Source organism: Aquamicrobium defluvii, assembly GCF_004363725.1.
Classification (GTDB): domain Bacteria; phylum Pseudomonadota; class Alphaproteobacteria; order Rhizobiales; family Rhizobiaceae; genus Mesorhizobium; species Mesorhizobium defluvii.
The window spans coordinates 1-113,909 of the sequence record NZ_SNZF01000008.1 but is presented as its reverse complement, the minus strand read 5'-3'; the positions used below and the strand labels follow the sequence as shown (position 1 = coordinate 113,909).

Sequence of the window (113,909 nt, the reverse complement as noted above, 5' to 3'; positions counted from 1 at the left end):
CTGTGCAGGTGCCGATCAAGCCCGGCGCCGATTTCGAATGGCAGAATAGCGAGTGGGTCTATGTCGCGCCGCCGCCGCCGCCGGCTCCTGACCGCGTATCGTCTCGCCAGTTCAAGCTACAGCTTCTCGAGGCCGGTCTCCTCGACAGCGTTGATGCCTGGATTGCCACACAGGATCGGGCTACGCAGATCGCCTACGCCAACAGCGGCACCTTTGTTCGTGATGACCCGATGATGCAGGCTGGTTTCGCAGCGCTCGGATTTACAGAACAACAGGTGGACGATTTCTACACGGCGGCCGCGGCGCGTTAGACTAGTGCCAATCGAGGTTGATGCGGCCGGGCCAACGAGCTTTCGATGCATTTCTGATCTGCCGGGTCCGCTCGGCCAGTTGGGGAATCTTCTTTTCATGCGTCTCAGCGAATATCCTGTCGATGCGATCCATGAGGCCGCTTGACATGATGGCTTCGAGTATCGGTACCTCCGCCCCCTCAACGTCGATCTTCATGATCCGGATCGGTTGATCTATGCTCCGGACAAATTCTAGGATGCTAATCTGCTCGACATCGATCGCGCCATCGGTCGTAACGTTGGACTTGTCGGCGAACAAGGAAGAGGATTGAGACCAAAGGTCGGGGTCTTCCGAGAAAGATTTTGCCCGGTATAACCGTACCAATCCGGTCTTATCAGAGAGCGCCTTTTGATAGAGGTGTACATTTCGCAGGTGGCCCACCCGCTTTTGGAGATGATCGAAAGCGTAGGGATCTGGCTCGAATGCATGGACCGTGGCACCCGTTGCCGCCATTGCCTCCGTGACCTCGCCGAGGTTTGCGCCGGCATCAATCACAGTATCACCGGGCTTCAACGTTTTGACACATCTCTCAAAAATGTAGGCGGCATTCCAGGTTGGCTTGCCAAACCAACGGCTGTACAGGTGATATTTTAGATCGTGTTTAAGGGGCATTTGCTAGCTGCTTCACGGTTGACCTGCGCGCCTTGCGAGGATAGACGCGCCTCATGGGGGATATAAAGTCAATCAATTATCCTGATCCACTCCAGCAATCCGACTTATCTCGGTTGACGACACTGGAGATGCTGCGGTGCGACTGGGATGCACGCAGGGTATTGTCACGTCGTCGCCGGGAAGACAAGGAGTTGGGCTACGTCAGGATCTACCTTCTCGGCGGCGGACCTGTGCGTCCCTTGACGGGCAATGACTTGCCGTTGATTTTCCTAACGCACAATGATCGCAGGTTTGTTCGCTCGTTTCTGGCGCATTATCGGGCGCTAGGCGTCACGCGGTTTATCTGTGTCGACGATGCGTCTGCTGACGGCACACGCGAGGCGCTTCTCGCTGAGCCGGATGTTGATGTGTTCGGGTCTACTGTCCGCTATCGCGACGCGCGCCGGGGCAGGATCTGGCGTGAGCTTCTGTTTGCCATCTATGGTCCGGACCGCTGGTATCTCAACGTGGATTCAGATGAGTACCTGGTCTACGAGGATTGCGACCATCGGACCCTGCCTGATCTGATTGAGGCGCTCGAACGAAGGGGTATCGAGCGTTGTCCGGCGCCGATGCTCGACGCCTATCCGCCGGGAACTATCGCTGCAGCAACTTTCGAAGGTCTGGATGACATCATGCCCTGGCAGGTCGCATCTTCGATCGATGGGGGCGGTTATCGTCTTACCAAAGAGCGACGTGCTCTGTCGCTTGCAGGCGGGATGCGCGAACGCGTCTTTGATGCCGGTCTTGAGTTGATGAAGTATCCACTCATTTACTGGCGGCAGGGATATAGCCTCGGAGTAAGCATTCATCAGCCGCTTCCGTATCGGCATAACTTTGCACCGATTTTTGGCGCTTTACTGCATTTTAAATTTTTTAACGATGCAGCATCCATGGCGAGAAAGGCCATCGCTGATCAACAGTATTTCAACAATGCCCAAGCTTATAACGCCATTGCGCAGGTGCTCGATACATCGGATGAAGTTTCATTCATCTCACCCCAATCGTTTTCGTACGCAGGTCCGAACGATTTGATAGACCGTGGCTTCATGCAGTCGCCCTTTCTTTTTTCCGGCAGTTGACGCCATCCACCCGGCCTTAAAACCGTAGCACCGGCCATTGCCTTTCCGGCCGGCAGCTGCGGAGGCCGGAATGTTCGACGATGATGTTCGCCGCGAGATCGAGCGGGTTGCCAAGGCCAGAGGCTGGGGCGCGGCGCAGCTGCTTGCCGTGGCCGAGGTGGAAAGCGGCGGGCAACCCTTCGCCACGATCAACGGTCGGCGCGAGCCGCTGATCCGATGGGAGGGCCACTATTTCGACAAGCGGCTTTCCGGCGAGAAACGGACGCGGGCGCGCAAGGCGGGGCTGGCCGATCCGAAGGCCGGCGCGGTGAAGAACCCGAATTCACAGGCGGCGCGCTGGAAGATCTTCGAACAGGCCGCCGCGATCGACCGCACGGCCGCTATCGAAAGCATGTCGTATGGCATCGGCCAGGTGATGGGCGCGCACTGGAAATGGCTCGGTTATCACTCGGCCGAGGATCTGTTGCTGGATGCCCGCAACGGCGTTTACGGGCAGGTTCGCCTGATGGCCAACTTCATCGAGAAATCCGGGTTGGCTTCCGCCTTGGCCCGGCGCGACTGGGCGGCATTCGCCAAGGTCTATAACGGACCGGCCTATGCCAAACACCGCTATGACCAGAAGATGGCGGCTGCCTACCAGCGCTATGCCAAGCTGCCGCCTTTGCCGCAGACGGCACCGGAGCCCGTACAGAAGCCCGTGGACGCGCCCAAGCCTGATGCGGCGCAATCTCCCGCTGAAACCGCCAACGGCGCTCCAGCGCCCGCGCAGGAGTCAAAGCGGGGCATTCTGGCGAAGGTGCTGGTGGCGCTCGGCATCGGAACGGGCAGCGCCGGCGCGGCGAAACTCAGCCAGTCCGAGGCCAATCAGCTCGCGGCCTTCATGATCTTCATGGGGATTGTTGCCGGAGCCGGCATTCTGATCTTCGTCATTCGGAGGAAGAAATGAGCCTGCTTGCGGGGATTCTGATCGAGGCTGCCGGCAAGGTCGGCGCGCCGATCGTAAAAGGCCTGCTCGAAAAATATGTGGGCGGAAAGGCCGGCGAGATCGGCGGCGACATCATCGACGTGATCGCCGGTAAGGCCGGTGTGCCGCCGGCCGATCTGCCGAACCTTCCTACTGATGAATTGGGCGCAGCCGTCCAGGCGGCCGAGCCGGTTGCGGCCGAGCTGGTGTTGGCCGAGGTCGAGCAGCAACGGGAAGCCAATCGGCTTATGCTTGCCGAGATGGATAAGGAGGGCGGCACCTGGACATGGGCGTGGCGGCCGGCTTGGATGTGGCTGCTGGCTTTCCTGTGGACCTATGCGCTTGTGCTTCGGCCGCTGGTGAATGCCGCCGTGGGCGCGGCGATCGAAGCCGTAGACGTGTCCATGCTGATGACCCTGACCGGTGCTTATCTGGCGCTCTATATGGGCGGGCATACGCTTAAGGACGGGCTGAAGAAGTGGACAGGAAGGTGACGCCATGACCGACCGCACGATCGCAGGGCTCAACGTGGACATGAAAATTTCTCTCGGCAACATCATCGTCATTGGCACATTGCTGGTGACGATCGTCGGCGGATGGGCCACGCTGAAGAGCCAGACCGAACAGAACACCGTCGATATTGCGAAAAACACCACGCGCATCGAGCGGCTGGAAACCGGATCGGGAGACATGAAAGATCGCCTGACCCGCATGGAAGTCACACTGCAAAACCTTACGGTACAAGTGGATCGCGTCGTGCGCGCAGTGGAGCGCAGGCCGGTTGACTTGCCGCATCAGTAATTGATAAAGACCGTGCGACTTAAACGAGCCACATTTTACATCCGATTGATTTGGTTAATACTCAACATAACTTTTAATCATGTGGTCGTGGGTTCGATCCCCACCCGGCTCACCATCCTTCGCAACGCATTTTCTTCTATTGAGAAGCCAGCAGCGAGACATGTCCGCCTGCGTGGCGTTCAAGCCTTCCAATGAGGTCGAGCTCCAGCAGAACCATCTGCACCTGCGCAGGTTCCAGACCGGTATGACGGATGATTTCGTCGATCTCCACCGGAGTGGGGCCGAGTGCCTCAACCACGCGCATTCGTTCATCCTGCTGCGGCGGCGGGGCGGTGGAAAGATCGGCCGATTCCTCGAGCGGAAGCTGTGCCCTGTGGCTGTCCCCGCCACAAAGCGGCTTGATGGCATCGAGCACATCGCCGGCCTCGGTTGTCAATATCGCGCCGTCCTTGAGCAATCCGTTGGTGCCGCCTGCGCGCGGATCGAGCGGCGAGCCGGGCACCGCGAATACCAGGCGGCCCATTTCACCGGCCAGTCGTGCCGTGATCAGCGATCCTGAACGCCTGGCGGCCTCTACCACCAGAAGGCCGATCGCCATTCCAGCCACCAGCCTGTTACGGCGGGGGAAATCCTGCGCGCGCGGTTGCCAGCCGAACGGCATTTCCGAAACGATGGCGCCGCCATGGCTCGCGATCTCACGGCACAGGGCAGCGTTCTCCGGTGGATAGGGCATGTCGAGCCCGCCGGCCAGCACCCCGACAGTCCCCGTTTCGATGCTGCCGCGATGGGCGGCGGTGTCGATGCCGCGCGCAAGGCCCGAGACGATGGCGTAGCCTTCGCGTCCTATTCTTTGCGACAGGGAAGCGGCGAGCTTTGTTCCGGCAATCGATGCATTCCGGGCGCCGACCACGGAAATGGCGGGGCGCTGCAAGATTGATTCGCCGCCAATCGCAGCCAGAACCGGCGGAGGATGGTCGACCTGCTTCAACAGGGGCGGATAGTCGGGATCGCCGATGCATATGAAGCGCGCGCCGAATCCGGCGGCACGGTCCATTTCCTCAAGGATTTCGGATTCGTCGGGTATGCGCACAACCCGGCGCGAGCCGGCGGATTGCATCAGCTCCGGCAGCATTTCAAGTGCCGTCTGGGCGGACCCGAACCGATTGATGAGGTCCCGGAACGAGGCCGGTCCGACATTCGGCGTCCGGATCAGCCGCAGCCAGGCAAGTCTTTGCCTGTCGCTCAACCCGGGTGTGGGGGAACTCACCCTTTAGCCCCGATCCTGCCTTCAGTTCCGGCTGCAAGACGCTGGATATTGGCGCGGTGCTTGATGAAAAGAATCATGCTCATCACGGCGAACAGAGCCGCCAGTTGGGGAGTGGCGAGAAACCACAAGGCGATCGGCACAGCTATGGCGGCGCAAAGCGCCGCGAGCGACGAGTAGCGGAACAGGACTGCCACCAGCAGCCATACCGCGGCAAAGATAAGGGCGACCTGCCAGGCGAGACCGATCAGCACACCGAGATAGGTGGCCACTCCCTTGCCGCCCCTGAATCCCAGCCACACCGGAAACAGATGGCCAAGAAACGCGCCGAAGCCGGCCCACAAGCCGAGTTCCGCCGCATATTGGCTGGCGAGAAGGACAGCAGCGGTTCCTTTCAGTGCATCGAGCAGCAGCGTTGCGGCCGCCAGCTTCCTGTTGCCGGTGCGCAGTACGTTGGTCGCGCCGATATTGCCCGAGCCGATGGAACGCACATCGCCAAGCCCGGCTGCACGCGTCAAAAGCAGTCCGAACGGAATCGAGCCCAGCAAATAGCCGAAGATCAGCGCCGCGATGGTGATGAAGGTCATGCTTCCCCCTGGCTGGCCGGTTGGCTCCGTCCTAGACGGCGAACACTGTGCGACCGGCAACCATGGTTTGCAAGACCCGGCCCTGCAATCGCGCGCCCTCGAAACAGGTGTTTTTGGACCGCGAGCGGATGCCGGCTTCGTTCACAACCCACGGCTCGTCGAGGTCCACAAGCGCCAGATCTGCGGGCGCGCCCGGTTTCAGCGTACCGCCAGGCAGGCCGAAGATGCGGGCAGGGGCCGTTGAAAGCGCCTCGACGATCCTGATGAGCGGGACCTCGCCATTGTGATGCAGCCGCAGCGCGACCGACAACAGCGTTTCCAGCCCGACAGCGCCTGCTGCGGCATCGGAGAAGGGCAGCCGCTTGGTGTCGACATCCTGGGGATCGTGCGAGGAGACGATCAGATCGATCGTGCCGTCCTTGAGCGCCTCGATCATGGCGAGGCGGTCCTCCTCGGCGCGCAATGGTGGCGCCAGCCGGAAGAAAGTGCGGTACTCGCCGACATCGTGCTCGTTGAGCGCCAGATTGTGGATTGCCACGCCGGCGCTCACATTGGCGCCATCGCCCCTGGCGCGGCGGATGGCGTCGGCGGCCATGCCGGTCGAAATCTTCGCGGCGTGATAGCTGCCGCGCGTAAGGCGGGCCAGCGCCAGATCGCGCTCCAGCGGAATGGTTTCCGCCTCGCGTGGAATGCCGGAAAGACCGAGCCAGCTCGCATACAGTCCCTCGTTCATGACGCCCGATGAGGCGAGGTCGGCATCCAGCGTCTCGTGGACGATGGTTGCACCGAAATCGCGTGCATAGGTGAGCGCGCGGCGCATCACCAGCGAGTTGGCGACGGTGTGGCGTCCGTCGGTGAAGGCGACGGCTCCGGCTTCGCGCAGCAGGCCGAACTCGGTCATCTCGCGGCCTTCAAGACCCTTGGTGATGGCCGCGGCCGGAAAGATGTTCACGCGGGCGGTGTCGCGCGCGGTGCGCAGTACGAATTCGACCAGTGCGACATTGTCGATGACCGGATCTGTATCCGGCATCATGATGACGGAGGTGACGCCACCTGCGGCGGCAGCCTGGCTGGCGGAGGCGATGGTCTCGCGATGCTCGCCGCCCGGTTCGCCGATGAACACGCGGCTGTCGATCAATCCGGGAATGATCGCCTTGCCTGCGCAGTCGATGATGGTCGCGCCTTCCGGTGCGCCCTGATTGAGCGCATCCCTGCCGGCGGCCGCGATCCTGCCGTCCTCGATGACGACGCTGCCGGTTTCGTCCAGCCCGCGCGAGGGATCGACGATGCGGGCGTGGCTGAAGATGGTGATGCTCATGCGCCCGGTCCTTCCGGATTGCGGCGCGGATCGAGCAGCGCCTCCATGACTGCCATGCGCACCGCGACGCCCATTTCCACCTGCTCCTGGATGACGCTTTGCGGCCCGTCCGCGATCTCTGAGGCGATCTCGACGCCACGGTTCATGGGACCCGGATGCATTACCAGCGCATCCTCTTTCGCCGCTTTCAGCTTTTCGGCGTCGAGGCCGAAATAGCGGAAATATTCGCGTACCGAGGGAACGAAACTGCCCGCCATGCGCTCGCGTTGCAGGCGCAGCATCATCACGACATCTGCGCCTTTCAGCCCTTCCTCCATGTTGCGGAAGACGTTGACGCTCATCTGTTCGATGCCCGAGGGCATCAGGGTCGATGGCGCGACCACGCGAACCTGCGCGCCCAGCGCATTGAGCAGGATGATGTTGGACCGGGCGACGCGCGAGTGCAGGATATCGCCGCAGATGGCGACCGTCAGCCCGCCGATCCGCCCCTTGGCACGGCGGATGGTGAGCGCATCGAGCAGCGCCTGCGTCGGATGCTCGTGCGTGCCGTCACCCGCATTCACAACCGAACAGCCGACCTTTTGTGCCAGAAGGGCGGCCGCTCCGGCAGACTGGTGGCGAATGATGAGGATGTCGGGGCGCATGGCGTTGAGCGTCATGGCCGTGTCGATCAGCGTTTCGCCCTTCTTCACGGAAGAGCTTGCCACCGACATGTTCATGACATCGGCGCCAAGGCGCTTGCCGGCCAGTTCGAACGACGACTGTGTTCTGGTCGAGGATTCGAAGAAGAGGTTGATCTGTGTGCGCCCGCGCAGCGTCGAGGTTTTCTTCTCGGATTGTCGCGAGATGGAGACGGCCCGGTCGGCCCGGTCAAGCAAAATCTCTATATCGGGAGGAGAAAGGTCCCTGATGCCAAGCAGATGGCGATGGGGAAAGAGCGGCAGGGGCGCGTCTGTATGGGTCATCTCAGCGGGGTGCTATACGGCCAGCGGAAGTGACCTGCAAGGACCCGCTTTGCATTCCGGTGGCATCTTCCCCTATTTTCATCGCCGCACATGCAGCCATCGGCTATAAAGCCGCCACGGTTGCGGATTCGACAGGCCGCCGGAACATAAGCCGCCATGACACACAGGGACATTGCGTGACAGACGACGTGACGAACCAGCCGCCGCCGCTTACCGGCGCCAATGCCTGGAGAGGCGATCCGCTCCTTATCCAGCTTGCCGAGCAGTTTTCGGAGCCGGTTCGCAAGGAACTCGATGGCCTTGGCCGTTTCGTGCTGACGCATGAAGCGCAGGATCTGGCGCGGCTCGCCAACACGGAAACCCCGCGCCTGCGCACCCACGACCGGCAGGGGCGGCGGATGGACCTGGTCGAATACCATCCGGCCTACCATGCCCTGATGCGCCGCTCCGTGGCCGGCGGGCTTCACTCATCCATATGGGAAAACGGCGACGCCGAGATCGGGCGCCGCCATCAGGTGCGCGCCGCGCGATTCTATCTGACGGCCCAGCTCGAGGTCGGCCACCTGTGCCCGATCACCATGACCAGCGCTTCTCTGGCGGCGCTGATGGCGAGCCCGAAGATTTTCCGCGAATGGGCGCCGCGCGTAACCACCCGCAAATATGACCAGACCCAGAAGCCCCCGGTGGAAAAGAGCGGTCTCACGCTTGGCATGGGCATGACGGAGAAGCAGGGCGGCACGGATGTACGCGCCAATGTCACGCGCGCCGAACGTGCGGGCTCGACAGGCTTCTTCCGGCTGACCGGCCATAAATGGTTCATGTCCGCCCCGATGTCGGACGCGTTTCTTGTGCTGGCGCAGGCGACGGAAGGTCTGTCATGTTTTCTCGTGCCGCGCCTTCTGGGCGACAGCACCAGCAACGGGTTCCGCTTCCAGCGGCTGAAGGACAAGCTCGGCAACCGTTCCAACGCTTCGTCGGAAGTGGAGTTCGAAAACGCCATCGGCGAGATGGTGGGCGAACCGGGTGCGGGTGTCCGCACCATCATGGACATGGTGACGCTGACCCGGCTCGACTGCGCGATTGCGTCGGCGGCTCTCATGCGCGCCGGATTGGCCGAAGCCGTGCATCATTGCCGCCACCGTCATGTGTTCGGCAAGAAGCTTGTCGATCAGCCGCTGATGCAGCGCGTTCTGGCCGATATGGCGCTGGACGCGGCGGCGGCGACCGCGCTCTCGTTCCGGCTGGCGCGCTCGTTCGACGAGGCGGCCGGTGACAGGGGCGAGGCGGCTTTCGCGCGCGCCATGACGCCGGTTGTGAAATACTGGGCCTGCAAGATCGCCCCCGCGCTGCTTTATGAAGCGATGGAATGCCTCGGTGGCAATGGCTACGTCGAGGAAGCGCCGCTGGCCCGCTACTACCGCGAGGCTCCGGTCAATGCGATCTGGGAAGGCTCGGGCAATGTCATGGCGCTCGACGTGCTGCGTGTGCTTGGCCGCGCACCGGGACTGTTCGACGATGTTCTGGCGGGAATCGATCGCGATCTCGGCGCGAGCGGACACGGTACGGTTGGCGTGCTGAAGGCCGCGATGCAGGTCGCATCCAGCGACGAAGGCTCGGCCCGCATCCTCACCGAGCAGCTTGCGCTCGCCGCGGCGGCGGCGGAACTGCGCAGGCTGGGGGCAGGGCGCATCGCCGACGCATTCGTGGAAACGCGTCTGGCCGGGCAATGGCGCACCACCTATGGCCTGCTCGATTCGAGACACGATGCGCGTCTCATCATCGACACGCTCTATCCACCGGCAAGCTGACGCCCGACCGCCTTGCCGTCATCCCACGAATGGCCGGTTTCCGCGCGCCGTTAACCATAGTTAACGGAATCCGTTGCGCGAGACGGCTGTGCGCTTAAAGATTATGGTTACCAGATCGTTAACGAGCAGGATGACCGGGCCATGCCGACTTCAAGACCGGAAAGGGCCGGTGCCGCCGCAAAAACGGGGAGCCCGTTCTGATGCGCTACATATTCGCGCTGTGGGCAGCTCCGCTCATTCTGTTCTGGGGCTGGTTCTTCCTGTCCCTCAACGACATGAACTTCGGCTACGTGATGCTGAGCCGTCAGCTGCACGATTTCGTGTTCAATCTTTACGGCGAAATTCTGGGCATCGATCCCGCGATTATTCCGGGTCTTGTGGCGCGTGCCTGCATCATCGATACAGGTCTGCTTCTTGCATTCTGGGCGTTCCGCCGCCGGCGCGAAATCGCGGCATGGATCAGGAAAAAGCGGGGGCTGGAGACGGATTCAGTCGTCGTTCCGCAGCTTGCGCAGCCTGTCGAGAACGCCTTGCAGGATGAAGGAAGCGGCGGCCGAATCGATTTTCTCCCCACGCCGCGCGCGGGAAAAGTCCATTTCGATCAGGGTGCGCTCGGCAGCCACGGTCGATAGGCGCTCGTCCCAGAACACGAAGGGCAGCGCAGTCAGCGCGGCCATGTTGCGCACGAAAGCGCGCGATTTCTGCGCACGGGGACCGTGCGATCCGTCCATGTTCACCGGCAGCCCGATGACGATGGCGCCGACGTTTTCCTTCACAAGCAGGGCAAGCAAGGTCGTGGCATCCTGCGTGAACTTCTTGCGCATGATGACGGGTCGGGGGTGCGCGAAGGAAAGTCGGGCATCCGAAACTGCAACGCCGATGGTCTTGTCGCCAAGATCGAGCCCGGCAATCGTCTGGCCCGCTTGCAGGCGTGTCGCCAGTTCTTCCACTTCGATGACGTTCAAGACGGCCGGCTTTCCTTTGACATGCGTGACGAGGCTTCTATCCTCGCCGCGAGAAAAAATCGAGGACGCACAATATGAAACTGACCTGGTATGGCCATTCCGCATTCTGCATCGAGGCGGGCGATGCCAAAATCCTGATCGATCCTTATCTCGTCGGCAATCCCGTCTGGCAGGGTGGCTGGGAGGAGCCCGCCGAGGGTGTGACCCATGTGCTGCTCACCCACGGCCATGACGACCATATCAGCGGTGCGGCGGAAATCCTGAAAAAGTCCGGTGCCACGCTGGTCGCCAATTTCGAGATCTGCATGTATCTGGTCGGCAAGGGCGTCAGCGGGGACAGGATCAATCCCGGCAATATCGGCGGAACGGTGGATTGCGGCGGCTTCACGGCTACCTTCGTGCAGGCGCTGCATTCTTCTTCGGCATCGGCGGATGGCGGCGGCAACACCTATCTCGGCAATCCGGGCGGGCTGGTGCTGCATTTCCCGGATGCGCCGACGCTCTATCACATGGGCGATACCGACATTTTTTCCGACATGGCGCTGATCAACGAGTTGCACGAGCCGAAGATCGGCATCGTGCCGGTCGGCGATCGTTTCACCATGGGCGGGGCGGTGGCGGCGCTTGCCTGCCGGCGCTTCTTCAATTTCGAGACCGTTGTGCCGTGTCATTTCGGCACGTTCCCGCTTCTCGACCAGACGGCCGACAAGTTCGTGGAAGGCATGGAAGGCTCTGGCGTGAAGGTCGCACTGCCGAAGATTGGCGAATCGACAGACATCTGATCGGCAGTTGATGTTGCACCTGCCTGCCTCGCCCGCTATAGCGCAGGCAGGTTCAAAACAGGCTTTGAAGCGGACTTTCACATGTCGGTCGATCTGGATACGGTCAAGCGCGTCGCGCGCCTCGCACGCATTGCGGTGAGCGAGGAGGAGGCGACTGTCATGGCCGGCAAGCTCAATTCCATCCTGGGCTTCGTCGAGCAGCTGAACGAGGTGGACGTGTCCGGCGTCGAGCCAATGACCTCGGTGATCCCGATGGAGATGAAGAAGCGCGCCGACAAGGTGACCGACGGCAGCAAGGCCGACGACATCGTGGCCAATGCGCCCGCGACGGAAGAGAATTTCTTCCTCGTGCCGAAGGTGGTGGAATAGCCTTCCGGCAATACCGCGCCGCATCTTCCTTTCCACCGATTTCCAGAAGAGTTCATTCGATGACCGATCTGACCAGACTCACGATTTCGCAGGCGCGCGAGAAGCTGCGCGCCGGAGAGATTTCCGCCGTTGAGCTGACGGACGCCTATCTGGCCGCCATCGATGCGGCCAACGACAAGTTCAATGCCTATGTTGCCGTCACGCACGACAAGGCGCGCGACATGGCCAGGGCATCCGATGCACGGCTTGCCGCAGGGCAGGGTGGCGCGCTTGAAGGCATTCCGCTCGGCGTCAAGGACCTGTTCGCCACCGAAGGCGTGCACACGCAGGCTTGCAGCCATGTTCTGGATGGCTTCCGGCCGCGTTATGAGTCGACCGTTACGTCGAACCTGTGGGCGGACGGCGCGGTGATGCTCGGCAAGCTCAACATGGATGAGTTCGCCATGGGCTCTTCCAACGAGACATCCTGGTACGGTCCGGTGAAGAACCCGTGGCGCGCCACGGGCTCGAATGCCGACCGCGTTCCGGGTGGTTCTTCCGGCGGCTCTGCCGCCGCTGTCGCCGCATTCCTCTGTGCGGGGGCGACCGCGACGGATACTGGTGGCTCGATCCGTCAGCCGGCTGCATTCACCGGCACGGTCGGCATCAAGCCGAGCTATGGACGCTGCTCGCGCTGGGGCATCATTGCCTATGCGTCGTCGCTCGATCAGGCTGGTCCTATCGCACGCGACGTGCGCGATGCCGCGATTTTGCTGAAGTCCATGGCTTCGGTGGATGAAAAGGACACAACCTCCGTCGACCGGCCTGTGCCGGATTACGAAGCCGCCCTCGGCCAGTCGGTAAAGGGGCTGAAGGTCGGCATTCCGAAGGAATACCGCGTCGAGGGCATGCCGCAGGAGGTCGAGGCGCTGTGGCAGCAGGGCATCGCCTGGCTGAAGGAGGCTGGCGCCGAGATCGTCGACATATCGCTTCCGCACACCGGATATGCGCTGCCCACCTATTACATCATCTCGCCGGCCGAAGCGTCTTCCAACCTCGCCCGCTATGACGGCGTGCGCTATGGCCTGCGCGTGCCGGGCAAGGACATTGTGGAGATGTACGAGAGCACCCGCGCCGCCGGTTTCGGCGACGAGGTGAAGCGCCGCATCATGATCGGCACCTATGTGCTTTCGGCGGGCTATTACGACGCCTACTATCTTAAGGCCCAGAAGGTCCGCACGCTGATCAAGAAGGACTTTGACGATGCCTTCGCTGCGGGCGTGGATGTGATCCTGACTCCGGCGACGCCGTCGGCGGCCTTCGGCATCGCCGATAAGGAGATGGCGAGCGATCCGGTAAAGATGTATCTCAACGATATCTTCACGGTGACGGTGAACATGGCCGGCCTGCCCGGAATTTCGGTTCCGGCCGGCCTTGACGGCCAGGGGCTGCCGCTTGGCCTTCAGCTTATCGGCCGGCCGTTCGATGAAGAGACGCTGTTCCGCACCGCTCACGTCATCGAACAGGCGGCGGGCACGTTCCAGCCGCAGAAATGGTGGTAGCCGGACGGATGGAGGGATAGAGGGTGTTTTTCTATCTCTCCAAGCTGTTCTGGTTCGTCGCGCAGCCGATCAATCTGATCGGACTGCTGGTATTGGCCGGCGTCGTTCTGGCGCTTGCCGGCTGGCGTCGGCTGTCGATCTTCATTTCCTTCGCCGCATTCCTGATAATCGCCATCGGCGCCTGGACCTCAACCGGGGCGCTGCTGATGCATCCGCTGGAAGACCGTTTCCAGCGCCCGGACCCCGCGCCTGCCGATGTCGCTGGCATCATCGTGCTCGGCGGCGGCTTCGAGGGTGGCGTGAACCTCGTTCGCGGCGGCTATGAGCTCAATTCGAGCGGCGACCGGTTCGTCGAGACCGCGATACTTGCGCGCCGCTATCCGGATGCACGCGTGGTGGTGACTGGCGGCAATGGCAGCCTGATGCTGGAAGGCGAGGGCGATGGAGATACCGCACCCCGTCTGCTCACGGCGCTCGGCGTCGAGGCGGATCGGCTTGTTCTGGAGAAGAGATCGCGAAATACCCACGAGAACGCTGTCTTCACACGCGAAATGGTGGAGCCGCAGCCGGGGGAAGTGTGGCTTCTGGTGACGTCAGCCTTTCACATGCCGCGCTCGATGGGGCTTTTCCGCAAGGCAGGATTCGAAGTCGTGCCATGGCCGGCCGATTATCGCACTGCCGGAAACGAGCATGCCGGGCTGGCGCAGGACAACGTCCAGGATTCGCTCCAGAACCTGACCGTCGCCATCCGTGAGTGGGTGGGCCTTTTCGCCTACTGGCTGTCGGGCCGTATCGATTCGCTGCTGCCGGCACCGGCCGACTGAACGATTTCCTCCGTTTCCGCCAGAACCGCCTCGCGTGCATTCGAGAAGAATTGCCGGCGCAGCAGAACGACCGCAAGCAGTGCGCTCGACAGCAAGAAGGCCACCGGGCCGACGAACCAGCCGAGATAGCCGATCGAGAAGAAAACCGCACGCAGGCCGGAATTGAAGTGCTTGCCGGCCAGCTTGTTCATTTTTATGGCCCGCATGACGGCGCTTCGGGTTTGCGGATTGTGGGCCTGCTCGCCATAGGCCACCGGCACAGCGCCGATCAGGATCGAGCAATAGTTGAACAGCCGGTATGACCAGCCGAACTTGAAGAAAGCAAAGGCGAGGATGATGACCAGTCCGACAACCTTGAGCTGGAAAGCCGTGCGGGTCGCCGCCCCTTGCAGATGCAGGTCAGAAAGCACGCCGACCACCTGATCTGATGCTCCGAGGAAGGCGAAGCAGCCGCCTATGGCGATCAGGCAGCTTGACGCGAAAAAGGCCGTGCCCTGCTGGAGACCGCCCATGATTGCGGTATCCACGATGCGGATTTCGCGTTCGGCCATCCGCTCCATCCAGATTTCGCGCTGCCGGTTCATGGCCATGGTGAGGGAGGGACGGTGGAATATCCATCCGTCGGAAGCCAGTGTGTGCAGGCCCCAGGCAAGCAGGAAGAAGGCCAGCGCAGCGAAATCCGCTGCCGAAAGATGCAATGAATCGATCATGCCTTCCTCATTATCACAGGCTATGTCGCGCAAGGAGCACGCAAGGTCGGCAGACGCCGCGTGGCCTTATCGAAAAATGCAGAAAACCGTAACCGAAGCCACTATGTAGTAGAGAACGGCGCCAAAAGCGTGCCGGCTGATGTCGTGGAGGTAGGGGTTCTTGTTTCTTTCGGTTTTCGACCTTTTCAAGATCGGCATAGGTCCTTCCAGTTCCCACACCATGGGGCCGATGACAGCGGCGGCGCGATTCCTGAAGGAAATCCTGTCGAACGACTGGCCGCGCCCCGCAGGTGTGAAAGTGGATCGTGTCGGCGCAAGCCTGCATGGCTCACTGGCCTACACGGGTATCGGCCATGGCAGCGACCGTGCGGTTATTCTTGGCCTGACAGGGCTTGTGCCGGTCACGGTGGATCCGGACCAGAGCGATGAAGTTATCGCGGAGGTCAAGGCGGACAAGCGCGTTTCACCGCCAGGCCACCCTTCCTATCGTTTCGATCCGGCCCTTGATCTGGTGCTGGACAAGAAGACCCCGCTCACCGGCCATGCCAATGGCATGGCGTTCTACGCATACGATGCAAACGACCGCGTGCTTCTCAAGCGCATCTATTATTCCGTCGGTGGCGGGTTTGTCGTGTCGGAGGAAGAGCTTCAAATCATGAAGCAGCGGGGCTCCGTCACCACCGAAGGCAAGAAGGTGCCCTATCCATTCAAGAATGCCGCGGAAATGCTGGCGATGGCGGCGAGAAGCGGGTTGTCCATAGCCGAGATGAAACGCGCCAATGAGGAAACTCATATGTCGCGCGAGAAGCTCGATTCCGGTCTGGACGACATCTGGGCCGCCATGAAGGGATGCATCGACCGCGGCCTGACGCAGGAAGGCATCATGCCGGGCGGGCTCAAGGTGCGTCGCCGTGCGCGCCAGTTGCATGACAAGCTGCAGGAGGAGTGGAGCCGCAACCGTCCCAATCCGTTGCTCGCGAATGACTGGCTGTCGATCTACGCCATGGCGGTGAACGAGGAAAATGCGGCTGGCGGACGCGTGGTCACGGCACCGACCAACGGTGCGGCCGGCACGTTGCCGGCAGTTCTGCGCTACTGGCTCCATTTCCACCCGGAGGCCGATCAGGCTTCGATCCGCGACTTCCTGCTGACTGCGGCGGCTGTTGGCGGCATCATCAAGACCAATGCCTCGATTTCCGGTGCCGAGGTGGGTTGTCAGGGCGAAGTGGGGTCGGCTTCCGCCATGGCCGCTGCCGGCCTGTGCGCCGTGATGGGCGGCACGCCGGAGCAGGTCGAGAATGCAGCGGAGATCGCGCTGGAACATCACCTCGGCATGACCTGCGATCCGGTCGCGGGGCTCGTTCAGGTGCCTTGCATCGAGCGCAACGCGCTTGGCGCGGTCAAGGCGGTGACGGCGGCGTCTCTCGCCATAAAGGGCGACGGCAAGCATTTTGTCCCGCTGGATGCCGCCATCGAAACCATGCGCCAGACCGGCGCCGACATGAACGAGCGCTACAAGGAAACGAGCCTGGGCGGTCTCGCCGTCAATGTGGTGGAGTGCTGACGGCGGCAACGCATGTGGAAAAAGGCAGTGTGCAAAACGTCATGTCGCGTTGAATGCATGGCTGCCAGCCGCTAGTTTCCACCCATGGCACTCAATATTCTCAAATTGTGCGTTGGCTGCGACAGCGTCGAGGACCTGGAAGCGTGGGTTGCCCACAAGCTCGACGAGCGTCGCCGCAATGGCGAGCCAGCCGAGCACTGGCACACGACACGCATGGTTCCGACGCGCGGCGCAGAGATAACGGATGGCGGCTCGCTGTACTGGGTGATCAAGGGCAGCGTGCAATGCCGTCAGCTCATCACCGAAATCCGTCCCTTCACCGACGATCAGGGCATCGGTCGTTGCCGGATCGTTCTCGATCCGCAGATCATCCGCACGGAATGGCAGCCACGCAGGCCCTTTCAGGGATGGCGCTATCTCAAGGCGGAGGATGCGCCCGCCGATCTCGGCAAGGGCGGTGCAGGTTTGGCTGAAATGCCCCCCGGTCTTCGGCGCGAACTTGCCGAACTGGGGCTTCTCTAGAGCATGTCGCCCGAAAGTAGGAACCGGTTTCGGGACAACGACATGCGCGAAAACAGAAACTTGAAGCGCAAGGGGCTGATCTGAAAGATCGCGACGCGCTTCGGGTCAGGAAATCCCGAATTTCAGCTTTACGGCCTGCCTGTTGTCGGGCGTCGCCGCTTTGAGGCGGATGCGCACAAGCGGCTGCGTGTTGCGCCATGTGCGGGCGCCGTGGCTCAGCAAAAGGCCGACGAGGTCCTTTGTCTTGAAGCGTGAATTTCCGGGGCGGATGTTCTTCAGCCGCATAGCGGCCTGATAAAGCGCCTGCGTTCCGATGTCGCTTGAGGGACCTCTGTCCTGCTTCAGTGTCGCGCCGAACCCGAAGGTCTGCTGTTCTCCGATCACGAATGACACTCCTTCGATACTGAACTTTTCCGGGAGCCGTTCGCGGCGCGGCCTACTGCTGCACCGCGAAGCATTCAATACGCCGCTTCTTCAGCGCGCTGCATGCCCTGAGAGCTGCGGTCTGCGTCTCGAAGCCGCCGAAGCGCGCGCGGAAATAGGTCACGCCGCCTTTCCGGAACGGAACCGTATAGCCGGAAGCGCTGGCAAGAATGGCGCGTGCCTGCGCGGCAGTTTTGTCGAGTGCTGCCTCGGCTTCGGATTTGCTCGGCGAGGAGGCCACCTGCACCACCCAGCCGGAGGGCAGGGAGGCGGTGTTGACAGGATCGATCTGCTGCGACGGCTCCGGGCCGCTGTAGGCTTGCGCAAAGGGAATTTCATCGGGTTCCGGCGCCTGCGCGATTACAGGAAGCCTGGGCTTGGGGGCCTGCGACGGAACCGGGGCGGCGGCCGCTACGATCGCGTCGACCGTAGCCGGCTTTTCGTCCGGTGTGGGCGCGTCGTGCCGGGGCAGAACGACCTTGGCGATCTGCTGCGAGGCCGGGTCGTTGTCGTTGCGGGCAACGAGAGCGCCGCCGCCGCGTTTCGAGGCCTTGGGGAGATAGGCGTTGATCAGGCGGGCCATCTCGTTGTCGCGACTGGCGCCGGACTTGCCGCCCATCACCACGGCGACCAGCTTGCGCCCGTCGGTCGAGACGGACGAAACCAGATTGAAGCCGGAAGCGCGGGTGTACCCCGTCTTGATACCGTCCACGCCCTTGATGCGTCCAAGCAGGCGATTATGGCCGTTGATACGCTGACGGCCATACATGAACGAACGTTCCGCGAAGTAACCGTAATACTGCGGGAAATGCTCGCGCAGCGCGATGCCGAGCGTGGCCATGTCGCGCGCGGTGGTGAACTGGCCGGGATTGGGAAGCCCGTGCGCGTTGCGGAACACGGTGTTGGTCATGCCCAGCGAGCGGGCCTTGGAAGTCATCATCCTTGCGAAGTTCGCTTCGCTGCCGCCGAGCAGTTCGGCAAGCGCGGTCGACGAATCGTTGGCGGACTTGGTCACCATGGACAGGATTGCCGTCTCCACGGTAATCGAGCCGCCCTTGCGAACGCCGAGTTTGGTCGGCGGCTCGGCCGCAGCGTTGGCGGAGAAGGGAACCTGGGTGGATTTGGTGATCTTGCCCTTCGAAAGTGCGTCGAAGGTCAGATACAGCGTCATCATCTTGGTGAGCGAGGCCGGATAGCGGCGCGCATTCGCATTGGAGGAATACAGCGTCTTGCCCGTGTTGGCGTCGATGACGATGGCCGCATCGTTGGCGGCAGCCTGCGAGGCCGTACTCGTGCCGATGACAAATACCGCGGCGGCGGCAATGGTTGCCACTGCCCGGAAAGAACGCACGGAAAGGGAAGCGATACCCGAAAACGCCTTACGCACTGTTACTTCCTTTGGCTTTCATTTCGGTGGGGATGGCAAAGGTCCTATCCCAGCCTGATTTTGAGCAATGCTATCCATGCACCGTTACCAATCCGTTTATGGTAACCGCCGCGTTCACCAATTCCGGCGCAGTCGTCGCAAATTTTATGGGAATTTTAGCACTTGCCGGCCGACAACCGCGCGGTTGACATTTTGTGCATTGCACAATATTTATTCGCTAATGCAAAAAGATTGGCTGCCTGCGTTATCTGACAGTTCGATCCATGCAGGTTCGATTCACGAAGGAGGACAACCCATGTCCGAGACCACCTACGAAGAATTCAGCAAGTACGGCAAGGAGTTCGCAGACTCGGGACTCAAGAGCCTTGCATCTCTGTCCAAGGGCGCGCAGGCGATTGCCGTCGAGGCCAGCGAATACACCAAGAAGAGCCTTGAGGCCGGCAGCACCGCTTTCGAGAAGCTGCTTTCGGCGAAGTCCTTCGAGGACGCGCTCGGCATCCAGACCGACTATGTGAAGCAGTCCTACGAGTCCTTCGTGGCCGAGGCGACCAGGTTCGGCGATCTCTATTCGGAATTCGCCAGGGAAGCCTACAAGCCTTTCGAAGGCATCGTGGCCAAGGCTCGCTGAAGCCGCTCATTCTGTTTTGCCGGTTTGAGCCGGCAATCGGCCCGGCTGCGTTCGACGCAGCCGGGCTTTTGCATTTTGGCAAGCTGTCGAAAACCGGATTTGAGCGTTGACGCATAATTGGTTCGAAGACCGTATTGTCAGCGGCGGAGAAGGGCTTAAAATTCGACAATAATGACCTACATGTCGATTTGCCCTTCGGGGCTGGCCGATGGAGGCCGGATCGCGGGGTTGGATCGTGAGGCAGGGATAACGTGACTGGCAGTCTGGTTGCCGCGCAGCATGCGGCGAGAATGCAGAAGGACCAAAACGGCAATGGTGCCGGCCGTGGAACGGCTGTCATCACGCGTACGCAGACCAAGACCAAGCGTCCCAGTCTTTACCGTGTGCTGATCCTCAACGACGACTACACGCCAATGGAGTTTGTCGTTCACGTTCTGGAGCGTTTTTTCCAGAAGGACAGGGAAGCAGCCACGCGCATCATGCTCCATGTGCACAACCACGGTGTGGGAGAGTGTGGCGTTTACACATTCGAGGTGGCCGAGACCAAGGTGTCCCAGGTCATGGATTTCGCCAGACAGAATCAGCATCCGCTGCAATGCGTGATGGAGAAGAAGTGAGGTAACATGCCGGCTTTCTCCCAAGGCTTGGAAAAGGCACTTCACCAGGCGCTGACAATCGCCAATGAACGCCACCATGAATACGCAACCCTAGAGCACCTGCTTCTGGCATTGATAGACGACGCCGAGGCGGCCGCCGTCATGCGCGCCTGCAACGTCGATCTCGACGAGCTGCGTCAGACGGTGCTCAACTACATCGACACCGAACTCGACAATCTCATCACCGGCTATGACGAGGATTCGAAGCCGACAGCCGGCTTTCAGCGCGTCATCCAGCGTGCCGTGATCCACGTGCAGTCTTCCGGCCGCGAGGAAGTGTCGGGCGCCAACGTGCTGGTGGCGATCTTCGCCGAGCGCGAGAGCCACGCCGCATACTTCCTGCAGGAACAGCAGATGACCCGCTACGACGCGGTCAACTACATTTCGCATGGCATCGCCAAGCGCCCCGGCGCTTCGGAAGCGCGCACTCCGCGTGGCGCCGAGGACGAGCAGGGCGGTGGCGGCAGCACCGGCGAGCAGCACGATGAGGGCAAGAAGAAGGCTCAGGACGCGCTGACCGCCTATTGCGTGAACCTCAATGCCAAGGCCCGGGCCGGCAAGATCGATCCGCTGATCGGCCGCGAGCCGGAAATAAACCGCACCATTCAGGTGCTGTGCCGCCGCTCCAAGAACAATCCGCTCTATGTGGGCGATCCCGGCGTGGGCAAGACGGCGATTGCCGAAGGACTGGCCAAGCGCATCGTGGAAGGCGACGTTCCGGAGGTGCTGGCCGACGCCACCATCTTCGCGCTCGACATGGGCACGCTGCTTGCCGGGACGCGCTATCGCGGCGATTTCGAGGAGCGCCTGAAGCAGGTGGTGAAGGAGCTGGAGGACTATCCGGGCGCTGTCCTGTTCATCGATGAGATTCACACCGTCATCGGTGCCGGAGCGACGTCCGGCGGTGCCATGGATGCGTCCAACCTGCTCAAACCGGCGCTGTCGTCCGGTGCAATTCGCTGCATAGGATCAACGACTTACAAGGAGTTCCGCCAGTTCTTCGAGAAGGACAGGGCGCTTGTCCGCCGCTTCCAGAAGATCGATGTGAATGAGCCGACGGTTGAGGACGCCATCGAGATCATGAAGGGGCTGAAGCCCTATTTCGAGGACTTCCACAAGGTCAGGTACACCTCCGACGCCATCAAGGGTGCGGTGGAGCTTTCGGCCCGTTACATCAGCGACCGCAAGCTGCCGGACAAGGCGATCGACGTGATCGACGAGACCGGCGCCTCGCAGATGCTCCTGCCGGAAGGCAAGCGCAAGAAGACCATCGGCATCAAGGAGATCGAGGCCACCATCGCCACCATGGCCCGTATTCCGCCGAAGACGGTTTCGGCGGACGACGAGAAGGTGCTGGCCGGTCTGGAGAAGGAGCTCAAGCGGGTCGTCTACGGGCAGGATACGGCGATCACGGCGCTGAGCTCGGCCATCAAGCTGGCCCGCGCCGGCTTGCGTGAGCCCGACAAGCCGATCGGTTCCTACCTGTTCTCCGGCCCGACCGGCGTCGGCAAGACCGAGGTTGCCAAGCAGCTTGCTGCCTCCCTCGGCGTCGAGCTGCTGCGTTTCGACATGTCGGAATATATGGAGCGCCACACCGTGTCCCGGCTGATCGGCGCGCCTCCCGGCTATGTCGGCTTCGATCAGGGCGGTCTGCTCACGGATGGCGTCGACCAGCATCCGCATTGCGTGCTTCTGCTCGACGAGATCGAGAAGGCGCATCCGGACCTGTTCAACATCCTGTTGCAGGTGATGGACCACGGCAAGCTGACCGACCACAACGGCAAGCAGATCGACTTCCGCAACGTGATCCTGATCATGACCACGAATGCCGGCGCGCAGGATCTCGCCAGGGCAGCCATCGGCTTCGGCTCTTCGAAGCGCGAAGGCGACGACATGGAAGCGATCAACCGCCTGTTCACGCCGGAGTTCCGCAACCGTCTCGATGCGATCATTCCGTTCGGCTCGCTGCCGGTACCGGTCATCCATCAGGTGGTGCAGAAGTTCGTCATGCAATTGGAAGCGCAGCTTTCCGAGCGTGGGGTCACCTTCGACCTGTCCGAGGACGCCATCGCCTGGCTGGCCGACAAGGGGTACGATGAGCGCATGGGCGCCCGGCCGCTCGGCCGGGTTATCCAGGAGCACATCAAGAAGCCTCTGGCCGAGGAAGTATTGTTCGGCAAGCTCAGGAAAGGCGGCACGGTGCGCGTCACCGTCGAGAAGAAGGAGACCGGCGAAACCGGCCTGAAGCTCGAAACGCTGCCTGACGAGGCGAAGGTGCAGCCGAAGAAGGAGCCGGAGGAACGTCCGAAGGCCCGCAAGCCCGCGGCGAAGAAGACATCCGTCAAAAAGGCTGCCACCGCAAAATCAACGCCGAAGGCGAAGGACGGCGGTAAACGCAGCCTGGTACCGCAGCTACCCCGCAAATGATCGGGAAAAGGCCCCGGAAACGGGGCCTTTTTATATCTGCATGGGGCACGGATGTCGGTGGATGGCTCGGGCATTTTGCAGTCAGGTGGAAGCACCTGACGTCGCACAAATACCCTGAACACAAGCAGACAGAGCGACAGCCGGATCTGTCCGGACCTCCGCCGCTCTATTGTGCCAGCGCTGCCCGGATTTTCTCCGCATTCGCTGCCAGCACTTCGGGCTTTTCCATCTCCATGGAATGCCTTTTAAGGTCTACGCCGTCGAAGCGCGGAATGATGTGAACGTGCAGATGGAATACGGTCTGGCCAGCGGCCGGCTCGTTGAACTGGGAAACGACCACGCCGTCGGCGTCGAACGCCTTCCTGACGGCTTTCGCTACCTTCTGGACCGTCTTGAAAAGCGCGCCCAGCGTTTCCGGGTCGGCGTCCAGAAGGTTGCGGGACGGGACCTTCGGCAGGACGAGCGTATGACCGACACCTTGCGGCATGACATCCATGATCGCCACCGTGTGCTCGTCTTCATAGATGCGATGTGACGGAATTTCGCCTCGCAGCAGTCTGGCGAAGATGTTGGTTGTGTCGTAGGCCATGCTGGTCTCTCGTCCTCTTCTCGGGGGCATGATCATATTCGATCGATATGCGAATCAAGGGTGAGCACAATGCTCCTGACCTATCTTTACCTGTTTGTGGCAATCATATTCGAGGTGGTCGCCACAACAGCGCTGAAGCAGGCCGATGGCTTCACGCGGCTCGCGCCTTCGCTGGTGACGGTCGTGGGATATGCGCTTGCCTTCTATTTCCTCGCCCTGACCCTGCGCACCATGCCTGTCGGCATCGTCTATGCGATCTGGAGCGGGGCTGGCATCATCCTCATCACGGCAATCGGCTGGATTCTGTTCCGTCAGGCGCTTGATCTGCCGGCGCTTGTGGGAATGGGATTGATCCTTGCCGGGGTGCTGGTGATCAATCTGTTTTCAAGGTCCGTCGTTCACTGAGTGGCTGATCGCCTTTGCGGAAAGGGGCGTGGCCGGCCAGATGGTCGTTCATCCGTGCGACGTCACTTCGTTCCTGGCGCAGATAATCGGCAAGGGCGCGACGAAAGCCCGGGTGGACGATGTAGTGCATCGAGTGCGTGGTGACCGGCCGGTAGCCGCGCGCCAGCTTGTGCTCTCCCTGAGCGCCAGCCTCTACCACCCTGAGTTTGTTGGCAATCGCGAAATCGATTGCCTGATGGTAGCAGACCTCGAAATGCAGGAAGGGGTAGTCCTCGATGCACCCCCAGTTGCGGCCATAGAGCGTATCGGAACCGATGAAGTTGATCGCGCCCGCGATATATCGGCCATTGCGCTTCGCCATCACCAGCAGGATGTCATCCGCCATCCGCTCGCCAATGAGCGAGAAGAATTGCCGGTTGAGATAGGGACGGCCCCATTTGCGGCCTCCCGTATCCATGTAGAAGGCGAAGAAGTCGTCCCACACGCGTTCGGTGAGATCGCTGCCCGTCAGCCAGTCTATGGAGATGCCATGCGCCAGTGCTTCGCGCCTCTCTTTCCTGAGCGCCTTGCGCTTGCGCGAGGCGAGGCTGGCCAGAAAGTCGTCGTAGTCGGCGAAGCCTTCATTGAAGAAATGAAACTGCTGGTCCGTGCGGTGCAGAAATCCGGCAGCCTCCATGACGGCGACATCGCTTTCCGGCAGGAAAGTGACGTGCGCGGAGGAAACATCCAGCCTGTCCGTCACGATCTTCAGCGCCTCCGCCAGACCAGCCTTCACGGATAGCGGGTCCCGGCCTTGCGCCACCAGCAGGCGCGGGCCGGTCGCTGGCGTGAATGGAATGGAGCATTGCAGCTTTGGGTAATAGCGGCCTCCGGCGCGCTGGAAGGCGTCGGCCCATCCGTGGTCGAAGACATATTCGCCCTGGCTGTGCGATTTCGCATAGCATGGCAGTGCGCCCAGCAACCGGCCGCCGGCAGTTTCAAGACGCAGATGGTGCGGTTGCCAGCCGCTGCGGCCGCCGACACATCCGGAATCTTCAAGTGAACTTAAAAAAGAAAATGAAACAAATGGGTTGTATGAATTTTCCGATTTATTTTCTGCGATGTGGAGGCTGTCCCATTCCAGCTGTGTGAAGGCGCCCATGCCGGTGGCGACGCGCGCCACATGGTTTGCACCTTCTGCATTTGCCTGATCGTCGCCCTGAGCCATGTAAGTTTACTTAAGCCGGTAGCGGGCAGGTGCAAGTGCGGCCGGGGTCAGGCGACCGCGAGCGGCGGCTCGAACCCCTCGAAAGTCATCTGGTCGGCATATCTGAATGTCAGGTCGACGGCCGGCTGGTCGCGGATCGTCCATGTGATGACCGGCATGCCGAGCCTTTCGCGGACGAAGGAGACAAAGCGGTTCGGCAGGTCTCCGGCTGCATAGGAGACGAACGAGATGTCATGCGCCAGCATGGTGAAATGCGCCTCGATTTCGTGCTCGCGCCGGCCGCAGGCGGTAAGGCCACCCGGAATGCCGGGCGCATGGCGGCTGAAATCGCGGATCAGCCAGTGATCGAACGACATGATGGCGGCTTTGCCCCGATAGGGCTTCAGGCGTTGCCCGACCGCTTCGACCAGCCCGCCGTCACGGCCCGGCGTGCCTTTCAGCTCGATCACCAGAGGTACCTTACCGCCGACCAGTTCAAGCATTTCGTCCAGTGTTGGCGGATGGTCCGGTGTCCCGCCAACCCTCAGGACCGCCATTTCAGCGGCCGTACGCTGCCAGATGAAACCGTCCTCTCCTGTCAGCCGCTTCAGATCATGATCGTGAAAGACGACTGGCACGCCGTCGGCGGTCAGGTGCACGTCGCACTCGATCGCATAGCCGCCATCGATCGCCGCTGAAAAAGCCGACAGCGTGTTTTCCCAACGCCGGTTGTTGAGATCGTGCAGGCCGCGATGCGCGATCGGACGTGCCGTTAGCCAGGAGAGGGCGGTCATCGCTTGCTATTCTACCTCGATGATTGCCTCGACCTCGACCGCGGCGTTGAGGGGCAGAGCCGCCATCCCTATGGCCACGCGGGCATGCTTGCCGCGCTCGCCCAGGGCCGCCACGAAGAAGTCCGACGCACCGTTGCCGACCAGATGCTGCTCGGTGAAGGTCTGGGCGGAAGCCACATAGACCGTGATCTTCACCAGCCGCCTGATCTTTTCCAGATCGCCGAGGGCGGCCTTGGCCTGTGCCAGCACGTTGATGGCGCACAGCTTCGCGGCTTCCTGGCCGGCAGCCACATCGACATCCTTGCCGAGCAGGCCGGTTACCGCGAGCTTGCCGTCCCTGATCGGCAACTGGCCGGACGGGAACAGAAGGTTTCCGCTTTGCACGAACGGAACATAGTTGGCGGCAGGCGCCGCGGCCACCGGCAGTGTCACGCCCAGATCGCTCAGCCGCTTTTCGATTGTTTCGCTCATGGTAATTTCCTATTGCTTGATGCCCCTGTGGCGGTTCGGCCGAAAGTGCATTTTTTGCCTCGCTTCCGCCACGACTATTTTTATGCTGGGCTGTACCCGCCGCCGCAACGGCTGGCAGCCACAATCGGAGCTTGTACATGCGCGCATCGCGCCTTGCCTATACCGCCATCCTGCTTCCGATCACCTTTTCCACCGTTCCAGCCCTTGCAGTGCCGGTCTTGCAGCCCCACCGCGCCGTTTACGACATCTCACTCAACAAGGCGTCGGACCGTTCTGGCATTACCGGCATCTCCGGCCGCATGGTGTACGAGTTCAACGGCTCGCAATGCGACGGCTACACGGTCAAGTTCCGCCTCGTCACCCGCATCAGCACCACCGACAGCATGCGCATGACCGACCAGCAGACGACGACCTTCGAGGATGGCGAGGGCAAGACCTTTTCGTTCGTCACGAAATCTTTCGTCGACCAGAATCTGGAACGTGAGGTGAAGGGCACGGCACACCGCGAAGAAGACTCGGTGCGCGTCGACATCGACAAGCCGGAGCCGAACAAGGTCACGCTCGGCCTTACCCAGTTTCCGACGCAGCATATGTTCGAGCTGATCGACAAGGCCGAGAAGGGCGAGAATTTCTACGAGACGAGCCTGTTCGACGGATCCGAGGATGCCGACCGGGTGATGCTGACGACGGTGGTGATCGGCAAGCCTGCCCCGGCCGACCGCAACGATCCCGAGCTTCCGGCGCTTTCCACATTGGGAAAGGACCGGTTCTGGCCCGTCGACATCGCCTATTTCAGCGGCGACGAGAGCGATGGCGGCGAGGAAATGCCGGAATACCGCATCAGCTTCAAGATGCACGGCAATGGCCTGACGCGTGATCTCCAGATGGATTATGGCGACTTCACCATGACCGGCAGGCTGGTCGATCTTTCCCTGTTCGATCAGGCCGCCCCGAAGGATTGCAAGAAATAGGACGCGGACGATGACGGTGTATGTCGATGCACCGATCTGGCATCTGGCCGGACGAAGGTGGTGTCATCTGATGGCCGACGACACCGATGAGCTTCACCGTTTCGCCTTCGGGCTGGGGCTCAAGCTGTCGTCCTATCAGGGTCCGCCGAAAACCTCCGCTCCACACTATGACATCACGGCGTTCGAACGGGATCTGGCCGTGCGGCGGGGTGCTCGCGAGTGCAGCCGCGAAGAGATTGTCGCCGTGTTCCGCCGCGTCAGGGTGACCGGCGTGGGAGAGCGCAGGGGAAGGGTGCAGCGAAAGGCTGCGTGAGCCTGAGCGTTCCGGGTTGCCTTTTTTGCCCCGAGCCTATATATGCGCGGCCATTCCACACACGGACTTTGGTATCGAACCGGGAGAAATCCGGCCGACACCTCCGGTGGCATCGAAGAATGATCCGAGATGCCGGTGTCCGTGGAGGCCAACCGGAAAGGAAAATGAAGAATGGCACTGCCTGATTTCAGCATGCGCGAGCTTCTTGAAGCTGGCGCACACTTCGGCCACCAGACCCATCGCTGGAACCCGAAGATGGCGCCCTACATCTATGGCGCCCGCAACAACATCCACATCATCGACCTGTCGCAGACCGTTCCGCTTCTGCACCAGGCTCTCAAGCAGGTTTCGGACGTCGTCTCCCGCGGCGGCCGCGTTCTGTTCGTCGGCACCAAGCGTCAGGCTTCGGACATCGTTGCCGACGCCGCGCAGCGTTCGGCCCAGTATTACGTCAATTCGCGCTGGCTCGGCGGCATGCTGACCAACTGGAAGACGATCTCCAATTCGATCCAGCGTCTGCGCAAGCTCGACGAACTGCTGGCCAGCGACGCCCAGGGCTTCACCAAGAAGGAGCGCCTGAACCTCGAGCGCGAGCGCGAGAAGCTGGACAAGGCCCTCGGCGGCATCAAGGACATGGGCTCCACGCCGGACCTGATGTTCGTCATCGACACCAACAAGGAGGCGATCGCCATTCAGGAGGCCAAGCGCCTCGGCATTCCGGTCGTCGCCGTCATCGATTCGAACTGCGACCCGGACAAGGTCGACTTCCCGATCCCGGGCAACGACGACGCTGCCCGCGCGATCCAGCTTTACTGCGACCTGATCGCCAAGGCTGCCATCGACGGCATCGCCCGTCAGCAGGGCGCGCTCGGCGTCGACATCGGCGCATCGGCCGAGGTTCCCGTCGAGCCGGCTCTTGACGAGACGCCCGCTGGCGAAGCAACGCCGGAAGCCTGAGGTGACGGGCCTTCCGGCCCTGAACTTTCCGCAATAGGACGCATCGAGCGTCCGGGCATGGCGCATCGCTGATTTCCCGGCGGTGCGCATTCCCGTTTCTGAAATAAAGAGGCAAACAATGAGCATTTCAGCAGCACAGGTCAAAGAACTCCGCGAGCTAACCGGCGCGGGCATGATGGACTGCAAGGCCGCCCTTTCCGAAACCAATGGCGACATGGAGGCCGCGGTCGACTGGCTGCGCAAGAAGGGCATTGCCAAGGCTGACAAGAAGGCCGGCCGCACCGCTGCCGAAGGTCTGATCGGCGTCGAGCAGGGCCAGCGCGAGGCTGCTCTGGTCGAGGTCAACTCCGAGACCGACTTCGTTGCCCGCAACGGCGCTTTCCAGGAAATCGTCAGCAACATCGCCAAGGTGGCGCTGGCTTCGGGCGATACCGACGCTGTTGCAGCCGCCAGGTATCCGGGTTCGGACAAGTCCGTCACCGACACCATCAAGGACGCGGTCGGCACCATCGGCGAGAATCTCGGCTTCCGTCGTTCAGCGAAGCTCTCGGTCCCGCAGGGTGCGGTTGCCACCTATATCCACAACGCCGTTGTCGACAATCTCGGCAAGCTTGGTGTTCTGGTGGCCATCGAGACCGCCGGCGATGCCGACAAGGCTGCCGCCTTCGCACGTCAGGTTGCCATGCATATCGCCGCCACCAATCCGATGGCGCTCGACGTGGATGCTCTCGACCCCGCCGCCGTCGAACGCGAGCGCAACATCTTCTCCGACCAGGCCCGCCAGTCCGGCAAGCCGGAGAACATCATCGAGAAGATGGTGGAGGGCCGCCTGCGCAAATTCTACGAGGAAGTCGTGCTGCTCAAGCAGTCCTTCGTCATGAACCCCGACGTCACGATCGAGCAGGCCCTCAAGGACGCCGAGAAGGAAATCGGCGCTCCGGCAAAGATCACCGCCTATGTGCGCTATGCTCTGGGCGAGGGCATCGAGAAGGAAGAGAGCGATTTCGCTGCCGAAGTGGCTGCGACGGTGAAGAAGTAAGCTTCGTCATCGCCTGTTATCTGCGAAGGGCGCCGCGTGACATCGCGGCGCCCTTCGTGTATCGGGTCGGCGCATTATCAGGTGAACGGCGTATACCGGCTGTTTCCCCATTCAACGCATTTGCAGAGGATCATATGACGGCCACGCTTCCCTACCGACGAGTATTGCTCAAGGCGTCGGGCGAGGCCCTGATGGGAGATCAGCATTTCGGCATCGACGTCTCCGTCGTCGATCGCATCGCCTCCGATATCGCCGAGGCGCGCAGGCTGGGTGTCGAGGTGGGCGTGGTCATCGGCGGCGGCAACATCTTCCGCGGCGTCGCAGTCGCCTCCAAGGGGGGCGATCGTGTCACGGGCGACCACATGGGCATGCTGGCAACGGTCATCAACTCGCTGGCGCTGCGCACGTCGCTGGTGAAGATCGGCGTCGATGCGGTTGTCCTGTCGGCCATCGCCATGCCGGAACTGTGCGAGAGCTTTTCCCAGCGGCAGGCAACGGCCTACATGGATCAGGGCAAGGTGGTGATCTTTGCCGGCGGAACCGGCAATCCTTTTTTCACCACCGATTCGGCTGCTGCGCTGCGCGCCGCCGAGATCGGAGCGGACGCGCTGTTCAAGGGCACGCAGGTAGACGGGGTCTACTCGGCCGACCCGAAGAAGGACCCTTCTGCGACGCGCTTCGAGCGCATTGCCCATGCCGAAGTCATCAATCGTGGCCTGTCCATCATGGATACGGCTGCAATTGCCCTTGCGCGGGAAAACAACATTCCGATAATCGTCTATTCCATCCACGAAAAAGGTGGGTTCGGCGAGATATTGAGGGGCGGGGGCCGTTGCACGGTCGTTGCCGACGATTGAGCGATCCGGGCACGCTCCGGCAGGCCCATATCGATCCACGCAAGTCACGAGCCTGAACGAGAGGCCGAGGAGAAGATCATGAGCGGCAATTTCGAAGACCTGAAGCGGCGCATGGACGGCGCAATCAACGCTTTCAAGCAGGATCTGGCCTCCCTGCGCACCGGACGCGCCTCCAGCAACCTGCTCGACGCCATCCAGGTTCCGGCGTATGGCTCCGCCATGCCGATCAACCAGGTGGCCACCGTTTCCGTTCCCGAACCGCGCATGATTGCCGTGTCGGTCTGGGACAAGACCATGGTTGGTGCGGTGGATCGCGCCATCCGCGAATCGAATCTCGGTTTCAACCCGATCGTCGATGGCACCACCCTTCGCATTCCGTTGCCGGAACTCAACGAGCAGCGCCGCAAGGAACTGGTCAAGATTTCCCACACCTATGCCGAGAACGCTCGCGTGGCCGTTCGCCATGTTCGTCGCGACGGCATGGATTCCCTGAAGAAGGCGGAGAAGGACGGTGAGATCAGCGAGGACGATCTGCGCAAGCAGTCGGATCAGGTCCAGAAGCTGACCGACGACACCATCGCTTCCATCGACAGCCTTCTGGCCGAGAAGGAAACGGAGATCATGCAGGTTTGAGGCGGGCTTGATAACAAGCGGATCGGCCGATCTGAAGGCGAACGAATGACAAGCCCGGCGCACGTTGCAATCATCATGGACGGAAACGGCCGCTGGGCGAAATCCCGTGGCCTGCCGCGCGTTGCCGGGCACCGGGCCGGCGTCGAGGCATTGCGAAATGTCGTGCGCGCGGCGCCCCAGCTCGGCATTTCCTTTCTCACCGTCTATGCATTCTCTTCGGAGAACTGGTCGCGGCCGAAATCGGAAGTCAGCGACCTGATGGGCCTGCTGAAGCTTTTCATCCGGCGCGACCTTGCAGAACTGCATCGCAACGGAGTTCGGGTAAGGGTCATCGGCGACCGTGAAAGCCTCCAGCCCGACATCCGGGGGCTTCTGGAGGAAGCCGAAGCCCTGACGCTCGCAAATGCAGGGCTGACGCTCGTCATCGCTTTCAATTATGGCAGCCGCGATGAGATTGTGCGGGCCGCGCGCAAGCTGGCGCAAGCCGCCCTGCGTGGAGAGATCGAGCCGCACATGATCGAGGCGGAAGACATCGCGGGCGCGCTCGACACCGCCGGCATACCCGATCCCGACCTCGTCATCCGCACCAGCGGGGAGTTGCGTTTGTCCAATTTCCTTCTGTGGCAGGCAGCCTATAGTGAACTGGTGTTCGTGCCGTGCTACTGGCCGGATTTCGGCGGCGACAATCTCGCGGAGGCCCTGCGCGATTTCGCCGGTCGCGAGCGCCGGTTCGGCGGCCTGTCGCCTGAGGAGGCCGTAACGCCGGCTTTGGCCCGATGAGCAATCTGCAACTGAGAATCATCTCGGGCCTCGTGCTTGCCTCTGTGGTGCTGGCACTGACATGGGTGGGCGGACTGCCCTTCCGCCTTCTCGCCGTCGCTATCTCCGCTGCGGTTTTCTATGAATGGACGCGCATGACGCGGCCCGCCCATTCCCGCGTCATGTGGCCCCGCGTCATGTGGCTGGTGCCGGAAGCCTGCATGGCGGTCCTTCTGGTTGCGCTTGGCTTCGGCGTGGCGGCCGTCGATTTTCTTCTTCTTGCCCTTGCGGCGACCGTGATCGTCGCGGCCATCGGCTTTCTGCGCGGCTCGGGGCTATGGGATGCGACGGGGATCGCCTATGCATCGCTGTCCGGCTTTGCCCTCGCTTTCCTGCGTGGCGCCGATCATGCCGGATTGCTGGCTATCCTCTTCCTGTTCGCGGTTGTCTGGACGACGGACACGCTGGCTTATTTCGTCGGTCGCGCCGTCGGCGGTCCGAAGCTTGCGCCATCCATCTCCCCCGGCAAGACCTGGAGCGGCGCCATCGGTGGAACGGTGGCGGGCGTTGCGGCCGGCATTGTCGTTTCCGTTCTCGCCGGCACCGGCAATCAGCTTCTGCCCGGCCTTGCCGCGCTCCTGCTTTCGGTCGTCTCGCAGATCGGCGATCTGTTCGAATCATGGGTGAAGCGCCGGCATGGATGCAAGGACTCCAGCCAGCTCATTCCGGGTCACGGTGGCGTGATGGACCGTGTGGACGGGCTTGTCGTTGCAGCGCTTGCGCTTTACGTCATCGGCAGTCTGGCCGCTTCGCCAGACAATCCTGCGCAGGGACTGTTCGGGGGCTGAGGTTCCGATCCGTGATGCGGGGTCACGGATTCGCCGGCTTTGGCGCGTCACTCGCTGTTGAAACCCATGCCGTCAGGACAACAGCTGACGAATCGAGGATTTGATTTGAACGAACTCTTCCAGTCTCTGTTCAGCACCGAAGGCTTTCTGATCGGTACGATCGTGCCGTTCCTGTTCGTGCTGATGGTGGTCGTGTTCGTGCACGAAATGGGCCACTACCTTGTCGGCCGCGCCTGCGGCATCGGCGTGCAGGCTTTCGCCATCGGTTTCGGTCCCGAACTTCTCGGCTTCAACGACCGGCGCGGCACACGCTGGAAGCTGTGCGCCATACCGCTTGGCGGCTATGTGAAGTTCGTCGGCGACATGAGCGTGACGTCGAGCCCCGCCGATACGGATGATGGTCTCGATGCCGCACAGCGCCGTGTCGCCTTCCACACGCAGGCCCTGTGGAAGCGCGCAGCCACCGTTTTTGCGGGGCCGCTGTTCAATTTCCTGCTCACCATCGCCGTTTTTGCCGTGATGTTCTCCATTCACGGCCGCTACGTCGCAGAACCCATGGTCGCGACGGTGAATGCCGGCAGCCCGGCCGAGGCGGCGGGGATCATGCCGGGCGATCGGTTCGTCAGCGTCGATGGAACGAAGGTCGAAACCTTCGCGGATGTACAGCGTCTGGTTTCCGGTCGGGCCGGCGATGCCCTGACATTCGTCATGCTGCGGGATGGGCGGGAGGTCAGCCTAACCGCCACGCCGCAGCCGATGGAGCAGGAAGATGCGCTAGGCAACAAGATCAAGGTTGCGGTGATCGGGGTTGTGAACAACCAGGAACTGGGCCAGCCGCGCCTGATCACCTATACGCCGCCCGAGGCGCTCGGCGCCGCGATACGCGAAACCGGCCATATCATCGAGCGCACGGGCCAGTTCATGAAGCGATTCGCGGTCGGCCGGGAGGACAAGTGCCAGCTCGGCGGCCCTGTGAAGATCGCCGGCATGTCGGCCCAGGCGGCAAAGCTCGGCTTCGAATGGCTGGTGCAGCTCGTGGCGCTGCTGTCCGTGGGCATCGGCATCCTGAATCTCCTGCCGATTCCGCCGCTGGACGGCGGGCATCTGTTGTTCTACGCCATGGAGGCCGTCCTGCGACGCCCGATATCGGAGCGCATGATGGAGGCCGTTTACAGGGCCGGCATGCTGCTCGTTCTGGGCTTCATGGGCTTCGTGTTCTGGAACGATCTGTTTGGTTGTTGAAATCATGAACGAATTCTGGACAACGGGTCGATCTGTTGAGAAGGCGTTTACCATGGCTCCGGATATGCGTGACGCGAAAGCAACGCTGGCGAGCCAAGTAAACACTAATTAACCAGAAGCCTTGCGTGTAGGGAAAATCCGGTTAATACGGTATGGGAATTTGACCGCGCGTCCGGTTTCTCGCCGTGGAATACGAGAAGGTAATATAGCCCGATGAAGGCAGCATCCAAGTTTCTGAGCGCCGCTTCCGCGGCGGCATTGTCTGCCGCTCTGGTCGTGCCAGGCGCGTTCACCGTACAGATGATGTCTGTTTCCGCCGCCGAGGCTGCCGTGGTGAACCGCATCGAGGTGCGCGGAAATTCGCGCATTGATGCCGACACGATCCGCAGCCAGATCGCGATCAAGCCCGGCCGGACCTTCTCGGGCTCCGACGTGGACGAGGCTGTGAAGACCCTGTTCGCCACCGGCATGTTCTCCGACGTGCGCATCAATCAGGTCGGCTCGTCGCTGGTTGTCACCGTTTCCGAGCACCAGATCGTCAATCAGGTGCTGTTCCAGGGCAACAAGAAGGTGAAGGACGCGCAGCTCAACGCGGCGGTCCAGCTCAAGCCGCGCAGCCCCTATTCACAGGCTTCCGTCGATGCCGACATCGAGGCGATCAAGGATGCCTATCGCCGTGTCGGCCGTGAAGAGGCAGCGGTCACGAGCCAGGTGGTCGATCTCGGCCAGAATCGCGTCAATGTCATCTACAACGTCAACGAAGGCGGGCGCACCAAGATCGCTGCCGTCAACTTCGTCGGCAATCAGGCGTTCAGCAACCGCCGCCTGTCGGACGTGATCAATACCAAGCGCTCCAACTTCCTGTCCTTCATGCTGCGTGACGACGTCTACAGCGAGGACAAGCTGCGCGCGGATGAGGAGCTGCTGCGTCGCTTCTACTACAATCGCGGCTATGCCGACTTCCAGGTGGTGTCGTCCTTCGGCGAACTGGACGAGGCGTCGAACCAGTACACGGTCACCATCACGGTCGACGAAGGTCCGCGCTATACGTTCGGCGATGTCAGCGTCGACAGCTCGATCCCGGAGATCGATCCCAATTCGCTCCAGTCGCTCGTACAGAGCCGTTCGGGCTCGGTCTACAGTGCCAAGGCGGTCGAGGACAGCCTGATTGCGCTGACCGAGCGCGTGGCCGAGCGCGGCTACGCCTTTGCGCAGGTGACCCCGCGCGGCGACCGGAATTTCGAGAACCGCACCATCTCCGTTGTCTACACGGTCGATCAGGGCGCCAAGGCCTACATCGAGCGCATCGAGATTCGTGGCAACAGCCGCACCCGCGACTACGTCATCCGGCGCGAGTTCGACCTGAGCGAGGGCGACGCTTTCAATCAGGTGCTCGTGCAGCGCGCCAAGAAGCGCATCGAAGCGCTGGATTATTTCGAACGCGTCGAGATTTCGACGGCTCCGGGGTCCGAGCCTGATCAGGTCGTTCTGGTGGTTGATGTGGTCGAGAAGTCGACCGGTGAATTCTCCATCGGTGCCGGTTACTCGACCGGCGGCGACACGCCCGGCGCTTCGGTTCAGGGTTCGGTCACCGAACGCAACTTCCTCGGCCGTGGCCAGTACATCCGCCTGTCGGCGGGCGGCGGCAAGGATTCGCGCGACTATATGGTCTCGTTTACCGAGCCGTATTTCCTTGGCCGCCGCATCGCAGCGGGCTTCGATGTCTACAAGTCAACTCGTGAATACAGGAAGTACGACAGTGAGGTGACCGGGGCGACAGTACGCTTCGGCTTGCCAATCACCGAGAATGTCTCGACGCAGCTTGCTTACAATTATTCGCAAGAGAAGTATAAGTTTACGGATAGATGTGATTCAAACGGAAATGGAATTGCGGATGGGCCGGGTGATCCAGATCCGATTCCTTCAGGCAATGTCTGCGATGTTTCGCAGGCTATTCAGGATGCCGTTGACCAAGGCACATGGGCGAAGTCATCGATTAGTGCCAATCTGGTGTACAATACCATTGATGACATGAAGAGCCCGCACTATGGCATCTATGCCAATTTCGGGACAGAAGTTGCCGGTCTTGGCGGTGATGCAGAGTTCGTCAAGTTCACGGCTCGTGGTACTGTCTATCAGACGCTCTCTGAAGAGATGGACATAGTAGGTCTCGTAACTGCCGGAGCTGGCCATGTTCAAAGCTACGGCAGTGGTGAATTGCGGATGTTCGATCACTTCAAGAGCAATGACCGCATAATTCGTGGCTTTGATTACAACGGTATCGGCCCGTATGATCCTGCCGGTGACGAACATTTGGGCGGGACGACATATTTCCATGCTTCTGCCGAAGCGCAGTTCCCTCTGCCGGTCATTCCAGAAAGTTTTGGCTTACGGGGTGCTGTCTTTGCAGATGCAGCTACGCTCTATGGAAACAAGGTTGACCGTCATATAGGTCAACCGACTGAGTTTGACGTTGTCGGAACCAGTATGAAATGGCGCGCCTCGGTCGGTGTCGGCCTGATGTGGGCTTCGCCGTTCGGTCCGCTTCGCATCGACTATGCGGTGCCGGTTGCCAAGGAATCGACCGACAAGGTGCAGGAATTCAACTTCGGCATGTCGACGCGGTTCTGAAACAGCGGGTGACGGCGGCTCCGGGCGGCAGCGCCCGGAGCGGACTGTCCGCGCCAGCGGGATAGTGCTCTGGAATGACCGATCCGGTGTTTTTCGTGCCGTCACGCCGCTATACGGCGGGTGAGGTTGCTGCGCTTACCGGATCGACGCTGGCGAATCCGGCTTATTCGGACACCGTGATCGAAACGATCGCATCCGCCACGGAAGGCGGTGACCGGGCGCTGGTGTTCGTCGCCGAAAAGCGCAACGCGGCGCTGATGGCTGATTTGCGTGCCGCAGCCGTGATATGTCCTGTGGAACTGGCGGACAAGGCTCCTTCAGGCATCGCCGTTCTGGTCAATCCGCGCGCCCAGCAGGCTTTCGCCCTGGTCGGCCGCACCATGTTTCCCGCTGCCGCAACGCCGGTTCCCTCGACATCGGAACGCGGGATTTCTCCGCAGGCCCACATCGACCCGACCGCTGCCATCGAGCCCGGCGCGATTGTGGAAGCCGGCGCGGTTGTCGGCCCCGAAGTTGCCATCGGAGCCGGCACCGTGATCGCCCCCAATGCGGTGATCGGCGCATCCTGCCGCATTGGCCGCGACAGCTATATCGGCCCGAATGTCGCCGTCCAGTACGCATTGATCGGAAACCGCGTCATCATCCATGGCGGAGCCCGCATCGGGCAGGACGGTTTCGGTTTCGTGGGCGGTGCGAAAGGTCCGGAGCGCATGCCGCAGATCGGTCGCGTCGTCATTCAGGACGATGTCGAGATCGGCTCCAACACCACCATCGACCGGGGCGCCATGGCTGACACCGTCATCGGCGAAGGCACCAAGATCGACAATCTGGTGCAGATCGCCCACAATGTGCGCATCGGCCGTGGCTGCGTGATTGCCGGCCAGTGCGGCATTTCGGGGTCGGTCACGCTGGGCGATTTCGTCAGGCTCGGAGGCCGGGTCGGCATCGCCGATCATATCTCCGTGGGCGACCGGGTGGAGGTCGCGGCCTCTTCGGGCCTCATGTACGACATTCCCGCCGGGGAGCGCTGGGCAGGCATGCCGGCGCAGCCGATGCGCGATTTCTTCCGCGAACTTTCGGCCATCCGAACATTCACCAAGTCTTCGAAGAGGGATAAGAATGGCTGACGTTGCCGGCACCGTGCTTGACGCGGCCGACATTCAGGAACTGCTCAGGCTCCTGCCGCATCGCTATCCTTTCCTGATGATCGACCGCATCGTCGAGATCGACGCCGACGACTCCGCCGTCGGGATCAAGAACGTCACCATCAACGAGCCGCATTTCCTCGGCCATTTTCCCGGACAGCCCGTAATGCCGGGCGTGCTGATCATCGAGGCCATGGCGCAGACGGCCGGTGCGATCTGCATTCGTCTTGCCAATGCCGACAAGCCGTCGCTCGTCTATTTCATGACCATCGACAACGCCAAGTTCCGCAAGCCTGTCGTGCCGGGCGACCAGCTCCGCATTCATGTGCGCAAGATCAAGAAACGCGGCAATATCCTTAAATTTGCTTGCGAAGCTCTCGTGGACGGCGCAAAGGTCGCCGAAGCTGAAGTCTCGGCGATGATGGTCGAGAACGACTGACGAGGCAAAATGGAAAACCAGACGATCATACATCCGTCCGCCGTCATCGAGAGCGGTGCCCGGATTGGAGCCGGTGTGCGCATCGGCCCATTCTGCCATGTCAGCGCGGATGCGACGATCGGGGACGATGTCGAACTCGTCGGCCATGTGTCCGTGCTTGGAGCGACCACTATCGGTGCCGGCTCGAAGGTCTTTCCGATGGCGACCCTTGGCGCACCGCCGCAGAACGCCAAGCACCAGGGCGGACGCACCACGCTGATCATCGGCGCCAATTGCACCATCCGCGAAGGCGTGACCATGCACACCGGAACCGACACCAGCCGCGGTGAGACCATCGTGGGAGAGAACGGCAACTTCCTTGCCTATGCCCACATCGCGCATGACTGCATCGTCGGCAGGAACGTCACTTTCGCCAACGGCGCGACGCTCGGTGGCCATTGCGAGATCGGCGACAACGTCAACATCGGCGGTTTGACCGCCGTGCATCAGTTCGTGCGCGTCGGCAACAATGCGTTCATCGGCGGCTGTTCGGCCGTGGTGGGAGATGTCATTCCCTTCGCCATCGCCGTGGGCAACCGCGCCAAGCTGCGCGGACTGAACATCGTCGGCCTGAAGCGCTCCGGCCTGCCACGCTCGGAAATTCATCTGCTGCGCCGCTGCTACCGTACGCTCTTCGATCATACCCGTGCGGTGTCGGAGAATATCGAGATTGCGCGCACTGAATTTGGCGAGTCCGAAACGGCGATGAAGATCGTCGATTTCATCGACAACCGCGCCAGGCGCCACTATACCGTGCCGCCTCTGAAGGGCGGCGCTGGCGATGATGGCGATGACGAGGACTGAGACTCGATCTTCCACCTGCGTTTATGGTCCTGACAGCAGGATCTGCATCATCGCCGGAGGTGGAAATCTGCCGGCCGCAATCGCCGAATATCTCGACCGGCAAGGAATAGGCGTTTTCGTTCTCATGGTCGAGGGCGAGACCGATCCCCAATCGCGCCTCGAACGCTACGACCACGAAACCCTCGCGCTGGAAGAGGCACCGTCGCTCATCAGGCGGTTGCGCCACCATGGCATCACCCATGTGGTGATGGCCGGGGAGATCAGGCGGCGCCCGCGCATTTCGGCAATGCGTCCGGGACTCGGCTTGCTGCGCCATGTTCCGGCACTTATCCGGGCACTGTCCAGCGGCGACGATGGCCTGTTGCGTTTTGTGGTCGCATGGCTGGAGGGCAGCGGCTTCCGGGTGGTTGGCGCGCACCAGATCGTCCCGGATCTGGTGGCGGCGGAAGGCCAGTTCGGCAGGATCCAGCCGCAAAAGACAGACTGGCGCGACATTCAGGCAGCGCGCATCGCAGCGGAAGCGATCGGCGCGCTCGATATCGGGCAGGGGGCCGTGGCGATTGGCGGGCGGGCCATCGCGCTCGAAGGCATCGAAGGAACCGACGCCATGCTGGAGCGGGTCCGAAGCCTGCGCGGCCACGGCAGGCTTGCCGGAAAGCTGCGCGGCGTTCTGGTGAAATGCTCGAAGCCCGGTCAGGAAGCACGAACGGACCTGCCCTCCATCGGCCCGCGTACGGTGGAGGAAGCCCATGCCGCGGGCCTCGCCGGAATAGCTGTGGAGGCGGGTAGCTCTCTGGTGCTGAACGGGCCCGAAATGATCCACAAGGCCGATGCGCTTGGTCTGTTCATCATCGGCCTGCCCCCGAAGGAGACGAGGCATGAAGGCTGAGAGACCTTTGCGCATCGCCATCGTGGCTGGCGAGGAATCGGGAGACTTGCTGGGCGCCGATCTCATTCGGGCGCTGGAGCAGCAGACTGGCCGCAAAGTCGATCTGACCGGTGTCGGCGGGCGGCATCTGGAAGCCCTTGGCCTGACCTCTCTGTTCAACTCCGGTGAAGTGGCGCTCATGGGCATCAGCGCCATCCTTCGCGATCTGCCACGCCTCATCCGCCGCATTGGCCAGACTGCGGCAGCAATCGTGGCGGCGAAGCCGGACTGTCTTGTCACCATCGACAGTCCCGATTTTTCGCTGCGCGTTGCCAGGAAGGTACGCGCGTCCGATCCCTCCATCCCGATCCTGCACTATGTCTGCCCGAGCGTGTGGGCATGGCGGCAGGGGCGCGCGGCGGCGATGCGGCCCTATGTGGACCGCATATTGTGCATCCTGCCGTTCGAGGTCGGGGAACTGGAAAAGCTCGGAGGTCCGTCCGGCATTTATGTCGGGCACCGTCTGACGCAGGACCCCGGCGTCGCCATCGCGGCTGCCGGCCAGGATGCGCCGCGCGACCTGTCGCCGGAACGCACCAAAACGCTGCTTCTGCTGCCCGGCTCGCGCCGGGGAGAGGTGAGCCGGCTGCTTGAACCGTTTCGCGAAACCGTAGAAGAACTGCGCGCGCGCGGGCACAGGCTGCGCCTGCTGCTGCCAACTGTGCCGCATGTCGCCCCCATGGTGGAGAAGGCGGTTGCCGGCTGGGCGCAGAAACCGGAAATCAGCGCGGAGCCCGATGCCAAATGGCGGGCTTTTGCTTCAGCCGATGCGGCGTTGATCGCGTCCGGAACCGTTTCGCTGGAACTGGCCTTGTCCGGCGTTCCCATGGTCTCGTGCTACAAGCTCGATCCCGTCATGAAGCCCGTTGCGCCGTTCCTTTTGAAAATCTGGTCGGCATCGCTGCCGAATCTGATCGCGGACCGGGCCATCGTGCCGGAGTTTTTCGATCGCTTCGTGCGGCCTCAGACGCTGACCCGGCAGATCGAGGCATTGTTTGCGGCTGGCGGCATGCGCGACTGGCAAAAGGACGGCTTTGCCGAGGTGCGCCGCCGTATGAAGACGGACCGCCCCGCCGGAACCATGGGAGCCGAAGCCGTTATGGAGCTTATACAGGCGCAAAAAACAGGCTGACTGTCGGTGCAGCCTTGACGAAAAAAAGGCCGCGAATTTCGCGGCCTTCCTGTATCGGGTTTTCGATCAGCGCTTGGCGATCGGCACATAGTCGCGCTGGGGAGCGCCGGTGTAGAGCTGACGCGGGCGGCCGATCTTCTGGCGCGGGTCCTCGATCATCTCCTTCCACTGTGCGATCCAGCCAACCGTGCGGGCCAGCGCGAACAGAACGGTGAACATCGTGGTGGGGAAGCCAAGCGCCTTGAGTGTAATGCCGGAGTAGAAGTCGACGTTCGGATAGAGCTTCTTCTCGATGAAATATTCATCGGTGAGGGCGATCTTTTCCAGCTCCATGGCGATGTCGAGAAGCGGATCGTCCTTGATGCCGAGCTCGCCCAGAACCTCATGCGCGGTCTGCTGCATGATCTTGGCGCGCGGATCGTAGTTCTTGTAGACGCGGTGGCCGAAGCCCATCAGGCGGAACGGGTCGTTCTTGTCCTTGGCGCGGTTCACATATTCGGGGATGTTGTCGACATGGCCGATCTCGGCCAGCATGTTGAGCGCCGCCTCGTTGGCCCCGCCATGGGCCGGACCCCAGAGGCAGGCGATGCCAGCAGCGATACAGGCGAAGGGGTTGGCGCCGGAGGAGCCGGCCAGGCGAACGGTCGAGGTCGAGGCGTTCTGCTCATGGTCGGCATGCAGGATGAAGATGCGCTCCATGGCGCGGGCCAGAACCGGATTGACCTTGTACTCCTCGCACGGCACGGCAAAGCACATGTGCAGGAAGTTGGCCGCGAAGTTCAGGTCGTTCTTCGGATACATGAACGGCTGGCCGATGTGGTACTTGTAGGCCATGGCCGCAATGGTCGGCATCTTCGCGATCAGGCGCATCGAGGCGACCATGCGCTGGTGCGGATCGGAAATGTCGGTGGAGTCATGATAGAAGGCCGACAGCGCGCCGACGACACCGCACATCACCGCCATCGGGTGAGCGTCGCGACGGAAGCCGGAGAAGAATTTCGACATCTGCTCATGCACCATGGTGTGGCGCGTGATGCGATAGTCGAAGTCTTCCTTCTGCGCCTTGGTCGGCAAATCGCCGTACAGCAGCAGATAGCAAACCTCCAGGAAGTCGCCATGCTCGGCAAGCTGTTCGATCGGATAGCCGCGGTGCAGCAGGATGCCTGCATCGCCGTCGATGTAGGTGATCTGGGATTCGCAGCTGGCGGTGGATGTGAAGCCGGGATCGTAGGTGAAGGCTCCGGTGGTGGAGTAGAGCGAGGCTATGTCGATAACGTCTGGCCCGATTGTGCCACTTCGTACCTTGAGCTCGTGAGTCTTGCCGCCAAGTTCCAGTTTCGCAGTCGATCCGGTCATTGCAAACTCCTTGTCAAGTCTCGCGCCGAAGTGGCAAAAATCATCTTGCGATGCAAAATCCGAAAACACGGAAATGTTCGAAATTGCAGCCTGTATAAGGTGCCGGGCCGGTCGGCCCACGCGCCAATGTTGCACCGCAAAACAAGCCTTTCAATGTCATTTTTCGCAGCGGTGAATCCTTAATCGATTTGATCCTGAATGCGCCCGAGGCTTTCCTCGCGACCGAGCACTTCCAGCACATCGAACACGCCGGGAGAGGTGCTGCGACCGGTCAGGGCGGCGCGCAAAGGCTGGGCGATCTTGCCCAGTTTCAGCCCGGAACTTTCCGCAAATTCGCGAACCGCAGCTTCCGTAGTTGCGGCAGTCCATTCTTCAAGCCCCTGAAAACGCTTCAGGACTTCGCTCAGCGTGGCCCTGGCCGCGTCGTCGAGTATGCCGGCGGCTTTCTCGTCCGGTTGCAGCGGTCGATTCGCCGTCAGGTAGTAGGTATTTTCGGCGAGCTCCACCAGCGTTTTGGCCCGGTCCTTCAACCCCGGCATCGCCTTGAGCAGCCTGGCTCTGGCCGCATCGTCGAACCGTGCTGCCAGTTCCTCGCCGTTGGGCAGATAGGGCAGGGTCGCAAGAAGTGCGTCGGTCAGCGCTGCATCGTCCATGCCGCGCATATGAACGCCGTTGAGCGCTTCAAGCTTGGCGAAGTCGAAGCGCGCAGCTCCCTTGTTGACATCGCTGATGTCGAACCACTCGATCATTTCCTCGATGGACATCACCTCGTCGTCGCCATGGCTCCAGCCGAGGCGGGCAAGGTAGTTGAGCAAGGCTTCGGGCAGATAGCCCATGGCGCGGTAGGCTTCGACACCCAGTGCGCCATGGCGTTTGGAGAGCTTTGCACCATCCGCCCCGTGAATGAGCGGAATATGCGCCATCTTCGGTACCTGCCAGCCCATGGCATTGTAGATGACGGTCTGGCGCGCGGCATTGGTGAGGTGATCGTCGCCACGGATGATGTGCGTGACGCCCATGTCGTGGTCGTCAACCACCACCGCATGCATGTAGGTGGGGTTGCCGTCCGAACGCAGGATGATGAAGTCGTCCAGATCCTTGTTCGGGAAGCGCACTTCGCCCTGCACCAGGTCGTGTACGACAGTTTCGCCTTCGCGGGGCGCCTTGATGCGGATCGCACCCGCAACGCCTGCCGGTGCTTCAGCCGGATCGCGGTCGCGCCAGCGACCGTCATAGCGCGGAGGGCGCCCTTCGGCGCGCGCCTTCTCACGCATCTCCTCAAGCTCGGCCGGCGTGGCGTAGCAGTAGTAGGCCTTGCCAAGGCGCACCAGTTCCTCCGCGACCTCCCGGTGGCGGGCGGCGCGCTGGTACTGCGAGACGGCCTCTCCCTCCCAGGTCAGGCCAAGCCACGTCAACCCATCGAGGATCGCCGCTGTAGCGGCTTCGGTGGAGCGTTCGCGGTCGGTGTCCTCGATGCGCAGCAGCATGGTGCCGCCGGTATGCCGGGCATAGAGCCAGTTGAACAGCGCGGTGCGCGCGCCGCCTATGTGCAGAAATCCCGTAGGCGAGGGGGCGAAACGGGTGACGACCTTTTCAGACATTCAGTTCTCGCGCGGTGCCGAAAGCCGCCTGTCGGGCTTTCGCAGTTTGCGCGTTCATGTAGCATAGGAGTTGAGGGGTGCAAGGGGAGAGCCGGTGACTTTATCGTCGGCGGGCAAACAAGGCGCAAAGATTGCGCCTTCCGACGTCAGCGAACGCAATCTTTTTGCCTTGCCGGAACGGGCCTCGCAGGATGTTCCGCAGGTTCGTGAAGCGTTGCGCTGTTCCACGCCGGGCAATTCCGGTGAACCAGCCACCCAGAAGACGCATGGCCCCCTGAAACTGTGGGAGGCGAGGAAAACCGAAACAACGAAACGGGCATGGCGGGCCGTTTCCGGGGCGGTCGTTCTGGAACTGGAGCGTGGCGCGGCATTCCTGCTGGTGCCGGTGTTTCTGTCGGTCGGGGTCGTCGCCTATTTCTCGCTGCAATACGAACCGTCATGGACCTCTCTTCTTGGAATGACGGTTCTTGCCACAGGAGCCGTATGGCTTTCCCGGCACAGATACAGCCTCCAGCTTTGCCTGCTCGCCCTGCTGCTCTGCCTTGTCGGGATATGGCTTTCCAGGCTGGAAACCTGGCGACTGGGAACCAGAATCATCGGGGCGGAAATAAGTGTGCGTTTAACCGGCCGGGTGGTGGAGATCGAGGACATGGCCAGCGGCCGCAAGCGCCTTACTCTCGATGTCATTTCGACCGAGCGTCCGAAATTGCGATATCAGCCGGAGCGCGTGCGCCTTTCAGCCCGCAAGGTGTCTCCCGACATCGGCCCCGGATCCGATGTAACGGGCCTCGTTCGTCTCCTGCCGCCAGCGGGTCCGATTCGACCCGGCAGCTATGACACGTCCTTCGCCGCCTATTTCAGCGGTATCGGCGCCAGCGGGTTCTTTCTTTCCGGGCCGGAGCTTTCGTCCCACACCGCCGCTCCGGTCACAGCCCGCATCGGGGCGGCGATCGAGCGGGCGCGGCAAACGATTGCCGGGCGCATCAGGCAAAGTGTCGGCGGGCCGGAAGGCGAGATCGCCGCCGCCCTGATCGTGGGAGTGCGTGCCGGTATCCCGGAAAAAATCAACGAGGCCATGCGCAAGACCGGCCTATACCACATCATTTCCATTTCCGGGTTGCACATGGCGCTGGTTGCCGGAACCGTCATGGGTCTCATGCGCGGGCTGTTTGCGCTGTTCCCGGATTTTTCCTCCCGCCGTCCGGTCAAGAAATATGCGGCATTGACGGCCCTGTTGGCGACCGTCGCCTATCTGTTGATTTCTGGCATGGTGGTTGCTGCGGTTCGCTCTTTTATCATGCTGGCGGTGATGCTGATCGCCGTTCTGTTCGATCGAAGCGCGCTCACCATGCGCAACCTTGCCATTTCGGCCATCATCGTCATAGTCGTGACGCCACATGAGGTCGTCGGGCCCAGTTTCCAGATGTCGTTTGCGGCCACTGCCGCACTTGTCGGGGCTTATGCGGCATGGTCCGACTATCGGACCCGCCGTGTGTCGGCGCCAGTTCCCGCAAGGCGCTCGCTTGCCGGTACGTTGCTGCACCGGCTGCTCGTCATGATGCTCGGGCTCGCGGCCACCTCGATGGTTGCGGGTGCCGCAACGACACTTTACGCGGCCTGGCATTTCCAGCGTGTGGCACCCCTCAGCCTGCTGGCAAACCTTGCGGTCATGCCGGTGGTGTCGATCATCGTCATGCCCTTCGCTGTCTTCGCGTCCATCGCCATGCCTCTCGGCCTCGATGGTCCGTTTCTGTATGTGATGGGGCAGGGCCTGACCGTGATGATCTATCTGTCGGAGCGTATCGCCGACATGTCGCCTCTCGACGCGGTCGGGCTGATTTCGGCAACGTCCGTCCTCTTTGCAACCCTGGCGCTGGTGGTCGGGACCATGGCGACGACATGGCTGCGATGGGTTTCATTGCCGTTTGCGATAATGAGCCTGGCGACGCTTGCCGGAGCGCGCGCGCCCGATATCCTGGTTTCGGAAGACGCGCGATTGCTTGCCGTCGTCATGGGGGACGGCACGATTGCCGTCAACCGCCCACGCCCCAACGCCTTCACCATCGACAACTGGGGCAGGGCCCTCGACGCACAAGGCATTCAGCCGCCGGAGCGGCTGAAACAATGGAATCCGGACGATCTCCCGCCGAAAATGAAGGGCGAAAGCAAAGGAATCGGAGCAGGTACGGGATTTCGATGTGTGGACCGGGTTTGCATAGTGCGCCACCCGTCAGGGGCTCGGATCGTGCAGGCGCCCGATGCTGATAGCGCCCGCGCTTTCTGCACCACGGCAAGCCTGATCGTGATTGAGGATGCGACGGCACGAAGCCCCTGTCACAATGCCGCTGCGGCGGTCATTACCCGTCGTCAACTGGCGCAAAAAGGCAGCGCAGAAATATTCCTGTCTCCAGGCTCTTTGCCCGGCCGCGCAGCATCGACAGGATCAAGGCCCGAGATACGCTTCTCCATCGAGGGAGATTACCGCCCATGGCATACACAGCGCCGGTTTTCCCGGGAAGCGCGCGGCATGCCGCCCTACGAACGAAAGAAACCCGCAAGCTCTGCGAACGCTCCGGAAAAAACCATCGCGAACGAGGCCGATTGAGAGGCGTCAACGATAGCAGAAGAAGCAGGACCGTCGGTTTTGGTGACGGTTCACAGCAATGAGATGCCTGATCTTTCCTGTTTTTATCGCTTCACATGCAATTTTTACGGCTGATGCCTGCACAAAGCCGAAAAGCGGATTCTCAAGATCGCCTTTTCATCCTGGCAGGAAACGTCAATAGCGACGGATCAATCCGACCAGCCTGCCCTGGACCTTCACCCGGTCCGGTCCGAAGATCCGCGTCTCATAGGCCGGATTGGCGGCTTCAAGAGCGATGGAAGCACCCCTGCGACGGAAACGCTTCAGCGTGGCTTCCTCATCGTCCACCAGTGCAACCACGATATCGCCCGGCGTTGCCGTGTTGCCGTTGCGGATGATGACCGTATCGCCGTCAAAAATACCGGCCTCGATCATCGAATCGCCCCTTACCTCCAGCGCATAGTGCTCACCCCCGGACAGCATCTCCGGCGGTACGGAAATGGAGTGCGTCTTGTGCTGGATTGCATCGATAGGCACGCCGGCGGCGATCCTTCCCATCACAGGAATGGAGACGGCGGCGCCTGCATCGTCGTCATTGCTGGCGATCTGGGGCTTGCGGGTGTCCTTCGCAGGTTGCCCGAGGCTCCCCTGAATGACGCTCGGAGAGAACTTGCGGGCGCTGTTGAGGCCCGGAGCAATGGAATCGGGCAGGCGGAGAACTTCGAGCGCGCGGGCACGGTTGGGCAGGCGGCGAATGAAGCCGCGCTCCTCCAGTGCGGTAATGAGCCGGTGGATGCCGGATTTCGAAGCGAGGTCCAGTGCTTCCTTCATCTCGTCGAAGGACGGAGGAATGCCACTCTCCTTCATTCGCTCATGAATGAAGAGAAGCAGTTCATGTTGCTTGCGCGTCAGCATCGACTTCCCCCGGAAGCGGTGAATCCAGAATCGGAAAACAAACCCGGAACAAACACTATATGTTCCATTTGTGTTCCGCAACCGTTTAAAGTTTAATGAATGAATTCAGAATTCGTTAGCCAGGCAGAGAACCTGACAGGGTTCGCCCGCAGCGAGTGCCTTGGCGAAGGGAGCCCGAACGATCAGGCCGCCGGCTGCGGCCATCACGCGCAGCATGGATGAATCCTGTATGTCGAACGGCGTCGCGATGAGCCTGCCGTCGCGTTCCTCAAGCCTGGCGCGCACGTAATCCTGGCGGTGATCGTTGGCTCCCATGCCGGCCCCGAGAATGGCGGTGCGGATGTCCTGCCGGAACGGCCTTCCTCCAAGGCGGGCGAGCAGGGGTTTCAGGAAAAGCTGCGAGCAAACGAGGCTGGCCACCGGATTGCCGGGCAGGCCAAGGCATCTGACCTCTCCCATCCTGCCGAACATGAGCGGCTTGCCGGGGCGCATGGCGATCTTCCAGAAATCGAGGGTCATGCCTTCACTGGTCAAAACCTCGTGAACAAGGTCGTGATCGCCCACGGAAGCGCCGCCGGAGGTGACGATGACATTCGCTCCGGCCGCTACCGCCTGCTTCACCAGAGCCGACGTGGCATCCTTGCGATCCGGTGCGATGCCGAGATCGAGGATGTTCGCGCCGGCCGCGCGTGCGCAGGCGGCAATGCCATAGGGATTGGAGGAAATGATCTGGCCGGGGCCGGTGTCGCTGCCCGGTGGCAGCAATTCGTCCCCTGTGGCGATGATGGCGACCAGCGGGCGCCTCACGACTGACAGATTGGCATGATTGGCGGCCGCAGCCAGCGACAACGCCGCTGGACCAAGCAGACGGCCTTGTTCGATCAGCAGGTCGCCCTTCACGAAATCGAGACCCGCGCGGCGTACGTTGCGCCCGGACACAGTGGTCTCGAGCAACTCGATGACGCCCGGTGCCGCGATCTTTACGTTTTCCTGAATCACGACGGTGTCGGTGCCGGTAGGAAGAGGGGCGCCCGTGAAGATGCGCACGCATTCCCCCTTGCCAACGGTTCCGGAAAAGGTGCTGCCGGCGGCGATTTCGCCGATCACCGCGAGTTGGGCTCCAGCGGTGCCCACATCGGTTCCGCGCGCCGCATATCCATCCATTGCGGAGGCATCGAACGGCGGTTGGGAGCGTGACGCCCTGACCGGTTCAGCCAGAACGCGATCGTAGGCCAGAGCGAGGGGAACACGCTCGCTGCCCAGCGGCCCGGCATCCTCCAGAAGGCGCTCCAGCGCCGTTTCCATCGGAACAAGCGCCATTGTCAGGCGTCCGCCTGATAGTCGCCGGACTTGCCCCCGGTTTTCGAGAGCAACCTTATGTCCGAGATCGCCATGCCCCGATCTACGGCCTTGGCCATGTCGTAGATGGTGAGGCATGCGACGGAAGCGGCCGTCAGAGCTTCCATCTCCACTCCGGTCTTGCCTGTGACCCGCGCCAGTGCCCGCACCCTGAGGCCGGGGAGCGTGTGGTCCGGTTCGATGTCGACCGTAACTTTCGTCAACAGGAGCGGATGGCAAAGCGGGATGAGTTCATGCGCTTTCTTTGCCGCCATGATGCCGGCGATGCGGGCGGTGCCAAGAACGTCGCCCTTCTTCGCGTTGCCCTCGGCAATCATCGCCAGCGTAGCGGGCTGCATGCGCACTGTGCCCTCGGCGACCGCTTCGCGAACCGTTTCGGCCTTGTCGCCAACATCCACCATATGCGCTTCACCCGTCGTCCCGATATGGGTGAGGCCGCCCTGGGCCGGTGGTGTCCGCGTCACGGCCTCAAGCCTCCGGGGCGTCGAGGCCCAGCAAAATGCGCGTCGCCGTGGTGACGTCTTCCTGCCGCATCAGGCTTTCTCCGACAAGGAAGGTGCCGATGCCGCTTGCGGCCAGCCTTTTGCAGTCCTCATTGGTGAAGATGCCGCTTTCACCCACCAGAATCCGGTCAGTGGGAACCATGGGAGCGAGCCGTTCGCATGTTTCGAGACTGGTTTCGAAGGTGCGCAGATTGCGGTTGTTGATGCCGACAAGGCGGGATGAGAGGCGCAGCGCACGTTCCATTTCCTCCTCGTCATGCACTTCGACCAGCGCATCCATGCCGAGAGAAAACGCGGTTTCTTCGAGCGCACGAGCCGTGTCGTCGTCTACGCTCGCCATGATGATGAGAATGGCATCCGCACCCCAGGCGCGCGCCTCGTGCACCTGATATGTGTCGAACAGGAAATCCTTGCGCAATGCCGGCAGGGATACCGCCTCGCGGGCGTCCGTCAGAAACTCCGGCGCACCCTGAAACGACGGCGAGTCGGTGAGGACCGAAAGGCAGGCCGCCCCTCCGGCTTGATAGGCGCGCGCAAGGGTGGGCGGGTCGAAATCGGCCCTGATCAGCCCTTTGGAGGGGCTGGCCTTCTTGATCTCCGCGATGAGAGCGAACTGACCGTCGCGGTTGCGGTTCTCCAGCGCGGCAAGGAAGCCGCGCGGCTTCTCCTGGCCGGCCGCGCGGGCCTTGAGCTCATCCAGTGAAACGCGTGCCTTCGCGGCGGCGATCTCGTCGCGTTTGTAGGTTTCGATCTTACGCAGAATATCGGACATGGCTAAGCGTTGGAAACCTCGACCAGTCTGTCAAGCACCTGCATGGCACGGCCGCTGTCGATCGCCTCGCGTGCTTTCGCGATGCCATCGGCCAGTTCTGCGACCGCGCCTGCGACCACCAGCCCGGCTCCGGCATTCATCAGCACGGTGTCGCGATAGGCTCCGGCACCGCCGGAAAGCACATTGCGAAGTGCCGCGGCATTGGTTTCGGAATCGCCGCCCCGCAAATCTTCCTTGGAGTGCCGTCCCAATCCCGCTGCCTCGGGGGTCAGCGTGAAGGAACGCACCTGGCCATCCTTCAGTTCGGCAACCTGCGTTTCGCCGGTCGTGGTGATCTCGTCATAGCCGTCGCCATGCACAACCCATACATGGCTGGAACCGAGGGCTTTCAGCGCCTCCGCCGCGGGCACCACCCACTCGGGCGCAAAGACGCCAACGAGCTGGCGGCCGACACCGGCCGGATTGGTGAGGGGCCCCACCAGATTGAAGATCGTCCGGGTTGCCAGCTCCACGCGCACGGGACCGACATGCTTCATGGCCGGATGGTGGGAGGGCGCGAACATGAAACCGATACCGGCCTGTTCGACGCAGCGGGTGATCGCATCCGGAGCAAGCTCGATGTTGACGCCGAGTTTTGTCAGCACATCGGCGGTGCCGGTCAGCGATGACAGGCCACGGTTGCCGTGCTTGGCCACCGGCACGCCACTGGCCGCTATGACGAAGGCGGAAGCGGTGGAGATGTTGAAGCTGTGCAGGCCATCGCCGCCGGTTCCGACAATGTCGATTGCATTGGCCGGTGCGGAAACGCGCAGCATCTTGTCGCGCATCGTCGCCACCGCGCCGGAAATTTCACCGACCGTCTCGCCGCGCACGCGCAACGCCATCAGAAAACCGCCGATCTGGCCGGGAGTGGCGTCGCCCGACATGATGATGTCGAACGCCTCGCGCGCTTCATCGAAGCTTAGCGGCCTGCCGGCCGCGACGCTCGCAATGAAGGGTTTCAGCGCACTCATCGGGCCAGCGCCTGCGACACGGCAACCTGATCGATCTCGACCTTGTACACGCTCTGCAACTGGGCAACGAACTGGTCGAGCAGATCGCCCGAAAGTCCGGACGCGAAGGAGGTGCGGACATCTTCCGGCACTGTGCTGGCATCGGCGCCGGCAGGCTCAACCACCTGAGTGACCTTGAACAGGATCTGCGCATCGCCGGTGGGTGATGGTATGACGCCGGATCCGCCTTCTCCGACCTCGAAGATTTCGGCGGTGCCGTCGCGGCCGAAGTCCGCATCGTCGGCGGCACGCTTCAGCCCGCGCTTGGTCTGCTTCTCCAGTGAAAGCTCCGAGGCGAGGGCATCCAGTTCGACCCCTTCTCCGGCGCGCTTTTCCAGTTCCGCTGCCTTTGCCATAAGCTTCTTTGAGGTCTCGTGAACCGTCCAGTCTGCAACGACGCGCTCGCGAACCTCGTCGAGAGTGCGCTCGCGCGCCGGGGTAACGGAGTTCACCTCATAGAAGAGGTAGCCGCCATTGGCCGTGGTGATGCTTTCATTCTCGATGCCGGCCTCCGCCTCGAATACCGATCGAATGAGGTTTGCCGATTCAGGCAGACCGCGGATGATGCTCCCGTCAGGTGCCCGCCCGGACCGGTCGATGGATTCGATTGTAACGACTTTCAGGCGCTGTTTGGAGGCTGCTTCCTCCATGGTGTCGCCTCCGGCGCGTGCGTCTTCATAGGCGTCATGCACTTCCAGCAGCACTCGGCTGGCTTCAGCCAGCGCCAGATCCTTGCGGATCTGGTCGGAAACCTCGGCGAGCGGTTTCACCAGCTCGGGGTTTATCTCCGTCACCCTGATCAGAACGGGACCGAATGCACCCTTCACCACCTGACTGACTTCATTGACGCCAAGCCCGAAGGCCACGTCCGCAACAGCCTGATCGGCGATCTTGTCCCTGGCAAGCGTGCCGAGCTGGACATCGGCCTCGGACTTGCCCTGGGCGGCATAGACCTTGTCGAAAGTGGCTCCGCTGTTGATCGAATCGCGTGCGGTCTGGGCATCCTGTTCTGATCCGAACACGATCTGCTCGATCTTGCGTGTCTCGGGCGTGGTGAACAGCGACTTGTTCTTCTCGTAGTCTTCGGCCACCTGCTCGTCGCTGACGGAGGCGACATCCATGATGTCCTCCGGCTCAAGCCGCACATAGGAGAACTTGCGGTATTCGGGCGCAGCGTAGCGCTGCCTGTTTTCTTCGAAGTAGGCGGAAAGATCGGCATCGGATGGCGCCGCGACGGGCTCGACCAGCGACTTCGGCAGGACCAGATAATCGACCGTACGGTCTTCACCCTGATAGAGCGCGAACGCCTTCAGGAATGTGTCCGGCATCCTGATGCCGTCCGTTGCCGCCTCGATGATCTGCTGACGCCGCGCCACCTGAGCGCGGTTGTGGAGATAATCCTCCGGGCGCATTCCCACCTGCCGCAGCACATAATCGAACATCTGGCGGTCGAACTGGCCGCCGGGGCCGTGGAAGGCCGTATCTTCGTGGGTGAGGGCGGCGAGGCGGTCCTGCGAAATGCCGAGGCCCATCCTGCGAGCCTGCTCGTCCAGCAGCGCGCCCGACACGAGTTGCGCCAGCACCTGCCGGTCGAGACCCAGCGCATTCACCTGTTCCTGCGTCAGGCGCTGGCCGAATTGCTGGGAAAGCGCGTTGAGCTGCCGGTCGTACGCCAGCCGGTATTCATTCACGGAAACGGAGGTGCCGCCGACCTTGACCACGGATTCGTGTCCGCCGAGCACGCCAGAGACCTGACCGGAAATACCCCAAACTGCAAAGCTCAGCACCAGTATGAGGAGCAAAATTTTGGCGACCCAGGTTCCCGCGGCTTTTCTGAGGCTGTCGAGCATGTTCACTTCCGGTTTCAGACAAGGCTCAAGGGCAATAGCCTCCTTGGGCGTCACTGTCGATTGCTTTGTGGTCCGATTTTGCTACTGAAGGCGCACATATGGAACCTGTCGGAGATACATAAAGCCATGACGCCAGGAATTCGACCGCTCGTCGCGGGCAACTGGAAGATGAACGGCACCAGCGCCTCCCTCGACGAGTTGAGGATGATCGGCGACGGCTTCATGCGGGGGCTCGATGCCCAGACCGAAGCGCTGATTTGCGTGCCGGCAACCCTTCTGTCCCGCGCGGCCGGAATTTTGGAAAGCACCCCGGTTCGCGCCGGCGGAGAGGACTGCCATGCCAGGGAAAGCGGCGCCCATACCGGCGACATTTCGGCGGAGATGCTCAGGGATGCTGGCGCAAGCCATGTGATCGTCGGCCATTCGGAGCGCCGCACCGACCACGGGGAAGATGATGCGTCCGTCCGCGCCAAGGCCGAAGCCGCCTGGCGCGCCGGCCTCGTCGCGATCGTCTGCATCGGTGAAACCAACGAGCAGCGGCAGGCGGGCGAGACGCTCGGTGTCCTTTCGCGGCAGATCGACGGTTCCGTGCCGGCAAGCGCCACGGCAGCCAACACCATCATTGCCTACGAGCCGGTCTGGGCGATCGGGACCGGACTGACGCCGACCGCGCAGGACGTGGCGGCCGCCCATGCGCATATCCGCGCCCAGCTTGGCGAAAAGCTGGGCCCGCAGGCCAGAACCATGCGCATTCTGTACGGCGGATCGGTCAAACCGTCCAACGCGGTCGAACTGCTCGGTGTGGAGAACGTCGACGGCGCGCTTGTCGGCGGGGCGAGCCTCAAGGCCGCCGATTTCCTCGGCATTGCCGAAGCCTACGAGCACCTTTGAAGAAAAGGTGGCGCGCTGCACTGCGCGCCCCTACATGACCGGACGACGGCTTATTCCGGGCGTGGACTTGGAAATGCCTTCAAAGCATTGTATTGAGCCGCCTCCAAAGAGCCGTCGCGCAAGCGGCCGCCAGGCATTGCCAAGGTAGACCCATGGAAACCGTACTTATCGTCATCCATCTCATGATCGTGCTCGCGCTTGTCGGCGTCGTGCTGGTTCAGCGTTCTGAAGGTGGAGGGCTTGGCATCGGTGGCGGCTCGGGCTTCATGACCGCGCGCGGCGCGGCGAATGCTCTGACGCGCGCCACGGCAATTCTGGCCGCTGCCTTTTTCATCACGTCGCTCGGCCTGTCGATCCTCGCACGCTATGGCTCCAAGCCGACCGACATTCTCGACCGTGTTCCCGCCGCGACCCAGCAGCAGAATGCACCGGCCGGGCAGGGCGTTCTGGACCAGCTTCCGGGCCAGGTGACTCCCGCAGCACCTTCCGCGCCAGGGGCTGCGGCGCCTGCGGCACCCGAAGGCGGTGTCCCTGCCGCGCCTGAAGCCGGCACGGTTCCGGCGCCGGCGGAGGGAACCCAGCCGGCACAGCCGCAGGTTCCCAACAACTAAAGCATGTCGCCCGAAAGTGGAAATCGGTTTCGGGGCAACGACATGCTAAAAAAACAATGGCTTAAAGCGTAAGGCGTGAATCCGCAGGATCGCGACGCGCTTTAAGCCGGCTTTGCGGAGGCTTGCGTTGCCGAAACTGTTGTTGTTTGAACACAGTTTCGGCAAATGCATTTTATCACGGTATTTTGCCGTTCCGCATGCAAGCTCGCGCTTGAGGTCGGCATGGCCTATCGACTATAGATTTGCCGACGGGTGCCCGACGGAGGACCGGGGGCAAGCCTCAGGCAACAGCATTTCTGATCGGATTTTCGCCATGCAGCTTCGCAGCTTCATATTGATGGGCCTGTGCACAACGATGTTCGTGGGTGCGCCGGCCTACGCCGCACCGATTGCAGCCGGTGCCGCTCCCCGGGCGCCGGAGGCGACAGCCGTCGTCGAAGTGGCCGCCAAGAGCGCCAGTGCGGAACTGAGAACCCTGAAGCGGAAGAAGAAGCCGACCGACGGAGACCTGGCTCGCATCAGGGAACTGGAGAAGCAGGTCAGGGCCGAGCAGGCTGAGGCGCGTGCCAAGGCCCTCGAAGCCAGGAAGCTTGCGATGCGCGAGGCCGCAAAGGCAAAGGCGGAGGCCGAGCGCAAGGCGTTTCAGGAAAAGCGCGAGCAGAGCAGGGTCACCCGGGCCGAGCGGGCGCCGGCGGCCGTACGCCAGGCGCCTGTGAAGGAGGCCGTGGCCGCGCCCAGGGTCGTCGAAGAGGTTCAGCAACCGATCTCCGCCGACGTGATGGCGATTGCGCGCAGCGGCAACAACGGCGAGCTGCGCAGCGAATCGCGCGAAGTCCGGCAGCAGCGCAGCGGCGGGCTGCTTGCGGGTCTGTTCGGTTCCGGCTCATCGGCCGGGAGCAGCATTGCCTATCTGCCCGAGACCCGCGCCCTGGACTCGGTTCTGCAGGAGCGTCAGGCGAAGAAGAAGTTCAACGTGAAGCCGGAATTCGAACCGCAGCAGGTGAGCTTTACGGGCTACGAGCCCGGAACCATTGTCATCGATACCAACGCGCATCGTCTCTATCTGGTCGAGACGCCGTTCACCGCGCGCCGCTACGCCATTGCGGTCGGCCGTGACGGGCTTCAGTACAAGGGCACCACGGTCGTCGGCGACAAGCAGGAGTGGCCGCGCTGGATTCCCACCAAGGACATGCAGCAGCGCGAGCCGGCCAAGTACGGCCGCTACAAGGACGGCATGCCGGGCGGCCCCGACAATCCGCTGGGCGCCCGCGCCATCTACCTTTACGAAGGCAAGAAGGATACCTATCTGCGTATCCATGGCACCAACCAGCCACAGACGATTGGCACAAACTCGTCCAACGGATGCTTCCGGATGATCAACGACCATGTGATGGACCTTTACCGGCGCGTGAAGACCGGCACCAAAGTCGTCGTTCTCTGACAGTTTTCTGAAGTCTGGCGGGGGGCCGGCTCGAGCCGGCCCCTTTTGCTTGCAAAATGAAAGCCGGGAAAAACCAAAGGCGGCGGGTTTTTCCACTGGCGGAATCGGTTCGGCCGCGCTAAGCGATGGTTCCCATGGCGCGATATGTATTCATAACTGGCGGCGTGGTTTCCTCGCTTGGCAAAGGCATAGCTTCTGCGGCTCTCGGAGCCCTGTTGCAGGCGCGCGGTTATCGCGCGCGCCTCAAGAAACTCGATCCCTATCTCAACGTCGATCCGGGCACGATGAGCCCTTATCAGCACGGCGAGGTGTTCGTGACCGACGACGGGGCCGAAACCGACCTCGATCTGGGCCATTACGAACGTTTCACCGGAAGGTCCGCCAACAGGCAGGACAACATCACCACCGGGCGCATCTACCAGAACATCATCGAGAAGGAGCGCCGCGGCGACTATCTCGGCGCGACCGTTCAGGTCATTCCCCACGTCACCGACGAGATCAAGAACTTCATTCTCGACGGCAATGACGACTATGATTTCGTGCTGTGCGAAATCGGCGGCACGGCGGGCGATATCGAGGCGATGCCTTTCCTGGAGGCGATCCGCCAGCTCGGTAACGATCTGCCGCGCGGGCAGGCGGTCTATGTCCATCTGACCCTGATGCCCTGGATTCCTGCGGCTGGCGAACTGAAGACCAAGCCCACCCAGCATTCGGTGAAAGAGCTGCGCGCCATCGGCATCGCGCCCGACATCCTTCTGGTGCGCGCCGACCGGCAGATTCCGAAGGAAGAGCGCCGCAAGCTCTCGCTGTTCTGCAATGTGCGCGAGTCTGCCGTCATTCAGGCGCTCGACGTTGGCCACATCTACGATGTGCCGATGGCCTATCACAAGGAAGGTCTTGATTCCGAAGTCCTTGCCGCTTTCGGAATCGACCCCGCGCCCAAGCCGCGCATGGAACGCTGGGAAGGCGTGGCACAGCGGATCCACAATCCGGAAGGCGAGGTCACCATTGCCATCGTCGGCAAGTACACGGGCCTGAAGGATGCTTACAAGTCGCTGATCGAGGCGCTGTCGCATGGCGGGCTGGCCAACCGGGTGCGTGTGAAGCTGGAATGGATCGAGTCTGAAATCTTCGAGAAGGAAGACCCCGCGCCATATCTTGAAAAGGTGCATGGCATTCTCGTGCCCGGCGGTTTCGGAGAGCGGGGCTCGGAAGGCAAGATCCTTGCGGCCAGGTTCGCACGCGAGCGCAAGGTGCCTTATTTTGGCATCTGCTTCGGCATGCAGATGGCCTGCATCGAGGCGGCGCGCTCGCTGGCCGGGCTCGATAAGGCGTCGTCCACCGAGTTCGGCCCGACCGGCGAGCCTGTCGTCGGCCTGATGACCGAATGGCTCAAGGGCAATATGCTGGAAAAGCGCAAGGCGAGCGGCGATCTCGGCGGCACGATGCGCCTTGGCGCCTATGAGGCAAAGCTGGAGCCGGGCTCGAGAATCGCCGAGATTTACGGCTCGACCGATATTTCGGAACGTCACCGTCACCGCTACGAGGTCAATATCGACTACAAGCCACGGTTGGAGGAGTGCGGGCTGAAGTTCGCCGGCATGTCGCCCGATGGCGTGTTGCCGGAAACGATCGAATATGCGGATCACCCCTGGTTTATCGGTGTCCAGTACCATCCGGAACTGAAGAGCCGTCCGCTGGAGCCGCACCCGCTGTTTGCCAGCTTCATCGCGGCGGCGGTGGAGCAGTCGCGCCTCGTATAGTCTTAGATCATTTCATCGTTTCACGGAATCGATGAAATGATCTAACTATTTGTTTATACTGCATTTGTGCGACGCCAAATGTTTCCATTTGGCTGCAAAATGCTCTAGCGGTACAGATGTGGATATGAAAACGGCGGGAAACTCCCCGCCGTTTTCTTTGAGATAGCGTGCCGATCAGGCCGCATGTGCAGCGGGCCTGCGGGTGCGGCGACGGAATTTGCGCGGTTTTGCGCCATCCGGTGCCCGTTCACCGGCCGGGCGAGGGGTGCCGGCCTTTTCGGGCCAATGCCTGTTGCTGTTGGAAGCGTTGCCGCCACTTCTGGCCTTGCCGGCCGGCCTCGACGCCCTTTCACCGCTGGAAGCCCGTTTGCCGTCACGGCGGGGTTCGCGATCGTTCGCGGCTTCCGGCCGCCTGTCGGCGTTGTGCTCGCGTGACTTCGGCTGCGGGTCCGGCTGATCCAGATGGTCGGCAAGCACCGGCAGCTTCATGCGGATGATGCGCTCCACCTGCCTGAGCTTGGCGTTTTCAGACGGATCGACCATCGTGATGGCCACGCCGTCCTGTCCGTTGCGACCCGTCCGGCCGATGCGGTGCACGTAGCTCTCCGCTTCGTCCGGAAGATCGAAATTGACCACATGGCTGATGCCGGGAACGTCGATGCCGCGCGCGGCGATGTCGGTAGCCACAAGAATGCGCACAGAACCGTCGCGAAAACCGTTCAGGGCTTTCTGGCGCGCGTTCTGGCTCTTGTTTCCATGGATGACGGCTGCCTCGAAGCCATCGCGCTCCAGGTCGCGGGTCACGCGGTCGGCGCCATGCTTGGTGCGCGCAAAGATGATGACCGAACGCATCGCGTCATCGGCCAGCATCGTGGAGAGAACCTGCCGCTTCTGCTTTGTACGGGCGAAGATCACGCCTTGCCTGATCTCGGACGCTGTGGTGCCTTGCGGGGCAACCTCGACCCGGACCGGATCGTGCAGAAGCCCCTTTGCGAGTTCGGCGATCTCATTCGGCATGGTTGCCGAGAACAGCGCTGTCTGCCGTGCGGGATGCGTGGCCTTGGCAATGCGGCGAACGTCGTTGATGAAGCCCATATCGAGCATCCGGTCGGCTTCGTCGAGAACCAGCCACGTCGTGTCCGAAAGGATGAGGTCCTTCTCCCGGACCAGATCCGTCAGACGGCCGGGCGTTGCGATCAGGAAATCGACACCGGGAGCGATGCGCTTGACCTGGCTGTGACGCGAGACGCCGCCAAGCACGAGCGCGGTCGAGATGTGCGCTCCCTTCGCGAGCACCTTGACTGTCTCCTCGATCTGGACGGCCAGTTCGCGGGTCGGGGCCAGAATCAGCGCGCGCGCCGTCCGCGGCCTGCGCTTGGTGCCGAGGGCGATGATTTTCGACAGGATCGGCAGTGCGAAGGCGGCGGTCTTGCCCGATCCCGTCTGTGCGATGCCCAGAATGTCGCGACCTTCGAGCTGGGCGGGGATTGCCTGTTCCTGGATGGGTTTCGGCTCGGTGAAGCCTGCCGCATGGGTGGCTTTCAGAAGTTGCCCTGAAATTCCCAGAGCCGCGAAGCCCGTTGGCTCCGCAATGTTTTCATTGGTCAAAATTCGTCTTCTTTCATGCGGCATGCAGCCGCCAACATGCGCGGCGGGGCGCAACCCGCCTGACACAAACATCGGAAACGACAAGGCGGCGGATCATCTCCGCGCGGCTGCGCTGTCGCGCCCACATGCCTGAGGCTGTGGGGCTTTTCATCACCGCGCCGACAGGCGGCTGGCGAGAAACAGACGCAACCAGTCTCATTCTTCGAGAAAGCCGGATCGACCGGCCCAAGCGCCTATCCGTTGCATATGGATCAGCGGGCCTGCAAATGCAAGGAGAATATATTGCAGCGCAACAGGGCTGGCTATGCGTCGCGACCCGCCCGGCGCCCCGAACGCCCGAAGCTCAGCGGGCGCGACGACCATCCAGTCAGCCGGGCGATTATCCAGTGGCGGACCGGCTGCGGCATCATGCTCGTCAGCTTGAGGACCCAGACCAGCCGTTTGGGAAAGGCGATTTCGAACCCGCCACGGGTGATGCCGCGCAACATGCGGCTTGCCGCATCCTCCGGACTCATCAATGCAGGCATCATGGAAGCGGTCTGCTGTAGCTGAAGCAGGGGCGTGTTCACAAAACCGGGGTTGGCCACCTGGATACGAACGTTGATCTTGTCGAGATCGTATTTCAGCGCCTGCGCCATCACGTTGATAGCCGCCTTGCTGGCTCCATAGGCGGCGGTCGTCGGCCATCCGAACCACGCGCTGATCGATCCGACCAGCACGACATGTCCGAACCCGCGCTTCTGCATGCTGCGCACAGCCGGCACCAGCCCGTTGATCACGCCTTGCAGGTTGACATCGAATGTGCGGCGGAATTTCCGCACAGAGAGGTTCTCTCCGGCTACGGGCACATAAGTGCCGGCATTGAAAATGGCCAGGACAACCGGTCCGATTTCGCTCTCGATCGAGGCCAGGGTGGCTTCCAGACCGGCTTCGTCGGTCACGTCGCACGGAAAAGATGTTATCCGTCCGGAAAGGCCGGCGGATTCCGCAACCAGTACGTCGATCTCGTCACCTTCGCGCGCCGTTACCGCTACCGTGTAGCCTGCGTCGGCAAGCTGGCTCGCAAGTGCCCTGCCTATTCCGGAGCTGCCGCCTGTAATCCAGACAACGCCGTCTTCGGGGTTTGCCCTGTAAAGTCCCATTCGTCACCTTGCTTGCCCTCGCGCACGGTCTAGCCATCTGTGCCGGGTAAGGAAAGAGGCGTTGTCGGGAACGCAGCGTAAGCAACCCGCCGATATGGAATTATGTGCCCGTAATCTGGATAATTGGGAAAAACGAATCCTTGAAAGGCGGTCCCGACATTTCTAGTTTCAGGCCGATCCATCCGGCCTGAGGAATTTCCATGCACCGTTCGGTGATTGACGCCATCGGCAACACGCCGCTTATCAGACTGCGCAGGGCCTCCGAGGAAACGGGTTGTGAAATTCTCGGCAAGGCCGAGTTCATGAATCCCGGCCAGTCGGTGAAGGACAGGGCCGGCCTGTTCATCATTCGCGATGCGGAAAAGCGCGGTTTGTTGCGGCCGGGCGGCGTGATCGTCGAAGGTACCGCCGGCAACACGGGCATCGGCCTCACGCTCGTGGCCAGGGCGCTTGGCTATCGCACGGTCATCGTCATTCCCGATACGCAGGCGCAGGAAAAGAAGGACGCCATCAAGGTTCTGGGTGCGGAACTCATCGTGGTTCCCGCGGTGCCTTACCGCAACCCGAACAACTATGTGAAGCTCTCCGGCCGGCTGGCCGCGCAGCTTGCGGCAAGCGAGCCGAACGGTGCGATCTGGGCCAACCAGTTCGACAATGTGGCCAATCGCGATGGCCACATCCACACCACCGCCAGGGAGATATGGGAACAGACCGGCGGCAGGATCCACGGTTTCGTTTCGGCGGTCGGTTCAGGCGGCACGCTGGCAGGGGTGGCCGCGGGCCTTCGCCATCGCAGTGGCGACGTCAGGATCGCGCTGGCCGATCCGCTGGGCGCCGCACTTTACAGCTATTATACGACCGGTGAGTTCAATGCCGAGGGCACTTCGATCACCGAAGGCATAGGGCAGGGACGTATCACCGCCAATCTCGACGGCTTCACGCCCGATTTCTCCTACCAGATTCCGGATGAGGAGGCGCTGCCGATCATCTTCGATCTCATTCAGGAGGAAGGGCTTTGTGTGGGTGGCTCCACCGGCATCAATATTGCGGGAGCCATCAGGCTGGCGAAAGAGCTTGGGCCGGGCCACACAATCGTGACCATCCTGTGCGACTATGGCACCCGCTATCAGTCAAAGCTGTTCAATCCTGAATTCCTGCGGGCAAAAGACTTGCCTGTTCCGGGCTGGATGGAGAAGAAAGTGGAGATCGATGTGCCCTACGAGCAGGTGGAATGATGGAATTCAGCACGCAAGCCCTCTTTCGTGAAGACTCCTATCTCAGGGAAGCAGAGGCCAGCGTGCTGGCGGTCAACGACCAGGGCGGCATTATTCTCGACCGTACCATCTTCTACGCCACATCGGGCGGACAGCCCGGCGATGTCGGCTATTTCGAGCGACAGGACGGAAGCCGCATCGAAATCGCGGGCACCGTTACCGGTCGGACAAAGAATGAAATCATCCACCTTCCCGCTCCCGGCCAGGCGCTCGTCGGGCCGGGCGAGACGCTCCGGCTGGTCATAGACTGGCCGCGCCGGCATCTTCTGATGCGCATGCATACGGCCTGTCATCTGCTCACGGTAATCTGTCCCTATCCGATTACCGGGGCATCGGTGTCGACCGACGACTCTCGTGTCGATTTCGACCTTCCCGAAGCAGGCCCCGGCAAGGAAGAGGCCACGGAACGGCTTATGGAACTGGTTCGCGCCGACCATCCCGTATTCATCCGGCAGATCGGCGAGGATGAGCTGGCTGCAAATCCGGGTCTGGTCAAATCCAAGAATGTGCGCCCGCCGCAGGGTGCGGGCAGCGTCCGGCTCGTCTGCATCGGCGACGAGGGTGTGGTGGACAGCCAGCCTTGCGGCGGCACGCATGTCGCAAGTACAGCGGAAATCGGTGAAATTCACATCGGCAAGATCGAGAAGAAGGGGCGCGAAAACCGCCGCTTCCGTTTGCGCTTCGGGCCTTTGCCGGTTTCCTGAGAGCGCTGTATAAGGGCATATCAACGAGGGACTTGAGATGGCTGCAGACAGCCCATTTACCGTGGACGCGGACTGGTTGCAGCAGCGCCTCGGCGAGCCGGGCCTGACCATTGTCGATGCGTCATGGTATCTGCCGGCACACAAGCGGGACGCGCGCACCGAATATGATGCAGCTCATATCCCCGGAGCCGTCTTTCTCGATCAGGATGCGGTCTCCGATCCGGATTCGGAGCTTCCGCATACCCTGCCGTCTCCCCGGCACTTTGCGCGCTTTGTCGGAACGCTCGGCATTTCGGCCGACGATACGATCGTCGTCTACGACGGTCCGGGTTTCTTTTCGGCGCCGCGCGCCTGGTGGATGTTCCGCATCATGGGCGTGTATCAGGTCTTTGTGCTGGACGGCGGCTTCGACAACTGGAGGGCGGAAGGGCGGCCCACGACATCGGAGATGACGAAGATTGCGCCCTGCATTTTCCACGCCGAGTTCGATGAAGCGCGCGTGATCGGCTTTCCAGAAATGCGCAATGTCGTGGAAAATCGCGAGAGCCAGATCGCCGACGCGCGGGGGCCTGGCCGCTTCGCGGGCACGGAGCCGGAGCCGAGGGCCGGGGTGCGTTCCGGCCATATGCCCGGTGCGCGCAACGTGCCGGTAGCGGCGCTGTCGAAAGACGGATACCTCCTGCCGATACCGCAACTGCGCGAGGTGTTCGGGAATGCCGGCATCGACCTCGATCGTCCCATCGTCACCTCCTGCGGTTCGGGCATCACGGCTGCAGCCCTCACGCTGGCTCTGGAAACTATCGGTCATGGCGACAACCGTCTGTATGACGGGTCGTGGACCGAATGGGGCGGCCGGTCCGATACGCCCGTCGAGACCGGCAATGGCGAGGGTGCAAAGACCTGATGCAGTTGCAGGACACCCAACCGGAACCGATCAGGGTGACGGTCACCTTCCTCGAGATGGAGGCGCGCCCCTCCTCGCTTCCGCCGCTACCCTATAACCGCCAGATCGCGCTGCTCAAGGCGACCGATATTCCTCTGCACTTCTACCGGTATCTGATGGACCGGGTCGGTAGAAAATGGCATTGGGTCAATAGCTTGCGAAAGAGCGATGATGAACTGAGAGAGGAAATTCACCGCAAGGGCCGCGAGGTCTGGGTTCTCTATGTGGATGGATCTCCCGCCGGTTTCTTCGATCTCAATCGTGTTACACCTGAAATCGTCGACCTCGCCTATTTCGGCATGATGGAGCACGCGACCGGACAAGGCATAGGGCGCTGGTTTCTGGGGGCGGCGATATCCGCATGCTGGGCGATGGATCCGCAACTGGTTACGGTGCAGACCTGCACGCTGGACCATCCGGCTGCCCTGCCGCTCTATCAGAAGCTTGGCTTCCGTCCTGTCGGCCAGAGCAGGGAACTGGTGCAGCCGATGAGCCTGTCGGAACGCGCCGCGAGCGTCATACGGGATTGAACCGACTGTATTTTCTGAACGCGCCGTTCATGCCGCCTTCAGCAAGTCGAGGTCATGTTGTGCCCGAGCCTCGGGCGGGATGAACGAGGCAACCGACACAAGGAGAATACCATGCTCAATCGCCGCAGCTTCACGACAGCCCTGATTGCCGCCGTGGTCTTGCCCGGTGCTGCATTTGCCCAGGCGCAGATGCCATCGGCGGCAACGATCGAGCGCCAGCTCGATGCCGCCCCGCGCATGCGCGTCAACCCCAACCAGCGCGTGACGGTACAGGAATTCAAGCGTCGTCCCGATATGCGCCGTGCCGCCCCGTCGATCGATATCCAGTCGATCAACTTCGAGTTCGCTTCGGCGGAAATCGCTCCCTCCCAGTATCGCAAGGTTGAAAGCATCGCCAGCGCAATGAACCGCATCCTGCGGCGCGACCGCCGCGCGCGATTCCTGATCGAGGGACACACCGATGCCGTTGGCTCCTATCAGTCCAACCAGGTACTTTCCGAGCGCAGGGCAGGGTCGCTGAAGCGGGTTCTGTCGCGCCAGTATGGCGTCCCCTCACGGGCGCTGGAAACGGTCGGCTACGGCAAGGAGTTCCTTCTGGTCCCGACGCAGAACGAGAACTGGCGCAACCGCCGGGTGACCCTGCGCCGCATCGACAGCTTCATCCGCTGACGGTCTTCATTCCCGGCATCGTGAGAAAGCCCGGCTTGACGGGTCGGGCTTTCAGCGTGTCTTCTTTGCTCAGCAAGGAAGGAAGACGCGATGACCATAAAGGTGGTGATGGCCGGCGTGACCGGCTGGGTGGGCAAGGCACTGGTTCCCGTGATTCTCGCGGAAGAGGATTTGCTTCTTGCCGGCGCGGTATCGCGCAATGCGGCCGGGCAGGATGCGGGCGCTGCCGCCGGGATTTCAATGACAACGGGCGTTACCGTCGCTCCTTCGCTTGAAAAGGCATTGGCCGTTCCTTCCGATGTCGTCGTCGACTACACGAAACCGGATGTGGTCAAGGCGAACACCCTTCTGGCAATATCGAAAGGCCGGCATGTGGTGATCGGAACGTCCGGTCTCGGCGCGGACGATTATGCCGAGATCGACAATGCCGCACGGGCAAAGGGTGTCGGCGTTCTGGCGGCCGGCAACTTCTCCATTACGGCGACCTTGCTGAAGCGCTTCGCCTTGATGGCCGCGAAATACGTGCCGGACGTCGAGATCATCGACTACGCCAGCGCGCGCAAGCCTGACGCGCCTTCCGGCACGGCGCGCGAACTTGCCGAGCGCCTGGCCGAAGTCCGCAGGGCGGCGACGAGCCTTCCGCAGTCACAGGTTTCCGGGGTGCCGGCAACGCGCGGCGCCGCCGTGGGGCAAGGCGAGGGCGTGCAGGTCCATGCGCTGCGCATGCCGTCCTACATCCTTTCCTGCGAGGCGGTATTCGGTCTGCCGGATGAACGGCTTACGATCCGCCACGATGCCGGTTCCTCGGCAGCGCCCTATGTGGCAGGCACTCTGCTGGCCATTCGCCGCGTCAGTTCCATGGCAGGGCTGGTCAGGGGGCTGGATGCCCTGATGGAGTAAGCCTGAAGCACGTTAACTCTTTGTTAACCATGCATGCCTCACTCTGTCTGCAACTGTCGCATTGTCGTTACATTGCCTCTCTATAAGGCAGGGTGTCGACAAGGTTGACCGACCGCGGATGTACCGGCGGCGACTGAGACAGACGAGGAAGCGGAGCAATTGCTCCGCTTTTTTGTTTGCCGCGTTGCCGGGGTCACGGAATCGAATATGGTGTGGCCCGTTCTTCGGGAAATCGCCATGCCACGCATTGCCTACGTCAACGGGCGCTATGTCGCCCATCGGGACGCCTCCGTCCATATCGAGGACAGGGGCTATCAGTTTGCGGACGGTGTTTACGAAGTCTGCGAGATCGCGCGCGGCTTCATTGTGGACATGACGCGGCATCTGGACCGTCTGGATCGCTCCCTTTCGGAATTGTCGATTGGCTGGCCGATGCACAGGTCGGCGCTCATCGTGGTCTTGCGCGAGGTGATTCGCCGCAACCGCGTCGGCAACGGGCTTGTCTACTTGCAGGTAACGCGGGGCGTTGCGCCGCGGGACCATCCATTCCCCGACGGGGTACGTCCGTCATTGGTGGTCACGGCCAGAAAGATCGACCCGGAAACGTTGCGGCACAAGGCCGAGACCGGCGTCAAGGTGATTACGGTGCCGGAAAACCGCTGGGACCGCGTCGACATCAAGACGGTCGGCCTGTTGCCGAATGTTCTGGCCAAACAGAAGGCGAAGGAAGCCGGGGCCTATGAGGCGTGGTTCGTAGACCCCGATGGCACCGTCAAGGAAGGATCGTCGACCAACGCCTGGATCGTGACGAATGACGGCATTCTTGTCACGCGCCCGGCCGATCATGGCATCCTGCGTGGCGTGACGCGCACCACCCTGTTCGACGTTGCCGCCCGGCTCGGCCTGCGCATCGAGGAGCGCGCGTTCACGGTCGAGGAAGCGCTTTCAGCGCGCGAGGCGTTCCTGTCTTCCGCCACCACGCTCGCAACCCCGATCGTGGCTATCGACGGCCATCCGGTGGCCAATGGCCATCCCGGTTCCCTTACACTTTCGTTGCGGCAGGCCTTTTTTGAGATTGCGGAAAAAAGTCCGGCCTGATAACCGCAGGGTGTAAACAATAGTAAATCTCGTCCTGCTTGCGTAGCCGCAGGCAGGGTTGTTTGCGGACTGGACACGCCCATATGCTTTGGGCGTATTGGCTGGCAGACAAAAAGGGATCCGGCGGGAAGATAAGAAAAATGGCCGAACGCTCGCAAAATCTTCAGGACCTTTTCCTGAACTCGGTTCGTAAAAGCAAAAACCCTCTCACCATATTCCTCATCAATGGCGTGAAACTGACCGGTGTCGTCACATCGTTCGACAATTTCTGCGTCCTGCTGCGCCGCGACGGGCATTCCCAGCTTGTCTACAAGCATGCCATCTCCACGATCATGCCGAGTCAGCCCGTGCAGATGTTCGAAGCCGAGGAAGGCTAGGGACATCTGATTGGCACGCAACCGCGACGCCACTGACGAATCCGGCACGCAGCCCGCGAGGGGCGCCGGCGAGGCGAACACCGTGCGTACGCGCGCGGTGGTTGTCGTTCCCGTGCTTACCCGCCCGCTCGCAGCGGACGACACGGCGCGTCCGCGTCTGACGCGCTCGCCCCAGGCCCGGCACGAAGAAGCCGTCGGGCTGGCGCGCGCCATCGATCTCGATCCCGTACACAGCCTTGTTGTGAGCGTGAACGATCCGCGTCCGGGCACATTACTTGGTTCCGGCAAGGTTGCCGAGATCGCCGGGCTGGTCAAAGACAGCGAGGCGGAACTGGTGATCGTCGATCATCCGCTCACGCCCGTGCAGCAGCGCAATCTCGAAAAGGAAATGAACGTCAAGGTGCTCGACCGCACCGGCCTCATCCTCGAGATTTTTGGCGAGCGTGCCCGCACGAAAGAAGGCACGTTGCAGGTCGAGCTTGCTCATCTGAACTACCAGAAGGGCCGGCTGGTGCGGAGCTGGACCCACCTCGAGCGCCAGCGCGGCGGTGCGGGCTTCCTCGGCGGCCCCGGCGAAACCCAGATCGAGGCCGACCGGCGCATCCTTCAGGACAAGATCGTCAAGCTGAAGCGCGAACTGGAAACGGTGCGCCGCACGCGCGACCTGCACCGGGCCAAGCGCAAGAAGGTGCCGTTCCCGGTCGTCGCCATCGTCGGCTACACCAATGCCGGCAAGTCGACCCTGTTCAACCGGCTGACCGGGGCAGGTGTGCTGGCCGAGGACATGCTGTTCGCCACGCTGGACCCGACCCTGCGCCGCGTGCGCCTGCCGCACGGCACGCCGGTAATCCTGTCCGACACCGTCGGCTTCATCTCCGATCTGCCCACCCATCTGGTCGCGGCTTTCCGCGCCACGCTGGAGGAGGTGGTCGAGGCCGATCTGGTGCTTCACCTGCGCGACATTTCCGATCCCGACACGGCAGCGCAGGCGGAGGATGTGGAGCGCATCCTGCGCGATCTCGGCGTCGATGCGAGCGACGACCGGCGCGTCGTCGAAGTCTGGAACAAGATCGACCTGCTGGACGGGGCCAATCGCGAACGGCTTCTTGGCGAAGCCCGGCACGACCGGCGCCATGGCCCCGTCGCCATTTCGGCGATAAGTGGCGAGGGGCTGGATCGGCTGCTTGCCGCCATCGAAGAGCATGTTTCGGGCGAACTGGCGGAAATGGCCGTCACCCTCGCGCCGGGGCAACTTGGCCATGCCGACTGGCTTTATCGCAATGGCGACGTGATCTCACGGACCGACAATGAGGACGGCAGCCTCACGCTTGTCCTGAGAGCGACCGAGAGCGCACGCGAGGAAATCCGCAACAGGCTGGGCGGGGGATCGGCAAAGGACGCCCCGCGGGCATAACGCCCTCAGACCTTGCCCTTGGCCTGCTGCCAGATCTCCTCCATCTCATCCAGCGTCGCGGCTTCCAGGGACTTCCCCCGTTCGTCAAGAACCTTCTCTATGTAATGGAAGCGATTGCGGAATTTATTGTTGGTCCCGGCAAGAGCCGCTTCCGGATCCACCCCGAGATGGCGACCGAGATTGACGAAAGCGAACAGCATGTCGCCGAACTCGCCCCTGATCGAGGCGCTGTCGCCTGTTGCCATGGCCGCACGCAGTTCGCCGATCTCTTCCTCGATCTTGTCGAGAATCGGTTCAGCCTCACCCCAGTCGAAGCCGACCCGGGCGGCCTTCTCCTGCAGCTTAAGCGCGCGCGTCAGAGCAGGCAGGGCAAGGGGTATGCTGTCCAGAAATCCTTTTCCGTTGTCTTCCGGATCGAGACCGCGTGCGAGCCGCGCCGCCCGCTTTTCCGCCTTTTCCGCAGACTTGATCTTCTCCCACATGCCCTTGGCCATGCCGGCACCACGGGCCTTGTCGTCGCCGAACACATGGGAGTGGCGGCGGATCATCTTGGTGGTGATCGCCTCCACCACATCGGGGAATGTGAACTTGCCTTCTTCCTCGGCCATGCGGGCATGGTAGACGACCTGTAACAGGAGATCGCCGAGCTCCTCGCGCAGATCGTCGAAGTCGCCGCGCTGGATCGCGTCTGCGACCTCATAGGCTTCCTCGATCGTATAGGGCGCTATGGTGGAAAAATCCTGCTCCACATCCCATGGACAGCCGCCGACAGGCGCGCGCAGCGCCGCCATGATCTCGATGAGCCGTGAAATATCCCGCGATGGTGTCAGGGCAGGTATCGCCTCGCGGTTGTCCAGCCTGCGGGCGAAATAGCGAACGGTCTTGGCGCCGCCATGAATTTCGGCGGTGCCAACCTCGCGAAAGCCCAGCCGCTCATGAAAAGCGTCGGAAGCGGGATTGGGTGGATCGGCATTCACCTCGCAAACGACCGTGTCATGGCCTGTCTCGGCGGCCCGCTCGAACAGATCCTCATACAACCGTCGGGCATGGCCTCGCCCGCGTGCCTTTTCATCCACGACGACACGATCGATATAGATGAAACGCGCATAACGCTGGCGAAACCAGAGGAAATTGGGGCTGTCGTAATCCGCATCCTGATCGAACGTGATGAGGAAGGCTTCCGATTCGCCGACATGGCAGGCATGGAATGCCTGACGGAGAAGAAATGACAGGCGTTCGGGCTCCAGCCAGGAAAGCTCCCTTGCGTGCAGATTGTTCAGCTTCAGGATCGCTGCCTCGTCATTCTCGGCTATGGGCTGGAGAGGCGGCAGGGGCTGACTGGACACGATATTCTATCCCTTTGGAAAAGCGCCCCACGGTTAGCACCGCAAGACGCGTGGCAAAAGGGTATTTGCAGCTGCGCAACAGGCTGGAACCAACAGCAGGTGCCCGAACGGCGTGATCTGCCGGTCAGCCATCCGCCCACCGTCGCCGAAGCCGGCCTAAGAGCAGCGTTAGTTGTCCAGTCCGGAGCTGCTGGCGTGTTTCAAGGCGGCCGACCTGTCTCCGCCGAAAGGCACCTTGCCGGCGACGAAGCTATAATGCGTGGGCGCGGCACGAGCGAACACGATCTTCCATCCGGTCGGCACATGCCGTATGGGAGCGGATGGCGACGCCGTGGCCGATGCCGAACTCAGGGCGGATTGCGGCGCGGGCGTGCGCATCGCCGACGCATCGGTCATGCCGCTGATAGTCGGCGCAATGCTTCCGTACCTTCCCTGATGAGAGGCGAGTAGGCGGAAGAAGGCAGAAATGGGGCGTGCGCCATTGCCGCGTGCCAAGCAGGCGGATAGCCGCATAGCGTAAGTTTCAGTTCAGCAAAGGTCGGACATGAACGAACCGGACAGCAGGACCACATTTGCGGATGGCGCACTTGCGTTCGAGCGACATGGGTGGCTTGGTACCATCCTGTTCGACCGGACAGCCAGGAAGAATGCCTTCAGCCAGACGATGTGGGCGGCGCTGCCCGATATCGTTGCCGGAATCGAGGCCGATGAACAAATCCGTGTCGTCATCGTCCGTGGGGCTGGCGGTACTTTCTGTGCGGGTGCGGACATATCGGAGTTTGCCGAAGTTTATACGGACCGCAAATCTTCCGACCGGGCCAACGAGGTCATCCGCAACGCCCAGCGGGCGCTGCGAGCCCTGCCGCGGCCGACCATCGCGCTCATCGAGGGCGCCTGCGTGGGGGGCGGCTGTGGGCTGGCGCTCGCCTGCGACCTTCGGTTCGCGGCGGCGAACGCGCGTTTCGGAATTACCCCGGCCCGTCTGGGGCTCGCCTACAGCTTCCATGACACCCTGCAACTCGTTGAAAAAGTTGGCGCTGCCACCGCCAAGGATATTCTGTTTTCGGGGCGCTTGTTCGATGCCGGGGAGGCATTGCGCATCGGCCTCGTGGATCGGGTGTTCGATGCCAACGCTCTTGAGGCGGAAACGCTGGCTTACGCGACTCAGTTATCGAAACTCGCGCAAGGGTCGATCAGGATAGCCAAGGCGGCGATCAATGCGCTCTCGGATCATTTGGCCGACCAGTTGTCTCCACAATATGCCGAGCGCGTATCCGCCACTTTCGAAAGCGCAGATTTTCTGGAAGGACGACAAGCGTTTCTCGAGGGGCGCCAACCGAGATTCGGTGATCCGTCCCAATAAACGCGTTCTTCCCCGAGGACGGTACGGCCTGCTCTTTCTCCCTTATGGTGGAGCAAGGAATATCGGTGATGGGATACTTCCGATGGCCATTCCTGTGAAGTCGGATTGGCGCACTGCACGGGGGCGGCACCACTTGGTTCAGCAAAGCTCTCTCGTTTTTCCATCCAGGATGCGGCTGCACACCGTCTGTCAAATGCCCCGGTCTTTTGATATGTTATGCTTATTCTATACGATCGACATGCGCGCCCTGTAGCCAACGCTGCCACTGATGCGCTTGCACGCAGCAGCAGTACCCATCGCCGCTTCCTCATTTGATAGATTGTATCGGATCCGGCACAAAAATCGGCCGATATGGCATCAGGCAAGCGTGAATTGGAATAGAACTAAATTGCAACAAGATATTGAAAAAAAAGAAAAATATATGTATTCGAAGACTCCTGTCTTCGCCGTCGCGCCGATGATGGACTGGACTGACAGGCATTGCCGATTCTTCCACAGGCATCTGTCACGCAAGACTCTGCTCTACACAGAGATGGTCGTCGCAGATGCTGTTATTCATGGTGCGCGGAAAAAATTGCTTGGTTTTGATGACATCGAGCATCCGGTGGCATTGCAGCTCGGTGGCTCGGATCCGGGCAAGCTCGCGGAGGCGGCCCGCATCGGCGCTGATTTCGGCTATGATGAGATAAATCTGAATGTCGGCTGCCCATCTGACCGGGTCCAGAGCGGCACATTCGGCGCCTGCCTCATGCTCGCACCAGAGGCGGTTGCCACCTGCGTGGCAGCGATGAAGGCTGCGGCAAGCATTCCGGTGACCGTAAAATGCAGGATCGGCGTAGACGATCAGGATCCGGAACTCGCGCTCGATGATCTGTCAGACAGGGTTTTTGGAGCAGGCGCCGATGCGCTTTGGGTTCACGCCCGCAAGGCATGGCTGAAGGGTCTGAGCCCGAAGGAGAACCGCGATATTCCGCCGCTCGACTATGACAGGGTCTACAGGCTGAAGAAGCGCAATCCCGATCGCTTCGTTGGCATCAACGGCGGGATCGGGACGCTGGGGGAGGCGGAGGAGCACTTGCGTCATGTGGATGGGGCTATGCTGGGCCGGGCCGCATACCACATGCCGGAAATTCTGACCGGCGTGGATCCTCTGCTGGATGGCAAGCCGGCAGAAGCCTTCGATTTCGGTGCGCTGATCGAATCCATGGCTGACTATGCCTCGCGCCACATCTCGCATGGGGGTCGTCTCGGGCACATCACACGCCACATGGTAGGGTTGTTCCACGGACAGCCCGGCGCGCGCCGCTGGCGGCAGATACTGTCGACAGAGGCCGTGGTCCCCGGTGCCGGCGCGCAAGTGCTGTGCAATGCCTTCGCGGCCGTCGATCTGTCGGCAAAACAGGCCGCCTGAACAGACCACAACTGCAGCGCGGGAAACTGCGCTACCGATAAAACTCTGGCTGCGTGTTCAGGATACTCATCCAGTCCGGCGCCAATGGCGTATAATCATTGGCTTTCAAGGAGTTGTTGGCGATTTGGAGGTGCGCATTGGGGGGGGCGAACAGCCGTGACGCGGATAGATCGAAGCTATTTGGAAAGGATGAATGGTGATCGCTGGCGGGTCGTGGTGCCCGTGCCCGTGATCTCCAGAAACAGGTTGGACATTCTCAACCGGTATGGGGCGGAAGAGATATTCATAGATAAGGCCAGCGGTACGTCACGCGATGGTCGCCCCAAGCTGGCCGAGACCATCAAGTTTGCCCGCAAGGGTGACGTGTTGATGGCGACGCGGCTGGACAGGCTGGCGCGTTCCGTATCGGACCTCCACGCCATCGCGAAGGAATTGCAGGCAAAGGGCGTTGACCTCGTGGTCACGGAACAGAACATCGACACTCACCGGGCGGCTGATGTTCACCGTGCTTGGAGCTATTGCCGAGTTCGAGACAGACCTTCGGAAAGAAAGGCAGTTGGAGGGATTGCCAAAGCCAAAGCCGAGGGGCGCTATAAGGGACGGCCTGTCACGGTCGATGGTGACGCCATACGGGCAGCTTTGGCGGCAGGCGACAAGCCTTCGGCGGTAGCCAAAGGGTTCAACGTGGCGCGGTCTACAGTCTACCGCGTGATGGCCGAGGCCAAACGAGGACGGTCCCTGCGCTTGTCTGGTTTGCCCATCAGGCGGGGCGTCTACTAGTTTTCCACAGGCTCTGGTAAGGTACGTGGAGAGGTGCGCACAGAGGTACGCAATGCAAAATTAGAGCCCGTAAGTAATTGAAAAATTCAGGAAAATAGCATCACAAACGACTTGGCTGGGGAACCTGGATTCGAACCAGGACTAACGGAGTCAGAGTCCGCGGGTCTACCGTTAACCTATTCCCCAGCAGTGCATCGGGCTCGATGCTTACGTGGTGCTCCGGGAGCGATGCTTCGATCCCGAAGCCTGCGCATCGGTAGGTGCGCCCGGCAAGTGGCTGCGTTTTAATCGCCGCACTGAATTAGTCAACCCCGCCTGTGATTTCAATCAGAGGATTGTGCATTCAAATGTCGCTGCGCTGCAGCTGCGCACGCTCGAACAGCAACACCACACCCAGACTGATGACAAAAGGTGCAATCAGATAGAACAGGCGGAATACGAGCAGGGCGGCAAGGACATCGACCGCTTCCATGTCGGGCAAGCCGGCCAGAAACACCACCTCCAGCACGCCCAGCCCTCCTGGCGCGTGGGATATCTGCGCAACGGAGAAGGAGACGAGGAAAACGCCGAGCACCACCAGATAGCCCGGATTTCCCGCTTCGGGCAGGGCAAAATAGATGACGGCCCCGGCAGCGAAGAGCTCCAGCGGTCCGATGATCAGCTGGCGGGCGACGATGGGCAGGCGCGGATAGTGTAGCTGGAAGGAGCCGATCCGCAGGGGCCGCAGATGAAGCCATGAGCCGAAAATGTAGGCAACGACGGGAATGAGAAGGATTATGCCCGTCGCGCTCGAGAATTCCCTGAAACCGATGCTTGAGAATCGGTCCAGCAGCCCGGGGACCAGAATCAGCACGATTGCGCCCACCGTTATCGTGGACAAGACGAAAGTGAACCAGCAGATGGCGACAAGAACGCCAACCTCCTGACCGGTAAGGCCCTTGGTTACGTAGGCGCGATAGCGAATCACGGCGCCGGAAAATACCGACCCGCCGATGTTGTGCGACAGCGCATAGGTGGTGAAGGAACACAACGTCACGAACAGCCACGATACGCGCTTGCCGATATGCGAGAGGGCAATGTGGTCGTATCCGGCAAGTGCGGCATAGGCCACGACGGCGCTCAGTGCCGACAGCGCCCAGCGATCGGACGGAATCGCCACAAGACTGTCCCAGACATCGTCGAGAGAGATGCCGCGCAGCTCATCGAGCAGAAGCCAGACGGAAAAGGCGACGGCCGCCAGCCCCACGGCCGGCCAGAAGTAACGTTTGAAGTTCATGCACGACCTGTCATGCGCGGCGGTTGCCTCCATGAGAAATGGTCAAGGGACATGCGGTCGCCGGCCCCCCGGTGAATCCGAATTTCAGGAATGCCTTATGAATGTGGCCGCTTCAACCTTTCGCGGTCGATAAAATTCGCCGGACGGATTCTTTTACGGCTTTGCTCTTGGTGAAAGCGGGCACCGCTGCTAATCTTTCGCCAACTCGATATGTGAGCGCCTGCGGCGTCCGGTTTGATCGGCTCGCGCGGTGCCGGAAGGAACGACTGTGAAAGACCGCGACGCCGGCGAAAAGACGCCGGATGTCGGCGGCTCCGGGGATTCGGCGGTGCCTCCGGGCGCGTCAGCAGCCCTTGGTGATGGCCGCCGCAAAGGTGTTCCGGCAAGCCTGCCCGTTAACGGGGAGGCTGTGCAGGCCATAAACAACGGAAAACCTCGCAAGCGGCGCAAGAGACGTCGTGGCCGCAAGGTTTATGCTCGCGACGGGCAATCCGGATTTCCGCCACAACAGCCGCAGGCTCCTGCTTCCCAGGAAATGCCGGCAGCCGACAGCCGGCAGGGTTTCCGTCGACCGGAAGGTCAGCACAACGACAGGTCCCGGCAAGCCGAAAACGGCTCTGCGCCGCGCAAGGCCGCGGATGACCTTCCCATTTTTGCAGCGCTCGATCTCGGCACCAACAACTGCCGCCTGCTTGTTGCGATCCCTACGCGTTACGGTCAGTTCAGGGTGATCGACGCCTTCTCCCGCATCGTGCGGCTGGGAGAAGGGCTTTCGGCCAGCGGGCGTCTCGGCGACAGGGCCATGGACCGGGCGGTGGAAGCGCTGAAGATATGTGGCGACAAGCTGCGCAGCCGCAATGTCAGACGAGCTCGCCTCATTGCCACCGAAGCCTGCCGCTCCGCCGAGAACGGCGCCGAATTTCTGCAGAGGGTCGAGCGGGAGGCCGGACTGAAGCTTGAAATCATCGACCGCCAGACCGAAGCGCGGCTTGCCGTTTCCGGCTGCGGTTCGCTGGTCGACAGGGATACCAAAGGTGTCGTGCTGTTCGACATAGGCGGGGGATCGTCGGAGATTGCCCTGATAGATCTCAGCCGTGGCCGGCGCTCCCAGCGTCTTGCGAATCACATTGTGTCGTGGACCTCGCTGCCGGTGGGGGTGGTTTCACTGGCGGAGCGATTCGGAGGGCGAATCGTTACGCAGGAATCTTTCGCCGCCATGGTCGATGACGTGTCTGAAATGCTCACGTCCTTTGATGGAAGGAACCGTCTCGATCATGTGCTTGAGGGCTCCGGCTTTCATTTGCTGGGAACCTCCGGCACCGTTACCACGCTCGCTGGCGTGCATCTCGATCTTCCCCGGTACGACCGGCGCCGCGTGGACGGCCTGTGGATGGATCGCGACAGCGTGGATCGCATGATCGCAAAGCTGCTCGGCTGGGATTTCCAGCACCGTGTCGCCAATCCGTGCATAGGAGCCGACCGGGCCGATCTGGTGCTGGCGGGATGCGCGATACTGGAGGCAATACGCGCCGTATGGCCCTCGCAGCGGCTGCGCGTGGCCGACAGGGGATTGCGCGAGGGCATATTGAGCGAATTGATGGCCGACGAGGGCGTATGGCGCGATTCCGGCCGCGGGGCGAGGCGATGACGAAGAAACCGGAGAAGCCGGGAAGCGGCGCTTCCCGCGTGCTGCGCACGAAGATCAAGAAAAAGAGCGGTCTGAAGGAATCGTCGCGCCGCTGGCTCGAACGGCACATGAACGACCCCTATGTGCAACGTTCAAAAGCCGAAGGCTATCGTTCGCGCGCCGCCTACAAGCTCATCGAGATCGACGACAAATACAAGCTGCTGAAGCCGGGCATGCGCATCATCGACCTGGGTGCTGCGCCAGGCGGCTGGTGCCAGGTGGCGGCGGCCCGCGTGAAATCGAGCGCCGATGCGCCGAGCGTCGTCGGCATCGATTATCTGGAGATGGATGCCGTGCCCGGCGCATCCATCCTGCAGATGGATTTTCTTGACGACGATGCACCCGCCAGGCTGGTGGAGGCGCTGGGTGGGGAGCCGGATGTGGTGCTCTCCGACATGGCTGCGCCAACCACAGGTCATCGTCGCACCGATCATCTGCGCACCATGCATCTGTGCGAGGTGGCCGCCGATTTCGCAATGTCGGTCCTGCGACCCGGCGGACATTTTCTGACGAAGACCTTTCAGGGGGGCACGGAAACGGGACTGCTGGATGCGCTGAAGAAAAATTTCCGCACCGTCCATCACGTCAAGCCGCAAGCCTCGCGCGCCGAGTCCGTGGAGCTTTATCTGCTGGCGAGAGACTTCCGGGGCAGGGCGCAGGAGAGTTGAGCGGCTTCAACTGCCGATAGAGGTTGCTCTCCCGCTGCGGCCGACGGAGGCTCGCTTGTGGCCGGATACCGAATCGCCGGCATCGGGCGCCAGCCGTATGAACCAGATCGAGGCCGACGCCGACACCAGCGCCACCAGGAAGAAGGCGATGTGGAAATCGGAGAGCGCAGGCGGTCCGCCATGGATGGCGGCCAGAACTTCGAGAATGCCGCCGGCCAGGGCCACGCCCAGCGCGATGTTGAGTTGCTGTGCGACGGCGATGATCGGCGTCGCCTTGCTGGTGTTTTCCGGCGTGATCTCCGCATAGGCCAGCGCATTGATGCTGGTGAAGAACATCGAGCGGATGAAACCGCCCGCAAGGATGATGGCGATCATGACGAGGTAAGGCGTCTGAGGGGTGAAGAAGCCGTTGACGGCGATGCTGCCGGCAGCCATCAGCGAACCGACGATCAGTACGGAACGGAAACCGAACCGGCGCAATATCCGCGTGGCCATGAATTTCATGCCTATGGCGCCGATTGCAGTCACGAAAGTGATCATGCCCGACTGGAAGGGCGACAGGCCGAAGGCAAGCTGGAACATCAGCGGCAACAGGAACGGTACGGCGCCGATACCGATGCGGAACATGCCGCCGCCGATAACCGCGGCCCGGAATACGGGGTTTGCAAGCAGATCGAGCGCCAGCAGCGGATTGGCTACGCGCCTCGCATGGATGAGATAAAGTACGCCGCAGACGCAGCCGAGCGCGATGGTGATGATACCGACAGCCGGCGGCAGCACCGGCAGCGAAATCACCGACAGGCCGAGGATCACCCCGGAGGCGGCGACGCCGCTGAGCATGAAGCCGACCATGTCCAGCGGCGGGGTCTGTATTCTCTCCGTGTCGGGAAGGAAGCGCGTCGCCAGCGCGATGCCGATGATGCCGATCGGCACGTTGATGAGGAATATCCAGTGCCATGAGAAATAGGTGGTGATGAAGCCGCCCACCGGTGGGCCGATGAGCGGGCCGACGAGGGCAGGCACCGTCAGCCAGGACATGGCTGCCACCAGATCGCTTTTGGGCGTGGAACGGACGAGCAGCAGGCGGCCGACCGGTGTCATCATGGCGCCACCGATGCCCTGCAATGCACGCGAGACGACGAAGGCGGCGAGTGAGCCGGACATGGCGCAGGCGATGGAGCCGGCGACGAACACGGCGATTGCCACCCGGAACACGTTATTCGCACCGAAGCGGTCAGCCATCCATCCGCTGATGGGAATGAAGATCGCCAGCGAGGCGAGATAGGCAGTCAGCGCCAGCTTGAGCGCAATCGGACTCGTCTGGATATCGGCCGCGATAGCCGGCAACGAGGTGGCGATCACCGTGGAATCCATGTTTTCCATGAACAGGGCAACCGCGAGGATAAGCGGAGTGATGCGATTCACGGGAACAGATCCGAATGCGGAAGATGCAATCTGGCCGGCCGGAGCCGGTCGTTGAAAAGCCGGTTAACATGGTGGACCCGTGCTGTCGCGTTAATTTCACGTCACGTTTCCACGATCCGGCAGCACCGGAAACGAATCGCATGCGTCGCACCTACTTTTCATCGACCGGAAGACGTGTTACGAGCCACCGCCATTCCTGAAAGGGAAAAGACGACTCGGCGCGGGCCATTCGGGTTCCGTGCCCTTTCACGTATTCCGGGAACAGGCCATGGCAAAGATCATCGAAACGTCCACCGGCGCGTTGGCGCTAACCTTTGACGACGTGCTGCTGCAGCCGGGTCATTCAGAAGTGATGCCGGGCGAAGTCGACATTTCTACACGAATTGCCGGCGATATCGATCTGAATTTGCCTATCATTTCGGCCGCCATGGATACGGTGACGGAATCCCGCCTTGCGATTGCGATGGCGCAGGCTGGCGGCATCGGCGTCATCCATCGCAACCTGACACCGGTCGAGCAGGCCGAGCAGGTTCGGCAGGTCAAGAAGTTCGAGTCCGGCATGGTCATCAATCCGGTCACCATCGGCCCGGATGCCACGCTCGCCGATGCGCTGGCGCTGATGAGCGCCCATGGCATTTCCGGCATTCCCGTTGTGGAGAATGGCGGCACCGGAGGCCACACGGCTGGACGGCTGGTCGGCATTCTCACCAATCGCGACGTGCGCTTTGCTTCCGACCCCGCCCAGCGCGTCTATGAACTGATGACGCGCGAGAACCTCATTACCGTCAAGGAAAACGTCGATCACGATGAAGCCAAGCGGCTGCTTCACCAGAACCGCATCGAAAAGCTGGTCGTGACCGACGGCAAGGGCGTTTGCGTCGGGCTCATCACAGTGAAGGATATCGAGAAGTCGCAGCTTAATCCCAACGCATCGAAGGACGCGCAGGGCCGCCTTCGCGTCGCAGCAGCCACCAGCGTTGGCGAAGACGGTTTCGAGCGCGCCGAACGCCTGATCGATGCCGGGGTCGACCTTCTGGTCATCGACACCGCCCATGGCCATTCGCAACGCGTTCTGGACGCCGTGGCGCGCGCCAAGAAGCTCTCCAACGAAGTGCGCATCATGGCCGGCAACGTTGCCACTGCCGGCGGTACGCAGGCACTGATCGACGCAGGCGCGGATGCAGTGAAGGTGGGCATCGGGCCGGGCTCGATCTGCACCACCCGCATCGTGGCGGGCGTTGGTGTGCCGCAGCTTTCGGCCATCATGGCCGCCGTGGAAGTCGCGCAGAAGGCCGGGATATCGGTGATCGCCGATGGCGGCATCAAGTTTTCCGGCGATATGGCCAAGGCCCTGGCTGCCGGCGCATCCGCCGTCATGGTCGGCTCGCTGCTCGCCGGCACCGAGGAAAGCCCCGGCGAGGTCTATCTGCATCAGGGGCGCTCCTTCAAGGCATACCGCGGCATGGGCTCTGTCGGCGCAATGGCGCGCGGTTCGGCGGACCGCTACTTCCAGGCCGAGGTGCGCGATACGCTGAAGCTGGTGCCGGAAGGCATCGAGGGGCAGGTGCCCTACAAGGGGCCGGTTGCGGGCGTGCTGCATCAGCTCGCCGGCGGCCTCAAGGCTTCCATGGGTTACGTCGGCGGCCGCGATCTTGCCGAGTTCCGCGAACGCGCTACCTTCGTGCGCATCTCGAATGCCGGCTTGCGCGAAAGCCACGCCCACAATGTGACCATCACCCGTGAGAGCCCGAACTATCCGGGTGCGGTGTAAGGCACACAGCCGGTTGCGGACGGCGATCATGGAGGAGACCGCATGAACCCGACCGCAATCCTTTGGCCGATGGTGGCGCATTTCGTGCTTGTGATGGCGCTCTATGCGCTGCTCGGCCTGCGCCGCCGGCAGGCCATGGTGTCCGGGAAGGTTCGGCCGGACCAGTGGAAGCTGCGCTCGAACGGCGAGCCGGAAATCAGCGCTGCGGTATCGAACAACGTCATGAACCAGTTCGAGCTGCCGACGCTGTTCCATGCGGTATGCCTGGCACTCTGCGTTACGGCCGGCGTGTCATGGGTCTCCGTGGTTCTGGCATGGCTGTTCGTAGTGCTGCGCTATGTGCATGCTTTCGAGCATGTCACCCGCAACCGCCCGCCGTTTCGGGGCATGATTTTCGGCAGCGGGTTTCTGGTGCTCGTGCTGCTATGGGTCTGGTTCGCCCTGCATCTGGCCGGTCTCGCCTGACGGAAATCAGCCCTCGATCTCGAACAGCGCGATCCGGCGCTTCTCGAATTTGATGGCGATCTCGCCACGCACGAGGCGCAGCGCCTTCTCGCCATAGACGGCCCTGCGCCAGCCATGAAGCGCCGGCACGTCCGCCTGCTCGCCCTCCGCTGCGATTCGGTCGATATCGTCGCCCGATGCCAGCACCTTGGCGGCGACCCCTTCCTTTTCGGCCACGATGCGCAGCAGCACCTTCAGAAGTTCGGCCGCCGCATTCGATCCTTCGGGCGGCTGGTGCGGCCGGGGCAGCCTTGGCAGGTCGTCCTTGGGAATCGAGAGCGCATCGTTGATGGCCCCGAGCAGGGCGGCCGCGGTTGACGACCGCTCCCAACCCTTGGGGATGCTGCGCAGCCGTCCCAGCGCATCGGCGTCCTTCGGAGCCTGCTGGGCGATCTCGTAGATAGCATCATCCTTGATGATGCGCCCGCGCGGAACATCGCGTTCGCGCGCCTCGCGTTCGCGCCATGCGGCAACCGCTTTCAGGACCGCGAGTTCCTGCGGTTTGCGCACGCGCATCTTGAGGCGCTTCCAGGCGTCGTCGGGGTGCGGATCGTAGGTTTCGCGGGACGTCAGAACCTGCATTTCCTCGTTGAGCCAGTGGGCGCGCCCCTCGCGCTCCAGCTCGGCCGTCAGATGCTTGTAGACGTCGATGAGATGGGTGACGTCGGCCAGCGCATATTCGAGCTGGCGCCCGGACAGCGGCCGGTAGCGCCAGTCCGTGAAGCGCGACGACTTGTCGAGACGAACGCCGGTGACCTTCTGCACGAGCTGGTCATAGGAAACCGCGTCGCCGAAGCCGCAAACCATGGCGGCGACCTGCGTGTCGAAGATCGGGTGCGGCACCAGATTGCCCTGATGCACGATGATCTCGATGTCCTGCCTTGCGGCATGGAAAACCTTCACCACCTTCTCGTTGGCCATCAGCCGGAAGAACGGCGTGAGGTCCATGCCTGGCGCCAGCGGATCGACCAGCGCGGTGAAACCGGGAGCGGCCATCTGAATCAGGCACAGCACCGGCCAGAAGGTCGTTTCGCGAATGAACTCCGTGTCCACGGTCACGAAGTCCGATTGCTCGAGTCTTTCTATGGCGCTCTCGAGTTCGCCCTGTGTGGTAATGACGTTCATCAAATCGCTTTTCGGACCAAACCTGTTTCTCAATTCCAGCCGCTGCCGGGCGCGTCAAGCCCGGCGACGTCCGTCGCCGGGTCCTCTCGCCTTGACAAAAGAGCCTGCTCATGCGCTTTTCGCGCCAATTTTGAAGCCGGGCAAGTGCTTCGGTCCAATCGAACCAAGTTAAGCGGAAAATCAGGCGATGCATCGTTACCGCAGCCACACCTGCGCTCAGTTGAGAAAGGCCGATGTCGGCTCCACCATTCGTCTTTCGGGCTGGGTGCATCGCGTGCGCGATCACGGCGGCCTGCTGTTCATCGACCTGCGCGATCACTACGGCATCACACAGATCGTCGCCGATCCCGATTCGCCCGCTTTCAAGACGGCAGAGACGGTGCGCGGCGAGTGGGTGATCCGCGTGGACGGCGAAGTGAAGGCGCGCTCGGCCGATGCCGTGAACCCGAACCTCTCGACCGGCGAGATCGAGATTTTCGCGCACGAGATCGAGGTTCTGTCCGCAGCCAGGGAACTGCCGCTGCCGGTGTTCGGCGAACCGGACTATCCGGAAGACATCCGCCTCAAATACCGCTTCCTGGACCTGCGACGCGACACGCTGCACAGAAATATCGTCATGCGCACGAAGATCATCGCTGAGATGCGCAAGCGCATGGGCGAGGCGGGTTTCACCGAATATTCGACGCCGATCCTCACCGCTTCCTCGCCGGAGGGCGCGCGCGACTTCCTCGTGCCGTCGCGCATCCATCCGGGCACCTTCTACGCGCTGCCGCAGGCCCCGCAGCAGTACAAGCAGCTCATCATGGTTTCGGGCTTCGACCGCTACTTCCAGATCGCGCCCTGTTTCCGCGACGAGGACCCGCGCGCCGACCGCCTGCCGGGCGAATTCTACCAGCTCGACCTTGAGATGAGCTTCGTCGAGCAGGACGATGTGCTGGCGACCATGGAACCGGTGATGCGCTCCGTGTTCGAGGCTTTCGCCGACGCCAAGCCGGTGACGCAGGACTTCCCGCGCATCCCCTATGACGTGGCCATGCGCAAATACGGCTCCGACAAGCCGGACCTACGCAACCCCATCGAGATGCAGGACGTGTCCGGGCATTTCCGGGGCTCCGGCTTCAAGGTGTTCGCCAACATCCTCGCCAATGATCCGAAAGCCGAAGTCTGGGCCATTCCTGCAAAGACCGGCGGCTCCCGCGCATTCTGCGACCGCATGAATTCCTGGGCGCAGGGCGAGGGCCAGCCCGGCCTCGGCTACATCTTCTGGCGCAAGGAAGGCGACAGGCTCGAGGGCGCAGGCCCCATCGCCAAGAACATCGGCGAGGAGCGCACCGATGCCGTCCGTCAGCAACTCGGGCTGGAGGACGGCGACGCCGCTTTCTTCGTGGCCGGCGAACCGAAGAAGTTCGCCGCCTTCGCAGGTGCCGCGCGCACCCGTGCCGGCGAGGAACTGAACCTCGTCGACCGGGACCGTTTCGAACTGTGCTGGATCGTCGATTTCCCCTTCTACGAGTGGAACGAGGACGAGAAGAAGGTCGACTTCGCCCACAACCCGTTCTCCATGCCACAGGGGGGCATCGACGCGCTCAACAGTCAGGACCCGCTGAGCCTCAAGGCATATCAGTACGATATGGTCTGCAATGGCTTCGAGATCGCATCTGGCGGCATCCGCAACCATCTGCCCGAAACCATGGTCAAGGCTTTCGAGATCGTCGGGCTGGATCGCAACACGGTGGAGGAGCGTTTCGGCGGCCTCTACCGCGCCTTCCAGTATGGCGCGCCTCCGCATGGCGGCATGGCAGCCGGCATCGATCGCGTCATCATGCTGCTGGTCGGGGCGAAGAACCTGCGCGAAGTGACCATGTTCCCGATGAACCAGCAGGCCCAGGATCTGCTGATGAATGCCCCCGCGCCGGCGACGCCGCAGCAGCTTCGTGAACTGGCCCTGCGCGTTGCGCCGATGAAAAAGGAAGACTGAGCCGAAAGCTCGCCATGTCAAGGCCCCGCCGCTTCATAGAGCGGCGGGGCTTTTTCAATGACGGATCTGGTATTTGGGCTGGTAATGCCCGTCAGGCGTTTTCAGGAACAGCTCGCGGATTTGCGGATGCCGTACCGGCTCGCCTGAAACGTCTTCGAGCAGGTTCTGCTCGGAGACATACGCAATATATTCCGTATCCGAGTTTTCGGCCAGCAGGTGATAGAATGGCTGATCCTTGGATGGCCTTACTTCGGCGGGTATAGCCCGATACCACTCCTCGGAATTGGCGAATTGCGGATCGACATCGAAAATGATGCCGCGAAACGGAAACAGGCGGTGACGCACCACCTGTCCGATCGAGAATTTGGCTGTTTTTATGTTCCCGTTTTCCATGATCCCTATTTGGCTTATGGATCGGGGCAATTCAATCCTGTGCAGGCTCAGGGGCGGAATCTGTTGATTCCCCGGCCGGCGGCAGGGTGGACAAGCCCGGATCGGATGATACCTGTCCCAGCCTTTGGTTATCCGGCCGTTCTTCGCCGGTTTTGCCATTGCGCGCATCAGGCGCGAACCGCACGAAGCGCCGGGCTGGATAACGCATATTCGTTTTGCGTGTGGCGCCTGGTTTACGGAACGGCAGGTCCTCGCCGGACCTGCTCCCTTAACGAGCCGGCGATTGCGGAAAAGCCGCTGCCGGGCTGAAGTCCTTCGCGCATGAAGAAGGCGCGAACCGGGGCGAAGCGCCCGAGAAGCCCGAGCGCGGCGCTGCGTGCGATCTGGGCTGGCAGCATATCGGAAAGCAGCGACCGGTTGAGAAGGTTCACCGCGCCGGTTCGCGCCACAATGTCGGGCCGGCGCTTGAGATCGTAGGTAAGAAGGGCCTTCGGAGATCCTGGATCCGTACGATTTCGTGAAGCGACTTCAACGAGATCGACGATATCCCTGATGCCGAGGTTGAGCCCCTGGGCTCCTATGGGGGGAAACACATGAGCGGCTTCGCCTATCAGGGCGACGCGGTTGTGGGCGAAGCGCCACGGGGTCGAGGTCGAAAGCGGATAGATTTGCCGTCCCGGCTCGACTGTCACACGTCCGAGCATGGATTGCATGCGCCGCTCGATATGCAGGGACAAGGCGTCATCGTCGAGCGCCGCAAGTTCCTGAGCCGTTTCGGGACGCACGACGCAGACAAGGCTTGAGCGGCGTCCGGGCAGCGGAACCTGCGTGAACGGTCCGGTCTCGGCGTGGAACTCGGTCGACGTGAAATTGTGGTCGACCGTGTGGGCGAAATTCAACACAAGGGCGGCCTGGGGGAACGGGTGCGACGAAACGGAAATGCCTGCGGCCTCGCGCGCAGGTGACAGGCGTCCATCCGCCGCCACCGCCAGTTCTGCTTCCACGGCGCTGCCGTCCGCGAGATGAGCCACGGCCGCATCGGGTTGCAGATCCCAGCTTTCGACCAGCGTCTTCTTCCATTCGATGGCGGGAATGGCCGCGACTGCCTCGGCCAGCGTCGCAACCATGATGGCGTTCGGCATGTTGAGGCCGAATCTGTGTTCGCCGACCTCGCTGGCATGGAAAGTAACCGCAGGGCTGCGGATGAGCCGCGACGTCCCGTCGACGATGCGCATGACCTTGAGCGGTGCGGACTTGTGCGCGAGTGCTCTGAGCACCCCCACGCGGTCGAGCAGGGCAAGCGCCGGATTCATCAGCGCCGTGGTGCGTCCGTCCCGGATGTTAACGTCCGGACCAACGAGCGTTACGCCAAAGCCCGCATCGGCGAAGGCGAGCGCCGCGATCAAACCGGCCGGGCCGGTTCCCGCGACGAGGATTCTGGCTTCGGATCGGGCAGGGCCGGCGGACGTGGGCATATCGGAGCCTCCTTTGTCGATAAAGATATACGCCCCGCGGGCCATCTTCTTCAACGCGACCTTTCAGCCGTGAAGGAAAACCTTTGCAATTCATGCACGGCAGTCAAGAAATCCTGTGTGGCCTTTGATCTTGTCGCTGCTTGTGCATTGACCCCCGCCCACTGGTGGCCGATCAAGAGGGATTACAGATGCCCATGCAAGATGGACCGATGGCCGTGGAAAGCAAACCGACCGGCAGGAAGATCAGGGACAGGATTCCGAGACCGAGGAAAAAGGTGACCTGGCCACAGGCGCGGGCGTTTTCTGTTCACCTTCTGACTGCATCGGGCTCTTTTCTGGCTTTCGTCTCGCTTGTGGCAGCCAGCGAGGAGCGCTGGACCGCGATGTTCTGGTGGCTGGGGCTCGCCCTGTTCGTCGACGGCATAGACGGCCCCATCGCCCGCAAGCTGGAAGTGAAGGAAATCCTGCCCACCTGGTCCGGCGAACTGCTCGACAACATCATCGACTATGTCACCTATGTGCTGATTCCCGCCTTTGCGCTCTACCAGTTCGGCCTGATGGGCGAGAGGCTGTCATTCCTGTCGGCCGCGATCATCGTCGTTTCCAGCGCGATCTACTACGCGGACACCGGCATGAAGACGAAGGAGAATTTCTTCAAGGGATTCCCGGTGGTCTGGAACATGGTCGTATTCACCCTGTTTGTGGTCGGGCCCAGAGAGTGGGTGTCTTTCGGCGTCGTGGTCATTTGCGGGTTGCTGACCTTCGTGCCTGTCAATTTTCTCCATCCCGTGCGGGTGAAGCGCCTGCGTCCGGTCAATCTGACGGTCACGCTTCTATGGTGCGCTTTCGGCATACTGGCGCTGGCCGAATCCGCGCTGGCCGAGTTTTACAGCCAGATCGGCATTCTGGCGGAAAATGTCAGCCAGTTCACCAAGGCGGGAATTTCGGTGACGGGACTCTACCTGTTCTGCATTGGGGGAATCATGCAGTTTTTCCCGAAGCTCGGTGCAAAAAGGACCTGAACCATATGTCGAAGGCGATCCGCATCCACACCCATGGCGGCCCGGAAGTCCTCGTCCCTGAGGAGGCGGATGCCGGCAAACCGGGGCGCGGCGAAATTCTTGTCAGGCACACCGCCATTGGCGTGAATTTCATAGATGTCTATCATCGCACGGGCCTCTACCCGGCCCCGAATGGCTTTCCTTTCACGCCCGGCGGCGAGGCCGCAGGCGTTGTGCTGGAAGTCGGAGAGGGGGTGGATTGGCTCAGGCCCGGTGATCGCATCGCCTATGTGGTGCGCCTCGGTGCGTATGCCGAGCAAAGGGTGGTGCCGGCCGATCAGGTCGTGCCGATCCCCGACGGGATAACCGATGAGCAGGCCGCCGGCATGATGCTGAAGGGCATGACGGTGGAATATCTCCTGCGTCGCACCTTCAGGGTTAAACCTGGCGACACGGTGCTCTATCATGCCGCTGCCGGTGGCGTTGGCCTCATCTTCGGCCAGTGGGCGAACCATCTCGGCGCCACGGTCATCGGAACAGCAGGCTCGCCGGAGAAAGCGGAACTCGCCCGCGCGCATGGTTTCCATCACGTCATCGACTATCGCCGGCAGGATTTCGTGGGCGAGGTTATGCGGATAACCGAGGGCAGAAAATGCGATGCGGTCTATGATTCCGTCGGCAAGGATACTTTCGCCGGATCTCTGGATTGTCTGAAACGGCTCGGCACATTCATATCCTTCGGCCAGTCATCGGGCCCGATACCGCCTTTCGATATCGGGATTCTCGCGCAGAAAGGTTCCCTTTACGCGACGCGGCCAACGCTGTTTTCCTACAATGTGACACGCGGGGAACTGGAGGAATCGGCAAGGGCACTCTTCGACGTGGTGTTGTCCGGCGCCGTGCGCATCAGGATCAATCAGCGCTATGCGCTGGCGGACGCTGCGCAGGCCCATGCCGACCTCGAAGCCCGCAGAACCACCGGAACGACGATACTGCTCCCGTAGCAGGACGTCGAATGCCACTGAATTTCTTGAAGGTCTTTCAATAGAACTATCAGTTTGCGCGAAACTGCAGCCGTGCCTACCATGCCTGCGGGAACACAGAACATATCTGGCAACAGATGGGAGGCACTGTGAATTTACATGAAGGCGCTGCGAACCTGCTGGAGGTTCGCGGCCTGACCAAGATATTCGGCTCTCTCAAAGCTTGCGACAGCATCGACCTTGGCATTGCCAGAGGTGAGATACATGCCCTGCTGGGAGAAAACGGCGCCGGAAAATCCACGCTGGTCAAAATGCTTTTCGGCTCGCTCGAACCGCATTCAGGCGAAATCCTCTGGAACGGCCAGCCGGTGCGCATCACCAGTCCGGGAATTGCCAAGAAACTCGGCATCGGTATGGTGTTTCAGCATTTTTCGCTGTTCGAGGCGCTGACCGCCGCCGAAAATATAGCGCTTTCCCTCAATGACGGCGCGCCGATCAGCACGATCGCCGCGAAGGCGCGGGCGCTTTCCTACAGCTACGGTCTGCCGCTCGATCCGGATGCGCTGGTTGGCGACCTTTCGGTCGGCGAGCGCCAGCGCATCGAGATCATTCGCTGCCTGTTGCAGACGCCGGATCTCATCATCCTCGATGAACCGACATCGGTGCTGACCCCACAGGAGGCCGACAAGCTGTTCGAGACGCTCGAACGGTTGCGCTCCGAGGGCAAGTCGATCCTCTACATTTCGCATCGCCTCGAGGAGGTGAAGCGCATGTGCGACCGCGCCACCGTGCTGCGTCACGGCAAGGTCGTCGGTCATTGCAATCCGCGCGAGGAAACGGCGTCTTCCCTTGCCCGCATGATGGTGGGCAGCGAGGTTCGCGCCGTGGAGCGCCCGCCGGCCGAAGGCATGGACAAGGCCGAATCTTTGCTTGAGATCGTCAATCTCAACCGCAAGCCGGCAACGCCTTTCTCCATCCCATTGAGGAACATCAATCTTTCGGTGCGAGCCGGCGAGGTTGTCGGCATCGCCGGCGTGGCCGGAAACGGGCAGGGCGAGTTTTTCGAGGCCGTGTCCGGCGAGGTCCTGCAACAGGACAAGGCATCGGTGCGCATCCGTGGCCGGCAGGTCGGCGGGCTCGACATCACCGGCCGCCGGCTCCTGGGCGCAGCCTTCGTTCCGGAGGAGCGCCTCGGACATGGGGCCGCCCCGCGCATGAAGCTGTCGGAAAACCTGCTGCTGTCGCGGCATGCGACGGATGGCAAGGCGTTCGTCGGCACTGCCGGCATGATCGACGGCAAGGCGATCTACAGTGCCGCTCAGCGCATCATCGAGGTGATGGACGTGCGCAAGAGCGCGCCCGACCCGGAAGCCGCTTCCCTGTCGGGCGGCAACCTCCAGAAATTCATCGTCGGCCGCGAGCTTGACCGCAAGCCGTCGGTGATGGTCGTCAACCAGCCGACATGGGGTGTCGATGCCGGTGCCGCTGCCCATATCCGGCAGGCCCTGATCGAACTCGCCCGTAACGGCTCGGCCGTTCTTGTCATCAGCCAGGACCTCGATGAGCTGTTCGAAATTTCGGATTCCATTGCGGTCATGCACAATGGCGAACTGTCGGCGAGGATTCCGATTGCCGAGGCGACCTATGAGAAAATCGGCTTGCTGATGGGTGGCGCCGAACCCGGCCATGCCGCAACGGCGCATGATGCCGAACCGGCGGAGGTCGCATGATGCGAATCGAGCTCGTCAAACGCCCTCAGCGCTCGGCGCTGTTTTCGATGCTGTCGCCGTTCATCGCCTTTGCACTGACCCTGATCGCGGGAGCGATCATGTTCGCAATGCTGGGCGTCAATCCGGCCAAAGCGCTTTACGCCTATTTCATCTCGCCGCTTACCGAAGTCTGGCAACTGCATGAACTGGCGATCAAGGCGGCCCCCCTGATCATGATCGCCGTGGGGCTGTCAGTGTGCTTCCGCGCCAACATCTGGAATATCGGCGCGGAGGGGCAGTTCACCATCGGGGCAATCGCCGGGTCGCTTCTTCCAGTGCTTTATCCCGACCTTCAGGGAGCCTATCTCCTGCCGCTGATGCTGTTGATGGGCATGATCGGCGGGGCGGCCTATGCCAGCGTGCCGGCTCTGCTGAAAGCGCGCTTCAACACCAACGAAATCCTGACCAGCCTGATGCTCGTCTATGTCTCCCAGCTCTTCCTCGACTGGGTGGTGCGCGGGCCCTGGCGGGACCCGATGGGGTACAATTTCCCGCAGACCGTGCAGTTCAGCAGCGCCGCGCGCCTGCCGGAACTGCTCGATTCAGGGCGCGCCAATCTGGGCTTCATCTTCTCCATCGTCGCGGCGGTACTGGTCTGGCTGATGATGAGCCGCATGCTCAAGGGCTTCGAGGTCCGCGTTCTCGGATCGAGCCCGAGGGCAGGGCGCTTCGCCGGTTTCAGCATCAGACGCATGGCGTTCTTCGCCTTCATGCTGTCGGGGGCTCTGGCCGGGTTAGCCGGCATTTCGGAAGTCTCCGGTGCGATCGGCCGGCTCCAGCCCGTCATTTCGCCCGGTTACGGCTTTGCCGCGATCATCGTCGCGTTCCTCGGCCGGCTCAATCCGCTCGGCATCATCGCAGCCGGGCTGGTGCTGGGCCTTACCTATCTGGGGGGCGAGGCTGCGCAGTCGTCGCTTGGCGTGTCGGACAAGCTGGCGCGCGTATTCCAGGGCATGTTGCTGTTCTTCGTACTGGGTTGCGACACGCTCATCCACTACCGCATCCGCTTCGTGGGCCGGAAAGCTCCCGCCCCGGAGATGGTTCCCGCTCAGGAAGGAGCGCACTGATGGACATCTGGGTCAGCATCCTTCTCACCATCGCCACGGCCGCGACGCCCCTGCTGATCGCGGCCATCGGTGAACTTGTGGCGGAACGTGCGGGCGTCCTCAACCTCGGCGTCGAGGGCATGATGATCATGGGTGCGGTCGGCGGTTTCGGCGCCGGTTATCTCACCGGCTCGCCATGGATCGGCGTGCTTGCGGCGATAGTCATCGGCGTCCTGTTCTCGCTGCTGTTTGCCTTCATGACCTTGACGCTCGCAACCAATCAGGTGGCGACCGGGCTGTCGCTGACCATTCTTGGCCTTGGCCTGTCGGGCATGCTCGGCACCAGCTTCGTCGGCCTGCCGGGCCAGCGCCTGCCCAATCTAGACATTCCCGGCCTGACTTCGCTTCCCGTGGTTGGCCGTCTGCTGTTCGGTCAGGACCCGATATTCTACCTGTCGATAGCTCTGGTCATTGCCGTGACCTGGTTTCTGTTCAGGAGCCGTACGGGCCTGACCATGCGCGCCATCGGCGACAGCCATACCTCCGCGCATGCCCTCGGTATCAGCGTCATCGGCTATCGCTATCTGGCGGTGATGTTCGGCGGGGCCTGCGCGGGTCTCGCCGGGGCGCATCTGTCGCTGGTGTATACGCCGCAGTGGGTGGAGAATATGAGTGCGGGCCGGGGCTGGATCGCGCTCGCCCTGGTGGTGTTTGCCTCGTGGCGGCCATGGCGGGTGCTGGCCGGCGCCTACATCTTCGGGGCGATCTGGATCGGCCAGTTGCATGTGCAGGCAATCGACCTGTCGAGCTTCGCCAGCTCGTCATGGTTCATCTACCAGCCGATTGCCCTCATCAAGTCGCTGCCGTCGCAGTTCCTGTCATCGCTGCCTTACCTCGCAACCATCGTGGTGCTTGTATTGATTTCCCGCAACAAGCGGCTAACGATGATGAACACGCCAGCTTCGCTGGCCCAGCCTTTCGTGCCGGAAAGATAACAATAACGGCAAGATGGAAGTTAAACCTCAGATGGAGAACAAAATGAAGAAAACATTCGTAGGCCTGATGGCGGCGGCAGCCGCGCTGGCGCTGACCGCGCCGGTGCAGGCACAGGAAAAGTTCAAGGCCTGCTGGATCTATGTTGGCTCGATTGGCGATTTCGGCTTCTCGTTCCAGCACGATCAGGGCCGCCTCGAAGTCGAGAAGGAGTTCGGCGACAAGGTCGAGACCGCTTATCTCGAAAACGTCTCCGAGGGGCCGGACGCTGCGCGCTCCTTCGAACGCATGGCGCGCGACGGATGCAAGATCATCTTCGGCACATCATTCGGCTTCATGGATGCCGAGCTGGAGGTGGCGAAGAAATTCCCGGACGTGAAGTTCGAGCACGCAACCGGCTTCAAGACCTCCGAGAACATGGGCGTCTACAATATCCGCTTCTATGAAGGCCGTTATGTCAGCGGGCAGATCGCGGCAAAGCAGTCCAAGGCCGGGGTTGCAGGCTACATCGTTTCGTTCCCGATCCCCGAAGTGGTGATGGGTATCAACGCCTTCATGCTCGGCGCACAGTCCGTCAATCCGGATTTCAAGCTGAAGATCGTCTGGATCAACTCCTGGTTCGACCCGGGCAAGGAAGCCGACGCCGCCAAGGCGCTGTTCGATCAGGGCGCGGACATCATCGTCCAGCACACGGACTCGACCGCACCGCTGCAAATCGCGCAGGAGCGCGGCCTGCATGGCTTCGGTCAGGCAGCCGACATGGTCAAGTTCGCCCCGCAGGCACAGCTTACCGCGGTGGTGAACAATTGGGGTCCTTACTATGTCAGCCGCGTCAAGGCGGCCATGGATGGCACCTGGAAGGCCGAAAATCTTTGGGAAGGCTTCAAGGACAACATCATCTACATGGCGCCCTACACCAACGTTCCGGATGAGGTCGCCAAGGAAGCCGAAGCCACGGTGGAGAAAATCAAGGGTGGCTGGAACCCCTACACCGGCCCGATCACCAAACAGGATGGCTCGGAATGGCTGAAGGAAGGCGAAGTCGCCGACGACCAGACCCTGCTTGGCATGAACTTCTACATCAAGGGCATCGACGACAAACTGCCGCAATAAGCAGGCCGCGATGTTGAACGGGAAGGGCGCCCCAGCGGCGCCCTTTTTCGTTCCATGGCGTTCCGCCTGCTGACGGAACGATGTCAGGATCAGGCTGATAGAGAGCATGCCACCCGAAAGCGGGAACCGGTTTCGGGCGACATGCGTAAAAACAGGAACCTGAAGCGCAAGGAGCGGATCTGAAAGATCGTGGCACGCTTTAGGTGATATGATGGCGCTACGTCAGGGAGGTTAAGATGCTCACTTTCTATTGCATGCCATGGTCGCGCTCCTCCGGCGTATTCTGGTTGCTGGAGGAAATCGGGAGCCCTTATGAAATCGAATTGATCGATATTCGCGCTCCCGCAGGCGTTCCCGAAAGCTACCGGAGCATACAGCCGAACAAGAAGGTGCCTGCCATCGACCACGATGGCATCGTCGTCACCGAACGTGCAGCGATAACCATTTATCTGGCAGATGCCTTTCCGGAATCCCGGCTGGCGCCGCCGATCGGCGACAGCCGGCGCGCGGCCTATCTGACACGGCTCGTCTATTGCGACTCCGTTCTCGATCCCGTCATTGCGGCACGCGCGCAGGGCTGGCGTTACGATGGCGGCAACAGCTTTTCGTTCGGCCTGTTCGAAGACATGGTGGCCAATCTCGAACGAGTGCTTTCTGTCCAGCCCTATGCGGTAGGGGACAGCTTTACTGCAGCCGACACGCAGCTCGCCTCAGGCATCCACTTCACGATGAATATATTGAAGGTCTTGCCGGATCTGCCTGTTTTCCGCGATTACATCGCCCGCGCCTTCGATCGCCCGGCCTATCGGCGCTATGCCGAAAAGGAGGCCCAACTGGCAAAGCAGGTTACGCCGCCGCAGTTTCAGGCGCCTTCAACACAGTAGCGCCGATCCCGATCAGGTCAGGGTGCCGTTGACATATGGCCACAATTCCATTCCGCCCCGGTAGATCATGTCGAGGGCGACGTAGAGAATGACGATCAGGCCGATATAGGCGATCCAGCGGTAGCGATGCAGAAGCCGGGCGATGAAGGACGCTGCCAGCCCCATCAGTGCGATCGAAAATATCAGACCGACAATGAGCACGGAAAAATGATCCCGCGCTGCGCCGGCGACAGCCAGCACATTGTCCAGCGACATCGAAACGTCGGCAACCACGATCTGGATCGCAGCCTGTACCAGCGTCTTTCGCGGCGCCCTGCCGGCTGACGGTTGCTGACCGTCGGCCAGCGCCTGGGTGGCCTCCTCTTCATCTTCGTGGGAGGTGCGCAGTTCCCGCCACATCTTCCAGCAGACCCAGAGAAGCAGGATGCCACCGACCAGAAGCAGTCCCAGAATGGCAAGAAGCTGAACGGCGATGATTGCGAAGATGATGCGCAGCACCGTGGCGGCCAGAACGCCGATGAGAATGGCTTTCTTGCGCTGGTCTGCCGGAAGCCCCGCCGCCGCAAGCCCGATGACGATCGCATTGTCCCCCGCCAGAACGAGGTCGATGAAAATCACCTGAAGGAGCGCAGTGAAGCCAGCCGCGGTAAATATTTCCATCGCCAGAATGCCAATGTCCATGTGGGAGGGTGTCGCCGGGGTACGCCTCGCAAGCAAAGGCGTCAAGGGTTGTCCCCGGCTTCAACGTGCAACTGTCGTGAAGTTCACCGCAACCTCCCTGAATACGGCGCCGGCAGAATATCGGGATTTCAGTGCCGTCCACGAGTTGACGCCGTGGCACGCTCGGCGCTAAAGCCTTGGCCGTCTGAACCGCCAGTTCATGTGCTGGTGCGGGGAGGGGTGGCCGAGCGGTTTAAGGCACCGGTCTTGAAAACCGGCGTGGCAGCGATGTCACCGTGGGTTCGAATCCCACTCCCTCTGCCATTACTCCATATAACGCTGAACGAGATGGTGGTGCGGCTGGCGGCCACGCGATCGGTGCGGATCAGCCGCAGCGCATTCCCGGCCAAAGTGAAATCACCCGGCCGTGGGCGGCCAGTTTGGCCGGATACGTCAAGAAATGACGGCATCAACGGCAACCCTTGCCGGAATATTGCTCGATGGGGAGATACGCCGTGCCCGGACAGGCCGATCTTGTTGCCATGGGTGCCGATCTTGTTGTCATGGGCGAAGAGCCAGCCGGATCGGTATCCGCGCTTCTTGCCGCCCGGAACTGGCTACGGGTACTTCTGGTCGACCCGAGCGGACCACGCCACGCCTCGAAGGCATGAGCCTGCGGCTGCGCCAATGACTGCAAGGGCAGGGGTCGCTTGAAGGGTTTCCCGGTCTGGGCGGCCTTTCCGGCGTGAAACGGCATGGCGGGCCTGTCACAGGCCGCCAATAGCGAATATGTGGCGGCGCGCGCCGCGCTGGATCGATTGGTTGCGCAATGCCGCTCAGGCGACCGGAGTCGAGTTCGTGCCAACCACATACCGGCCTGAGGCCGAAGGAGTGATGCTCGCGGACGGCGATATCATCCACGCACCGTGCATCATCGACGCGCGAGGCCGCAACGCACATCGTGAACGCAAGAACAGAGGCCCCGCGACTCTGGTCATCTGCGGATGGGCGAGCGCTGCTGGCATTCGGCAAGGAAGACGAATTGCGGCGATAGAGCAGGGGTGGCTGTGGCGCATTGCCTTTCCGAACGGGCGTGTATGGGCGCAGTTCACGGGCGATGCGGCACAGCCCGGCAATCTCGATGAACGGTTGCGGCATGCACTGGTCAAAGCAGAGCCGGATGCATCCGGCATCGCTGTAGAGGGGGCCTCCGCTCGCACGCGAAGCCGCGCCGTTGCTGTCATGCTTGCCGGACGATCTTCGCATCCTGCCCGTCGGGGATGCGCTGGCTGCCGTGGATCCCCTGTCGGGGCACGGTCAGTTCTGGGCAATATCGAGTGCCTTGACTGCAGCCGCCGTTCGGCGCTCTCTGGACCCACGCCCCGGTGAAGAAAGCCAAAGACCATGCCAACGCTATCTCCACGGGCGCGCAATGGAAACCTGCCTTCGCAATGCCCGGACAGATCGCGATTTCATCCATATGGAAACACGTTTTGCAGAATCGCCATTCTGGGCAATGCTGAGGAATTTCTCCGACGATCAGCCGGCTCACGAAAAGCTCGATGCCTGTGTGCTCGACAGGGCACCTGTCGTTCGAAATGGGTTGATCGAGGAAATGGAGATTTTGCGCACGCCACGCAGCCCCAAGGGGACAGGCTGGTTTGCCGGCATTCCCGCGGCAGGGGCCTGGCAGGTTTTCAGCCAGGGAGGAGCCGCAGCCCTGCACCAAAAATGGGGGCCTGTAGCCACCCGATTGAAGAATGTTCTGCTAGACGAAACGAAGTCGGATCAACCGGTTGAGAGATCAACCGTCCATATTGCCTGAAGAGCTGCGCAGATCACCCGGGCTCATGCCTGTCCAGCTTCGGAACGCCCGGTAGAAGGCGCTGGGTTCCGCAAAGCCAACTTCGACCGCGATTTCCGCCACTGTGAGGCTGCTTTCGCGCAAGAGGGAACGGGCGATGGCCGCCCGCAATTCGTCCTTGATGACCTGATAGCTCTGGCCTTCGGCGCGAAGACTTCGGCGCAGGCTGGCTGGCGACAGCCTCATGCGATGTGCCATGGTGTCGAAATCCGGCCACTCCAAAACCGGGCTTGCGCGCAGCTGCGCGCGGATGAGGGCGGTCCTGCCGACTTCGTGGCGATAGCGGATCAGGATGTTGGCCGGCGCCTCACGCAGGAAATGGCGCAGCTGCTGCTACGAGCGCACTATGGGCAGGCTGAGCAGGCTCGCGTCGAAAGTGACGAGACTGTTGGGCTGGTTGAAGCGCACGGGCGCGCCGAAGAACATGCGATGGTCATTCTCGCGCTCGGGCGGCGGACTGGCGAAATCTACCTGCCGCAGCGGCAATTGCCGCCCCACCAGCCAGCAGGCAATGCCGTGCAGTATCAGCCAGAATGTACGGTATGCAAAGGCCGATCGGGGTCCGTTGCGGTCCGTCAGAACGATGGTGGCAAGGTCGTCACGCAGTTCAAGCTCGCCACCGGGATCGTCCAGCACGATGCGGAGGAACCGCAGGGCCCTGCGCAAGGCGCGTTCGAGTGTGCCGGCGTGAAGGACCGCATGGCAGAGCAGTGCAAAGCTTCCCGGCCGCATCGGACGGGCGCCGAGCCCGAAAAACTCATCGTCGGCCGCCTCGGCCATTGCGAGCCACATTCGGCCATACTGCCGTGCAGAAACGGGCGAAACGACCTGCGCAGGCAGGCCGACCGAAAGCAGGATAGGGCCGGCGTCGATGCCGCGATGGCGCAACGCTTCCACCGCGTCCTCCACAAATACGGGCGCAATCGTCTTTCGATCCAAATCCTGCCTCCCTGAGCGGTGACCGGAAAAGCCGGTTACTGGCAAAATCGATCAGATATTTCGGCATCTTGTGTCATTGTTTGCAAGAGCGGGTCGCACATATCAACTGGGACTGGCTCCGGCTGGAAACCGATTTTGCGACGGGAGGAAACAGGGAAAATGACACAGCCAGCAGTTTTCGGTGACGCCCTGTCCTATACGGACGCAGTGGCGAACTTTCAGCCCGACAGTGTCGAGCGGCTTCTGTCAGGCAGCTTCGCGACCGGCATCAACGCCTGCGTGGAGTGTTGCGATCGCCACGCGGAACCAGGCCGCGTGGCTCTCGACTGGATCGGGTCGGACGGTCGCCACGAGCGCTTTACGTTTTCCGATATGAAAGCCTGGTCCGCGCAGGTTGCCAACCTCCTGACCGAGCTTGGGGTGAAGCCCGGCGATGTGGTTGCGGGATTTCTTCCGCGCATACCGGAACTGATTGCCACCGTCCTTGGGGTGTGGCGCGCAGGGGCCGTCTACCAGCCTTTGTTCACGGCTTTCGGCCCCAAGGCCATCGAGCACCGGATCGGCATGAGCAATGCAAAGCTCGTGGTGACGGATGCCGCCAATCGCGCCAAGCTCGACGATGTCGCCAACCTTGCCAAGGTTGCAGTCATCGTCGGTGAGGACCAGACGCTTCGCACCGGCGACATCGACTTCCGCTCCGCTGTCGCCCGGCAACCGGCCGCGTTCGAACCGGTCATGCGCCGTGGCGACGATCTGCTGCTCATGATGTCGACCTCGGGAACCACCGGACTTGCAAAAGGTGTCCCGGTGCCGATCCGCGCCCTCGCGGCATTCGCGACATACATGCATTTTGCGATCGACCTGCGTCCCGACGACGTGTTCTGGAACATCGCCGACCCCGGCTGGGCTTACGGCCTCTATTATGCGGTGACCGGCCCGCTCCTGCTCGGCCATGCCACGACACTTTGCGAGGCGCCGTTCACGGTCGAAGGCACCTACGATATCGTCGAAAAGTTCGGCGTCACGAATTTCGCGGGTGCGCCGACCGCCTATCGCATGCTGATCGCTGCCGGCCCTGAGGCGGCGGCGCGCATCAAGGGGCGCCTGCGCGTGGTGAGCAGCGCCGGCGAGCCCCTGAACCCCGAGGTGATCCGCTGGTTCGACCAGCATATGGATGCGCCTATATTCGATCACTACGGGCAAACCGAGACCGGCATGATCGTCAACAATCACCATCGCCTGCCTTATCGGCTGCGGCCCGGTTCGGCCGGTTTCCCGATGCCGGGCTTCAAGGTCGCGGTCCTCGATGACGAAGGCAACGAGGTGGCCGCCCATCAGCCAGGCACGTTGTGCGTCGATCTTGGCAACTCGCCGATGATGTTCTTTTCCGGTTACTGGCAGCAGGAGACCGGATCGATCCGCAACGGCTACTACTGGACCGGCGATACGGTCGAGATGGACGAGGAAGGCTGCGTGACCTTTGTTGGCCGCAACGATGACGTGATCACCTCGTCCGGCTACCGGATCGGTCCGTTCGATGTGGAAAGCGCATTGATCGAACACCCTGCCGTGGTCGAGACCGCCGTCGTCGGCGTGCCCGACCCGGAGAGGACTGAACTCGTGAAGGCCTTCGTCGTGCTGTCGAAAGGCTATGACGGAACGAACGAACTGGCCGAGGAGCTGCGGCTGCACGTTCGCAACCGCATGTCGGCGCATGCCTATCCGCGCCTGATCGAGTTCGTCGACAAACTGCCCAAGACACCCAGCGGCAAGATCCAGCGCTTTCTTTTGCGCAAGCTGCATACGGACAATTAAACCGCCCCACGGAGCTGAAAACTCCGGCGCGATCTTCAGGGAGTGCAGAAATGAGCGAATACGATCCAATCGTCATAGTCGGCTCCGCCCGGACGCCCATGGGCGCGTTTCAGGGGGGACTGTCCGACGCCACGGCCTCGCAGCTTGGCGCAGCGGCGATCCGTGCCTCGCTTGAACGGGCCGGCGCAGACCCGCAGGCGGTGGATGAGGTCGTCATGGGGTGCGTGCTCCCGGCCGGGCAGGGGCAGGCGCCCGCGCGGCAGGCTTCTCTGGGGGCAGGTGTGACCCGTGCCGCTGGCGCCACGACGGTCAACAAGATGTGCGGCTCCGGCATGAAGGCGGCCATGCTGGTGCATGACCTTCTGCTGGCGGGCAGCGCCGACATCGCCGTCGCAGGGGGCATGGAGAGCATGACCAACTCTCCCTACCTGCTGCCCAAGGCGCGTCAGGGCTATCGCATGGGCCATGGACAGGTGCTCGATCACATGTTCCTCGACGGCCTCGAGGACGCCTACGATCGCGGCCGGCTGATGGGAACATTTGCCGAGGACTGCGCCGCAGAGTATGGCTTCACCCGCGAGCAGCAGGACGCTTTCGCCATCACCTCGCTGACCCGCGCCCAAAACGCCATCGCCGACGGTTCGTTCGGCAACGAAATCACGCCTGTGGTTCTTGCGGGCCGCGCCGGCGAGCGCAGCATCACGGTCGACGAACAGCCCGGCAAGGCCCGGCTCGACAAGATACCGACCCTGAAGCCGGCGTTTCGTTCGGGCGGCACGGTAACCGCGGCCAATTCCAGTTCGATCTCGGATGGTGCGGCGGCGATGGTGCTTATGCGCCGCTCAAGGGCCGAAAAGCTCGGCTTGTCGCCGCGCGCCGTGATTGTCGGGCATGCCACCTATGCCGATCAGCCGGCAAAGTTTCCGACCGCGCCTGTCCATGCCATTCGCCGGCTGTCAGAGAAAACAGGCTGGGCGACGAGCGACGTGGACCTTTATGAAATCAATGAGGCGTTCGCCGTCGTCGCCATGGCTGCAATGCGCGATCTCGACCTGCCACATGAACGCGTCAACATCCATGGCGGGGCCTGCGCGCTCGGGCACCCCATCGGCGCATCGGGCGCGCGCGTTATGGTCACATTGCTGGCGGCTCTGGAAAAGAACGGTCTTTCGCGTGGCATTGCCTCGCTGTGCATCGGCGGTGGCGAGGCGACGGCGGTCGCAATTCAGCGTGTATCCTGACCGGAAAAACGAAAATCTCCGGTGTCGGACCGGCGGCGAATACGCCCCGGTCCGACACAAAGATGCCCGTTTGCCGCCACAATCGGTTAACAGGCCGCTAAGAAATTCCTGCGCAAATGGCCCTGAGCGGAAGCAGGAGGCCATGCCCGGGATCGGCGCGAACAGCGAACGGTCCCGTTTGTATGACCTCTTTCTTTGAAGTCAGGGGATCGTCTCGATGCAGGTCATGACGCGGCAGCGTTTTCGTCGCACTCTCACAATCATGTCCCTTGCCGTATCGGCGATCGCTCTGGCGGCCTGCGGAACCCCGCAGCCCAAGGAGCAGGCCAAGGCGCGCTCAAAGGAATATTTCCCCGAATCCAAGTACGGCGTAAAGGCCAGCCCGCGCGTCGCGCACGGCTCGAAGATCAGGCGGGGCGGCGGACGCGATCAGGTTGGCAAGCCTTATCAGGTCGCCGGCAAGTGGTACTATCCCAAGGAAGATCCGAAATATACCAGGACAGGTTCTGCCTCCTGGTATGGCGATGCATTCCACGGTCGCCTCACGGCCAATGGTGAAGTCTACGACAAGGAACACCTGACGGCAGCTCATCCCACCATGCCGCTGCCGAGCTATGCCAAGGTAACCAATGTCGAAAACGGCAGTTCGGTCATCGTGCGCGTCAACGATCGCGGGCCATACCACGGCAACCGCGTCATCGACCTGTCGAAACGCGCCGCCGACATGCTTGGCTATCGCACAGCAGGCACGGCCAGGGTAAAGGTCGAATATGTCGGCCGCGCGCCTCTGGAGGGCGACGACGAGCCCTATCTGGTTGCCTCCTATCAGCCCGGAAACGGTGTGCCCGTCCCGTCGATGGGGCTGCCGACCGGAGTTATGATCGCCATGAACGGCACGACACCAGGCGGCGGCGTTCGCGGAATTCCGTTTCCGACACAGGGGGGCGGATCACAGCAGGCGCTGGCGTTCGGGGAGGTTCCGCTGCCTGACTATGGTCCCGCCGTGCCGATCCGCCCGGATTCCGGTCTTCCTTCCGACTCGCCTTTCGCGCTGGCATCGCTTTCCTATGCGGATGAGCGCGTGGCTTCCGCCGCACAGGCGTTTGCAGCCTTGGACCGCGGCAGCCTGACCTCTCAGGCGGTGGCGGATTCGTGGAAGAGAAGCAACGCGGGGCAGGCGGGAGCGGATTACGTGGCAGCAGGCACCTTCGACAGCGCGGAAGAGGCAAGCCGGCTTGCAAAGCGCCTTTCCGGGTTTGGAAGAGTGTCGATCCGCCAGTCTTCGGATAGCGGCAGGGAATGGTATGCCGTGGAGCTCTACGGCAACGGTCGTGCCGATCTCGACACCTTGCTCCAATCGGCCTGGTCGAACGGTGCGCCGGATGCGCTGGTGGTGCGCAACTGATTTTTGCGTGCAGAGCTTGCGCAAAGTTGCGTGGCTGTTGATTCGCGACGCAGCACCCTGCTAGCTTGAGCCAGTATCCGCAAAAGGCAGCTTCGGCATATTTTCCATGTCATCTTTCCTGCGTGCGCAGTTCCTTTGCCTGATCGCATTCGTCTGCCTCGGCGCAGGCACGGCTTGCGCTCAACTGTTCGAAACCAGGGCGGCGCAGGCTTTCATGATAGATGGCGAAACGGGCAGCGTGCTGTTCGCCAAGGATGCCGACGCACCGGTTCAGCCGGCCTCGCTGGCGAAGCTCATGACGCTGGAAATGGCGTTCGATGCGGTGAAATCCGGGCGCCTGACGCTGGACGATACCTTCGTCGTCAGTGAAAACGCATGGCGCACCGGCGGCGCGCCATCGCGCACCTCGACCATGTTCGCGGCCGTTCGTTCCAGCATCAGGCTGGAGGATCTCATACGCGGGATAGCCGTGCAGGCGGCCAATGACGGCTGCATCGTCATCGCCGAAGGGGTCGCCGGCTCGGAAACCAACTTTGCCCTCCAGATGACGGAACGCGCACGCAAGATCGGCTTGCAGAAATCGGTATTCGTCAATTCGACCGGACTGCCAGCCGAAGGCCAGATGACCACCGTGCGCGAGCTGGTCCACCTCGCCCGACATCTCCAGCAGAGCTATCCCGATTTGTACCCGCTGTTTGCCGAAACGGATTTCACCTGGAACAAGATCAACCAGCGCAATCGCAATCCGTTGCTGGCCATGGACATCGGCGCGGAAGGGCTCGCCGTGGGTGCAAGCGAGCAGAACGGTTTCGCCATTGTCGGCGCAATCCACCAGAACGGCCGGCGCGTGATCGCGGCGCTGAGCGGGCTGGCGTCCGATCGCGAGCGCGCCGAGGAGTCGCGCAAGCTTCTGGAATGGGGGCTGCGCTCCTTCGAGAAGACGGAAATCTTCGCGGCCGATGAGGTGGTCGGCACCGCACAGGTCTATGGCGGCGCCAAAAGCGGCGTGCCGCTCAAAGCCAGGGGGGCGGTGGACCTGCTGTTGCCGACATTCAATCGCGACAAGCTGACGGCGAGGATCGTCTATCAGGGGCCGTTGCCCGCACCGGTGGAGGAGGGGCAGCAGATCGGGGCGCTGCGCATATGGATCGGCGACACGCTGAGCCAGGAAATGCCGCTTTACGCAGCCGAGACGGTGGAGGTGGGCGAACTCCACAGCCGGGCATTCGATGCCGTCAAGGAACTGGCCATCGGCTGGCTGCGCTGATAAGCGGTATCGACACCGCGACAACGGAATGAAACATCAGCCAGTGCGCCAGGGATTCTTCATAAGCTTCGAAGGCGGGGAAGGGGCCGGCAAGTCCACCCAGATCGAGCGGCTGGCAGCCAGGCTGCGCGCCAAGAAATACGACGTCGTCGTCACGCGTGAGCCCGGCGGTTCGCCCGGCGCGGAGGCGGTCCGCCACGTCATCCTGTCGGGCGCGGCCGAACCGTTCGGGCCGAAGATGGAGGCGATCCTGTTCGCTGCCGCGCGTTCCGATCATATCGAACAGCTCATTCGTCCAGCCATCGAGCGCGGCGCGATTGTGCTGTGCGACCGCTTCGTCGATTCCTCGCGCGTCTATCAGGGGGTGACCGGAGGGCTGCCGGCCGATTTCATGGCAGCGCTCGAGAAGGTCACGGTAAACGGGATCATGCCGGACCTGACCGTCATTCTCGATATCGATCCGGTCGATGGCCTCAGGCGGGCCAATGCGCGCCGGTCCGCCGGCGATCCGCCGGACCGTTTCGAAAAGGAAACCGTGGAAACGCACCAGCGCCGCCGCGAAGCTTTTCTCGCTATTGCACAGGCCGAGCCGGAGCGCTGTGTCATCATCGATGCTGCTGCGGCACCGCAGGATGTCGAGGATGCGGTCACAGAGGCGGTTTTCGCAAGGCTGGCCGAGCGCACAACTGCCGCAAAGCCCCGGAGTGCGGCAAAGTGATGTTCGAACGTCTTGCACCCGAACAGCACGATACGCTGGAAGGCGTACCGGAACCGGCCGAAACGCCGTTTCTCATGGGGCATGAGGAGGCTGCGGCCATGCTGGTTGGCGCCTATCGCGCCGGCAAGCTTCCCCATGCGCTGATGTTCGTCGGCCCGGTGGGAATAGGAAAGGCGACGCTCGCCTTCCACCTGGCCCATCATCTGCTGAAATATCCGCGCCACCAGGAGTCGCCGGCACAGCTCGCCATTCCCGACCCTGCCTCGCCCTTGTTCAGGCAGATCGCGCAGGGCGCTCATCCTTCCGTCCTGCATCTGACACGACCGCTCAACGAGCGGACCAAGACCTACAAGTCGGTTGTGACGGTGGACGAAATCCGCAAGGTCGGCAGCTTCCTGTCGCTGACCTCGCATGACGGTGGCTATCGGGTAGTAATCGTCGATCCGGCTGACGACATGAATACCAACGCCGCCAATGCGCTCCTGAAAAACCTCGAGGAGCCGCCAACGCGCACGCTGTTCATCCTCATCGTCCATGCGCCGGGGTCTTTGCTTCCCACCATCCGCTCCCGTTGTCAGGTGGTTCGCCTGTCGCCGCTGACGCCACAAAGTCTCGGGCAGGTGATGGAAGCCACAGGGCAGGGCACCGGCGACGATAATTTGCTCTCCCGGGCAGGGGGCAGTGTACGAAATGCCATTCTGCTTTCCCAGTATGGCGGACTGGAAATCGCCGGGGCGCTGGAAAACCTGGTGCGGTCGGCGCGCTACGAGATCGGCGCCGCGCACAAGCTCGCGGATGTGGTGGCGGGCCGTGACGGAGCCGTTCCCTTCGACATATTCAATCGCCACGCGCTCGATCTGCTCTCGGAAGAAGCCAGGCAGGCCGCACTTGCCGGCGATCTGGCCCGCGCCAAATCGCTTGGCGATGCTTGGCAGGAAGCGCGTGATGCGATAATCGAAATGGAAACCTACAATCTGGACAAGAAGCAGCACGCGCTTTTGATGATCGACCGCCTGAATTCTGCATTTCGAATGTGATGCTCTGCCTTGCCGCGGGATGGCAATCGCCATCCCGATGCTATATCCACCGCACATTCATTCCTTGCAGACTTCAAAACGGTCCCTTTCATGTCGCGCGACAGTTTCTATATCACCACCGCCATTTCCTACCCCAATGGAAAACCGCATATCGGCCATGCCTATGAGCTGATCGCCACGGATGCGCTGGCGCGTTTCCAGCGTTGCGACGGCCGGCAGGTGTTCTTCCTTACCGGCACCGACGAACACGGCATCAAGATGCTGCAAACCGCCAGGAAGGAAGGCGTTGCCGTTCGCGAACTGGCCGACCGCAACGCCGCCGAGTTCCAGCGCATGGCCGTCGCGCTCAACGCCTCGAACGACGATTTCATCCGCACCACCGAAGAGCGCCACTACAAGGCATCGCAGGCGATCTGGAAGGCGATGGCGGCCAATGGCGACATCTACAAGGGCGGCTATGCCGGCTGGTACTCGGTGCGCGACGAAGCCTATTACGGTGAGGAGGAAACCGAGCAGCGCGAGGACGGCGTGCGCTACGGTCCGCAAGGCACGCCCGTCGAATGGGTGGAGGAGGAAAGCTACTTCTTCAGGCTCTCCGCCTATCAGGACAAGTTGCTGGCGCTTTACGAAAACCAGCCGGACTTCATCGGTCCCGCCGAGCGTCGCAATGAGGTGGCGAGCTTCGTTCGCTCCGGCCTCAAGGATCTGTCGATCTCACGCACGACCTTCGACTGGGGCGTGCCGGTGCCGGGTGACGAGAGGCATGTGATGTATGTGTGGGTGGATGCCCTCACTAACTACATCACCGCGCTCGGATATCCTGATGAAAACGAAGAGAAATGGAAGTTCTGGCCCGCCGACGCACATATCATCGGCAAGGACATCGTCCGCTTCCACGCCATCTACTGGCCGGCCTTCCTGATGTCCGCCGGCATCGAGTTGCCGAAGCGTGTGTTCGGCCACGGGTTCCTGTTCAACCGCGGCGAGAAGATGTCGAAGTCGCTCGGCAATGTCATCGATCCATTCACAATGGTCGAGCATTACGGCCTCGATCAGGTGCGCTATTTCTTCCTTCGTGAAGTGCCGTTTGGTCAGGATGGCAGCTACAGTCATGAGGCGATCGTCAATCGCACCAATGCCGATCTCGCCAACGATCTCGGCAATCTGGCGCAGCGGTCGCTGTCGATGATCGCCAAGAATTGTGGCGGCGCGGTTCCCGCGCGTGGCGAACTGGCGGAGGCCGATAGCGCCATCCTCGCGCAGGCAGTGGATGCTCTGGCGACCGCGCGCAAGGCGATGGCCGAGCAGGCGATCCATCAGGCCCTTGCAGCGATCTTCGGCGTCGTTGCCGAGGCAAATCGCTATTTCGCGGGACAGGAACCGTGGGCGCTGAAGAAGACCGATCCGGTCCGCATGGAAACCGTGCTGTGGACGACCGCCGAGGTCATCCGCCGCGTCGGCATCCTGTGCCAGCCTTTCATTCCCGGCTCCGCGGCCATGCTGCTGAGTCTGCTCGCCGTGGACGAGGAAGCGCGCGGTTTCGACAGGATCGACACGCTGGAGGCTCTGGTGCCCGGAGCACCGCTGCCGCCGCCGCAGCCGGTGTTTCCGCGCTATGTCGAGCCGGAGCAGAACGCCTGATGCTGGTCGACAGCCACTGCCATCTTGATTTCCCGGATTTCGCCGACGAGCGGGCTGAAGTCGTAGCCCGCGCCCGGCAGGCGGGCGTGGAACGCATGGTGACCATCTCCACCCGCGTGCGGAAATTCCACCAGATTCGCGAAATCGCCGAAACTTTCGATGAAGTCTATTGCTCGGTCGGCACGCATCCGCACAACGCGGCCGAAGAACCGGACGTCACCGCCGACGATCTGGTGCGACTTTCCGGGCATCCCAAAGTGGTCGCTATCGGCGAGGCCGGGCTCGACTACCATTATGACCACGCACCGCGCGAGGCGCAGGCCAGGGGCTTCCGCACCCACATCGCGGCCGCGCGCGAGACCGGCTTGCCTCTGGTCATCCATGCGCGCTCGGCCGACGAGGATATGGCTGCGATCCTCGAGGAGGAAATGGGGAAGGGGGCTTTTTCCTTCGTCCTGCATTGTTTCTCGTCGGGCAGGCGGCTGGCCGAGGTCGGCGTGGCGCTGGGCGGCTATGTATCGTTTTCCGGCATACTCACCTTCCGCAATTCGCAGGATATCAGGGACATTGCCGCCACCATACCCCGGAACCGCCTGCTGGTGGAAACCGACGCACCTTACCTTGCGCCGATCCCGCATCGCGGAAAGCGTAACGAGCCCGCTTATGTGGCCCATACCGCAGCTGTTCTGGCCGAGACGATCGGCGTCGACAGCGCTGAAGTGAGACGGTTGACGACAGATAATTTCTTCTGTCTTTTCAGCAAGATGCAACGACCGGATGAAGTGGTGTCGAAGGCGTGAGCGACCGGTTGCGCTTTACAGTTCTGGGGTGCGGCTCGTCTCCGGGCGTGCCGCGCATCACCGGTGACTGGGGCGCCTGCGATCCTGCCAATCCCAAGAACCGCCGCACGCGCGCCGCTGCCATGTTCGAGCGTATCAGGGAAGACGGCCGTCGCACCACTGTGGTCATCGATACCGGGCCGGATTTCCGCGCCCAGATGCTGATGGCGGGCGTCAGCCACATCGATGCCGTACTCTACACCCATCCCCATGCCGACCATATCCACGGCATCGACGATTTGCGCGGCTATGTGCTGGAACAGAGACGTCTGATCGATATCTACGCCGACAGCTTCACCATGGCGCGGCTGCGCGAGGCATTCGGCTATTGCTTCGAGACGCCGCCCGGAAGTTCCTATCCGCCGATCCTGTGGGCGCGCAATATCGATCACGGCCGGCCGGTTGCTGTGGAAGGAGAGGGCGGTGCCCTCACCTTCGAGCCGCTGCCGCAAGTGCATGGCGACATCACTTCACTTGGCTTCCGCGTCGCGGACGTCGCTTATTGCCCCGATGTCAGTGCCTTCCCCGAAGCCACGGCCGCACGACTGAAGAATCTCGATCTGCTCGTCATCGACGCCTTGCAGTACCGCCGTCATCCCAGCCATTTTTCGCTTGGCGAGGCGCTGGAATGGATCGAACGGCTGAAACCGGATCAGGCCGTGCTGACACACATGCACATACCTCTGGACTACGCGACCGTTCTGGCGGAAACGCCAGACAACGTACAGCCAGCCTATGACGGTCTGGTACTGGAATTTCCCATCGCATCGGATTGATACCGCTGATTGCCGGCCGGGCAATACCGGTGCCGCTTAGCGGAAAGTTCGCTAAATCGCCACGTACAGATTCTGCACGGTCATTCCGGGGATTGGCACGACAAGCAGTCTTTGAAGTTTCGCAATCGAGTTCTGAAAAGCCGTCCAGTTTCGTTTGTCACACACCCATTAGTTCCAAAGAGTGCGGTTTCGCTATCCGTTGTTTTGGGTATGACCTTCTAATTCCTTGGTGTTTTCGGAATTAAAACGACGATGTGTGTTGCATCGTGAAATCGGTGCTGTTTGTAGCGCAGCGTTCAAAGCGAATACAGCAACGGACAAGGCCGCGTAGCGGCCCTCATTTTTCCTCCTGTTGCGTCATAAGGCGAAACCGGTAGTGGCCGTGCACAGGGACGGGCCGGCGCGCTTTCAAATGGCGCCGTAGCCGGACCGTCCCTGTGTGCGGGCACGGATTACATTTCATCTTGTCCAGATATATATTCTCCGCGAGGAGAACAAATATGAACCTGTTGCACCGAGAGTACACGCCGGCGGAGGCGGCCGCCGTGATCGGGATAAGCGTCAAATCCGTCCACAACGCCATCGACAAGCAGGTCATCTCGATGAGAGAGCCTCGGATCGGCAGGCGGACGCTCACGGATAACGATCTTCTGGGTCTCAAACTCTGGTATGGCGTTGGCTCGATCCTCTCCGCCGAAAGGAGGAAACGCCTTTTTGAGACGATCGCGAATGATCCCGAAATAGAGACCTTAAGAGCCGACGATTATCTGATCGTCGACGTTGCTCGGGCTCGGACGCAACTTGCTGTACGCGCAGACACGCTGCGGGAAGCTGAGTCTGCGATCCATAGCACCAAAGACATCTTGAGCGGCGAGCCGGTTTTCAAGAATACCCGCGTCCCCGTTCGCGCCATTGCCGCCATGAGATCGCAAGGGAATAGTGTCGAAGAGCTGCTTGAAGGCTATCCCTCTCTTACCGCACGCATGATCGAATTCGCAGAGATCTGGACGGCGGCTCATCCGGCACGCGGCAGACCCAAGACTCTCTCTGAACGAGGGTGGAAGGTAAAGTCGACAAAGAGGATTCCGCTGAACGCCATCGGCAAGCTTAGTCGCCCCAAGAGTATTTAGGAGGCGGCGGATCCCCTTCTGGATCGGCGAGGTCGTCGATGTCTGGAAAAAGATTCTCGTTCACCAGATGGGACGTCAAAACGTCGATGCGGTTTTGCGCTTCCAGATGCGCAAGCCGCTGTTCTGCCCAAGCAATCATTTTTAAGTACTCTGGGCCAGCATGCTGCAACGAGCTGCCAGATTCGGCGATCGTCGCTCGAAGATCGGCAGCCTCTTTTTGGTAGTCGGCAAGCTGACGCAAAAACGCCAACCTCTTCGCCTCGCGCTCCTGACGCTTCTTATGTAATTCTCGTCTATGCGCCATATGCTGGCGCCGCCGCTCTTGTTCCTCTCTTTCTTCCCGCCGGGCTTTATCGTAGGCGAGATGAAAGACCACACCGTCCGTGATCGCGTCGAGCATCGATTCCAGACTTTGATGCTTGCCGTCACCCCAGCGTTTCCTGGCGCCATCAGCCCAATTCAATATCTCGAAGGTCAGCTTCCCCGAGTAGATATAATCGTATTCTTGCCAGAATTTCTCTGGATATAGCCATTGCCCTCGACGTTGTGCTGCTTCGCGTCGCCGTTCATGGTCATCATGCTTCTTTTGCTCAGCTGGCGTAGGCTTGTGTTGCTCTCGGCTCCGACTCTCGCTGATCTCAAAACGTACGTCGTCCGGCGGAACGGCTGCTTCAATCCCTTTGTCGCTGCAGTCGACAACCACATTCCTGGACTCAAGCGCAATGACGAGATGGTGGAGGACGGAAATTACACGGGTCACTGAGCTCTTGTGGATCCGGATTCCGGGCACTGACACCTCGCCATGATCGTCAGCCTTTGCGGATCGAAGAGCGGTGACCAAACCCGATATGGATGCATGGGGGCGTCTCACGGGCTCGAGGACAACTGGCGTCTTGCTACTGCTTTCTTTCGCAGTATCGGCTTGTTTCCGCTCTACTTTTCGTTCGACCTTTGATTGCTCGACAGCTTCCGCCGCCTTCTGAGTGGCGAAGGCGACATATGGATTAACGGCAGGCTTATGTCCGCCTATGTGTACGGGTTCGAGAGCAGGATTCTCCAATTTCCAAAGGGGTGTTTTTGTGGGCTGCTGGCCCGCCTCTATCTTTGCCCAATAGCCACGACTAGGCACGGGGATGTGATATCGAAGGCAGGTCTTGGCCAACCCGCGGTCAGAAATATCGAATTGCTTGGCAAGCGTGGCGATCGGGGTTGACCAAACGAGATCATACAGCTCTTGCCGGCTAAAAGTACGCTTCATCACGCCACTTCTTTTTACTGTTAGACCATCTTTGACGATGCTCTTGATCGCCGCCTTCGATCTCTGCAAGGCGCTTCAACAAGATGTTGCCTGCGTCTTCAACCCTTCAGAGTCGTTCATTCAAACGTGGCATTGCGTAAGAGTAGTTTTCGCCAGGCTTCCGCGTTTTTCTCCTTCACTTTTATCCAGTGACGAGATTGAGGGTGCGTGCCGAAGGTGCGACGGTGAGGCGGCGGCCCCAGTCGAAGGCAATCCGGTCTTGCTCCATGCCGTCCGCGAAGATCGTGCCGCCCTCGTTCATGCGCGAGGTGATCGTCAGACCGCCCCCGGAGAGTTTTCCGGCACGCAATGTTGTTCCCGTGGCCACGCTCGGAAACGGTTCGCGCACGAAATAGGCGACGGCCTTTTCCTGCGGTTCCAGTGACAAATGGATCCCGGTCGCCTCCATGATCGAGCGCGCCCAGCCGGTGGCGCCGGTACCGGAGGCGACGATCAGGCCGCTTGAGCTATGGTTTTCCTCCGCTGAGCCCACCGCGATGCGGTAGCGCGCAGACTGGTGGCTGCGATGCCCGACGAAAACTTCGTTGAGCGCGAGGATGTGTTCGCCGTTTTCCAACAGCGCCTCGACCATAGTGCGGCGCTCCAGTGCCACATCGTCGTGGACGCTGGCCGGGAGCAGCCTCGCAAGACGCTCGGGCGCGATGCGCACCAGAACGCCGTCATAGAGATCGGGAGCGGGATTGACGCCCAGCACCAGCTGACCGTCGAGATACTTGGCGACGTTGGCGACGAGCCCATCTTGCCCGACCGCGACTACGAGATCTTCCGGCCCGAACAGGAAACGGTCGAAATCGGCCCGCCGCACCAGTGTCTGCCGCCATTCGCTGGGAACGGTCGTGCGCGCATGGTGCAGCACGTCGACAAACCGTTCGTGCCGCGCCTCTACCTCGGCGAGCTGTTGTCCGCGCGTTTCGAGGAAGAAACGAGCCTGCTCGCGCGTGGCGTGGCGTGCGAGCAAAAGCTCGTAGTCTGTCTCGCGCGTCACGAAGACGGCGCGGGGCGCGTTGGTGGCCATGGCCGGCTCTTCCTAGCGCGCGTCGACCACCGGCGGCACCTTGCGGAAGCCCTCGGCGAGGCTTGCCAGCAGATCCGGCGTCACGTTGACATGGTCGATCCTGTCGAGTTTGGTCGCCAGCTCGCGAGCGGCAAGCCCCATCATCACCGCCGGCGGCAGGTCGCGGTAGATTGCCATGCGGGCAAGCTCAGCCTCCGACTTCGCGGTCTCCAGCGTGCGGATGCGCCCAGCTTCCGCCTCGGCTTCCACCTGCATCGCCTCGGCCTGTCCTGTGGCGCGGTTACGCGCATTTTCCGCCTCCTCCACGATCAACAGCTTCTCGCGCTTGGCGAGTTCGACCTTGTTGGCCAGTTCGTTCTCCGCGATAGCCCGCTCCTTCTCCACTGCCAGGGCCCGCCGCTCGAAGGTCGCCTCGTCGGCCTTCTGCTGCAACGCCTCGAAGGTCGGTGTCTGGAGCGCACGCTCCAGTTCGCTGGTCGGCGTGAGGCTGGCGAGTCTGACAGCGACCACCGCGACCGCGATCTCACTCAGGCTCGGTGCCTCAGCAAGCGCGGCCTCGATGCGGGCGCGTAGCGGCTCGATACCAGCGTCGAGCAACGCACGCACCGGCGCGGCGGCGAGATATTCAAGCGCAGCCTGGCTGACGAGGCCGGCCAGCCGTGCCTCGATACGTTCGATCGGCTCGCTACGGGGCTGCCCGTTGTTCAGCGCGACGCTGAAGTCGACGCGGCTCGCCAACACTTCGGGATCGGCGACGCGCCATGTCAGCACGCCCTGCACGGTAACGGTCTGGAAGTCCTGACTGCGTCCCTTGATAAACAAGGTCGCCTCGCGGTCGTCCATAGGCACTTCCGCGATGCTCGATGTACCCGGCCCGAACCAGAAGACGAGGCCGCGCCCGCTCTGGCGGATACCCTTGTTGCCGTAGCGGATGACATGGCTGCTGGCATCGCTGCGGAGCCGCGCCAACGGGCCAAAGTTACGTATCTTGGCCATGATCCTATGTCCTTTCCGATGCTTGGCTAAGTGGTTTGAACCGGTAGAGTTCAGCGGGGCGGAAGGATGCGCCGATCTCTCTCTCGCCGGTTGCCTCGACCCAGCCCTTGTCCAGCATGCGACGCCGGAAGGCCGGCTTGTTGAGTTGCACGCCCAGGATCGCCTCGTGTACGTCCTGAAGTTGGCGCAGCGTGAAATACTCGGGCAGGAGCGCAAAGCCGACGGACGAATAGTCGAGCTTGCCGCGCAGCCGCAGCATGGCCAGGCCGAGCATATCGGCATTGTCGAAGGCGAGGGGCAGGGGGCCGTCCTCGCCGACCGCGGCTACCGGCCCGCCGGTCTCGCCCGGCCAGTGGACCGCAACGCGGGCAAGCGTCAGGTCTCCCGAGGAGTTCTTCAACGCGGCGGCATAGCGATCCGCGGGCAGCAAGGCGAAATAGGCCACGCTGATAATGCGCATGCGCGGATCGCGATCAACCGCACCGAAGGTGTAGAGCTGTTCAACATAAGCGTCGTCCATCCGCGCTTTCTCGCGCAGCACGCGATGCGCGGCGGCGTCGAGCGACTCGTCGATGCCCACGAAGCCGCCGGGCAGTGCCCATTTGTCTTTCGCTGGTTGCTCGGTGCGCCGGATCAACAGGACAGCCGGCGCGCCATCCACGACCGACATGAGAATCAGATCGACGGCGACAGAGGGGCGCTCGTACTCGGCGGGGTCATAAGTTTGCAGGAACTGAGTTTCTGTGTCGGTCATGGCAGTAACTTATATCCAACATGCGCATTAGATAGAAGCTTTATGCATATAAGTCAACGGACGCAGATAAGGCCATGCGTCTGAACCGACTTAGGGGCCTATGCGCGGTGTTGCAGTTCCATATCAGGCACGATGCGGAGCCTATCCTCGTCCCGTTTGGTCCAGCGCATCAGGTGGCCAAACCGCCGAGCAAATCAGCTCTGAATCGAAATAGGGGACAACGCAATGTTCATGGATCCGGCAATGATAATCGTGGGTTGTCAGCTGCCAACAAGGAGCCGCCTAGGCTGAATGCCATCTGGCTGTCCGCTCAGAAGAGATCCCGTGCTATCATGGGAAAACCATTCCCCTAGCTGATGGAGGCTGCCTTCACGAACGACCAAAACGACCAAACAATATCAGTGGTGATCGAGCTTCGCTTTTCACCTGAAGAACTGGCCGACATCGACCGGGCTGCTCAGTATGAAGGCCTCGACCGAGTTACATTTTTACAACGCGCAGCCATTCCAGGCCTGAGAGACGCGTTGCGTATGTCTGACATTCTGCAATCTCTCGAGGGCGCTGGAGGTGAAGACCCTATCTTCCATTGGCCGACTCCACCGGAGAAAGAGAAGTGATGACGACCGCAATCGGCAGTTTTCCGCAGCCAGTGCCGATCGAGTACGTAGCCGACGGCTAACGATATTGATGGCCATGTCATCTGCTTTGCGCCAGAACCGGACATCGGCGTGTTCGTTGCGCCAACGTCCTCCTAGATGGCGGCTAGATCGTCGAAGACACGCAACTCGGTCTTGCAGCGTAGCTGCTTCCAGGCAAACTGCATCGGCACCGGGTGCCGGAAGACCAACTCACCTTCGATGAGCGGGGTGGTGGTCAGATCGAGGGACTTGGCCAGCAAATCGGAGTGAGCCCGGACAATCGCCAGCCGATCGAGATGCTTGAGCAGGAGGTCACGCTTGCCATCGACCTCAATACCCCGAAAGTCGGCCAGTTGTTCGGCGATCTCGCCGTCGGTCTTCCTAAACTGGACGTCCTTGCACTCCATGATGAGGACTCGACCGGTCTCTGGGTTCCAGGCGAGAACATCGACGTCGCCGTAGTCGACAGGGAAACCTCGGCCCAGCAGTGCCGTGATCCGGACTTCTGCACGAGTCTGCCACCCAAGCTCCTGCATCCTTGCCGCCACTTCAACAGCAAACTGGTGCCCGCGGCGATCCGAGGACTTGCCCGCCCATCGCTTCATCTTCGGGCTGAGCTGATAGCGGCTGAAGTCGCCTCGATGTTGATTTCCGCTGAGAGCTGACCCGGGATTGAGGGATTTTTCCATTGAGAAGTGACCCATGTTTGAACCCACCCCTGCTGGTTGATTGCAGGG

Annotated in this window: 108 protein-coding genes, 2 tRNA genes and 4 pseudogenes (1 of these 114 running past the window's edge); 76 read left to right on the top strand and 38 right to left on the bottom strand. The window is 61.7% G+C overall.

Annotated elements, in window-relative coordinates:
* Nucleotides 1–311: the 3' portion of a hypothetical protein gene (locus DES43_RS22865; protein WP_245514542.1), read on the top strand. 94 nt of this gene lie to the left of the window's left edge; 311 of the gene's 405 nt are visible here — the last part of the coding sequence; its start codon lies beyond the left edge, outside the window; its stop codon occupies nt 309–311.
* A 1-nt stretch (nt 312) separates the two neighbouring features.
* Here DES43_RS22865 and DES43_RS08245 read toward each other — a convergent pair whose 3' ends face one another.
* Complete coding sequence (locus tag DES43_RS08245) at nt 313–963, bottom strand: FkbM family methyltransferase (protein WP_133674905.1); 651 nt, start codon at nt 961–963, stop codon at nt 313–315.
* 53 nt (nt 964–1,016) lie between these two features.
* On the opposite strand from DES43_RS08245, the gene DES43_RS08240 reads away from it, so the two are divergent.
* From DES43_RS08240 to DES43_RS08225, 4 genes are all read left to right on the top strand, one after another.
* Nucleotides 1,017–2,084 (top strand): glycosyltransferase family 2 protein, encoded by a 1,068-nt coding sequence (locus tag DES43_RS08240; protein WP_245514541.1) that lies wholly within the window; start codon nt 1,017–1,019, stop codon nt 2,082–2,084.
* Between the two features lie 70 nt (nt 2,085–2,154).
* Nucleotides 2,155–3,030 (top strand): N-acetylmuramidase family protein, encoded by an 876-nt coding sequence (locus tag DES43_RS08235; RefSeq protein WP_133674903.1) that lies wholly within the window; start codon nt 2,155–2,157, stop codon nt 3,028–3,030.
* Nucleotides 3,027–3,542, top strand: a complete 516-nt coding sequence (locus DES43_RS08230; protein WP_133674901.1) for a 3TM-type holin — start codon at nt 3,027–3,029, stop codon at nt 3,540–3,542. Before DES43_RS08235 ends, DES43_RS08230 begins: the two co-directional genes overlap by 4 nt.
* A gap of 4 nt (nt 3,543–3,546) precedes the next feature.
* A complete protein-coding gene (locus DES43_RS08225) occupies nt 3,547–3,849 on the top strand; it encodes a hypothetical protein (RefSeq protein WP_133674899.1) in 303 nt (100 codons plus the stop codon).
* 136 nt (nt 3,850–3,985) lie between these two features.
* Here the strand turns inward: DES43_RS08225 and dprA are convergent, their stop codons facing one another.
* From dprA to DES43_RS08200, 4 genes are read right to left on the bottom strand one after another with little or no spacing between them, the layout of a single operon-like run.
* Nucleotides 3,986–5,116, bottom strand: coding sequence for a DNA-processing protein DprA (gene dprA / locus DES43_RS08215; RefSeq protein ID WP_035028815.1), 1,131 nt, complete (start codon nt 5,114–5,116; stop codon nt 3,986–3,988).
* The gene (plsY, locus tag DES43_RS08210; protein WP_035028812.1) at nt 5,113–5,700 is read right to left on the bottom strand and encodes a glycerol-3-phosphate 1-O-acyltransferase PlsY; all 588 of its coding nucleotides are present in this window, start codon (nt 5,698–5,700) and stop codon (nt 5,113–5,115) included. The genes dprA and plsY overlap by 4 nt, the downstream gene beginning before the upstream one ends.
* 31 nt (nt 5,701–5,731) lie before the next feature.
* Nucleotides 5,732–7,018 carry a dihydroorotase gene (locus tag DES43_RS08205; protein ID WP_035028797.1) on the bottom strand — a complete coding sequence of 429 codons (1,287 nt, stop codon included), beginning with the start codon at nt 7,016–7,018 and terminating at the stop codon, nt 5,732–5,734.
* Nucleotides 7,015–7,983, bottom strand: coding sequence for an aspartate carbamoyltransferase catalytic subunit (locus DES43_RS08200; RefSeq protein ID WP_035028794.1), 969 nt, complete (start codon nt 7,981–7,983; stop codon nt 7,015–7,017). The genes DES43_RS08205 and DES43_RS08200 overlap by 4 nt, the downstream gene beginning before the upstream one ends.
* Before the next feature lie 176 nt (nt 7,984–8,159).
* On the opposite strand from DES43_RS08200, the gene DES43_RS08195 reads away from it, so the two are divergent.
* On the top strand, nt 8,160–9,791 hold the full coding sequence (locus DES43_RS08195; protein WP_035028869.1) for an acyl-CoA dehydrogenase family protein: 1,632 nt from the start codon (nt 8,160–8,162) through the stop codon (nt 9,789–9,791).
* 200 nt (nt 9,792–9,991) lie between these two features.
* A pseudogene (locus tag DES43_RS22860) lies at nt 9,992–10,261 on the top strand (DUF6105 family protein); the annotation flags it as partial.
* A gap of 18 nt (nt 10,262–10,279) precedes the next feature.
* Here DES43_RS22860 and ruvX read toward each other — a convergent pair.
* Entirely contained in the window at nt 10,280–10,756 is a 477-nt protein-coding gene (gene ruvX, locus DES43_RS08185; protein ID WP_035028791.1) for a Holliday junction resolvase RuvX, read from the bottom strand.
* Between the two features lie 74 nt (nt 10,757–10,830).
* Here ruvX and DES43_RS08180 point away from each other — a divergent pair, with 74 nt between their 5' ends.
* The 4 genes from DES43_RS08180 to DES43_RS08165 all read left to right on the top strand — a co-directional run bounded on the left by DES43_RS08180 (nt 10,831) and on the right by DES43_RS08165 (nt 14,272).
* On the top strand, nt 10,831–11,538 hold the full coding sequence (locus DES43_RS08180; protein WP_035028788.1) for a metal-dependent hydrolase: 708 nt from the start codon (nt 10,831–10,833) through the stop codon (nt 11,536–11,538).
* A gap of 81 nt (nt 11,539–11,619) precedes the next feature.
* Nucleotides 11,620–11,907 carry an Asp-tRNA(Asn)/Glu-tRNA(Gln) amidotransferase subunit GatC gene (gene gatC / locus DES43_RS08175; RefSeq protein WP_035028785.1) on the top strand — a complete coding sequence of 96 codons (288 nt, stop codon included), beginning with the start codon at nt 11,620–11,622 and terminating at the stop codon, nt 11,905–11,907.
* A 59-nt stretch (nt 11,908–11,966) separates the two neighbouring features.
* Nucleotides 11,967–13,448, top strand: coding sequence for an Asp-tRNA(Asn)/Glu-tRNA(Gln) amidotransferase subunit GatA (gene gatA, locus DES43_RS08170; protein ID WP_035028782.1), 1,482 nt, complete (start codon nt 11,967–11,969; stop codon nt 13,446–13,448).
* 23 nt (nt 13,449–13,471) lie between these two features.
* On the top strand, nt 13,472–14,272 hold the full coding sequence (locus DES43_RS08165) for a YdcF family protein (RefSeq protein WP_035028779.1): 801 nt from the start codon (nt 13,472–13,474) through the stop codon (nt 14,270–14,272).
* Here DES43_RS08165 and DES43_RS08160 read toward each other — a convergent pair.
* Nucleotides 14,221–14,982 carry a DUF599 domain-containing protein gene (locus DES43_RS08160; protein ID WP_035028776.1) on the bottom strand — a complete coding sequence of 254 codons (762 nt, stop codon included), beginning with the start codon at nt 14,980–14,982 and terminating at the stop codon, nt 14,221–14,223. The genes DES43_RS08165 and DES43_RS08160 overlap by 52 nt on opposite strands.
* A 160-nt stretch (nt 14,983–15,142) precedes the next feature.
* On the opposite strand from DES43_RS08160, the gene DES43_RS08155 reads away from it, so the two are divergent.
* Both DES43_RS08155 and DES43_RS08150 read left to right on the top strand, forming a co-directional pair.
* Complete coding sequence (locus DES43_RS08155; protein ID WP_035028774.1) at nt 15,143–16,546, top strand: L-serine ammonia-lyase; 1,404 nt, start codon at nt 15,143–15,145, stop codon at nt 16,544–16,546.
* 84 nt (nt 16,547–16,630) lie between these two features.
* Complete coding sequence (locus tag DES43_RS08150) at nt 16,631–17,068, top strand: DUF1489 family protein (RefSeq protein WP_035028771.1); 438 nt, start codon at nt 16,631–16,633, stop codon at nt 17,066–17,068.
* Between the two features lie 105 nt (nt 17,069–17,173).
* Here DES43_RS08150 and DES43_RS08145 read toward each other — a convergent pair whose 3' ends face one another.
* Both DES43_RS08145 and DES43_RS08140 read right to left on the bottom strand, forming a co-directional pair.
* Nucleotides 17,174–17,452, bottom strand: a complete 279-nt coding sequence (locus DES43_RS08145; RefSeq protein WP_063608074.1) for a hypothetical protein — start codon at nt 17,450–17,452, stop codon at nt 17,174–17,176.
* A gap of 52 nt (nt 17,453–17,504) precedes the next feature.
* The gene (locus tag DES43_RS08140) at nt 17,505–18,878 is read right to left on the bottom strand and encodes a D-alanyl-D-alanine carboxypeptidase (RefSeq protein WP_035028766.1); all 1,374 of its coding nucleotides are present in this window, start codon (nt 18,876–18,878) and stop codon (nt 17,505–17,507) included.
* A gap of 295 nt (nt 18,879–19,173) precedes the next feature.
* On the opposite strand from DES43_RS08140, the gene DES43_RS08135 reads away from it, so the two are divergent.
* From DES43_RS08135 to clpA, 3 genes are all read left to right on the top strand, one after another.
* Entirely contained in the window at nt 19,174–19,506 is a 333-nt protein-coding gene (locus tag DES43_RS08135) for a phasin family protein (RefSeq protein ID WP_035028763.1), read from the top strand.
* 290 nt (nt 19,507–19,796) lie between these two features.
* Entirely contained in the window at nt 19,797–20,123 is a 327-nt protein-coding gene (gene clpS / locus DES43_RS08130) for an ATP-dependent Clp protease adapter ClpS (RefSeq protein ID WP_035028753.1), read from the top strand.
* A 6-nt stretch (nt 20,124–20,129) separates the two neighbouring features.
* Nucleotides 20,130–22,589 (top strand): ATP-dependent Clp protease ATP-binding subunit ClpA, encoded by a 2,460-nt coding sequence (clpA, locus tag DES43_RS08125; protein ID WP_035028750.1) that lies wholly within the window; start codon nt 20,130–20,132, stop codon nt 22,587–22,589.
* 166 nt (nt 22,590–22,755) lie between these two features.
* Here the strand turns inward: clpA and DES43_RS08120 are convergent, their stop codons facing one another.
* Nucleotides 22,756–23,178, bottom strand: a complete 423-nt coding sequence (locus tag DES43_RS08120; RefSeq protein WP_035028747.1) for an HIT family protein — start codon at nt 23,176–23,178, stop codon at nt 22,756–22,758.
* A 69-nt stretch (nt 23,179–23,247) separates the two neighbouring features.
* Here DES43_RS08120 and DES43_RS08115 point away from each other — a divergent pair, with 69 nt between their 5' ends.
* Nucleotides 23,248–23,583: a DMT family transporter gene (locus DES43_RS08115; protein WP_063608073.1), complete on the top strand. Its 336-nt coding sequence runs from the start codon at nt 23,248–23,250 to the stop codon at nt 23,581–23,583.
* Here the strand turns inward: DES43_RS08115 and DES43_RS08110 are convergent.
* Genes DES43_RS08110 through DES43_RS08100 form a run of 3 tightly spaced genes read right to left on the bottom strand, consistent with a single transcriptional unit; the run spans nt 23,552 to nt 26,034 of the window.
* The gene (locus DES43_RS08110; protein WP_035028744.1) at nt 23,552–24,790 is read right to left on the bottom strand and encodes a GNAT family N-acetyltransferase; all 1,239 of its coding nucleotides are present in this window, start codon (nt 24,788–24,790) and stop codon (nt 23,552–23,554) included. The two genes, DES43_RS08115 and DES43_RS08110, sit on opposite strands and share 32 nt — an antisense overlap.
* A gap of 47 nt (nt 24,791–24,837) precedes the next feature.
* Nucleotides 24,838–25,563, bottom strand: a complete 726-nt coding sequence (locus DES43_RS08105) for a glycerophosphodiester phosphodiesterase (protein WP_035028741.1) — start codon at nt 25,561–25,563, stop codon at nt 24,838–24,840.
* A gap of 6 nt (nt 25,564–25,569) precedes the next feature.
* A complete protein-coding gene (locus DES43_RS08100) occupies nt 25,570–26,034 on the bottom strand; it encodes a RidA family protein (RefSeq protein WP_035028739.1) in 465 nt (154 codons plus the stop codon).
* Between the two features lie 137 nt (nt 26,035–26,171).
* Here DES43_RS08100 and DES43_RS08095 point away from each other — a divergent pair, with 137 nt between their 5' ends.
* The 15 genes from DES43_RS08095 to lpxB all read left to right on the top strand — a co-directional run bounded on the left by DES43_RS08095 (nt 26,172) and on the right by lpxB (nt 40,771).
* Entirely contained in the window at nt 26,172–27,005 is an 834-nt protein-coding gene (locus tag DES43_RS08095; protein WP_035028736.1) for a cell envelope integrity EipB family protein, read from the top strand.
* 10 nt (nt 27,006–27,015) lie between these two features.
* Complete coding sequence (locus DES43_RS08090; protein WP_035028734.1) at nt 27,016–27,318, top strand: DUF4031 domain-containing protein; 303 nt, start codon at nt 27,016–27,018, stop codon at nt 27,316–27,318.
* A gap of 171 nt (nt 27,319–27,489) precedes the next feature.
* Nucleotides 27,490–28,275, top strand: coding sequence for a 30S ribosomal protein S2 (gene rpsB, locus DES43_RS08085; protein WP_035028731.1), 786 nt, complete (start codon nt 27,490–27,492; stop codon nt 28,273–28,275).
* A 118-nt stretch (nt 28,276–28,393) separates the two neighbouring features.
* Nucleotides 28,394–29,314, top strand: coding sequence for a translation elongation factor Ts (gene tsf / locus DES43_RS08080; RefSeq protein ID WP_035028728.1), 921 nt, complete (start codon nt 28,394–28,396; stop codon nt 29,312–29,314).
* Nucleotides 29,315–29,448: 134 nt separating this feature from the next.
* Nucleotides 29,449–30,171 (top strand): UMP kinase, encoded by a 723-nt coding sequence (gene pyrH / locus DES43_RS08075; RefSeq protein WP_035028725.1) that lies wholly within the window; start codon nt 29,449–29,451, stop codon nt 30,169–30,171.
* 78 nt (nt 30,172–30,249) lie between these two features.
* Nucleotides 30,250–30,804: a ribosome recycling factor gene (gene frr, locus DES43_RS08070; RefSeq protein ID WP_035028722.1), complete on the top strand. Its 555-nt coding sequence runs from the start codon at nt 30,250–30,252 to the stop codon at nt 30,802–30,804.
* A gap of 45 nt (nt 30,805–30,849) precedes the next feature.
* The gene (locus DES43_RS08065) at nt 30,850–31,584 is read left to right on the top strand and encodes an isoprenyl transferase (protein WP_084496538.1); all 735 of its coding nucleotides are present in this window, start codon (nt 30,850–30,852) and stop codon (nt 31,582–31,584) included.
* Complete coding sequence (locus DES43_RS08060; protein WP_035028719.1) at nt 31,581–32,411, top strand: phosphatidate cytidylyltransferase; 831 nt, start codon at nt 31,581–31,583, stop codon at nt 32,409–32,411. Before DES43_RS08065 ends, DES43_RS08060 begins: the two co-directional genes overlap by 4 nt.
* 105 nt (nt 32,412–32,516) lie before the next feature.
* On the top strand, nt 32,517–33,653 hold the full coding sequence (gene rseP, locus DES43_RS08055; RefSeq protein WP_035028715.1) for an RIP metalloprotease RseP: 1,137 nt from the start codon (nt 32,517–32,519) through the stop codon (nt 33,651–33,653).
* A 213-nt stretch (nt 33,654–33,866) separates the two neighbouring features.
* Complete coding sequence (gene bamA, locus DES43_RS08050; RefSeq protein ID WP_035028712.1) at nt 33,867–36,284, top strand: outer membrane protein assembly factor BamA; 2,418 nt, start codon at nt 33,867–33,869, stop codon at nt 36,282–36,284.
* 74 nt (nt 36,285–36,358) lie between these two features.
* Complete coding sequence (gene lpxD / locus DES43_RS08045; RefSeq protein ID WP_035028709.1) at nt 36,359–37,411, top strand: UDP-3-O-(3-hydroxymyristoyl)glucosamine N-acyltransferase; 1,053 nt, start codon at nt 36,359–36,361, stop codon at nt 37,409–37,411.
* Nucleotides 37,404–37,868, top strand: coding sequence for a 3-hydroxyacyl-ACP dehydratase FabZ (gene fabZ / locus DES43_RS08040; protein ID WP_035028706.1), 465 nt, complete (start codon nt 37,404–37,406; stop codon nt 37,866–37,868). The genes lpxD and fabZ overlap by 8 nt, the downstream gene beginning before the upstream one ends.
* A gap of 9 nt (nt 37,869–37,877) precedes the next feature.
* Complete coding sequence (gene lpxA / locus DES43_RS08035) at nt 37,878–38,711, top strand: acyl-ACP--UDP-N-acetylglucosamine O-acyltransferase (protein ID WP_035028699.1); 834 nt, start codon at nt 37,878–37,880, stop codon at nt 38,709–38,711.
* The gene (locus tag DES43_RS08030; RefSeq protein ID WP_035028857.1) at nt 38,698–39,600 is read left to right on the top strand and encodes an LpxI family protein; all 903 of its coding nucleotides are present in this window, start codon (nt 38,698–38,700) and stop codon (nt 39,598–39,600) included. The genes lpxA and DES43_RS08030 overlap by 14 nt, the downstream gene beginning before the upstream one ends.
* Nucleotides 39,590–40,771 carry a lipid-A-disaccharide synthase gene (gene lpxB, locus DES43_RS08025; protein WP_035028697.1) on the top strand — a complete coding sequence of 394 codons (1,182 nt, stop codon included), beginning with the start codon at nt 39,590–39,592 and terminating at the stop codon, nt 40,769–40,771. The genes DES43_RS08030 and lpxB overlap by 11 nt, the downstream gene beginning before the upstream one ends.
* A gap of 66 nt (nt 40,772–40,837) precedes the next feature.
* Here the strand turns inward: lpxB and gltA are convergent, their stop codons facing one another.
* Together gltA and gltX are read right to left on the bottom strand one after the other, a co-directional pair.
* Nucleotides 40,838–42,127, bottom strand: a complete 1,290-nt coding sequence (gene gltA, locus DES43_RS08020) for a citrate synthase (RefSeq protein ID WP_035028694.1) — start codon at nt 42,125–42,127, stop codon at nt 40,838–40,840.
* A 179-nt stretch (nt 42,128–42,306) separates the two neighbouring features.
* A complete protein-coding gene (gene gltX, locus DES43_RS08015) occupies nt 42,307–43,728 on the bottom strand; it encodes a glutamate--tRNA ligase (RefSeq protein WP_035028689.1) in 1,422 nt (473 codons plus the stop codon).
* A gap of 94 nt (nt 43,729–43,822) precedes the next feature.
* Here gltX and DES43_RS08010 point away from each other — a divergent pair, with 94 nt between their 5' ends.
* Nucleotides 43,823–46,333: a ComEC/Rec2 family competence protein gene (locus tag DES43_RS08010; protein WP_133674897.1), complete on the top strand. Its 2,511-nt coding sequence runs from the start codon at nt 43,823–43,825 to the stop codon at nt 46,331–46,333.
* Between the two features lie 174 nt (nt 46,334–46,507).
* Here DES43_RS08010 and lexA read toward each other — a convergent pair whose 3' ends face one another.
* From lexA to DES43_RS07980, 6 genes are all read right to left on the bottom strand, one after another.
* Entirely contained in the window at nt 46,508–47,227 is a 720-nt protein-coding gene (lexA, locus tag DES43_RS08005) for a transcriptional repressor LexA (protein ID WP_035028686.1), read from the bottom strand.
* Between the two features lie 105 nt (nt 47,228–47,332).
* Nucleotides 47,333–48,547: a molybdopterin molybdotransferase MoeA gene (locus DES43_RS08000; protein WP_035028684.1), complete on the bottom strand. Its 1,215-nt coding sequence runs from the start codon at nt 48,545–48,547 to the stop codon at nt 47,333–47,335.
* A gap of 2 nt (nt 48,548–48,549) precedes the next feature.
* Nucleotides 48,550–49,050: a cyclic pyranopterin monophosphate synthase MoaC gene (moaC, locus tag DES43_RS07995; protein WP_035028682.1), complete on the bottom strand. Its 501-nt coding sequence runs from the start codon at nt 49,048–49,050 to the stop codon at nt 48,550–48,552.
* 4 nt (nt 49,051–49,054) lie between these two features.
* On the bottom strand, nt 49,055–49,861 hold the full coding sequence (gene trpC / locus DES43_RS07990; protein ID WP_035028680.1) for an indole-3-glycerol phosphate synthase TrpC: 807 nt from the start codon (nt 49,859–49,861) through the stop codon (nt 49,055–49,057).
* Nucleotides 49,862–49,863: 2 nt separating this feature from the next.
* The gene (trpD, locus tag DES43_RS07985) at nt 49,864–50,874 is read right to left on the bottom strand and encodes an anthranilate phosphoribosyltransferase (protein WP_035028678.1); all 1,011 of its coding nucleotides are present in this window, start codon (nt 50,872–50,874) and stop codon (nt 49,864–49,866) included.
* Nucleotides 50,871–52,763, bottom strand: coding sequence for a SurA N-terminal domain-containing protein (locus DES43_RS07980; protein WP_035028851.1), 1,893 nt, complete (start codon nt 52,761–52,763; stop codon nt 50,871–50,873). Before DES43_RS07980 ends, trpD begins: the two co-directional genes overlap by 4 nt.
* Nucleotides 52,764–52,889: 126 nt before the next feature.
* Between DES43_RS07980 and tpiA the strand changes: the two genes are divergently transcribed.
* The 4 genes from tpiA (at nt 52,890) to DES43_RS07960 (ending at nt 57,469) form a co-directional block, all read left to right on the top strand.
* A complete protein-coding gene (gene tpiA / locus DES43_RS07975) occupies nt 52,890–53,654 on the top strand; it encodes a triose-phosphate isomerase (RefSeq protein ID WP_035028675.1) in 765 nt (254 codons plus the stop codon).
* A gap of 152 nt (nt 53,655–53,806) precedes the next feature.
* The gene (gene secG / locus DES43_RS07970; RefSeq protein WP_035028672.1) at nt 53,807–54,265 is read left to right on the top strand and encodes a preprotein translocase subunit SecG; all 459 of its coding nucleotides are present in this window, start codon (nt 53,807–53,809) and stop codon (nt 54,263–54,265) included.
* A 313-nt stretch (nt 54,266–54,578) separates the two neighbouring features.
* Complete coding sequence (locus tag DES43_RS07965) at nt 54,579–55,706, top strand: L,D-transpeptidase (protein ID WP_035028669.1); 1,128 nt, start codon at nt 54,579–54,581, stop codon at nt 55,704–55,706.
* Nucleotides 55,707–55,840: 134 nt separating this feature from the next.
* Nucleotides 55,841–57,469, top strand: a complete 1,629-nt coding sequence (locus tag DES43_RS07960) for a CTP synthase (RefSeq protein WP_035028848.1) — start codon at nt 55,841–55,843, stop codon at nt 57,467–57,469.
* A gap of 174 nt (nt 57,470–57,643) precedes the next feature.
* Here the strand turns inward: DES43_RS07960 and DES43_RS07955 are convergent, their stop codons facing one another.
* Together DES43_RS07955 and DES43_RS07950 are read right to left on the bottom strand one after the other, a co-directional pair.
* Nucleotides 57,644–59,077, bottom strand: coding sequence for a DEAD/DEAH box helicase (locus DES43_RS07955; protein ID WP_035028666.1), 1,434 nt, complete (start codon nt 59,075–59,077; stop codon nt 57,644–57,646).
* Between the two features lie 302 nt (nt 59,078–59,379).
* Nucleotides 59,380–60,219 carry an SDR family NAD(P)-dependent oxidoreductase gene (locus DES43_RS07950; protein WP_035028664.1) on the bottom strand — a complete coding sequence of 280 codons (840 nt, stop codon included), beginning with the start codon at nt 60,217–60,219 and terminating at the stop codon, nt 59,380–59,382.
* Nucleotides 60,220–60,419: 200 nt separating this feature from the next.
* On the opposite strand from DES43_RS07950, the gene DES43_RS07945 reads away from it, so the two are divergent.
* The 9 genes from DES43_RS07945 (at nt 60,420) to hflX (ending at nt 68,128) form a co-directional block, all read left to right on the top strand.
* A complete protein-coding gene (locus DES43_RS07945) occupies nt 60,420–61,454 on the top strand; it encodes a cysteine synthase A (protein ID WP_035028660.1) in 1,035 nt (344 codons plus the stop codon).
* On the top strand, nt 61,454–62,197 hold the full coding sequence (locus tag DES43_RS07940) for an alanyl-tRNA editing protein (protein WP_035028658.1): 744 nt from the start codon (nt 61,454–61,456) through the stop codon (nt 62,195–62,197). The genes DES43_RS07945 and DES43_RS07940 overlap by 1 nt, the downstream gene beginning before the upstream one ends.
* Before the next feature lie 37 nt (nt 62,198–62,234).
* Nucleotides 62,235–63,101, top strand: coding sequence for a 3-mercaptopyruvate sulfurtransferase (gene sseA / locus DES43_RS07935; RefSeq protein WP_035028656.1), 867 nt, complete (start codon nt 62,235–62,237; stop codon nt 63,099–63,101).
* On the top strand, nt 63,101–63,670 hold the full coding sequence (locus tag DES43_RS07930; protein ID WP_133674891.1) for a GNAT family N-acetyltransferase: 570 nt from the start codon (nt 63,101–63,103) through the stop codon (nt 63,668–63,670). The genes sseA and DES43_RS07930 overlap by 1 nt, the downstream gene beginning before the upstream one ends.
* Nucleotides 63,671–63,781: 111 nt before the next feature.
* Nucleotides 63,782–64,339 carry an OmpA family protein gene (locus tag DES43_RS07925; RefSeq protein ID WP_035028654.1) on the top strand — a complete coding sequence of 186 codons (558 nt, stop codon included), beginning with the start codon at nt 63,782–63,784 and terminating at the stop codon, nt 64,337–64,339.
* A 90-nt stretch (nt 64,340–64,429) separates the two neighbouring features.
* Nucleotides 64,430–65,239 (top strand): 4-hydroxy-tetrahydrodipicolinate reductase, encoded by an 810-nt coding sequence (gene dapB, locus DES43_RS07920; RefSeq protein ID WP_035028649.1) that lies wholly within the window; start codon nt 64,430–64,432, stop codon nt 65,237–65,239.
* Nucleotides 65,240–65,476: 237 nt separating this feature from the next.
* Nucleotides 65,477–66,337, top strand: coding sequence for a D-amino-acid transaminase (locus DES43_RS07915; protein ID WP_035028842.1), 861 nt, complete (start codon nt 65,477–65,479; stop codon nt 66,335–66,337).
* 140 nt (nt 66,338–66,477) lie between these two features.
* Nucleotides 66,478–66,714 carry an RNA chaperone Hfq gene (gene hfq, locus DES43_RS07910; protein ID WP_035028646.1) on the top strand — a complete coding sequence of 79 codons (237 nt, stop codon included), beginning with the start codon at nt 66,478–66,480 and terminating at the stop codon, nt 66,712–66,714.
* A 10-nt stretch (nt 66,715–66,724) separates the two neighbouring features.
* Complete coding sequence (hflX, locus tag DES43_RS07905) at nt 66,725–68,128, top strand: GTPase HflX (protein ID WP_035028642.1); 1,404 nt, start codon at nt 66,725–66,727, stop codon at nt 68,126–68,128.
* A gap of 5 nt (nt 68,129–68,133) precedes the next feature.
* Here hflX and mazG read toward each other — a convergent pair whose 3' ends face one another.
* Nucleotides 68,134–68,958 (bottom strand): nucleoside triphosphate pyrophosphohydrolase, encoded by an 825-nt coding sequence (mazG, locus tag DES43_RS22855; protein WP_035028839.1) that lies wholly within the window; start codon nt 68,956–68,958, stop codon nt 68,134–68,136.
* A gap of 57 nt (nt 68,959–69,015) precedes the next feature.
* A pseudogene (locus tag DES43_RS23155) lies at nt 69,016–69,474 on the bottom strand (GNAT family N-acetyltransferase); the annotation flags it as partial.
* Nucleotides 69,475–69,754: 280 nt separating this feature from the next.
* Between DES43_RS23155 and DES43_RS07895 the strand changes: the two are divergent.
* The 4 genes and pseudogenes from DES43_RS07895 to DES43_RS07880 all read left to right on the top strand — a co-directional run.
* Nucleotides 69,755–69,924: pseudogene (locus DES43_RS07895) on the top strand (GMC oxidoreductase); the annotation flags it as partial.
* A 94-nt stretch (nt 69,925–70,018) separates the two neighbouring features.
* Entirely contained in the window at nt 70,019–70,837 is an 819-nt protein-coding gene (locus DES43_RS07890) for an enoyl-CoA hydratase-related protein (RefSeq protein ID WP_035028638.1), read from the top strand.
* Between the two features lie 421 nt (nt 70,838–71,258).
* Entirely contained in the window at nt 71,259–72,248 is a 990-nt protein-coding gene (gene dusA, locus DES43_RS07885) for a tRNA dihydrouridine(20/20a) synthase DusA (protein WP_035028635.1), read from the top strand.
* 156 nt (nt 72,249–72,404) lie between these two features.
* Complete coding sequence (locus tag DES43_RS07880) at nt 72,405–73,028, top strand: recombinase family protein (protein ID WP_198027525.1); 624 nt, start codon at nt 72,405–72,407, stop codon at nt 73,026–73,028.
* A 112-nt stretch (nt 73,029–73,140) separates the two neighbouring features.
* Here DES43_RS07880 and DES43_RS07875 read toward each other — a convergent pair.
* Both DES43_RS07875 and DES43_RS07870 read right to left on the bottom strand, forming a co-directional pair.
* Nucleotides 73,141–73,214, bottom strand: a tRNA-Gln gene (locus DES43_RS07875).
* Nucleotides 73,215–73,371: 157 nt separating this feature from the next.
* A complete protein-coding gene (locus DES43_RS07870) occupies nt 73,372–74,304 on the bottom strand; it encodes a putative bifunctional lysylphosphatidylglycerol flippase/synthetase (protein ID WP_035028631.1) in 933 nt (310 codons plus the stop codon).
* Between the two features lie 268 nt (nt 74,305–74,572).
* Here DES43_RS07870 and DES43_RS07865 point away from each other — a divergent pair, with 268 nt between their 5' ends.
* Together DES43_RS07865 and DES43_RS07860 are read left to right on the top strand one after the other, a co-directional pair.
* Complete coding sequence (locus DES43_RS07865; RefSeq protein ID WP_035028628.1) at nt 74,573–75,952, top strand: Ppx/GppA phosphatase family protein; 1,380 nt, start codon at nt 74,573–74,575, stop codon at nt 75,950–75,952.
* Nucleotides 75,949–76,659 (top strand): RlmE family RNA methyltransferase, encoded by a 711-nt coding sequence (locus DES43_RS07860; RefSeq protein WP_035028837.1) that lies wholly within the window; start codon nt 75,949–75,951, stop codon nt 76,657–76,659. Before DES43_RS07865 ends, DES43_RS07860 begins: the two co-directional genes overlap by 4 nt.
* 6 nt (nt 76,660–76,665) lie before the next feature.
* On the opposite strand, the gene DES43_RS07855 is transcribed toward DES43_RS07860, so the two are convergent.
* Nucleotides 76,666–78,084, bottom strand: a complete 1,419-nt coding sequence (locus tag DES43_RS07855; protein ID WP_035028625.1) for an MFS transporter — start codon at nt 78,082–78,084, stop codon at nt 76,666–76,668.
* Between the two features lie 268 nt (nt 78,085–78,352).
* Here DES43_RS07855 and guaB point away from each other — a divergent pair, with 268 nt between their 5' ends.
* Nucleotides 78,353–79,855, top strand: coding sequence for an IMP dehydrogenase (gene guaB / locus DES43_RS07850; protein ID WP_035028622.1), 1,503 nt, complete (start codon nt 78,353–78,355; stop codon nt 79,853–79,855).
* A gap of 42 nt (nt 79,856–79,897) precedes the next feature.
* Nucleotides 79,898–80,320 carry an MAPEG family protein gene (locus DES43_RS07845; protein WP_035028619.1) on the top strand — a complete coding sequence of 141 codons (423 nt, stop codon included), beginning with the start codon at nt 79,898–79,900 and terminating at the stop codon, nt 80,318–80,320.
* A 6-nt stretch (nt 80,321–80,326) separates the two neighbouring features.
* On the opposite strand, the gene rnd is transcribed toward DES43_RS07845, so the two are convergent.
* Complete coding sequence (rnd, locus tag DES43_RS07840; protein WP_035028616.1) at nt 80,327–81,484, bottom strand: ribonuclease D; 1,158 nt, start codon at nt 81,482–81,484, stop codon at nt 80,327–80,329.
* Nucleotides 81,485–81,671: 187 nt separating this feature from the next.
* Between rnd and aspS the strand changes: the two genes are divergently transcribed.
* Nucleotides 81,672–83,462, top strand: a complete 1,791-nt coding sequence (gene aspS, locus DES43_RS07835) for an aspartate--tRNA ligase (RefSeq protein ID WP_035028613.1) — start codon at nt 81,672–81,674, stop codon at nt 83,460–83,462.
* A 54-nt stretch (nt 83,463–83,516) separates the two neighbouring features.
* Here aspS and hspQ read toward each other — a convergent pair whose 3' ends face one another.
* Nucleotides 83,517–83,840, bottom strand: a complete 324-nt coding sequence (gene hspQ, locus DES43_RS07830; RefSeq protein ID WP_035028835.1) for a heat shock protein HspQ — start codon at nt 83,838–83,840, stop codon at nt 83,517–83,519.
* A 248-nt stretch (nt 83,841–84,088) separates the two neighbouring features.
* On the bottom strand, nt 84,089–85,330 hold the full coding sequence (locus DES43_RS07825) for a UbiH/UbiF family hydroxylase (RefSeq protein ID WP_035028833.1): 1,242 nt from the start codon (nt 85,328–85,330) through the stop codon (nt 84,089–84,091).
* A 209-nt stretch (nt 85,331–85,539) separates the two neighbouring features.
* Between DES43_RS07825 and pcsA the strand changes: the two genes are divergently transcribed.
* From pcsA to DES43_RS07790, 7 genes are all read left to right on the top strand, one after another.
* A complete protein-coding gene (gene pcsA, locus DES43_RS07820) occupies nt 85,540–86,352 on the top strand; it encodes a phosphatidylcholine synthase (RefSeq protein ID WP_035028606.1) in 813 nt (270 codons plus the stop codon).
* 5 nt (nt 86,353–86,357) lie between these two features.
* Nucleotides 86,358–87,335 (top strand): quinone oxidoreductase family protein, encoded by a 978-nt coding sequence (locus DES43_RS07815; protein ID WP_035028603.1) that lies wholly within the window; start codon nt 86,358–86,360, stop codon nt 87,333–87,335.
* Between the two features lie 116 nt (nt 87,336–87,451).
* Nucleotides 87,452–89,044: an ABC transporter ATP-binding protein gene (locus DES43_RS07810; protein WP_035028593.1), complete on the top strand. Its 1,593-nt coding sequence runs from the start codon at nt 87,452–87,454 to the stop codon at nt 89,042–89,044.
* On the top strand, nt 89,041–90,150 hold the full coding sequence (locus tag DES43_RS07805; protein ID WP_051520651.1) for an ABC transporter permease: 1,110 nt from the start codon (nt 89,041–89,043) through the stop codon (nt 90,148–90,150). Before DES43_RS07810 ends, DES43_RS07805 begins: the two co-directional genes overlap by 4 nt.
* Entirely contained in the window at nt 90,150–91,124 is a 975-nt protein-coding gene (locus tag DES43_RS07800) for an ABC transporter permease (protein ID WP_035028590.1), read from the top strand. The genes DES43_RS07805 and DES43_RS07800 overlap by 1 nt, the downstream gene beginning before the upstream one ends.
* 43 nt (nt 91,125–91,167) lie before the next feature.
* Nucleotides 91,168–92,235, top strand: coding sequence for a BMP family ABC transporter substrate-binding protein (locus DES43_RS07795; RefSeq protein WP_035028829.1), 1,068 nt, complete (start codon nt 91,168–91,170; stop codon nt 92,233–92,235).
* A 236-nt stretch (nt 92,236–92,471) separates the two neighbouring features.
* Complete coding sequence (locus tag DES43_RS07790; RefSeq protein ID WP_035028584.1) at nt 92,472–93,119, top strand: glutathione S-transferase family protein; 648 nt, start codon at nt 92,472–92,474, stop codon at nt 93,117–93,119.
* A gap of 12 nt (nt 93,120–93,131) precedes the next feature.
* On the opposite strand, the gene DES43_RS07785 is transcribed toward DES43_RS07790, so the two are convergent.
* Complete coding sequence (locus tag DES43_RS07785; protein ID WP_035028827.1) at nt 93,132–93,779, bottom strand: TerC family protein; 648 nt, start codon at nt 93,777–93,779, stop codon at nt 93,132–93,134.
* Between the two features lie 234 nt (nt 93,780–94,013).
* On the opposite strand from DES43_RS07785, the gene DES43_RS07780 reads away from it, so the two are divergent.
* From DES43_RS07780 to DES43_RS07775, 3 genes are all read left to right on the top strand, one after another.
* Nucleotides 94,014–94,103 (top strand) — tRNA-Ser (locus tag DES43_RS07780).
* Between the two features lie 176 nt (nt 94,104–94,279).
* Nucleotides 94,280–94,450 carry a hypothetical protein gene (locus DES43_RS22330; protein WP_156953506.1) on the top strand — a complete coding sequence of 57 codons (171 nt, stop codon included), beginning with the start codon at nt 94,280–94,282 and terminating at the stop codon, nt 94,448–94,450.
* A 761-nt stretch (nt 94,451–95,211) separates the two neighbouring features.
* Nucleotides 95,212–95,604, top strand: coding sequence for a hypothetical protein (locus tag DES43_RS07775; RefSeq protein WP_133674888.1), 393 nt, complete (start codon nt 95,212–95,214; stop codon nt 95,602–95,604).
* On the opposite strand, the pseudogene DES43_RS07770 reads toward DES43_RS07775, so the two are convergent.
* Nucleotides 95,584–96,582: pseudogene (locus DES43_RS07770) on the bottom strand (AraC family transcriptional regulator). The gene DES43_RS07775 and the pseudogene DES43_RS07770 sit on opposite strands and share 21 nt — an antisense overlap.
* 159 nt (nt 96,583–96,741) lie before the next feature.
* Between DES43_RS07770 and DES43_RS07765 the strand changes: the two are divergent.
* The 10 genes from DES43_RS07765 to DES43_RS07720 all read left to right on the top strand — a co-directional run bounded on the left by DES43_RS07765 (nt 96,742) and on the right by DES43_RS07720 (nt 108,451).
* Entirely contained in the window at nt 96,742–98,397 is a 1,656-nt protein-coding gene (locus tag DES43_RS07765) for an AMP-binding protein (RefSeq protein WP_035028581.1), read from the top strand.
* 50 nt (nt 98,398–98,447) lie between these two features.
* Nucleotides 98,448–99,638, top strand: coding sequence for an acetyl-CoA C-acyltransferase (locus tag DES43_RS07760; RefSeq protein WP_035028577.1), 1,191 nt, complete (start codon nt 98,448–98,450; stop codon nt 99,636–99,638).
* 217 nt (nt 99,639–99,855) lie between these two features.
* Nucleotides 99,856–101,043, top strand: coding sequence for a septal ring lytic transglycosylase RlpA family protein (locus tag DES43_RS07755; RefSeq protein WP_035028575.1), 1,188 nt, complete (start codon nt 99,856–99,858; stop codon nt 101,041–101,043).
* Between the two features lie 106 nt (nt 101,044–101,149).
* Complete coding sequence (locus DES43_RS07750) at nt 101,150–102,310, top strand: D-alanyl-D-alanine carboxypeptidase family protein (RefSeq protein ID WP_084496536.1); 1,161 nt, start codon at nt 101,150–101,152, stop codon at nt 102,308–102,310.
* Between the two features lie 43 nt (nt 102,311–102,353).
* A complete protein-coding gene (gene tmk, locus DES43_RS07745; RefSeq protein ID WP_035028573.1) occupies nt 102,354–103,028 on the top strand; it encodes a dTMP kinase in 675 nt (224 codons plus the stop codon).
* On the top strand, nt 103,025–104,065 hold the full coding sequence (locus DES43_RS07740) for a DNA polymerase III subunit delta' (RefSeq protein ID WP_035028571.1): 1,041 nt from the start codon (nt 103,025–103,027) through the stop codon (nt 104,063–104,065). The genes tmk and DES43_RS07740 overlap by 4 nt, the downstream gene beginning before the upstream one ends.
* Nucleotides 104,066–104,155: 90 nt before the next feature.
* Nucleotides 104,156–105,706: a methionine--tRNA ligase gene (metG, locus tag DES43_RS07735; protein ID WP_035028824.1), complete on the top strand. Its 1,551-nt coding sequence runs from the start codon at nt 104,156–104,158 to the stop codon at nt 105,704–105,706.
* Nucleotides 105,706–106,506 (top strand): TatD family hydrolase, encoded by an 801-nt coding sequence (locus DES43_RS07730; protein WP_035028568.1) that lies wholly within the window; start codon nt 105,706–105,708, stop codon nt 106,504–106,506. The genes metG and DES43_RS07730 overlap by 1 nt, the downstream gene beginning before the upstream one ends.
* Complete coding sequence (locus tag DES43_RS07725) at nt 106,503–107,321, top strand: MBL fold metallo-hydrolase (protein WP_035028565.1); 819 nt, start codon at nt 106,503–106,505, stop codon at nt 107,319–107,321. The genes DES43_RS07730 and DES43_RS07725 overlap by 4 nt, the downstream gene beginning before the upstream one ends.
* A 500-nt stretch (nt 107,322–107,821) precedes the next feature.
* Complete coding sequence (locus DES43_RS07720) at nt 107,822–108,451, top strand: DUF433 domain-containing protein (RefSeq protein WP_035028562.1); 630 nt, start codon at nt 107,822–107,824, stop codon at nt 108,449–108,451.
* Here DES43_RS07720 and DES43_RS07715 read toward each other — a convergent pair.
* From DES43_RS07715 to DES43_RS07700, 4 genes are all read right to left on the bottom strand, one after another.
* Nucleotides 108,429–109,778, bottom strand: coding sequence for a hypothetical protein (locus DES43_RS07715; protein WP_035028559.1), 1,350 nt, complete (start codon nt 109,776–109,778; stop codon nt 108,429–108,431). The genes DES43_RS07720 and DES43_RS07715 overlap by 23 nt on opposite strands.
* A 112-nt stretch (nt 109,779–109,890) precedes the next feature.
* Nucleotides 109,891–110,784, bottom strand: coding sequence for a diacylglycerol kinase catalytic domain-containing protein (locus tag DES43_RS07710; protein ID WP_133674886.1), 894 nt, complete (start codon nt 110,782–110,784; stop codon nt 109,891–109,893).
* 12 nt (nt 110,785–110,796) lie between these two features.
* Complete coding sequence (locus DES43_RS07705) at nt 110,797–111,780, bottom strand: SPFH domain-containing protein (protein ID WP_133674885.1); 984 nt, start codon at nt 111,778–111,780, stop codon at nt 110,797–110,799.
* A 4-nt stretch (nt 111,781–111,784) separates the two neighbouring features.
* Nucleotides 111,785–112,534 carry an NUDIX hydrolase gene (locus DES43_RS07700; protein ID WP_133674884.1) on the bottom strand — a complete coding sequence of 250 codons (750 nt, stop codon included), beginning with the start codon at nt 112,532–112,534 and terminating at the stop codon, nt 111,785–111,787.
* A 404-nt stretch (nt 112,535–112,938) separates the two neighbouring features.
* Between DES43_RS07700 and DES43_RS07695 the strand changes: the two genes are divergently transcribed.
* Nucleotides 112,939–113,151, top strand: coding sequence for a type II toxin-antitoxin system TacA family antitoxin (locus DES43_RS07695; RefSeq protein ID WP_133674883.1), 213 nt, complete (start codon nt 112,939–112,941; stop codon nt 113,149–113,151).
* A 134-nt stretch (nt 113,152–113,285) separates the two neighbouring features.
* Here DES43_RS07695 and DES43_RS07690 read toward each other — a convergent pair.
* The coding region (locus DES43_RS07690; RefSeq protein WP_208110824.1) for a hypothetical protein at nt 113,286–113,909 on the bottom strand (624 nt) is incomplete at its 5' end.

Excerpts from the sequence above, each read along its gene's own strand:
- metG (WP_035028824.1), top strand. The coding sequence starts at position 104,156 with ATGTCGCGCGACAGTTTCTATATCACCACCGCCATTTCCTACCCCAAT.
- DES43_RS07815 (WP_035028603.1), top strand. The coding sequence starts at position 86,358 with ATGTCGAAGGCGATCCGCATCCACACCCATGGCGGCCCGGAAGTCCTC.
- gatC (WP_035028785.1), top strand. The coding sequence starts at position 11,620 with ATGTCGGTCGATCTGGATACGGTCAAGCGCGTCGCGCGCCTCGCACGC.
- tsf (WP_035028728.1), top strand. The coding sequence starts at position 28,394 with ATGAGCATTTCAGCAGCACAGGTCAAAGAACTCCGCGAGCTAACCGGC.
- DES43_RS07950 (WP_035028664.1), bottom strand. The coding sequence starts at position 60,219 with ATGGGACTTTACAGGGCAAACCCCGAAGACGGCGTTGTCTGGATTACA.
- lexA (WP_035028686.1), bottom strand. The coding sequence starts at position 47,227 with ATGCTGACGCGCAAGCAACATGAACTGCTTCTCTTCATTCATGAGCGA.
- DES43_RS07720 (WP_035028562.1), top strand. The coding sequence starts at position 107,822 with ATGAACCTGTTGCACCGAGAGTACACGCCGGCGGAGGCGGCCGCCGTG.
- DES43_RS07790 (WP_035028584.1), top strand. The coding sequence starts at position 92,472 with ATGCTCACTTTCTATTGCATGCCATGGTCGCGCTCCTCCGGCGTATTC.
- bamA (WP_035028712.1), top strand. The coding sequence starts at position 33,867 with ATGAAGGCAGCATCCAAGTTTCTGAGCGCCGCTTCCGCGGCGGCATTG.
- lpxB (WP_035028697.1), top strand. The coding sequence starts at position 39,590 with ATGAAGGCTGAGAGACCTTTGCGCATCGCCATCGTGGCTGGCGAGGAA.
- DES43_RS08095 (WP_035028736.1), top strand. The coding sequence starts at position 26,172 with ATGCGCGCATCGCGCCTTGCCTATACCGCCATCCTGCTTCCGATCACC.
- DES43_RS08135 (WP_035028763.1), top strand. The coding sequence starts at position 19,174 with ATGTCCGAGACCACCTACGAAGAATTCAGCAAGTACGGCAAGGAGTTC.
- DES43_RS08180 (WP_035028788.1), top strand. The coding sequence starts at position 10,831 with ATGAAACTGACCTGGTATGGCCATTCCGCATTCTGCATCGAGGCGGGC.
- DES43_RS08150 (WP_035028771.1), top strand. The coding sequence starts at position 16,631 with ATGGCACTCAATATTCTCAAATTGTGCGTTGGCTGCGACAGCGTCGAG.
- hfq (WP_035028646.1), top strand. The coding sequence starts at position 66,478 with ATGGCCGAACGCTCGCAAAATCTTCAGGACCTTTTCCTGAACTCGGTT.
- DES43_RS08160 (WP_035028776.1), bottom strand. The coding sequence starts at position 14,982 with ATGATCGATTCATTGCATCTTTCGGCAGCGGATTTCGCTGCGCTGGCC.
- rpsB (WP_035028731.1), top strand. The coding sequence starts at position 27,490 with ATGGCACTGCCTGATTTCAGCATGCGCGAGCTTCTTGAAGCTGGCGCA.
- DES43_RS07930 (WP_133674891.1), top strand. The coding sequence starts at position 63,101 with ATGCAGTTGCAGGACACCCAACCGGAACCGATCAGGGTGACGGTCACC.
- trpD (WP_035028678.1), bottom strand. The coding sequence starts at position 50,874 with ATGAGTGCGCTGAAACCCTTCATTGCGAGCGTCGCGGCCGGCAGGCCG.
- pcsA (WP_035028606.1), top strand. The coding sequence starts at position 85,540 with ATGGCCGTGGAAAGCAAACCGACCGGCAGGAAGATCAGGGACAGGATT.
- gltX (WP_035028689.1), bottom strand. The coding sequence starts at position 43,728 with ATGTCTGAAAAGGTCGTCACCCGTTTCGCCCCCTCGCCTACGGGATTT.
- DES43_RS07775 (WP_133674888.1), top strand. The coding sequence starts at position 95,212 with ATGGAAACCTGCCTTCGCAATGCCCGGACAGATCGCGATTTCATCCAT.
- sseA (WP_035028656.1), top strand. The coding sequence starts at position 62,235 with ATGGCTGCAGACAGCCCATTTACCGTGGACGCGGACTGGTTGCAGCAG.
- DES43_RS08205 (WP_035028797.1), bottom strand. The coding sequence starts at position 7,018 with ATGAGCATCACCATCTTCAGCCACGCCCGCATCGTCGATCCCTCGCGC.
- DES43_RS08240 (WP_245514541.1), top strand. The coding sequence starts at position 1,017 with ATGGGGGATATAAAGTCAATCAATTATCCTGATCCACTCCAGCAATCC.
- DES43_RS07860 (WP_035028837.1), top strand. The coding sequence starts at position 75,949 with ATGACGAAGAAACCGGAGAAGCCGGGAAGCGGCGCTTCCCGCGTGCTG.
- pyrH (WP_035028725.1), top strand. The coding sequence starts at position 29,449 with ATGACGGCCACGCTTCCCTACCGACGAGTATTGCTCAAGGCGTCGGGC.
- gltA (WP_035028694.1), bottom strand. The coding sequence starts at position 42,127 with ATGACCGGATCGACTGCGAAACTGGAACTTGGCGGCAAGACTCACGAG.
- DES43_RS22330 (WP_156953506.1), top strand. The coding sequence starts at position 94,280 with ATGGGGAGATACGCCGTGCCCGGACAGGCCGATCTTGTTGCCATGGGT.
- DES43_RS08090 (WP_035028734.1), top strand. The coding sequence starts at position 27,016 with ATGACGGTGTATGTCGATGCACCGATCTGGCATCTGGCCGGACGAAGG.
- plsY (WP_035028812.1), bottom strand. The coding sequence starts at position 5,700 with ATGACCTTCATCACCATCGCGGCGCTGATCTTCGGCTATTTGCTGGGC.
- DES43_RS07925 (WP_035028654.1), top strand. The coding sequence starts at position 63,782 with ATGCTCAATCGCCGCAGCTTCACGACAGCCCTGATTGCCGCCGTGGTC.
- DES43_RS07965 (WP_035028669.1), top strand. The coding sequence starts at position 54,579 with ATGCAGCTTCGCAGCTTCATATTGATGGGCCTGTGCACAACGATGTTC.
- DES43_RS07765 (WP_035028581.1), top strand. The coding sequence starts at position 96,742 with ATGACACAGCCAGCAGTTTTCGGTGACGCCCTGTCCTATACGGACGCA.
- DES43_RS08110 (WP_035028744.1), bottom strand. The coding sequence starts at position 24,790 with ATGGCTCAGGGCGACGATCAGGCAAATGCAGAAGGTGCAAACCATGTG.
- DES43_RS08105 (WP_035028741.1), bottom strand. The coding sequence starts at position 25,563 with ATGACCGCCCTCTCCTGGCTAACGGCACGTCCGATCGCGCATCGCGGC.
- DES43_RS08060 (WP_035028719.1), top strand. The coding sequence starts at position 31,581 with ATGAGCAATCTGCAACTGAGAATCATCTCGGGCCTCGTGCTTGCCTCT.
- DES43_RS07890 (WP_035028638.1), top strand. The coding sequence starts at position 70,019 with ATGAACGAACCGGACAGCAGGACCACATTTGCGGATGGCGCACTTGCG.
- DES43_RS08100 (WP_035028739.1), bottom strand. The coding sequence starts at position 26,034 with ATGAGCGAAACAATCGAAAAGCGGCTGAGCGATCTGGGCGTGACACTG.
- DES43_RS07710 (WP_133674886.1), bottom strand. The coding sequence starts at position 110,784 with ATGGCCACCAACGCGCCCCGCGCCGTCTTCGTGACGCGCGAGACAGAC.
- DES43_RS07945 (WP_035028660.1), top strand. The coding sequence starts at position 60,420 with ATGCACCGTTCGGTGATTGACGCCATCGGCAACACGCCGCTTATCAGA.
- DES43_RS07795 (WP_035028829.1), top strand. The coding sequence starts at position 91,168 with ATGAAGAAAACATTCGTAGGCCTGATGGCGGCGGCAGCCGCGCTGGCG.
- DES43_RS07825 (WP_035028833.1), bottom strand. The coding sequence starts at position 85,330 with ATGCCCACGTCCGCCGGCCCTGCCCGATCCGAAGCCAGAATCCTCGTC.
- DES43_RS07750 (WP_084496536.1), top strand. The coding sequence starts at position 101,150 with ATGTCATCTTTCCTGCGTGCGCAGTTCCTTTGCCTGATCGCATTCGTC.
- rnd (WP_035028616.1), bottom strand. The coding sequence starts at position 81,484 with ATGAACGTCATTACCACACAGGGCGAACTCGAGAGCGCCATAGAAAGA.
- DES43_RS07915 (WP_035028842.1), top strand. The coding sequence starts at position 65,477 with ATGCCACGCATTGCCTACGTCAACGGGCGCTATGTCGCCCATCGGGAC.
- lpxA (WP_035028699.1), top strand. The coding sequence starts at position 37,878 with ATGGAAAACCAGACGATCATACATCCGTCCGCCGTCATCGAGAGCGGT.
- DES43_RS07805 (WP_051520651.1), top strand. The coding sequence starts at position 89,041 with ATGATGCGAATCGAGCTCGTCAAACGCCCTCAGCGCTCGGCGCTGTTT.
- DES43_RS07785 (WP_035028827.1), bottom strand. The coding sequence starts at position 93,779 with ATGGAAATATTTACCGCGGCTGGCTTCACTGCGCTCCTTCAGGTGATT.
- guaB (WP_035028622.1), top strand. The coding sequence starts at position 78,353 with ATGGCAAAGATCATCGAAACGTCCACCGGCGCGTTGGCGCTAACCTTT.
- DES43_RS07980 (WP_035028851.1), bottom strand. The coding sequence starts at position 52,763 with ATGCTCGACAGCCTCAGAAAAGCCGCGGGAACCTGGGTCGCCAAAATT.
- DES43_RS07755 (WP_035028575.1), top strand. The coding sequence starts at position 99,856 with ATGCAGGTCATGACGCGGCAGCGTTTTCGTCGCACTCTCACAATCATG.
- DES43_RS08235 (WP_133674903.1), top strand. The coding sequence starts at position 2,155 with ATGTTCGACGATGATGTTCGCCGCGAGATCGAGCGGGTTGCCAAGGCC.
- trpC (WP_035028680.1), bottom strand. The coding sequence starts at position 49,861 with ATGTCCGATATTCTGCGTAAGATCGAAACCTACAAACGCGACGAGATC.
- tpiA (WP_035028675.1), top strand. The coding sequence starts at position 52,890 with ATGACGCCAGGAATTCGACCGCTCGTCGCGGGCAACTGGAAGATGAAC.
- DES43_RS08225 (WP_133674899.1), top strand. The coding sequence starts at position 3,547 with ATGACCGACCGCACGATCGCAGGGCTCAACGTGGACATGAAAATTTCT.
- DES43_RS07870 (WP_035028631.1), bottom strand. The coding sequence starts at position 74,304 with ATGAACTTCAAACGTTACTTCTGGCCGGCCGTGGGGCTGGCGGCCGTC.
- dusA (WP_035028635.1), top strand. The coding sequence starts at position 71,259 with ATGTATTCGAAGACTCCTGTCTTCGCCGTCGCGCCGATGATGGACTGG.
- DES43_RS07760 (WP_035028577.1), top strand. The coding sequence starts at position 98,448 with ATGAGCGAATACGATCCAATCGTCATAGTCGGCTCCGCCCGGACGCCC.
- DES43_RS08115 (WP_063608073.1), top strand. The coding sequence starts at position 23,248 with ATGCTCCTGACCTATCTTTACCTGTTTGTGGCAATCATATTCGAGGTG.
- DES43_RS07700 (WP_133674884.1), bottom strand. The coding sequence starts at position 112,534 with ATGACCGACACAGAAACTCAGTTCCTGCAAACTTATGACCCCGCCGAG.
- aspS (WP_035028613.1), top strand. The coding sequence starts at position 81,672 with ATGCATCGTTACCGCAGCCACACCTGCGCTCAGTTGAGAAAGGCCGAT.
- clpS (WP_035028753.1), top strand. The coding sequence starts at position 19,797 with ATGCAGAAGGACCAAAACGGCAATGGTGCCGGCCGTGGAACGGCTGTC.
- DES43_RS08245 (WP_133674905.1), bottom strand. The coding sequence starts at position 963 with ATGCCCCTTAAACACGATCTAAAATATCACCTGTACAGCCGTTGGTTT.
- lpxD (WP_035028709.1), top strand. The coding sequence starts at position 36,359 with ATGACCGATCCGGTGTTTTTCGTGCCGTCACGCCGCTATACGGCGGGT.
- DES43_RS07705 (WP_133674885.1), bottom strand. The coding sequence starts at position 111,780 with ATGGCCAAGATACGTAACTTTGGCCCGTTGGCGCGGCTCCGCAGCGAT.
- DES43_RS07940 (WP_035028658.1), top strand. The coding sequence starts at position 61,454 with ATGGAATTCAGCACGCAAGCCCTCTTTCGTGAAGACTCCTATCTCAGG.
- DES43_RS08230 (WP_133674901.1), top strand. The coding sequence starts at position 3,027 with ATGAGCCTGCTTGCGGGGATTCTGATCGAGGCTGCCGGCAAGGTCGGC.
- gatA (WP_035028782.1), top strand. The coding sequence starts at position 11,967 with ATGACCGATCTGACCAGACTCACGATTTCGCAGGCGCGCGAGAAGCTG.
- DES43_RS07800 (WP_035028590.1), top strand. The coding sequence starts at position 90,150 with ATGGACATCTGGGTCAGCATCCTTCTCACCATCGCCACGGCCGCGACG.
- frr (WP_035028722.1), top strand. The coding sequence starts at position 30,250 with ATGAGCGGCAATTTCGAAGACCTGAAGCGGCGCATGGACGGCGCAATC.
- dapB (WP_035028649.1), top strand. The coding sequence starts at position 64,430 with ATGACCATAAAGGTGGTGATGGCCGGCGTGACCGGCTGGGTGGGCAAG.
- fabZ (WP_035028706.1), top strand. The coding sequence starts at position 37,404 with ATGGCTGACGTTGCCGGCACCGTGCTTGACGCGGCCGACATTCAGGAA.
- DES43_RS08200 (WP_035028794.1), bottom strand. The coding sequence starts at position 7,983 with ATGACCCATACAGACGCGCCCCTGCCGCTCTTTCCCCATCGCCATCTG.
- DES43_RS07730 (WP_035028568.1), top strand. The coding sequence starts at position 105,706 with ATGCTGGTCGACAGCCACTGCCATCTTGATTTCCCGGATTTCGCCGAC.
- DES43_RS08120 (WP_035028747.1), bottom strand. The coding sequence starts at position 23,178 with ATGGCCTACGACACAACCAACATCTTCGCCAGACTGCTGCGAGGCGAA.
- DES43_RS08000 (WP_035028684.1), bottom strand. The coding sequence starts at position 48,547 with ATGGCGCTTGTTCCGATGGAAACGGCGCTGGAGCGCCTTCTGGAGGAT.
- DES43_RS07810 (WP_035028593.1), top strand. The coding sequence starts at position 87,452 with ATGGGAGGCACTGTGAATTTACATGAAGGCGCTGCGAACCTGCTGGAG.
- DES43_RS08030 (WP_035028857.1), top strand. The coding sequence starts at position 38,698 with ATGACGAGGACTGAGACTCGATCTTCCACCTGCGTTTATGGTCCTGAC.
- clpA (WP_035028750.1), top strand. The coding sequence starts at position 20,130 with ATGCCGGCTTTCTCCCAAGGCTTGGAAAAGGCACTTCACCAGGCGCTG.
- DES43_RS08065 (WP_084496538.1), top strand. The coding sequence starts at position 30,850 with ATGACAAGCCCGGCGCACGTTGCAATCATCATGGACGGAAACGGCCGC.
- secG (WP_035028672.1), top strand. The coding sequence starts at position 53,807 with ATGGAAACCGTACTTATCGTCATCCATCTCATGATCGTGCTCGCGCTT.
- DES43_RS07960 (WP_035028848.1), top strand. The coding sequence starts at position 55,841 with ATGGCGCGATATGTATTCATAACTGGCGGCGTGGTTTCCTCGCTTGGC.
- DES43_RS07845 (WP_035028619.1), top strand. The coding sequence starts at position 79,898 with ATGAACCCGACCGCAATCCTTTGGCCGATGGTGGCGCATTTCGTGCTT.